This is a genomic window from Paenarthrobacter sp. AR 02, from assembly GCF_021538675.1.
Lineage (GTDB): Bacteria > Actinomycetota > Actinomycetes > Actinomycetales > Micrococcaceae > Arthrobacter.
The window spans coordinates 1-112,320 of sequence record NZ_JAJUKH010000001.1 but is presented as its reverse complement, the minus strand read 5'-3'; the positions used below and the strand labels follow the sequence as shown (position 1 = coordinate 112,320).

Annotated in this window: 112 protein-coding genes, 1 tRNA gene and 1 pseudogene (1 of these 114 only partly in view); 82 read left to right on the top strand and 32 right to left on the bottom strand. The window is 62.3% G+C overall.

What is annotated here, in order from left to right; all coding sequences use genetic code 11:
• The 5 genes in view from alr to tsaD are tightly spaced (at most 14 nt apart) and all read left to right on the top strand, a layout consistent with a single transcriptional unit that may run on beyond the window.
• On the top strand, positions 1–919 hold the 3' portion of the coding sequence (gene alr, locus LRQ04_RS00560; protein ID WP_235517077.1) for an alanine racemase. The gene continues 332 nt to the left of window position 1, outside the view; only the last 919 of its 1,251 coding nucleotides appear in the window; its start codon lies beyond the left edge, outside the window; the stop codon is at positions 917–919.
• Positions 916–1,500, top strand: coding sequence for a tRNA (adenosine(37)-N6)-threonylcarbamoyltransferase complex ATPase subunit type 1 TsaE (gene tsaE, locus LRQ04_RS00555; RefSeq protein WP_235517072.1), 585 nt, complete (start codon positions 916–918; stop codon positions 1,498–1,500). Before alr ends, tsaE begins: the two co-directional genes overlap by 4 nt.
• Positions 1,500–2,171: a tRNA (adenosine(37)-N6)-threonylcarbamoyltransferase complex dimerization subunit type 1 TsaB gene (gene tsaB / locus LRQ04_RS00550; protein ID WP_235517067.1), complete on the top strand. Its 672-nt coding sequence runs from the start codon at positions 1,500–1,502 to the stop codon at positions 2,169–2,171. The genes tsaE and tsaB overlap by 1 nt, the downstream gene beginning before the upstream one ends.
• A gap of 14 nt (positions 2,172–2,185) precedes the next feature.
• Positions 2,186–2,656 carry a ribosomal protein S18-alanine N-acetyltransferase gene (gene rimI, locus LRQ04_RS00545; RefSeq protein WP_235518581.1) on the top strand — a complete coding sequence of 157 codons (471 nt, stop codon included), beginning with the start codon at positions 2,186–2,188 and terminating at the stop codon, positions 2,654–2,656.
• Positions 2,653–3,786, top strand: coding sequence for a tRNA (adenosine(37)-N6)-threonylcarbamoyltransferase complex transferase subunit TsaD (gene tsaD, locus LRQ04_RS00540; RefSeq protein WP_235517065.1), 1,134 nt, complete (start codon positions 2,653–2,655; stop codon positions 3,784–3,786). Before rimI ends, tsaD begins: the two co-directional genes overlap by 4 nt.
• Before the next feature lie 59 nt (positions 3,787–3,845).
• Here the strand turns inward: tsaD and LRQ04_RS00535 are convergent, their stop codons facing one another.
• The gene (locus LRQ04_RS00535) at positions 3,846–4,997 is read right to left on the bottom strand and encodes a glutamate--cysteine ligase (protein WP_235517064.1); all 1,152 of its coding nucleotides are present in this window, start codon (positions 4,995–4,997) and stop codon (positions 3,846–3,848) included.
• A 182-nt stretch (positions 4,998–5,179) separates the two neighbouring features.
• On the opposite strand from LRQ04_RS00535, the gene LRQ04_RS00530 reads away from it, so the two are divergent.
• The 3 genes from LRQ04_RS00530 to LRQ04_RS00520 are packed head-to-tail and all read left to right on the top strand — an operon-like array spanning position 5,180 to position 7,335.
• The gene (locus tag LRQ04_RS00530; protein WP_235517063.1) at positions 5,180–6,331 is read left to right on the top strand and encodes a GTP-binding protein; all 1,152 of its coding nucleotides are present in this window, start codon (positions 5,180–5,182) and stop codon (positions 6,329–6,331) included.
• Between the two features lie 29 nt (positions 6,332–6,360).
• Positions 6,361–6,483: a type B 50S ribosomal protein L36 gene (ykgO, locus tag LRQ04_RS00525; RefSeq protein ID WP_011775528.1), complete on the top strand. Its 123-nt coding sequence runs from the start codon at positions 6,361–6,363 to the stop codon at positions 6,481–6,483.
• A gap of 39 nt (positions 6,484–6,522) precedes the next feature.
• On the top strand, positions 6,523–7,335 hold the full coding sequence (locus LRQ04_RS00520) for a shikimate 5-dehydrogenase (RefSeq protein ID WP_235517059.1): 813 nt from the start codon (positions 6,523–6,525) through the stop codon (positions 7,333–7,335).
• A 3-nt stretch (positions 7,336–7,338) separates the two neighbouring features.
• Here the strand turns inward: LRQ04_RS00520 and LRQ04_RS00515 are convergent, their stop codons facing one another.
• Complete coding sequence (locus LRQ04_RS00515; protein WP_235517058.1) at positions 7,339–8,565, bottom strand: class I SAM-dependent methyltransferase; 1,227 nt, start codon at positions 8,563–8,565, stop codon at positions 7,339–7,341.
• 67 nt (positions 8,566–8,632) lie between these two features.
• On the opposite strand from LRQ04_RS00515, the gene LRQ04_RS00510 reads away from it, so the two are divergent.
• The 3 genes from LRQ04_RS00510 (at position 8,633) to groL (ending at position 11,182) form a co-directional block, all read left to right on the top strand.
• The gene (locus tag LRQ04_RS00510) at positions 8,633–8,995 is read left to right on the top strand and encodes a hypothetical protein (protein WP_235517056.1); all 363 of its coding nucleotides are present in this window, start codon (positions 8,633–8,635) and stop codon (positions 8,993–8,995) included.
• 192 nt (positions 8,996–9,187) lie between these two features.
• Positions 9,188–9,484, top strand: coding sequence for a co-chaperone GroES (gene groES / locus LRQ04_RS00505; protein ID WP_011775524.1), 297 nt, complete (start codon positions 9,188–9,190; stop codon positions 9,482–9,484).
• A gap of 84 nt (positions 9,485–9,568) precedes the next feature.
• Positions 9,569–11,182 carry a chaperonin GroEL gene (gene groL / locus LRQ04_RS00500; protein ID WP_235517053.1) on the top strand — a complete coding sequence of 538 codons (1,614 nt, stop codon included), beginning with the start codon at positions 9,569–9,571 and terminating at the stop codon, positions 11,180–11,182.
• A gap of 363 nt (positions 11,183–11,545) precedes the next feature.
• Here the strand turns inward: groL and LRQ04_RS20680 are convergent.
• Positions 11,546–12,087: pseudogene (locus LRQ04_RS20680) on the bottom strand (DUF389 domain-containing protein).
• A gap of 621 nt (positions 12,088–12,708) precedes the next feature.
• Between LRQ04_RS20680 and LRQ04_RS00490 the strand changes: the two are divergent.
• From LRQ04_RS00490 to LRQ04_RS00440, 11 genes are all read left to right on the top strand, one after another.
• A complete protein-coding gene (locus tag LRQ04_RS00490; RefSeq protein WP_235517051.1) occupies positions 12,709–14,808 on the top strand; it encodes an acyltransferase family protein in 2,100 nt (699 codons plus the stop codon).
• Positions 14,805–16,886: an acyltransferase family protein gene (locus LRQ04_RS00485; protein ID WP_235517042.1), complete on the top strand. Its 2,082-nt coding sequence runs from the start codon at positions 14,805–14,807 to the stop codon at positions 16,884–16,886. The genes LRQ04_RS00490 and LRQ04_RS00485 overlap by 4 nt, the downstream gene beginning before the upstream one ends.
• A gap of 242 nt (positions 16,887–17,128) precedes the next feature.
• Complete coding sequence (gene guaB, locus LRQ04_RS00480; protein WP_235517040.1) at positions 17,129–18,640, top strand: IMP dehydrogenase; 1,512 nt, start codon at positions 17,129–17,131, stop codon at positions 18,638–18,640.
• A 93-nt stretch (positions 18,641–18,733) separates the two neighbouring features.
• Positions 18,734–20,626, top strand: coding sequence for an ABC transporter ATP-binding protein (locus LRQ04_RS00475; protein ID WP_235517038.1), 1,893 nt, complete (start codon positions 18,734–18,736; stop codon positions 20,624–20,626).
• A 71-nt stretch (positions 20,627–20,697) separates the two neighbouring features.
• On the top strand, positions 20,698–21,834 hold the full coding sequence (locus LRQ04_RS00470) for a GuaB3 family IMP dehydrogenase-related protein (protein ID WP_211711214.1): 1,137 nt from the start codon (positions 20,698–20,700) through the stop codon (positions 21,832–21,834).
• 131 nt (positions 21,835–21,965) lie between these two features.
• Complete coding sequence (locus LRQ04_RS00465) at positions 21,966–23,720, top strand: glycerol-3-phosphate dehydrogenase/oxidase (RefSeq protein ID WP_235517036.1); 1,755 nt, start codon at positions 21,966–21,968, stop codon at positions 23,718–23,720.
• A 48-nt stretch (positions 23,721–23,768) separates the two neighbouring features.
• Positions 23,769–24,257, top strand: coding sequence for a PTS sugar transporter subunit IIA (locus LRQ04_RS00460; RefSeq protein WP_211711216.1), 489 nt, complete (start codon positions 23,769–23,771; stop codon positions 24,255–24,257).
• Positions 24,258–24,317: 60 nt separating this feature from the next.
• On the top strand, positions 24,318–25,193 hold the full coding sequence (locus tag LRQ04_RS00455; protein ID WP_235517035.1) for an SURF1 family protein: 876 nt from the start codon (positions 24,318–24,320) through the stop codon (positions 25,191–25,193).
• Complete coding sequence (locus tag LRQ04_RS00450; protein ID WP_235517034.1) at positions 25,190–25,690, top strand: DUF3817 domain-containing protein; 501 nt, start codon at positions 25,190–25,192, stop codon at positions 25,688–25,690. The genes LRQ04_RS00455 and LRQ04_RS00450 overlap by 4 nt, the downstream gene beginning before the upstream one ends.
• Positions 25,691–25,799: 109 nt before the next feature.
• Complete coding sequence (gene guaA / locus LRQ04_RS00445; protein ID WP_235517033.1) at positions 25,800–27,389, top strand: glutamine-hydrolyzing GMP synthase; 1,590 nt, start codon at positions 25,800–25,802, stop codon at positions 27,387–27,389.
• A gap of 161 nt (positions 27,390–27,550) precedes the next feature.
• On the top strand, positions 27,551–31,714 hold the full coding sequence (locus LRQ04_RS00440; protein WP_235517032.1) for a DUF4011 domain-containing protein: 4,164 nt from the start codon (positions 27,551–27,553) through the stop codon (positions 31,712–31,714).
• A gap of 23 nt (positions 31,715–31,737) precedes the next feature.
• Here LRQ04_RS00440 and cpaB read toward each other — a convergent pair whose 3' ends face one another.
• From cpaB to LRQ04_RS00425, 3 genes are all read right to left on the bottom strand, one after another.
• Positions 31,738–32,523, bottom strand: coding sequence for a Flp pilus assembly protein CpaB (gene cpaB / locus LRQ04_RS00435; protein WP_235517031.1), 786 nt, complete (start codon positions 32,521–32,523; stop codon positions 31,738–31,740).
• A 69-nt stretch (positions 32,524–32,592) separates the two neighbouring features.
• Positions 32,593–32,865 (bottom strand): FmdB family zinc ribbon protein, encoded by a 273-nt coding sequence (locus LRQ04_RS00430; protein ID WP_235517030.1) that lies wholly within the window; start codon positions 32,863–32,865, stop codon positions 32,593–32,595.
• Between the two features lie 154 nt (positions 32,866–33,019).
• Complete coding sequence (locus tag LRQ04_RS00425) at positions 33,020–33,622, bottom strand: 5-formyltetrahydrofolate cyclo-ligase (protein ID WP_235517028.1); 603 nt, start codon at positions 33,620–33,622, stop codon at positions 33,020–33,022.
• A 130-nt stretch (positions 33,623–33,752) separates the two neighbouring features.
• On the opposite strand from LRQ04_RS00425, the gene galU reads away from it, so the two are divergent.
• The 12 genes from galU (at position 33,753) to crcB (ending at position 42,604) form a co-directional block, all read left to right on the top strand.
• Positions 33,753–34,658, top strand: a complete 906-nt coding sequence (gene galU / locus LRQ04_RS00420) for a UTP--glucose-1-phosphate uridylyltransferase GalU (RefSeq protein WP_235517027.1) — start codon at positions 33,753–33,755, stop codon at positions 34,656–34,658.
• 6 nt (positions 34,659–34,664) lie between these two features.
• Positions 34,665–35,291, top strand: coding sequence for a GNAT family N-acetyltransferase (locus LRQ04_RS00415; RefSeq protein ID WP_235517025.1), 627 nt, complete (start codon positions 34,665–34,667; stop codon positions 35,289–35,291).
• Positions 35,292–35,442: 151 nt separating this feature from the next.
• Complete coding sequence (locus LRQ04_RS00410; protein ID WP_235518578.1) at positions 35,443–36,303, top strand: hypothetical protein; 861 nt, start codon at positions 35,443–35,445, stop codon at positions 36,301–36,303.
• Positions 36,304–36,312: 9 nt separating this feature from the next.
• Positions 36,313–37,113, top strand: coding sequence for an SDR family oxidoreductase (locus LRQ04_RS00405; protein WP_235517022.1), 801 nt, complete (start codon positions 36,313–36,315; stop codon positions 37,111–37,113).
• Between the two features lie 36 nt (positions 37,114–37,149).
• Positions 37,150–37,222 (top strand) — tRNA-Ala (locus LRQ04_RS00400).
• Between the two features lie 144 nt (positions 37,223–37,366).
• Positions 37,367–38,056, top strand: a complete 690-nt coding sequence (locus LRQ04_RS00395) for a helix-turn-helix domain-containing protein (RefSeq protein ID WP_235517021.1) — start codon at positions 37,367–37,369, stop codon at positions 38,054–38,056.
• Positions 38,049–38,867, top strand: coding sequence for a hypothetical protein (locus LRQ04_RS00390; RefSeq protein ID WP_235517019.1), 819 nt, complete (start codon positions 38,049–38,051; stop codon positions 38,865–38,867). Before LRQ04_RS00395 ends, LRQ04_RS00390 begins: the two co-directional genes overlap by 8 nt.
• A 105-nt stretch (positions 38,868–38,972) precedes the next feature.
• Entirely contained in the window at positions 38,973–39,515 is a 543-nt protein-coding gene (locus LRQ04_RS00385) for a PadR family transcriptional regulator (RefSeq protein ID WP_235517017.1), read from the top strand.
• A gap of 5 nt (positions 39,516–39,520) precedes the next feature.
• Entirely contained in the window at positions 39,521–41,227 is a 1,707-nt protein-coding gene (locus tag LRQ04_RS00380) for an AarF/ABC1/UbiB kinase family protein (protein ID WP_235517015.1), read from the top strand.
• Positions 41,228–41,287: 60 nt separating this feature from the next.
• A complete protein-coding gene (locus LRQ04_RS00375) occupies positions 41,288–41,812 on the top strand; it encodes a universal stress protein (RefSeq protein ID WP_235517013.1) in 525 nt (174 codons plus the stop codon).
• Positions 41,799–42,242, top strand: coding sequence for a CrcB family protein (locus LRQ04_RS00370; protein WP_235517011.1), 444 nt, complete (start codon positions 41,799–41,801; stop codon positions 42,240–42,242). Before LRQ04_RS00375 ends, LRQ04_RS00370 begins: the two co-directional genes overlap by 14 nt.
• Complete coding sequence (crcB, locus tag LRQ04_RS00365) at positions 42,239–42,604, top strand: fluoride efflux transporter CrcB (protein WP_235517009.1); 366 nt, start codon at positions 42,239–42,241, stop codon at positions 42,602–42,604. Before LRQ04_RS00370 ends, crcB begins: the two co-directional genes overlap by 4 nt.
• Before the next feature lie 53 nt (positions 42,605–42,657).
• Here the strand turns inward: crcB and zapE are convergent, their stop codons facing one another.
• The 4 genes from zapE to LRQ04_RS00345 are packed head-to-tail and all read right to left on the bottom strand — an operon-like array spanning position 42,658 to position 45,751.
• Complete coding sequence (gene zapE, locus LRQ04_RS00360) at positions 42,658–43,812, bottom strand: cell division protein ZapE (protein ID WP_235517007.1); 1,155 nt, start codon at positions 43,810–43,812, stop codon at positions 42,658–42,660.
• Entirely contained in the window at positions 43,803–44,798 is a 996-nt protein-coding gene (corA, locus tag LRQ04_RS00355; RefSeq protein ID WP_235517006.1) for a magnesium/cobalt transporter CorA, read from the bottom strand. The genes zapE and corA overlap by 10 nt, the downstream gene beginning before the upstream one ends.
• 10 nt (positions 44,799–44,808) lie before the next feature.
• Complete coding sequence (locus LRQ04_RS00350) at positions 44,809–45,234, bottom strand: DUF1761 domain-containing protein (RefSeq protein ID WP_235517004.1); 426 nt, start codon at positions 45,232–45,234, stop codon at positions 44,809–44,811.
• Positions 45,235–45,244: 10 nt separating this feature from the next.
• Positions 45,245–45,751, bottom strand: a complete 507-nt coding sequence (locus LRQ04_RS00345) for an Lrp/AsnC family transcriptional regulator (RefSeq protein ID WP_374111552.1) — start codon at positions 45,749–45,751, stop codon at positions 45,245–45,247.
• A 190-nt stretch (positions 45,752–45,941) separates the two neighbouring features.
• Between LRQ04_RS00345 and LRQ04_RS00340 the strand changes: the two genes are divergently transcribed.
• Positions 45,942–47,177, top strand: a complete 1,236-nt coding sequence (locus LRQ04_RS00340; RefSeq protein ID WP_235517000.1) for an MFS transporter — start codon at positions 45,942–45,944, stop codon at positions 47,175–47,177.
• Positions 47,178–47,187: 10 nt separating this feature from the next.
• On the opposite strand, the gene LRQ04_RS00335 is transcribed toward LRQ04_RS00340, so the two are convergent.
• Positions 47,188–47,694, bottom strand: coding sequence for an Lrp/AsnC family transcriptional regulator (locus tag LRQ04_RS00335; protein WP_235516998.1), 507 nt, complete (start codon positions 47,692–47,694; stop codon positions 47,188–47,190).
• Positions 47,695–47,751: 57 nt separating this feature from the next.
• The gene (locus tag LRQ04_RS00330) at positions 47,752–48,960 is read right to left on the bottom strand and encodes an MFS transporter (RefSeq protein WP_255773817.1); all 1,209 of its coding nucleotides are present in this window, start codon (positions 48,958–48,960) and stop codon (positions 47,752–47,754) included.
• A 119-nt stretch (positions 48,961–49,079) separates the two neighbouring features.
• Between LRQ04_RS00330 and LRQ04_RS00325 the strand changes: the two genes are divergently transcribed.
• Positions 49,080–50,054, top strand: coding sequence for a LysR family transcriptional regulator (locus LRQ04_RS00325; protein WP_235516994.1), 975 nt, complete (start codon positions 49,080–49,082; stop codon positions 50,052–50,054).
• Here LRQ04_RS00325 and LRQ04_RS00320 read toward each other — a convergent pair.
• A complete protein-coding gene (locus tag LRQ04_RS00320) occupies positions 50,029–51,072 on the bottom strand; it encodes a nitronate monooxygenase (protein ID WP_235516993.1) in 1,044 nt (347 codons plus the stop codon). The two genes, LRQ04_RS00325 and LRQ04_RS00320, sit on opposite strands and share 26 nt — an antisense overlap.
• A gap of 41 nt (positions 51,073–51,113) precedes the next feature.
• On the opposite strand from LRQ04_RS00320, the gene LRQ04_RS00315 reads away from it, so the two are divergent.
• A complete protein-coding gene (locus LRQ04_RS00315) occupies positions 51,114–52,049 on the top strand; it encodes a BadF/BadG/BcrA/BcrD ATPase family protein (protein ID WP_235516991.1) in 936 nt (311 codons plus the stop codon).
• Positions 52,050–52,051: 2 nt separating this feature from the next.
• On the opposite strand, the gene LRQ04_RS00310 is transcribed toward LRQ04_RS00315, so the two are convergent.
• Positions 52,052–53,083 (bottom strand): pirin family protein, encoded by a 1,032-nt coding sequence (locus LRQ04_RS00310; protein WP_235516989.1) that lies wholly within the window; start codon positions 53,081–53,083, stop codon positions 52,052–52,054.
• Positions 53,084–53,133: 50 nt separating this feature from the next.
• Here LRQ04_RS00310 and LRQ04_RS00305 point away from each other — a divergent pair, with 50 nt between their 5' ends.
• The 9 genes from LRQ04_RS00305 (at position 53,134) to LRQ04_RS00265 (ending at position 62,728) form a co-directional block, all read left to right on the top strand.
• Positions 53,134–54,930 (top strand): beta-galactosidase family protein, encoded by a 1,797-nt coding sequence (locus LRQ04_RS00305; RefSeq protein ID WP_235516987.1) that lies wholly within the window; start codon positions 53,134–53,136, stop codon positions 54,928–54,930.
• Positions 54,931–54,965: 35 nt separating this feature from the next.
• Positions 54,966–55,418 (top strand): NUDIX hydrolase, encoded by a 453-nt coding sequence (locus LRQ04_RS00300; protein WP_235516985.1) that lies wholly within the window; start codon positions 54,966–54,968, stop codon positions 55,416–55,418.
• Between the two features lie 217 nt (positions 55,419–55,635).
• The gene (rsgA, locus tag LRQ04_RS00295) at positions 55,636–56,799 is read left to right on the top strand and encodes a ribosome small subunit-dependent GTPase A (RefSeq protein ID WP_235516983.1); all 1,164 of its coding nucleotides are present in this window, start codon (positions 55,636–55,638) and stop codon (positions 56,797–56,799) included.
• Positions 56,800–56,953: 154 nt separating this feature from the next.
• A complete protein-coding gene (locus tag LRQ04_RS00290; protein WP_305082594.1) occupies positions 56,954–58,048 on the top strand; it encodes an ABC transporter ATP-binding protein in 1,095 nt (364 codons plus the stop codon).
• Positions 58,048–58,788, top strand: a complete 741-nt coding sequence (locus tag LRQ04_RS00285; RefSeq protein ID WP_235516979.1) for an ABC transporter permease — start codon at positions 58,048–58,050, stop codon at positions 58,786–58,788. Before LRQ04_RS00290 ends, LRQ04_RS00285 begins: the two co-directional genes overlap by 1 nt.
• Entirely contained in the window at positions 58,785–59,528 is a 744-nt protein-coding gene (locus LRQ04_RS00280; RefSeq protein WP_235516977.1) for an ABC transporter permease, read from the top strand. The genes LRQ04_RS00285 and LRQ04_RS00280 overlap by 4 nt, the downstream gene beginning before the upstream one ends.
• Positions 59,525–60,481: an ABC transporter substrate-binding protein gene (locus LRQ04_RS00275; RefSeq protein ID WP_235516976.1), complete on the top strand. Its 957-nt coding sequence runs from the start codon at positions 59,525–59,527 to the stop codon at positions 60,479–60,481. The genes LRQ04_RS00280 and LRQ04_RS00275 overlap by 4 nt, the downstream gene beginning before the upstream one ends.
• Before the next feature lie 120 nt (positions 60,482–60,601).
• Entirely contained in the window at positions 60,602–61,822 is a 1,221-nt protein-coding gene (locus LRQ04_RS00270) for a pyridoxal phosphate-dependent aminotransferase (RefSeq protein ID WP_235516974.1), read from the top strand.
• Positions 61,823–61,876: 54 nt separating this feature from the next.
• A complete protein-coding gene (locus LRQ04_RS00265) occupies positions 61,877–62,728 on the top strand; it encodes a polyphosphate kinase 2 family protein (protein WP_235516972.1) in 852 nt (283 codons plus the stop codon).
• Positions 62,729–62,742: 14 nt separating this feature from the next.
• Here LRQ04_RS00265 and LRQ04_RS00260 read toward each other — a convergent pair whose 3' ends face one another.
• On the bottom strand, positions 62,743–63,000 hold the full coding sequence (locus tag LRQ04_RS00260) for an exodeoxyribonuclease VII small subunit (protein ID WP_235516969.1): 258 nt from the start codon (positions 62,998–63,000) through the stop codon (positions 62,743–62,745).
• Positions 63,001–63,041: 41 nt separating this feature from the next.
• Positions 63,042–64,319 (bottom strand): exodeoxyribonuclease VII large subunit, encoded by a 1,278-nt coding sequence (gene xseA / locus LRQ04_RS00255; protein ID WP_235516967.1) that lies wholly within the window; start codon positions 64,317–64,319, stop codon positions 63,042–63,044.
• A gap of 248 nt (positions 64,320–64,567) precedes the next feature.
• Between xseA and LRQ04_RS00250 the strand changes: the two genes are divergently transcribed.
• Both LRQ04_RS00250 and LRQ04_RS00245 read left to right on the top strand, forming a co-directional pair.
• A complete protein-coding gene (locus LRQ04_RS00250) occupies positions 64,568–65,431 on the top strand; it encodes a hypothetical protein (RefSeq protein WP_235516966.1) in 864 nt (287 codons plus the stop codon).
• Between the two features lie 24 nt (positions 65,432–65,455).
• Positions 65,456–66,541, top strand: a complete 1,086-nt coding sequence (locus LRQ04_RS00245) for a 4-hydroxy-3-methylbut-2-enyl diphosphate reductase (RefSeq protein ID WP_235516963.1) — start codon at positions 65,456–65,458, stop codon at positions 66,539–66,541.
• Between the two features lie 75 nt (positions 66,542–66,616).
• Here LRQ04_RS00245 and LRQ04_RS00240 read toward each other — a convergent pair whose 3' ends face one another.
• A complete protein-coding gene (locus LRQ04_RS00240; RefSeq protein WP_235516959.1) occupies positions 66,617–67,846 on the bottom strand; it encodes a DNA recombination protein RmuC in 1,230 nt (409 codons plus the stop codon).
• Between the two features lie 115 nt (positions 67,847–67,961).
• Between LRQ04_RS00240 and ychF the strand changes: the two genes are divergently transcribed.
• Positions 67,962–69,047, top strand: a complete 1,086-nt coding sequence (gene ychF / locus LRQ04_RS00235) for a redox-regulated ATPase YchF (RefSeq protein WP_235516958.1) — start codon at positions 67,962–67,964, stop codon at positions 69,045–69,047.
• Positions 69,048–69,078: 31 nt separating this feature from the next.
• Here the strand turns inward: ychF and LRQ04_RS00230 are convergent, their stop codons facing one another.
• On the bottom strand, positions 69,079–70,185 hold the full coding sequence (locus LRQ04_RS00230) for a site-specific integrase (RefSeq protein WP_235516950.1): 1,107 nt from the start codon (positions 70,183–70,185) through the stop codon (positions 69,079–69,081).
• Complete coding sequence (locus LRQ04_RS00225; protein WP_235516949.1) at positions 70,163–70,714, bottom strand: helix-turn-helix transcriptional regulator; 552 nt, start codon at positions 70,712–70,714, stop codon at positions 70,163–70,165. Before LRQ04_RS00225 ends, LRQ04_RS00230 begins: the two co-directional genes overlap by 23 nt.
• Before the next feature lie 104 nt (positions 70,715–70,818).
• On the opposite strand from LRQ04_RS00225, the gene LRQ04_RS20555 reads away from it, so the two are divergent.
• The 9 genes from LRQ04_RS20555 to LRQ04_RS00185 all read left to right on the top strand — a co-directional run bounded on the left by LRQ04_RS20555 (position 70,819) and on the right by LRQ04_RS00185 (position 74,821).
• Positions 70,819–71,013 (top strand): AlpA family transcriptional regulator, encoded by a 195-nt coding sequence (locus tag LRQ04_RS20555; RefSeq protein ID WP_255773616.1) that lies wholly within the window; start codon positions 70,819–70,821, stop codon positions 71,011–71,013.
• A 251-nt stretch (positions 71,014–71,264) separates the two neighbouring features.
• The gene (locus LRQ04_RS00215) at positions 71,265–71,504 is read left to right on the top strand and encodes a hypothetical protein (protein WP_235516948.1); all 240 of its coding nucleotides are present in this window, start codon (positions 71,265–71,267) and stop codon (positions 71,502–71,504) included.
• Between the two features lie 87 nt (positions 71,505–71,591).
• A complete protein-coding gene (locus tag LRQ04_RS00210; RefSeq protein WP_235516946.1) occupies positions 71,592–72,608 on the top strand; it encodes an AAA family ATPase in 1,017 nt (338 codons plus the stop codon).
• 389 nt (positions 72,609–72,997) lie between these two features.
• Positions 72,998–73,204, top strand: a complete 207-nt coding sequence (locus LRQ04_RS00205; RefSeq protein WP_178997038.1) for a hypothetical protein — start codon at positions 72,998–73,000, stop codon at positions 73,202–73,204.
• Positions 73,201–73,377, top strand: a complete 177-nt coding sequence (locus tag LRQ04_RS00200; RefSeq protein WP_235516944.1) for a hypothetical protein — start codon at positions 73,201–73,203, stop codon at positions 73,375–73,377. The genes LRQ04_RS00205 and LRQ04_RS00200 overlap by 4 nt, the downstream gene beginning before the upstream one ends.
• A complete protein-coding gene (locus LRQ04_RS00195; RefSeq protein WP_235516941.1) occupies positions 73,374–73,619 on the top strand; it encodes a hypothetical protein in 246 nt (81 codons plus the stop codon). Before LRQ04_RS00200 ends, LRQ04_RS00195 begins: the two co-directional genes overlap by 4 nt.
• Positions 73,616–73,774: a hypothetical protein gene (locus LRQ04_RS00190; protein WP_235516939.1), complete on the top strand. Its 159-nt coding sequence runs from the start codon at positions 73,616–73,618 to the stop codon at positions 73,772–73,774. The genes LRQ04_RS00195 and LRQ04_RS00190 overlap by 4 nt, the downstream gene beginning before the upstream one ends.
• 185 nt (positions 73,775–73,959) lie before the next feature.
• Entirely contained in the window at positions 73,960–74,187 is a 228-nt protein-coding gene (locus LRQ04_RS20735; RefSeq protein ID WP_374198918.1) for a helix-turn-helix domain-containing protein, read from the top strand.
• Between the two features lie 10 nt (positions 74,188–74,197).
• Positions 74,198–74,821 carry a hypothetical protein gene (locus tag LRQ04_RS00185; RefSeq protein WP_235516937.1) on the top strand — a complete coding sequence of 208 codons (624 nt, stop codon included), beginning with the start codon at positions 74,198–74,200 and terminating at the stop codon, positions 74,819–74,821.
• 354 nt (positions 74,822–75,175) lie between these two features.
• On the opposite strand, the gene LRQ04_RS00180 is transcribed toward LRQ04_RS00185, so the two are convergent.
• Positions 75,176–76,147 carry a hypothetical protein gene (locus LRQ04_RS00180; RefSeq protein ID WP_235516936.1) on the bottom strand — a complete coding sequence of 324 codons (972 nt, stop codon included), beginning with the start codon at positions 76,145–76,147 and terminating at the stop codon, positions 75,176–75,178.
• A gap of 1,029 nt (positions 76,148–77,176) precedes the next feature.
• Here LRQ04_RS00180 and LRQ04_RS00175 point away from each other — a divergent pair.
• Entirely contained in the window at positions 77,177–80,197 is a 3,021-nt protein-coding gene (locus LRQ04_RS00175) for a phage tail tape measure protein (protein ID WP_235516934.1), read from the top strand.
• 110 nt (positions 80,198–80,307) lie between these two features.
• Entirely contained in the window at positions 80,308–81,063 is a 756-nt protein-coding gene (locus LRQ04_RS00170; RefSeq protein ID WP_235516932.1) for a hypothetical protein, read from the top strand.
• Here LRQ04_RS00170 and LRQ04_RS00165 read toward each other — a convergent pair.
• Positions 81,060–81,515, bottom strand: coding sequence for a hypothetical protein (locus LRQ04_RS00165; protein WP_235516931.1), 456 nt, complete (start codon positions 81,513–81,515; stop codon positions 81,060–81,062). The genes LRQ04_RS00170 and LRQ04_RS00165 overlap by 4 nt on opposite strands.
• A gap of 54 nt (positions 81,516–81,569) precedes the next feature.
• Here LRQ04_RS00165 and LRQ04_RS00160 point away from each other — a divergent pair, with 54 nt between their 5' ends.
• The 6 genes from LRQ04_RS00160 (at position 81,570) to LRQ04_RS00140 (ending at position 85,269) form a co-directional block, all read left to right on the top strand.
• The gene (locus tag LRQ04_RS00160) at positions 81,570–81,845 is read left to right on the top strand and encodes a hypothetical protein (protein ID WP_235516930.1); all 276 of its coding nucleotides are present in this window, start codon (positions 81,570–81,572) and stop codon (positions 81,843–81,845) included.
• 25 nt (positions 81,846–81,870) lie between these two features.
• Positions 81,871–82,638 carry a hypothetical protein gene (locus tag LRQ04_RS00155; RefSeq protein ID WP_235516927.1) on the top strand — a complete coding sequence of 256 codons (768 nt, stop codon included), beginning with the start codon at positions 81,871–81,873 and terminating at the stop codon, positions 82,636–82,638.
• On the top strand, positions 82,625–83,128 hold the full coding sequence (locus tag LRQ04_RS00150; RefSeq protein ID WP_235516925.1) for a PIN domain-containing protein: 504 nt from the start codon (positions 82,625–82,627) through the stop codon (positions 83,126–83,128). Before LRQ04_RS00155 ends, LRQ04_RS00150 begins: the two co-directional genes overlap by 14 nt.
• 245 nt (positions 83,129–83,373) lie before the next feature.
• Positions 83,374–84,015, top strand: a complete 642-nt coding sequence (locus tag LRQ04_RS00145; protein WP_235516922.1) for a hypothetical protein — start codon at positions 83,374–83,376, stop codon at positions 84,013–84,015.
• 54 nt (positions 84,016–84,069) lie between these two features.
• Entirely contained in the window at positions 84,070–84,201 is a 132-nt protein-coding gene (locus LRQ04_RS20550; protein WP_255773614.1) for a hypothetical protein, read from the top strand.
• A 528-nt stretch (positions 84,202–84,729) separates the two neighbouring features.
• A complete protein-coding gene (locus LRQ04_RS00140; RefSeq protein ID WP_235516920.1) occupies positions 84,730–85,269 on the top strand; it encodes a hypothetical protein in 540 nt (179 codons plus the stop codon).
• A 132-nt stretch (positions 85,270–85,401) separates the two neighbouring features.
• On the opposite strand, the gene LRQ04_RS00135 is transcribed toward LRQ04_RS00140, so the two are convergent.
• Genes LRQ04_RS00135 through LRQ04_RS00125 form a run of 3 tightly spaced genes read right to left on the bottom strand, consistent with a single transcriptional unit; the run spans position 85,402 to position 87,437 of the window.
• The gene (locus LRQ04_RS00135) at positions 85,402–86,169 is read right to left on the bottom strand and encodes an SCO1664 family protein (RefSeq protein ID WP_235516918.1); all 768 of its coding nucleotides are present in this window, start codon (positions 86,167–86,169) and stop codon (positions 85,402–85,404) included.
• Positions 86,169–86,720, bottom strand: a complete 552-nt coding sequence (locus tag LRQ04_RS00130; RefSeq protein WP_235516916.1) for a DUF3090 domain-containing protein — start codon at positions 86,718–86,720, stop codon at positions 86,169–86,171. The genes LRQ04_RS00135 and LRQ04_RS00130 overlap by 1 nt, the downstream gene beginning before the upstream one ends.
• A 24-nt stretch (positions 86,721–86,744) precedes the next feature.
• On the bottom strand, positions 86,745–87,437 hold the full coding sequence (locus LRQ04_RS00125; RefSeq protein ID WP_235516914.1) for a histidine phosphatase family protein: 693 nt from the start codon (positions 87,435–87,437) through the stop codon (positions 86,745–86,747).
• Between the two features lie 305 nt (positions 87,438–87,742).
• Here LRQ04_RS00125 and LRQ04_RS00120 point away from each other — a divergent pair, with 305 nt between their 5' ends.
• The 4 genes from LRQ04_RS00120 (at position 87,743) to LRQ04_RS00105 (ending at position 93,220) form a co-directional block, all read left to right on the top strand.
• The gene (locus tag LRQ04_RS00120) at positions 87,743–89,380 is read left to right on the top strand and encodes an ABC transporter substrate-binding protein (protein WP_235516913.1); all 1,638 of its coding nucleotides are present in this window, start codon (positions 87,743–87,745) and stop codon (positions 89,378–89,380) included.
• A 210-nt stretch (positions 89,381–89,590) separates the two neighbouring features.
• The gene (locus LRQ04_RS00115; protein ID WP_235516911.1) at positions 89,591–90,520 is read left to right on the top strand and encodes an ABC transporter permease; all 930 of its coding nucleotides are present in this window, start codon (positions 89,591–89,593) and stop codon (positions 90,518–90,520) included.
• Entirely contained in the window at positions 90,510–91,493 is a 984-nt protein-coding gene (locus tag LRQ04_RS00110) for an ABC transporter permease (RefSeq protein WP_235516909.1), read from the top strand. Before LRQ04_RS00115 ends, LRQ04_RS00110 begins: the two co-directional genes overlap by 11 nt.
• 11 nt (positions 91,494–91,504) lie before the next feature.
• Positions 91,505–93,220 (top strand): ABC transporter ATP-binding protein, encoded by a 1,716-nt coding sequence (locus LRQ04_RS00105; RefSeq protein WP_235516907.1) that lies wholly within the window; start codon positions 91,505–91,507, stop codon positions 93,218–93,220.
• Between the two features lie 97 nt (positions 93,221–93,317).
• Here LRQ04_RS00105 and LRQ04_RS00100 read toward each other — a convergent pair whose 3' ends face one another.
• Entirely contained in the window at positions 93,318–94,169 is an 852-nt protein-coding gene (locus tag LRQ04_RS00100) for an SGNH/GDSL hydrolase family protein (RefSeq protein WP_235516905.1), read from the bottom strand.
• A gap of 282 nt (positions 94,170–94,451) precedes the next feature.
• Between LRQ04_RS00100 and typA the strand changes: the two genes are divergently transcribed.
• The 5 genes from typA to LRQ04_RS00075 all read left to right on the top strand — a co-directional run bounded on the left by typA (position 94,452) and on the right by LRQ04_RS00075 (position 100,141).
• Positions 94,452–96,368 carry a translational GTPase TypA gene (gene typA / locus LRQ04_RS00095; protein WP_235516903.1) on the top strand — a complete coding sequence of 639 codons (1,917 nt, stop codon included), beginning with the start codon at positions 94,452–94,454 and terminating at the stop codon, positions 96,366–96,368.
• Between the two features lie 34 nt (positions 96,369–96,402).
• Positions 96,403–96,816 carry a hypothetical protein gene (locus LRQ04_RS00090; protein ID WP_235516901.1) on the top strand — a complete coding sequence of 138 codons (414 nt, stop codon included), beginning with the start codon at positions 96,403–96,405 and terminating at the stop codon, positions 96,814–96,816.
• A gap of 319 nt (positions 96,817–97,135) precedes the next feature.
• Positions 97,136–97,462 (top strand): ferredoxin, encoded by a 327-nt coding sequence (gene fdxA, locus LRQ04_RS00085; protein WP_211711286.1) that lies wholly within the window; start codon positions 97,136–97,138, stop codon positions 97,460–97,462.
• Between the two features lie 14 nt (positions 97,463–97,476).
• A complete protein-coding gene (dapC, locus tag LRQ04_RS00080) occupies positions 97,477–98,625 on the top strand; it encodes a succinyldiaminopimelate transaminase (RefSeq protein WP_255773609.1) in 1,149 nt (382 codons plus the stop codon).
• 232 nt (positions 98,626–98,857) lie between these two features.
• Complete coding sequence (locus LRQ04_RS00075) at positions 98,858–100,141, top strand: citrate synthase (protein WP_235516899.1); 1,284 nt, start codon at positions 98,858–98,860, stop codon at positions 100,139–100,141.
• A gap of 63 nt (positions 100,142–100,204) precedes the next feature.
• On the opposite strand, the gene galE is transcribed toward LRQ04_RS00075, so the two are convergent.
• Entirely contained in the window at positions 100,205–101,221 is a 1,017-nt protein-coding gene (gene galE, locus LRQ04_RS00070; protein WP_235516892.1) for a UDP-glucose 4-epimerase GalE, read from the bottom strand.
• 80 nt (positions 101,222–101,301) lie between these two features.
• Here galE and LRQ04_RS00065 point away from each other — a divergent pair, with 80 nt between their 5' ends.
• Together LRQ04_RS00065 and LRQ04_RS00060 are read left to right on the top strand one after the other, a co-directional pair.
• Positions 101,302–101,925 (top strand): TetR/AcrR family transcriptional regulator, encoded by a 624-nt coding sequence (locus LRQ04_RS00065; protein ID WP_235516890.1) that lies wholly within the window; start codon positions 101,302–101,304, stop codon positions 101,923–101,925.
• Positions 101,926–102,027: 102 nt separating this feature from the next.
• Complete coding sequence (locus LRQ04_RS00060; RefSeq protein WP_235516888.1) at positions 102,028–102,639, top strand: hypothetical protein; 612 nt, start codon at positions 102,028–102,030, stop codon at positions 102,637–102,639.
• A gap of 11 nt (positions 102,640–102,650) precedes the next feature.
• On the opposite strand, the gene LRQ04_RS00055 is transcribed toward LRQ04_RS00060, so the two are convergent.
• Entirely contained in the window at positions 102,651–103,493 is an 843-nt protein-coding gene (locus LRQ04_RS00055) for a hypothetical protein (protein ID WP_235516886.1), read from the bottom strand.
• Positions 103,494–103,506: 13 nt separating this feature from the next.
• On the bottom strand, positions 103,507–104,532 hold the full coding sequence (gene dapD / locus LRQ04_RS00050) for a 2,3,4,5-tetrahydropyridine-2,6-dicarboxylate N-succinyltransferase (protein WP_235516884.1): 1,026 nt from the start codon (positions 104,530–104,532) through the stop codon (positions 103,507–103,509).
• Positions 104,533–104,617: 85 nt separating this feature from the next.
• Between dapD and dapE the strand changes: the two genes are divergently transcribed.
• Positions 104,618–105,733, top strand: coding sequence for a succinyl-diaminopimelate desuccinylase (dapE, locus tag LRQ04_RS00045; RefSeq protein WP_235516882.1), 1,116 nt, complete (start codon positions 104,618–104,620; stop codon positions 105,731–105,733).
• A gap of 64 nt (positions 105,734–105,797) precedes the next feature.
• On the opposite strand, the gene LRQ04_RS00040 is transcribed toward dapE, so the two are convergent.
• The 4 genes from LRQ04_RS00040 to LRQ04_RS00025 all read right to left on the bottom strand — a co-directional run bounded on the left by LRQ04_RS00040 (position 105,798) and on the right by LRQ04_RS00025 (position 109,139).
• A complete protein-coding gene (locus LRQ04_RS00040; RefSeq protein WP_235516875.1) occupies positions 105,798–106,691 on the bottom strand; it encodes an amino acid ABC transporter permease in 894 nt (297 codons plus the stop codon).
• Positions 106,688–107,338, bottom strand: coding sequence for an amino acid ABC transporter permease (locus LRQ04_RS00035; RefSeq protein ID WP_235516873.1), 651 nt, complete (start codon positions 107,336–107,338; stop codon positions 106,688–106,690). The genes LRQ04_RS00040 and LRQ04_RS00035 overlap by 4 nt, the downstream gene beginning before the upstream one ends.
• A gap of 92 nt (positions 107,339–107,430) precedes the next feature.
• A complete protein-coding gene (locus LRQ04_RS00030; RefSeq protein ID WP_235516871.1) occupies positions 107,431–108,309 on the bottom strand; it encodes a glutamate ABC transporter substrate-binding protein in 879 nt (292 codons plus the stop codon).
• Positions 108,310–108,383: 74 nt separating this feature from the next.
• Positions 108,384–109,139 (bottom strand): amino acid ABC transporter ATP-binding protein, encoded by a 756-nt coding sequence (locus LRQ04_RS00025; RefSeq protein ID WP_235516869.1) that lies wholly within the window; start codon positions 109,137–109,139, stop codon positions 108,384–108,386.
• A 163-nt stretch (positions 109,140–109,302) separates the two neighbouring features.
• On the opposite strand from LRQ04_RS00025, the gene LRQ04_RS00020 reads away from it, so the two are divergent.
• The 4 genes from LRQ04_RS00020 (at position 109,303) to LRQ04_RS00005 (ending at position 112,167) form a co-directional block, all read left to right on the top strand.
• The gene (locus LRQ04_RS00020) at positions 109,303–110,139 is read left to right on the top strand and encodes a TIGR00730 family Rossman fold protein (RefSeq protein WP_235516868.1); all 837 of its coding nucleotides are present in this window, start codon (positions 109,303–109,305) and stop codon (positions 110,137–110,139) included.
• 18 nt (positions 110,140–110,157) lie between these two features.
• A complete protein-coding gene (locus LRQ04_RS00015) occupies positions 110,158–110,499 on the top strand; it encodes a DivIVA domain-containing protein (RefSeq protein ID WP_235516866.1) in 342 nt (113 codons plus the stop codon).
• 77 nt (positions 110,500–110,576) lie between these two features.
• Positions 110,577–111,773, top strand: coding sequence for a hypothetical protein (locus LRQ04_RS00010; protein ID WP_235518573.1), 1,197 nt, complete (start codon positions 110,577–110,579; stop codon positions 111,771–111,773).
• A gap of 226 nt (positions 111,774–111,999) precedes the next feature.
• Positions 112,000–112,167 carry a DUF3117 domain-containing protein gene (locus LRQ04_RS00005; protein ID WP_211714277.1) on the top strand — a complete coding sequence of 56 codons (168 nt, stop codon included), beginning with the start codon at positions 112,000–112,002 and terminating at the stop codon, positions 112,165–112,167.
• Positions 112,168–112,320 lie beyond the last annotated feature (153 nt).

The window sequence follows — 112,320 nt, the reverse complement described above, 5'->3', positions numbered from 1 at the left end:
GGCAGTCGCCGCCGGCGTCGACGTCGGAATTTCCGGCTGGGAGCTGGACGCAGTGGTCGCTGCTGCCCGGGAACAGGAACGGCCGGCTCGGGTGCACCTGAAGGTGGACACCGGGCTTGGCCGCAACGGCTGCACCATTGAGGACTGGGACCAGTTGGTGGGTCAGGCAATGGACTACCAGGACCAGGGGCTTCTGCGCGTTGTGGGTATTTTCTCGCACCTTGCCGTGGCCGACGAACCGCACCGTCCTGAAACCGATGAGCAACTCACTGTCTTCCGTGAGGCGATCGCCATGGCCGAGGACGCAGGCGTGGACACCGAGGTCCGCCACATCGCCAACACGCCCGCCACGCTGTCCCGCCCCGACTCGCATTTCGACCTTGTCCGTGTGGGTCTTGGCGTGTACGGGCTCTCGCCGTTCGAGGGCGCCACGTCCGCTGACCTTGGATTGCATCCGGCAATGACGGTCCGCACGCTGCTGTCCAATTGCAAGAAGGTCCCCGAAGGCCAGGGAGTGTCGTACGGGCTGAACTACCGCACCACCGGGGAGAGCACGCTGGGTTTGGTGCCGCTGGGCTACGCAGACGGTGTCCCTCGGATTGCCACTGGCGGCCCTGTGCGCGTCAACGGTACCAACTACCCCGTGGTGGGCAGGATCGCCATGGACCAGATGGTGATCGATCTTGGCCCCATGACAGTCGAGGACGCCAATGCCCTCAAGGGTGCGGAAGCTGTCATGTTCGGTGACGGCGCCGACGGTGGTCCGACGGCGGATGATTGGGCAGCCGCAGCAAGCACCAACAACTACGAGATTGTCACCCGCATCAGTTCCCGGGTTCCGCGCAGCTACGTCAACGAGCTCGCCACCGGTCCAGCGGCACCTGCAGGTGCCGTCGACGCCGAAACGGCGGCGCTGTGAACCAACCCCAGTGGGAACGCACAGTCAAGGTAACGACGGCGGACCAGACCCACGCTCTGGCGGCGGCCCTTGGTGGGGTGCTTGAAGCGGGGGACCTCCTGGTGCTGACCGGTGAACTGGGTGCAGGCAAAACCACGTTTACCCAAGGACTCGGGGAAGGGCTGGGCGTCCGCGCAGGAATCATCTCGCCCACTTTCGTTCTGGTTCGGATCCACCCGAACCTTCCTGATGGTCCCAGGCCCGGTGGTCCGGATCTGGTCCACGTGGATGCGTACAGGCTCGACTCGGCCGCGGAGGTGGACGACATCGATCTCGAGAACACCATGGACTCCGCTGTCACGGTGGTGGAGTGGGGGAGGGACCGGGTGGAGCATCTCTCCGAGAGCCGCCTGGAAGTCGATTTGCACAGGTCCGTGGGCGGCAACAGTGCCGCAGAGACCGGCGGCGTCCTGGATTTTGATACCGAGGACGACGACGAGTCCCGCACCATTGTGTTCCGGGGCTTTGGTCCCCGCTGGACCGTAGCACCTGGCCTGCTGGACGAAGCGGGATCCCACCCTGCCGAAGAAGGAGGCAACTGATGCTGATCCTGGCCATTGACACCTCCGCTGTTGCCAGCGCGGCCCTGATCTCCGATGATGCCATGGAAGGCGTGGTGGATTCCTTCGCCACCGAGGACACCCGCAGCCACGCCGAGGTCCTTGCACCGGGCATTGAGAAGCTCCTGGCTGGGGCAGATGTTACCGGAGCTGACATCGATGCGATCGTCACCGGGGTAGGTCCTGGTCCCTTCACTGGGCTGCGTTCCGGTATTGCCACGGCCCGCACCCTCGCATTCGTGTGGAACAAACCGCTGCACGGACTGATGAGCCTGGACGCGATTGCCCTGGAAGTTGCGGAATCCACGGTGTCGGCTTCCGAGTTCCTGGTGGCTACCGACGCCCGGCGCAAAGAGGTCTACTGGGCCCGGTACACCGTGACCGATGGCCGGCTCCCGGAACTCGTGGACGGGCCGCACGTGGGTTTCGCCTCTGAGCTGCCGGACTTGCCCGTGTTTGGGGCAGGCGCAGGTCTGTACGCGGACGTCCTCAGCGCGGACCCGGACTTCGCCGGAACACAGCCCAACGCCGCATCCCTGGGTCAGTTCGCCTTGGCCCGGCTCGCCGCGGGACAGGCGCTCCTCGACTCAACGCCCCTCTATTTGCGGGAATCGGACGCCCAGGTCCCGGGCCCCCGGAAGCGTGCGCTGTGACCGGGTCCGCTGAGATGTTGCTGCGCGACATGACCGAGGCCGATATTCCCGTGGTCGAGGCGTTGGAGCGTCGGTTGTTCCCCGTGGATGCCTGGCCGCTGCAGATGTTCTTCGACGAATTGGCCCAACCCGAAACCCGCCGCTACGTGGTGGCAGAGGTCGGCGGGGAGATCGTGGCGTATGCAGGTCTGATGTGCATCGAGCCCATCGCGGATGTCCAGACGATCGCCGTCGTGCCTGAATTCGAAGGCCAAGGCATTGGCTCGGCGGTCCTGACCGAACTCATCGAGGAGGCGCGGCGCCGTCGGGCAGCCGACGTACTCCTGGAGGTCCGCGCGGACAACCCGCGCGCCCAGAGGCTGTACGTACGTTTCGGGTTCGAACAGATCCACGTCCGCCCGCGCTATTACCGGGATGGCACCGACGCCCTGATCATGCGCCTCCCGCTGACCGATTCCACTTCTTCTGAAGGAGCTCCGGCATGACCGCGACTTTTCCGCAGGAACTGAAGCAGCCGCTGGTACTCGGCATTGAGTCTTCGTGTGATGAAACCGGTGTCGGGATCGTCCGGGGGACCACGTTGCTGACCAACACGGTGTCTTCATCCATGGACGAGCATATGCGCTTCGGTGGTGTCATACCCGAGATCGCTTCCCGCGCCCACCTGGATGCCTTTGTTCCCACGCTGCAGGAATCATTGCATGAAGCCGGTGTCACGCTGGAGGACATCGACGCCATTGCAGTCACGTCAGGACCTGGCCTTGCCGGCGCCCTGATGGTGGGCGTTTGTGCCGCGAAAGCTCTGGCTCTGGCCACCGGCAAGCCGCTGTACGCGATCAACCACCTGGTGGCCCACGTGGGCGTCGGCCTGCTTGATGGAAAGCCCGACGCCGGTGCTGCCGCTGGCTTGGGCGCCGGTCAGTTGCCGGAGAACCTTGGCGCGCTCCTGGTGTCGGGCGGCCACACGGAGATCCTCAGGATCAGGAGCATCACGGACGACGTTGAGCTGCTGGGCTCAACCATCGATGACGCGGCCGGCGAGGCCTACGACAAAGTGGCCCGCATCCTTGGCCTTGGCTATCCCGGTGGCCCTGCCATCGACAAGCTGGCCCGCCAGGGTAATCCGAAATCCATCCGTTTCCCGCGGGGACTGACGCAGCCCAAGTATATGGGGACCGCCGAGGACAAGGGCCCACACCGCTACGACTGGTCGTTCAGTGGACTGAAGACAGCCGTGGCCCGCTGTGTGGAGCAGTTCGAGGCCCGAGGCGAGGAAGTGCCCGTGGCCGACATTGCGGCGGCCTTCCAGGAAGCCGTGGTGGATGTCATCAGTTCCAAGGCGGTCCTTGCCTGCAAGGAGAACGGCATCACTGATGTCCTTTTGGGCGGCGGCGTCGCGGCGAACTCGCGGCTGCGCGAATTGACCCGGCAGCGCTGTACCTCAGCCGGGATCACCCTCCACGTCCCGCCCTTGGACCTGTGTACTGACAACGGCGCCATGGTGGCGGCGTTGGGTTCGCAGTTGATCATGGCGGGCATCGGGCCGAGCGGTCTTGCCTTCGCGCCGGACTCGTCCATGCCGGTCACTTCGGTGTCCCTGCCTGCCCAGGCGTAATCCAGCCCAAAGGGTATTGACCCCGGGGTGTTAACCCAGGCATGCCACCAAGCCGGAAGCTAGGCGTCGGGGCCCTTGCGCATTTGCTGCACCAGGTCCATCACCACTGCTTTCAAGTCGCCGTCATGCTCGGCTGCGACGCGGCGTTGGCGCTGGTAGCTGGCGCCGCGCTCGATGATCCGGAGGACGTCGGCCAGCTCCTCGGAGCAGCCCAGCTTGGCAGCTACCGGTTCCAGCCGGGCTACTGTTTCCGCGAGGTGCTCGGTGACGAGCTGTTCGTTGCCGTCGGCGTCCAGGATGATGATGGCTTCCATGCCGTAGCGGGCGGCACGCCATTTATTCTCCTGCACATGCCAAGGTGGCATGGTGGGAATGCTGCCGCCGGCGTCCAGGATGGAGGAAAATTCGTCCACCAGGCACTGGGTCAGTGCAGCGATGGCTCCAACTTCTTCGAGGGTGGCAAGGCCATCGCAGATGCGCATTTCGATGGTGCCCAGGTTGGCGACCGGCCGGATATCCCATCGGATTTCCGAGGTGGCGTCGATAACCCCAGTGGTGAACATGTCCTGGACGTAGGACTCGTAGGCCTCCCAGGTTTCGAACTGGAAGGGCAGCCCGGCCGTGGGAAGCTGCTGGAACATCAGGGCCCGCTGGGAGGCGTAACCAGTTTCCTCGCCTGCCCAGTAGGGGCTGGAGGCAGACAATGCCTGGAAATGCGGGAAGTAATTGACCAGGCCATCGAGGATGGGCAGGACTTTGTCCCGGCGATCGATGCCCACGTGGACGTGGACGCCGTAGATGACCATTTGGCGTCCCCACCATTGGGTCCGCTCAATGAGCTTCGCGTAGCGCTCTTTGTCGGTGACAGGCTGGAGCAGGGGAGGGCTGAAGGGGTGGCTGCCTGCGCAGAACACCTCAACGCCCATGGGGTCGGTGACTTCGCGGACAGCTGCAAGGGAGCGGCTGAGGTCCTCTTTGGCGTCCTTGACCGTTTCGCAGATCCCGGTGACAAGCTCGACGGTATTCAGCAGCAGTTCGCGCTTGATATGGGGGTGTTCGTCGTCCTCGTTGAGGTCCGGGTGGTTCGCGGCGACGCCCTTCAGGACATCGTTTGCGACCGATACCAGTTCCCCGGTGCGTGCATTGACGAGCGCCAACTCCCATTCCACACCCAGTGTCGACTGCCTGGATGGCGCAAAATCAATCTGCACGTAGTCCCCTCAATTTGTACTTTCCGGCCTTGTGTTGTGTCAGCCGGACACGATTCCCCGCTGCGGGGCCGCCAGCGGTCGAATCAAGTCTAATGCAGCCGGAACACCCGTGATATCGAGGGGCTCAGGCCCACAATGAGCCGTTATTTGCTAAGTAGAATCATTCTCATTAGTATGAACGCATGCATCTCACAGTCGTCAGTTCCCTCGACAGCCAATGCCGAGAAGCAGCCACGGGGAGGTTGGGTCGAACCCACGCCAACTCGGCAGTGGTTCTCCATGACCTGCTGGATGGTTCGCTGGTCCTGCGCAGGGTTTACCGGGATGGACGCCTGGTTGAACGCGAAACGACAGTCCTGGAGCACGGCTGCCTCAGCTGCACCGTTCGGCTCGATGTCGTACCGACGGCGGAACGCCTCGCCGAATGCGGCTTCGACCATGTTGTGCTTGGCTTGCCGCCGGGCGTCGCCGCCGGGATGGCAGTTGCCGAGCTTCGCCAGGGGCTCAGCCGCCCGGCTGTCATCGACAATGCCGTGTTGGCGTTGGATCCCGCAGACCTCGATGACCACATCTGGGACCGCCACACCTTGTTCGAGTCCGGCTTCACGTCCATGCCGCAGGATGACCGCACCAGCGGCGAGTTCCTTATCGGGGAGTTCGGCAACGTGGACACGGTCATGGTGTATCCGGGCCTGGGCGCAACGTTGACAGGGGCCCACCCTGAAGGATCGGCGTCATGGGCGACCGGCATGGAATTGCTCGTCGAATTGGCACCGCATGCCGCTGCCGTCGGCGCGGCCGACCCCTACCGTCCGGGCTGCTTCGACCAGGCTGAAACCGCGGCACGTAACCGGCCCGGCGTCGTCCGTGTGGCGGCGAGCGAAACACCAGGTTCCTTCCGCACGGTGCTTCACAAAGCGAGCCGCCCACTGCATCCGGGCCGCTTCCGTGATGCACTGCCACGGTTGGCCGCGGGTACGCATTGGATGCGTGGCCGGCTATGGATTGCCTCTGCTCCCGCCACACGGATCGCCGTCCAGGGAATCGGACCGAGGGTTTGGCTCGAAAGCACGGGGAAGTGGCTCGCGGATTCGGCCGATGTGGCGCCCGCTGGCACGTCCGCAGGCAAGCCGGGTCCCGACGTCGACTCCGTCCTTGACTGGCATCCGAGCCACGGCGACCGCGGCACGGTATTGGCGATGACCGGGCGCTCGGAAGATATTGATGCCCGCGTAATCCGCGGGCTCCTGGACGAATGCCAACTGACGGAGGCGGAAATGGAACTGGACTTTGGCGTCTGGGACGATCCCCTGGAACTCAGCGACGCCCTCTAAGCCGCACCACCAACAAAAGGAGAAACACCATGAAGGTCAGGAACTCACTGCGTGCGCTCAAGAAGATCCCCGGAGCGCAGATCGTCCGGAGGCGTGGACGCACGTTCGTCATCAACAAGAACAACCCGCGGATGAAGGCGCGGCAGGGCTGATCCCGGTGCTGGGCCGACAAGCCGTTGTTTAATGGGTGGATGCCCATCCTGAACAAAGACATGTCCCTGTGCATTTCGCTCGCGGCCCGGCCCAGCAACATCGGCACCCGGTTCCACAATTATTTGTACGATCTGCTCGGCTTGAACTTTGTCTATAAGGCGTTCGCGCCAGCTGACATCACCCTCGCGGTGGCGGGCATCCGCGGTCTCCCCATCCGGGGCGCCGCGGTGTCCATGCCCTACAAGGAAGCCGTCATCCCGCTGGTTGACGTGATGGATCCGTCGGCCAAAGCCATTGATTCGGTGAACACCATCGTGAACGACGACGGTGTCCTCACCGCCTACAACACCGACTACATCGCCATAGCGCGGCTCTTGAAGGACCATGAGGTCCCCAGCAGCCACACCGTGCTCCTCCGTGGAGCGGGCGGCATGGCCAAGGCCGTCGCGGCAGCGCTACGCGACGCGGGCTTCACCGCCGTCACCATCGTGGCCCGTAATGAAACCGCCGGCCGCGCCCTCGCCGACCTCTACGGTTTCGGCTGGCAGGACGACGTCAACGGAGCCACCGCGGATCTCATCATCAACGTCACACCCTTGGGGATGGCCGGCGCGGATGAAACCGCCCAGTCCTTTGACGATGCCACCATCGCCGCCGCGCAGGTGGTATTCGACGTCGTTGCGCTGCCTTCCGAGACGCCGCTTATCACCGCTGCGCGTTCAGCCGGCAAACCGGTGATCACGGGCGCCGAAGTCATCGCCATCCAGGCCGAAGAACAATTCGTCCTCTACACAGGGGTGCGTCCGACCCCCGGCCAGGTGCGCGAAGCTTCTGAATTCTCGCGCCGCTGACTGCTATGCAGTGACCGGCTCCACCACGACAGCCACTCGCTCCTCGCCGATCCTGGTGAGGACCAGGGTGGCTGTTTTCGCTTGGCCCTTGCCGGGCTTGGCGGGAAGCAACTGCTTCCGCAGCTCTTCTGGGGTGACTGCCGTACCGCGTTTCTTGATGTCCAGCACAGTGATGCCGTTGGTCTTCACCCAGGCTTTCAGGGCCTTGACGTTGTACGGCATGACTTCAAGCACTTTGTAGGCGCGGGCGAACGGGGTGTCGTGTAACGCCGGGGCGCAGATGTAGGCGATGTGCTCGTCCACCAAGTGACCGCCGAGGCGTTCAGCGACATCGGCCACCAGGCCCGCGCGGATCACCGCCCCATCCGGTTCGTACAGGAATCCTTCCACCGGACCGACGGCGGCTACCGGACCGCCGTCGAAATCCTCGCCGCTGGTGATTTCGGCAGCGCCCTGGCTGCCGAGGACCAGCGCTGCGCGCCGTACCCCGGGGCGCGCCACCGCGTTGAACCACAGCGTGACCTCGGTGACATCGCCGCCGACGGAAACCCACTGAGCTTCGCAACCTGCGGGCACCGAATCGTGCGGGATGCCCGGACCCATCTTGACGCCAACGGCGCGGCCCGTGGCAGCCAGGTTTTCCACGAACGACAAAGGGGGAGAGAAGGCCTCGGGGTCCCAGATCCGCTTTGTTCCGGAGGTGGAGGTGGTGCGTCGGGCGGGATCCAGCCACACTCCATCGATACCGTCCAGCTCAACGGAGGTAGCGTCCGCATGGACCACTGTGGCGTGCGGGAAGGGGATCAGGTTGATCGTGGCGCAGGCAGCAGTCGTCTCGTCCATCTCCACGGCAGTCACGGCGATGTCCATGGACGCCATGGCCATCGAGTCAGCTCCCAGGCCGCAACCGAGGTCCGCGACATGCGAAACGCCGGCTTGTGCAAAGCGCTCGGCGTGCCGGGCGGCGACGTTCAACCGGGTCGCCTGCTCCAACCCGGCCTGGGTGAACAGCATTTGGCGGGCAAATTCGCCGAACTTGGCCTCTGCCCGGGTGCGGAGGCGGGACTGCGTCAGGACGGCAGCGACGAGTTCGGGGGAGTGGCCCGCTTTCCGGAGGTCGGCGTTGACGCTGAAAGCGGCGGCTTCTTTGTAAGGCCCAAGTGAGGCAAGAAGTTCCCATCCTTCGGTGGTCAGCAAGGGCGCGATCTGTTCCTGCGGTGCGTGAGGCATGGGATCAAGCCTAACGTCGCAGGATATGACAGCGTGACTTGGGAATCAGCCAGATAGGGTTGTTTTCATGGAAGACAACGCAGCCGCACAGCCGTCCCGCATCACCAGATATGCCCGTCCCGCACTTATTGCGGGCATCGTGATAGCCGTGGTCTGCATAGCCCTGCTCATCATCATCCTTGCCCTGGACTCCTTCAATGCTGCCGCGTACTCCGTCACCGGCAAGAGTGTCAACGATGCCACTGACGAGGCGCGGGAGATCCGTGACCTCTACAGCGGCGCCTGGATGGGCGGGATCATCGGCTTGGTGATTTCCGGCGTCGTGGCTGTCCTGTCCGCAGTGGTGCTGTACCGGAACCGCGGCAATGCCCCCGTGGATGGGGACGACGACGGCGAGGACTACGGCCTGGACGACCTCACCGGCAGGTGACCGGAGTTCACCCATGACGAAATGCTGGCACTCACCTTGACCGAGTGCTAACGCTTACATAGAGTCTTATTAGCACTCTCCCCCGGAGGGTGCTAACCACGCCAGGCGTTCCTCCGGCACCGCGACGACGGTTGCACGCCCCGGCACCCCAGTTCTTAGTCCATGAATCAGCTCATGAAAAGGAGAGTCCGAGTGTCGGTCTCGATTAAGCCTCTTGAGGATCGTATTGTTGTTCGCCCGCTCGAAGCAGAGCAGACCACGGCTTCCGGCCTGGTTATTCCGGACTCCGCACAGGAGAAGCCGCAGGAAGGCGAAGTTGTTGCAATCGGCCCCGGCCGCTTCGATGACAACGGAAACCGCGTACCGGTTGACGTAGCTGTTGGCGACGTCGTCATCTACTCCAAGTACGGTGGAACCGAAGTCAAGACCGGTGGCAACGAGTACCTCGTTCTGTCCGCCCGCGACGTCCTCGCGATCGTCGTAAAGTAACTTCCCGGAGCCCGCACCGCCGCCGCGTTGGAATCATTCCGACCCGTCAGCGGTGCGGGTTTTCTGTCTTGAAAGGACACAACCATGGCAAAGCAGCTTGCTTTTAACGATGCTGCCCGCCGGTCTCTTGAGGCCGGTATCGACAAGCTCGCCAACACTGTCAAGGTGACGCTTGGTCCGCGCGGCCGCAACGTCGTGCTGGACAAGAAGTGGGGCGCTCCCACGATCACCAACGACGGCGTCACCATCGCCCGCGAAGTCGAGCTTGACGACCCCTACGAGAACCTTGGCGCACAGCTGGCCAAGGAAGTAGCCACCAAGACCAACGACGTCGCAGGCGACGGCACCACCACGGCTACCGTGCTGGCCCAGGCCTTGGTCAAGGAAGGCCTGCGCAACGTTGCAGCCGGCGCCGCTCCCGGCGAGATCAAGCGTGGCATTGAGGTTGCGGTTGAAGCCGTGGCTGCCCGCCTCCTGGAGAACGCCCGCGAAGTCGAAGGCACCCAGGTTGCCAACGTTGCCGCTATCTCTGCCCAGAGCGACGAGGTTGGCGAACTGCTGGCCGAAGCTTTCGGCAAGGTGGGCAAAGACGGTGTCATCACCATTGAAGAGTCCTCCACCACGCAGACCGAGCTGGTCCTCACTGAGGGCATGCAGTTCGACAAGGGCTACCTGTCCCCGTACTTCGTCACCGACGCTGAGCGCCAGGAAGCCGTCCTCGAGGACGCCCTCATCCTGATCAACCAGGGCAAGATCTCCTCGCTGCAGGACTTCCTGCCGCTTCTGGAGAAGGCTCTGCAGGCCAACAAGCCGCTCTTCATCATTGCTGAAGACATCGAAGGCGAAGCCCTTTCCACGCTGATCGTCAACCGCATCCGCGGCACGCTCAACGTTGTGGCCGTCAAGGCCCCGGGCTTCGGCGACCGCCGCAAGGCCATGCTCCAGGACATCGCCACGCTCACCGGCGCGCAGGTTGTTTCCCCGGACCTCGGCCTGACCTTGGACTCCGTTGGCCTCGAGGTACTCGGTACCGCACGCCGCATCACGGTCACCAAGGACAACACCACCATCGTGGACGGCGCTGGCTCCGCCCAGGACGTGGCCGACCGCGTTGCACAGCTGCGTGCCGAACTGACCCGGACGGACTCCGACTGGGACAAGGAAAAGCTGCAGGAACGCCTCGCCAAGCTCGCCGGCGGCATCGGTGTGATCAAGGTAGGCGCAGCCACCGAGGTCGAGCTGAAGGAAAAGAAGCACCGCATCGAGGACGCCGTTTCCTCCACGCGTGCAGCCCTTGAAGAAGGCATCGTTTCCGGTGGCGGTTCCGCACTCATCCACGCTCTCAAGGCACTGGACGAGTCGCCGGCCGTCAAGGCGTTGGAAGGTGACGCGGCAGCAGCTGTTGGCATTGTCCGCCGCGCACTGGTTCAGCCGCTCCGCTGGATCGCACAGAACGCCGGCTTCGACGGCTTCGTAGTGACGGCCAAGGTCTCCGAGCTCGAAGCCAACCACGGCTTCAACGCCAAGTCCGGCGAGTACGAGGACCTGATCGCCGCTGGCGTGATCGACCCCGTCAAGGTCACCCGCTCCGCACTCCGCAACGCCGCTTCCATCGCTGCCCTGGTTCTCACCACCGAGACCCTGGTTGCCGAAAAGCCGGCTGAGGACGAAGACGCACACGCAGGTCACCAGCACTAAGCTGTCTGCGCCAAAAACCCCGGCCACGTTGATTCGTGGCCGGGGTTTTTTGCTGTGCGCGCTCTCTCACGTTCCACCCTTTTGGCGGCGACGCTCTCTCACGTCCCGCCTGTTTGGCAGGGACGCTCTCTCAGGTTCTGCCTGTTTGGCGGCGACGCTCTCTCACGTCCCGCCTGTTTGGCAGGGACGCTCTCTCACGTCCCGCCTGTTTGGCAGGGACGCTCTCTCACGTCCCGCCTGTTTGGCAGGGACGCTCTCTTACGTCCTAGGTGTGGGGCAGCGTCGGGCTGAAGGGGGTGGGTTGTGAGTGAGGGTTGGGTTGATGGGGGTGGGTTGTGAGTGAGGGTTGGGCCACAGCCTCGGCTACCCGGGCCGCCGGATGGCACCGAGCCGTCGCGGGGGAGAAGCCGGTCGGCGGCTTGAGGGTGTGCGTTTGCCTATGAGCCGGTAGAACACCAGCACCGCGGCGGCAGCTGCCACGATGCCCACAAGGTTCACGGCCAGTTGCATCGCCGATCCCGCAGCCTTGCTGTACTCACCCAGGACGAGGGCCACAGCAACATAGCCGGCCGCTGGCACAGTGGTGACGGAGATGAAGACTCCCACCAGGGCGGAAGACCTGTGGCTGATCATGGACAGCATCCCCGCAGCGCCGCGAGTGCGGCCACAATCAGCGAGTACGGCCCAGGGTGGTAGATGAACTCCACCGCGGATCCCTGGTCCAGAGCGTCAGCGGGAAACAAACCCAGCGGTACCGACAACCATGCTGCTGCTGCAGTCACGGCCATCGCCACGGGGAACCCGACTCCAAGAGCCAGACAGGAACTCCGTACCAGGCGCCACTTCCGTTCCACCAATCCCACGGACAACGCAGCGAGCGGGCCGAACTCCGGGCCAACCACCATGGCACTCACTATGGCGATGGTGGAATCGGTCACAATTCCGATCGCTGCCAACTGAGCGGCAATGATGAGGAACGCGAGGAAACTCCACGTCAGTTTCGAGTCCTCCCCGGTTTGCCGGGATACCTCGTCCCAGATGACGGAATCGGCGGATTCCCCTGGGGCGGCCGCCTCGGCCTCATCCGCGCGTGCGGACAGGACCAGATCCGGCGAGGAAACTGAGATGGAGCCGAGTTCCGGAAGCTTCAAAATGTGCAGCCTTTGTATCAGCTCTTCGGCGGATTCGCGTGCGATTTGGACTGTTATGACGTCCCCGGGCGGCTCCACGGAGGCTCCCTTGTGTACCGCCGTTTCGGCCGCTCCGTTCTGCTCAAGGCAGCATTCCAGAACCGACTCAGACAATTCCGCCGGCACGCATAGGCGCAGCTGGACGATCATGGTGCTCCCTCCGTTGCTTCAGGCTTCAGCGTAGTTCCCGGGACGGTCCGGGGGGCGCAACGGGCACAGGCGACGCACAGCCAAGACTGGGATAATCCATAGCTGAACCTGAGCTAATGAGGGCCTTGGAACGCAGCCCGGATGACGGACCCAAGTGGGTTGGCGCGGCCGGACCGCGTATGATGGATGCTTTGTGCCACAGCTTTTGAGGAACTGCCTAACGTGACTACGCCAACGATCCCAGCCCCTGCCCGACCCGGCAGGCGGGCTTCGGGACCCGTTGGAAAGTCGAAGTTCCGCCCTGAAATCCAAGGTCTGAGGTCGCTCGCTGTCTTGATGGTGGTGAGCTATCACGTCTGGATCGGGCGGGTCTCCGGGGGCGTGGATGTCTTCCTCCTCATCTCGGCGTTCCTCATGACCCTGCAGTTCACCGGACGCTATAAACAACGCCGGCCGATGGATCTGCTGCGGCACTGGCTGCACCTGTTCCGCCGACTGCTCCCCGCCGTCGTGGTGGTCCTCCTCGCGACACTCGCGGCCAGCTTTGTCTTCCTGCCGGCCACCCGCTGGGTCGAGGTGGTCAACCAAGGGTGGGCCTCGCTGTTCTACTACGAAAACTGGCTCCTGCAGGGCCTCGCGGTTGACTACTACGCTGCGGACCATAGCCTGGCGAGTCCGCTGCAGCACTTCTGGTCGCTGTCCATCCAGGGCCAGGTCTTCATTTTGTGGCCCGCGATCTTCGCCTCCGTAGCGCTCCTGTGCCGGCGCTTCAGCCTGAAATACCGGGCGACGCTCGCCTATGTCTTTGCGATCATCTTCGTTGTCTCCCTGGCTTACTCGATCATATTCACGGCCAATAACCAGGCTGTGGCGTACTTCGATACTTTTGCCCGACTGTGGGAATTCGCGCTGGGAACATTGCTCGCGCTGGTTTTGCCTGGCCTGAACTTCGCCAAGCCGGTCCGCGTCGTCATGGGCTGGATCGGAGTGGCCGCGATGCTCAGTTGCGGGATCCTGCTGCAGGTCCAGACTGCCTTCCCGGGTTTCGTTGCTTTGTGGCCAACGCTTGCCGCAGTCGCGGTGATCGCCGCTGGCCAGACAGGCAGCCGGCTGGGCGTTGACAGGATCCTGAGCTCACGCTTCCTGGTCCGGCTTGGCGACAACTCCTACGCCCTCTACCTTTGGCACTGGCCCATTTTGGTGATCGCCTTGGCTTGGAGCGGCAAGGACCATGCGGGCTGGCTCTCCGGAACACTGATCATCGCCCTGGCTTTGGTCCTGGCCTTCCTCACCACCAAGTACGTTGAGAAGCCGTTCCGGGAATGGAAGTGGCCGGAGGTGAACCGCCGTCGCTCCGCCATTGCTATCGCTGCCTGCCTGGCCGTGGCGTGCGCGCCCCTCCTAGGATTCCAGTACAAGCAGGACCTGGACTTGAAGGCCGCCCAGGCGCAGGCCGCTTTCGATAACCCCGGAGCCCAGGCTCTCCTTCCCGGATATGTGAACCAGGTGGGCGAAAACGCGATGACGCTGCCCACCGCTGAGCAGCTTCCTTCGGACTGGGCGCACCTGACGGAGTCGTGCTCCGGCGAGACCAAACCGGAATCGTCGCTGCTGCTGGAGAACTGCCAGCAAAACAACGTGGGCGATGACGCGACCAAGACCGTGCTGGTTCTTGGCAATTCGCATTCCCAGCAATGGCTGGAGGCTGTTGGGGTGCTGGCTGAGCAACACCATTGGCGGCTTTACGCCATGCTTTACGGCGCCTGCCCCTTCATGACGGATAATCCGGATGCGGACCCGGTGTGCAATGAGTTCAACCGTGAGGTTCGCAGCCACATTGCGGCCCACCCACCGGACGCCGTTTTCATGGTGGGGACCGCGGCGACTCCCTCAACACCGGATGAGCAGCTCACGCACGGGTTTGAGGAACTCATCCCCGAAGTCAACGCCGTTGGTACCCAGGTGATCGCTATGCGCGACAACCCCCGGTTCACCTATAGCCTGACGGATTGTACGCTTTCCAAGGGACCGGACAGCCCTGACTGCCGACCGTTGGAATCGGATGTGCTCGCGGCACAGAGTCCCTTCGACGCCGTCATGGGCAAGTACCAGGATCTTTTCGTGTTGGACATGACCGACCTCATCTGCGACGGAACCTACTGCCCTCCCATCGTGGGAAACACCTTCGTATACCTGGACGACAACCACATGACCAAAACGTATGTAAAGAGCATGGCTGACATGCTCGACGAGAGGTGGTTTGCCGCGACCGGGTGGCAGGAATGATGGAAACCCAGAGCGCCACGACTGCGTCAGGAACCCCGGAAACCACGACGTCGGAACGCCGCTTCCGCCCGGAAGTCCAGGGCCTGCGTGCCTTGGCTGTGGTCATGGTGGCGGCCTACCATATCTGGCTCGGCAAGGTTTCCGGCGGGGTAGACGTTTTCCTGTTGATCTCGGCGTTCCTGTTGACGTTGTCCTTCACCCGCAAAGTTGAGGCTAACCGGCCCTTGCGCCTTGTGGGGCACTGGCTGCACGTTTTCAAGCGTTTGCTGCCAGCCGTCGTCGTGGTGTTGCTGGCGATCCTCGCCGGGACCTGGGCGCTTATCCCGCAGAGCCGTTGGCCCGATGTCCTCACTGAAGCGTGGGCTTCCCTCCTGTACCGGCAAAACTGGCAGCTTGCTGCTTTCGCTGTGGACTACTACGCCCAGCAGCATGTGGATGCCAGCCCGCTCCAGCACTTTTGGTCGCTGTCAGTGCAGGGTCAGGTGTTCATTCTGTGGCCGCTGATCTTCGCCGGCATTGCACTGTTGCAGCCGCATCTTGCCAAACGGTTTCCGGGGCGGAAGGCCGTAAGCCATCGACAACTCCTTTTCGTGGCGTTCGCTGTGGTGTTCGTAGCGTCACTGCTGTTCTCGATCCAGGAGACCTACAGCAACCAGGCCTACGCCTACTTCGACACCCGCGCCCGGCTGTGGGAGTTCGCCCTGGGTTCCTTGCTTGCGCTGGCCCTGCCATACCTGAAACCGGGGCGGAGACTCCGGGTTTTCCTGGGCTGGGCCGGCATCGCAGCCATGCTCTCCTGTGGGCTGCTGCTCACGGTTGACCGTTCCTTCCCGGGCTTCGTGGCACTGTGGCCCACCCTGGCTGCGGCGGCTGTCATTGTCGCGGGGCAGAGCGGCAGCAGGTGGGGTGTTGACCGGATCCTCAGTTCCCGCCCGTTGGTCGCTGTGGGAGGTATTTCCTACGCCCTGTACCTGTGGCACTGGCCCATCCTGGTGTTCTTCCTGCTCGCTTCCGGGACCACCACGCCGAACATCCTGGAAGGTATGGGCATTATGGCCGCCGCCGCAGTGCTTGCGGTGGCCACTACCAGGTACGTCGAGCAACCGTTGCGGCGCTGGAAGTGGCCGGACGTGCGGTCCTGGCGTGCCGCCGTCGTGATTGTCTCCTGCGGCGCGCTGTTGGCGTTGCCGGTCACTGCCTGGCAGGGCGCCATAACTGCAGAGGCAACGGCAATTGCCTCCCAGCCCCATGAGCTGACCCCGGGCGCGGCCGCGCTGTCCCCGGATTATGCGGGTGAGCCGTCGGCGGAGGCCCTCGTCATCCCTGCTCCTGCGGCCATGAAGGATGAGTGGGCGAACGTTGACGGTGAGTGCACCGGGGACAACGTGCCCAGCGATCCTGTGCTTGAGGGCTGCCTCCAGAACGAGGAGCCCGAGGTGGTCACCAAGAGAATTGTCGTGCTGGGGGACTCGCATTCCCAGCAGTACATGGCTGCCCTGGGCCCCATCGCCAAACAGCATGGCTGGGAAGTGGTGACGCTCCTTAAGGGCGGCTGCCGGTTCGGAGCGCAATCGTCGGAGCGGGCCGATTTTTGCAACGAGTTCAACAGGGCAAGCTCCGCTTACGTCCTGGAGCACAAGCCTGATGCCGTGTTCACGGTGGCGTCGCTGACGCACGTGGACGCGCCGTTCGAAACTGAAGTGCCGGGCTACCTTGAGGGCATCAAACCGTTCACGGACCTTGGCATTGACGTGGTGGGCGTCCGGGATAACCCGCGATTCAGTTTCAACATGCCGGAGTGCGTCCAGAAAAAGGGCAAGGATTCGCCCGACTGCAATGTTCCGCTGGAGGAATCTTTGGCAGCATCTTCGCCGTTGGACGACTACGTTGGCAAAGTCGACCGCTTGTTCCTGATGGACATGAGCGACTTCATTTGTGAGCAGGGAACATGCCCGGCAGTCGTGGGCAATGTGTACGTCTACAAGGATGACAACCACCTCAGCAAGACGTACGTGCAGACCATGATCCCGATGTTCGAGCAACGGTTGCTGGCCGCTACCGGCTGGTCTGACAGCTAGCTTTGGCACCGGCCGGCGGCTTGGACAACGTACGACGGCGGCCTGCCGCCAGTGCTGTTGCTCACAGTCAGGCGTCGCGGAATATGGCGATCGCCGCGGAGGTTCTACTATTTATTCAATACCGGCAGCACCTTCTGCCATGCAGTACCTATGCACAGGCCAGTCCCGTAATGACGGGCTGGTCATCAGTTGCAACCCCTACCAGTTAAGCCCCCAAGAACCCAGGTAAGAGGCGCACACTCATGACCCAGCCCGAACACAATCCGTTTGGCTTCATTGGCCTGACGTACGACGACGTCCTGCTGCTCCCCGGACACACCGATGTTATTCCGTCCGAGGCAGACACCACGTCACGCATATCCAAGCGCATCACCGTGCAGACCCCGCTGCTTTCCGCCGCGATGGACACGGTCACCGAGTCCCGCATGGCGATTGCCATGGCCCGCCAGGGTGGCTTGGGTGTTGTCCACCGCAACCTGTCCATCGATGACCAGGCCGAGCACGTGGACCGCGTCAAGCGCAGCGAATCGGGCATGATCACCAACCCGTTGACCATTGGCCCGTCAGCCACCCTGCAGGAACTGGACGAGCTTTGCTCCCGTTACCGCGTATCCGGCCTGCCCGTTGTTGACACCGATGGCAGGCTCCTGGGTATCGTCACCAACCGCGACACCCGGTTCATTCCGGAGTCCGACTTCCCGCTCCGCAGCGTCGCCGACACCATGACCAAGATGCCGCTGATCACCGGTCACGTGGGCATCAGCCGCGAGGAAGCTTCGCACAAGCTGGCCACCAACAAGATCGAGAAGCTCCCGCTGGTGGACGAGCAGGGCCGCCTCAAGGGCCTTATCACTACCAAGGACTTCACCAAAGCCGAGCAGTACCCGTTGGCTACCAAGGACGATGAGGGCCGGCTCCGCGTTGGCGCAGCCATTGGGTTCTTTGGTGACGGCTGGGAGCGCGCCATGAAGCTCATCGACGCAGGCGTGGACGCATTGTTCGTTGACACGGCCAACGGTCACTCCCAGGGCGTGCTTGACATGATTTCGCGGCTTAAGTCCGATCCGGTTGCTGCGCACGTGGACGTGATCGGCGGTCAGGCGGCAACCCGTGAAGGCGCCCAGGCACTGATCGACGCGGGTGCCGATGGCATCAAGGTCGGCGTTGGCCCGGGTTCCATTTGCACCACCCGCGTGGTGGCAGGTGTCGGCGTTCCGCAGATCACCGCCATCTACGAGTCCGCCAAGGCTGCCATTCCGGCAGGTGTTCCGCTGATCGCCGACGGCGGATTGCAGTACTCCGGTGACATCGGCAAGGCCCTGGTTGCAGGTGCGGACACCGTCATGCTCGGCTCCCTTCTGGCCGGTTGTGAGGAATCCCCGGGTGACCTCATCTTTGTCAACGGGAAGCAGTTCAAGAGCTACCGTGGCATGGGTTCGCTCGGTGCCATGCAGTCCCGCGGCAAGAACACGTCCTACTCGAAGGACCGCTACTTCCAGGCAGACGTCTCCGGTGATGACAAGCTCATCCCTGAGGGCATCGAAGGCCGTGTGGCCTTCCGTGGCCCGCTGGCTTCGGTGGCTTACCAGCTGGTCGGTGGCCTCCGCCAGACCATGTTCTACACGGGCGCTCCCACCATTCCCGAGCTCAAGGCACGTGGAAAGTTTGTCCGGATCACGCCGGCGGGCCTTAAGGAATCACACCCGCACGACATCCAGATGACTGTCGAGGCGCCGAACTACGGCTCCCGCTGATCTCATCTGCTGGTCCCCGTGGAGTAATCCACGGGGACCAGCAGTTTAAGCCGGGGCCGCTGAAATGTCGGTCCGGAAGCATAGGCTGGGCACATGTCTGAAAAGCCCGCGGAACCGCGGCACCCGGAGTCGGTCCGGCTGAACCCGCTTCAACCTGGCAAGGCACCGCCCCGCAAGCTGGCGCTGCGTCCGTACGCACGCGCCGTCGGGCAGGTCCTCAAGGTGAGCTTCAAGGCTTCCCCGGCAGCGGTGGTCATGAAGGTTCTAGGTTCACTGATCTCGGCCACGTTGCCGCTGGTCACCACCTACTTTGCCGCGCTGACCACCACCGCCCTGGCGGCCGGTTACGCGGGGGATCCCGACGCCGGTCCGCGGGCAGTCCTCTACGTCGTCGTCACCGCGGCCTTGGGGTTGTTTTGGGGTGCGTTCAGCAGCGTTGACCGGTACATCCAGCAATTGATGAGCTTCCGGGTTGGCGCGATCGTGGGCGACATGATGTACGAACGCTTCCTGGCCTTGGACTTCTGGCGCTATGACGACAAAGAGACGGTGGACCTCTACGATCGCGCCAAGCGGTTCTCCGATTCGTACGCCCGGGTACTGGACCGTATCGCTGCCATCTTTACGCAGCTGGTGTCCGTGATTCTCGCTATCGGTGCGTTGCTGCTTGTCAGTTGGTGGATCGCAGTGATCGTGCTGGTGGCGATTGTGCCCAGTGTCTATCTGCAGTTCAAGCTCTCCCGTGAGCAGATCGCGCACTGGAACACCCAGGTGGATTCGCGCCGGCAACGGCGGCTGATCGAGCAAAACCTGCTCCGGCCGCAGCACATTGCGGAAATGCGGCTTTATGGAATCGTGGGGTACCTGATGGACCTGCGCTCCCGGTTGCGGGACGCGGACGAGAAAAGACGCCTCGATTTCCAAAAGCGCTATATTCCCAAGCAACTGGCAGCAGACTCCTTGCAGTACGGCGCCGAGGTCGTGTCGCTGATCTGGGTGGTGGGGCAGATCATCGCCAGGGCGCAGCCGGTAGGTCAGTTCCTCTACGTCCAGCAGATCGTCAGCCGTGCCCTGTCCACAGCCAACAACCTCGTGTCCTCGCTGAGTTCCATTGATGAGGACCTGGCCAACCTCAAGGACTATGAGCTCTTTATGGCGCTGCCGGTTCCAAGTGGCAAGGAGAAGCCCCCGGCCGTATCTCCCTCGACAGTGGAACTGAGGGGCATCCGCTTCAGCTACACCGGCAGTGACATCGAAGTCATCAAAGGCATTTCGATGACCATCACAGCGGGCCAGCATATTGCCATTGTCGGTGAAAACGGTGCAGGAAAGTCCACCTTGATCCGCATCCTGGCCGGGCTGTACCGGCCTGATTCGGGCCAGGTCCTGCTCGACGGCGTGGACCTCGCCGGGATTGATGTCACCAGCTGGCACAGGCACCTCGCGGTCCTGAGCCAGGAATTCCTCAAGTACGAGTTCGCCACGGCGGCCGACAACATTTACCTGGGCGATGTCGATGCGCCACGCGATGATGCCCGCGTCCGGCGTGCCGCCTCCGACGCGGAGGCCATGGAGTTCATCAACAAGCTTCCCAACGGCCTGGAGAACCACGTCAGCAACTGGATGGAAGACCCCCGGGGCCGGAAGGGAAGCGGACTATCCGGAGGCCAGTGGCAGCGGCTGGCCATGGCACGCAACTTCTACCGCGACGCCGAGTTCATGGTCATGGACGAGCCCACATCCGCCATTGATGCGCTGGCCGAGCACCGCATCTTCACCCGTCTCTTCGCCGATCGCAGCAGCACCATCATTGCCATCAGCCACCGCTTGGCCACCATCGAAAAGGCGGACATCGTGTACATGCTCGAAGACGGCCGGATCGCCGAGCAGGGGACGCATAAGGAGCTTGTTGCGCTGCGTGGCCGGTATTTCCGGATGTTCGAATCCCAGCTGTCCGTGGACGAAACCAGTCGGAACGTTCCTTAGTCACGGTGTCTCGTGGCGCCGCGTGGCTGGGCCGGGCCGGTGGCGTGGAGTTGGTGGGATAAACTCGAGCAGTGACTTATGAGATTGAGATTGGCCGTGGCAAGCGTGGGCGTCGTGCCTACTCCCTGGATGACATTGCGATCGTTCCGAACCGCCGGACACGTGACCCGAAGGACGTCTCTGTTTCCTGGCAGATCGATGCCTACAAGTTTGAGACTCCGGTCATCGCAGCCCCCATGGACTCTGTGATGTCCCCCGATACCGCCATCGCTTTTGGTCGGCTCGGTGGTCTCGGCGTCCTTGACCTTGAGGGCCTTTGGACGCGCTACGAAGACCCGCAGAAGGTCCTCGACGAGATCGCAGGACTGGCGGACGAGACCAGCAGCCCGGCCGTCACCCGGCGCATGCAGGACCTGTACATGGCACCCATCCAGCCTGAGCTCATCAGCTCCCGCCTCGCAGAGATCCGCGCCGCAGGCGTCACTGTTGCAGGCTCCCTGACACCGCAGCGGACCCAGGAACACTACAAGACCGTGGTGGCGGCCGGCGTCGACATCTTCGTCATCCGCGGCACCACCGTTTCGGCGGAACACGTCTCCAAGAACCACGAGCCGTTGAACCTCAAGCAGTTCATCTACGAGCTCGATGTACCCGTGATCGTGGGCGGAGCCGCCGGCTACACGCCAGCCCTGCACCTCATGCGCACGGGGGCTGCCGGTGTGCTGGTTGGCTTCGGCGGCGGTGCAACAACCACCACCCGCCGCGCCCTGGGGATCCACTCACCCATGGCTTCGGCAATTTCCGACGTCGCGGCCGCCCGCCGTGATTACATGGACGAGTCCGGCGGCCGTTACGTCCACGTCATTGCCGACGGCGGCATGGGCAGCTCGGGCGACATTGTCAAAGCCATCGCCATGGGAGCCGACGCCGTCATGCTCGGCAGCGCTCTGGCCCGCGCCGAGGAAGCACCCGGCCGCGGCTGGCACTGGGGCCCGGAAGCACACCACCTCGAAACACCCCGTGGAGACCGCGTCAACGTCGGTACGGTGGGTCCGTTGGAAGAGGTACTTTTCGGACCGGGCCACCACACGGACGGCACGTCCAACCTGATTGGTGCGCTGAGGCGCTCCATGGCCACCACCGGGTACTCGGACCTCAAGGAGTTCCAGCGCGTTGACGTCGTCGTGTCACCGTACTCGGGCAACTGATTCTGCTTTGAAGCCCCGGCTTCCGGATAACATCCGGAAGCCGGGGTTTTTGCGTTCCGGTGCCCTGCCCAAGGAAGCACCCAGCAAGTAGGGTAGGGAACTACCAGCTGTTGCGTTTGAGGAGGGGTCCGATGAGCAATATCGCAGGCGGTCCGCAGGGGAATTCGCAGGGAGCTTTGAGCCCGGAATCCCGCGCCGCGTCGATCGAAGTCCTGAAAGCCACGGCCGAAGCCGGCAAGGAGCTCGACATCCTGATCGTGGGCGGCGGGGTGGTGGGAGCCGGCGCAGCCTTGGATGCCGTGACCCGCGGCCTGACCGTAGGGATCGTCGAAGCCAGGGACTGGGCCTCAGGAACTTCGTCCCGCTCGTCCAAGCTCATCCACGGTGGACTCCGCTATTTGGAGATGCTCGATTTCGGGCTGGTCCAGGAAGCACTGCAGGAACGCGGGCTGCTGATCCAGCAGATCGCGCCCCACCTGGTCCGCCCCGTTCCTTTCCTGTATCCGCTGACCCGCCGCTTCTGGGAGCGCCCCTACGTGGGCGCCGGCATTATGCTGTATGACACCCTGGGCCTGACATCCGGTCACAGCCGAGGCGTGCCCATGCATAAGCACCTCTTCCGGCGCGGCACCCTGCGCGCTGCTCCGAGTCTCAAGGATGACGCCTTCGTTGGGTCCATCCGCTACTACGACGCCCAGGTCGATGACGCCCGGCTGGTGGTCAACCTGGTCAGGACTGCCGCCCATTACGGTGCGCACGCAGCCAACCGGGTCCGGGTGGTCGACTTCCTCCGGGAAGGCGAACGCGTGGTGGGCGCCAAGGTCGAAAACCAAGAGGACGGCAGTGTCTTTGAGGTCAGGGCCAAGCAGGTAGTCAACGCCACCGGCGTCTGGACGGATGAAACCCAGGCAATGGTCACAGATCGTGGGCAGCTCAAAGTCAGGGCTTCCAAGGGCATACACCTCGTTGTGCCCCGCGACCGTTTCCAGTCCACCGTGGGGTTGATCCTGCGTACGGAAAAGTCAGTGCTGTTCGTCATTCCCTGGGGACGGCACTGGATCATTGGGACCACGGATACCGACTGGAAGCTGGACAAGGCGCACCCGGCGGCTTCCAGCAAGGACATTGACTACGTGCTGGACCACGTCAACAAGGTCCTGAAGCGTCCATTGACACGGGAAGACGTGGAGGGAGTCTACGCAGGGCTCCGTCCGCTCCTGGCCGGCGACAACGATTCCACGGCCAAGTTGTCCCGCGAACACGTTGTGGCGCATCCCGTGCCGGGCTTGGTAGTAGTGGCCGGTGGAAAGTACACCACCTACCGGATCATGGCCAAGGATGCAGTGGACGAGGCCACCAGGGCCATGGACGAGCGTGTTCCCTCCAGCTGCACTGAAACCATTCCGCTGCTCGGCGCCGAAGGATTCAAGGCCGCGTGGAACCGGCGTGGCAGGTCCGCCGAGCAGGCCGGTGTCCACGTTGCCCGCGTCGAGCACCTGCTCAACCGTTTCGGCTCAATGACCCCGGAAGTCCTGGACATCATCTCCAACCGACCGGAACTGGCAGAACCCCTTCCCGGTGCAGACGACTACCTCGCCGCGGAGGTCGTATATGCAACAACCCACGAAGGCGCCCGTCACGTTGATGACGTTTTGACCCGCCGCACCCGTATTTCCATCGAAGCCTGGGACCGGGGTGTGTCTGCCGCGCCCGTAGTAGCTAAGCTGATGGGAGAAATCCTTGGCTGGAGCGAGACCCAGCGCGAAAGCGAGATCAAGCACTACCTGGCGCGGGTGGAAGCTGAACGACTCAGTCAGCAGCAACCCGATGACGAATCAGCCGATGCCGCACGCATGGGGGTGGATGACATCGTTCCCCTTCGCTGACCAGTTCAGGGAAATGCGGTCCCAGGGCCACACTGGAGGGAACACGACTTGGCTGAACCACTTGACCGGTATGACGCGGAACTGACAACCCCGGACACTGTCATCCTCGAACTCGTCGCCCAGGACAAGATCGATGCTGCGGCCCAACTGGCCACGAAGCTCCACGCGGCTGGCCGGATCACCAACCTCGAGGGCTTCCTGGAGCAGGTACATTCACGTGAACACCAGCTGGCGACGGGGCTTCCCGGGGGTATAGGTCTTCCGCACGCCCGCAGCGAGTATGTGGACAGGATCTCCATCGCGGTGGGCGTGACCAAATTCGGCCACGCCCTGGATTTCGGCGCAACCGATGGGCCTGCAACCCTGATCCTCCTCATCGCCACCCCGGCAAGCTCCTTCTCGGACCACCTTGAGGTGCTGGCCACCCTCGCACGGTCCCTGTCGAAGGAATCCTTCCGGGAATCACTCCGCCGGGCGCACGATCCCGAAGTCATCTCAGAGCTCATCAACTCCAGCTTGGTGTTCTTCGACCACTGAAGTCCCGTTCACTGAACACCCGTTTCGTTGTTCTACAGCTGGACGAAGTACGGTTAAGGGGTGTTAAAAACCGCGTTGAAACCCCGCTGGATCGCAGGACTGGTCTTTGCGCTTGTGCTGTCCGGGGTGTTTGTGCTGCTCAGTCAATGGCAGCTCAGCCGGTCCACGCAGCACGAGCCTCCCGCGCCGTCCAGCATCGAAGAAGTAAAACCCCTTGTGGACGTCCTCAAACCGGGCGAGTTCTTCCATGGATCCGTCTCCGACCAGATGGTCAGCGCGACCGGAAGCTATGACCCCGACAAGCAGGTCCTTGTGGAGGGCCGACTGTACAACAACCAAAAGGGTTACTGGATCGTCTCCGCCTTCGCGGTCAATGACGCCCCAAAGCTCAGCGGCGTTGCCGCCTCGCCCCGGACCTGGATTCCGGTAGCCCGCGGCTGGGTCGCCGACGCCTCCCAAGCCGGGCCGCCGCCGTCGGGCACTATCACCTTGACCGGTCGCCTCATCCCGTCTGAAGCCCCCGTACCGAACGTCGACGCCGGTCCAGGACGCGCGTCGGCGGTGTCCACCGCGGAACTCATCAACGACTGGCAAGTCTCCAGCTATCCCGGCTTCGTCGCCGCGACGTCGGAGATGGCCGGTGGGGTAGCGGTGCCGGCCTCCGACACCATGAAGCCCCTCAATATCCCCGCGCAGCCGCCTGCCGAGCAGGTCAACTGGCTGAACCTCTTCTACGCGGTGGAGTGGGTAGTCTTTGCCGGCTTCTCGATCTTCATCTGGTGGCGGTTGGTCAAGGACGACCACCGCCGGGACCTGGAAGAGGATGAGGACGACGAGTTCGACGCCGAAAACGGCACAGTCAGCGAAAACGGCGCTGTAGAGCCCACCAGCACAGATCCGACAAGCCCAGAGCAACAACAAAAGGTGCAGCAATGATTGAGCCCAAACCGGCCATCCAGCCCGAGCAATCCGGAAACAAGCCCAAGAAGCGGCGGTTCGGCGGAACGGAAGCCCAGATCCGTTCTGCGTTGAAGTTCTACAAGGTGATGGCTTACCTCACGGGTGCGATGCTTCTGCTGCTGTGTGCGGAGTTGATTGCCCGCTACGCCTTCGGTGTTTCGCTCTACGCGGGCGGTACCGATGCGGTCACCGGACAGCCGTTCGGTTTCGGTTTCGCCGAGTCCGAGCCGAAGGGAGTCCTTGGCGGCTTCAACATCTCCACGACGGTGCTGATCGTCCATGGCTGGATGTACGTGGTCTATCTGGTCTCGAACTTCCGGCTGTGGTCCCTGATGCGGTGGCCGTTCTCCAAGATGGTCCTGCTGGCACTCGGTGGCGTCATTCCGTTGCTGTCGTTCTTTGTTGAGAAGAAATTCCACGCAGAGGTGGAAGCCGAGTTGGCCGCGAACCCCCAGGCCTCCAAGCGCTACTAGGCACCACGGGGCACTGCGGGTGTGAGATGCCTAACGACCGGGCCGGTTTTGGCCCTTCCGCGCCATCGTCAACGTGCACCGGGGCGGTCCGGCAAAGTAGTCTTGGTGGGTGACTACTCCCACCGCACCCCAGACTTCCCAGAAGCCGGTGCTGGTTGTTGACTACGGTGCCCAGTACGCGCAGCTGATTGCCCGCCGCGTCCGTGAAGCGAATGTGTATTCGGAAATCGTTCCGCACACCTTCACCACCGAGCAGCTTCTGGCCAAGAACCCGGCAGCCATCATTCTTTCCGGCGGACCCTCCAGCGTCTACGCCGAGGGCGCGCCGTTCGTGGGCCCGGACCTCTTCGAGGCCGGCGTTCCAGTTTTCGGCATCTGCTACGGATTCCAGGCCATGGCGAATGCCTTGGGTGGCAAAGTGGCCCAGACGGGGTTGCGGGAATACGGTGCAACCGAAGCGCTCCTCGTGGGTGACGCACGCTCCATCCTTGATGGCGTCCCGGCGACGCAGAACACTTGGATGAGCCACGGCGACTCCGTTCACGAAGCTCCCGAGGGCTTCGAGGTACTGGCTACCACGGCCGGTGCCCCGGTAGCGGCCTTCGCCAATGACGAGAAGCGCCTTTACGGTGTGCAGTGGCACCCCGAAGTGAAGCACTCGGTCCTGGGCCAGCACGTCCTGGAGAACTTCCTCTTCAAGGGCGCGGGCCTTACCCCGAACTGGACAACCGGGAACATCCTCGAAGAGCAAGTGGATCGTATCCGCGAGCAGATCGGCGATTCCAAGGTCATTTGTGGTCTCTCCGGTGGCGTTGACTCCGCAGTTGCAGCTGCATTGGTCCAGCGTGCAGTCGGCGACCAGCTGACCTGTGTCTTCGTGGACCACGGCCTCCTGCGTGAAGGCGAAGCTGAGCAGGTGGAGCGGGACTTCGTTGCCGCTACGGGTGTCAACCTGTACGTTGCCAACGAACAGGAACGCTTCCTCTCGGCTCTTGCCGGCGTGAGCGATCCCGAAACCAAGCGCAAGATCATTGGCCGTGAGTTCATTCGCGCCTTTGAGGAAGCGGAACGGGCCATCATTGCCCAGGCCGCAGCCCACGGTGAGAAGATCAAGTTCCTGGTCCAGGGCACCTTGTACCCCGACGTCGTCGAGTCCGGCGGCGGTGAAGGCGCTGCAAACATCAAGAGCCACCACAACGTGGGTGGGCTTCCCGAGGACCTGCAGTTTGAGCTTGTAGAGCCGCTGCGCGCCCTGTTCAAAGACGAAGTCCGTGCCGTTGGCGCCCAGCTTGGCCTGCCGCAGGAAATCGTTGGCCGCCAGCCGTTCCCCGGCCCCGGCCTGGGTATCCGCATCGTTGGCGAAGTGAACAAAGAGCGCCTGGACCTGCTGCGCAAGGCTGACGCCATTGCCCGTGCGGAGCTGACGGCCGCCGGTTTGGACAACGACGTCTGGCAGATGCCGGTTGTCCTGCTCGCAGACGTCCGAAGCGTTGGCGTACAGGGCGACGGCCGCACCTACGGGCACCCGATCGTGCTCCGTCCGGTGTCCTCCGAGGACGCCATGACGGCTGACTGGTCCAGGTTGCCTTATGACCTCCTGGCCCGCATCTCCAACCGCATCACCAATGAGGTGGATGGCGTGAACCGCGTGGTGCTGGACGTCACCAGCAAGCCACCGGGAACCATCGAGTGGGAATAGCATTCTGAATGGCCGGCCTCCCTTGGGAGGCCGGCCATTGTGCTCCAACCGGGGGCGTCGTGAGCCTCTGAGGGCCAGTTCGTTGCGAACTGGCGGCGAATTTCGCGTCGGAACAGCGTTGCGAAGTGGGCTGGCGGGGTATTCCGGCTACCCTCGAAAGTATGCCGGTATGGTCCAGGGCGTCTAAAGCTAGTACAGAAAAGAAGGCAGAAGTTGTGTCATTAGGTCTAGGCCAGGAAGAGGGCTCCGAGGAGCTCAGGAAATGGCTGTCCGGTCTTAGGCCCGTTACCGGGGCAGATACGATGCTGCGCTTCGTTAAGACCCCGGAAGGCGCCATTGACCTCAGCAATGCACACCCGTCGGGCCTCGCCCAGCTGCTCGCGGGCCGCAGGACGCGTCTGTCCACTCTGATCAGGGACAGGCAACAGTATTTGGTCGCTGCCCGGGCAGCCCGGAATATCCGGTCCAAAATTTTCGAGCTCAGCAACGACCGCGGTATCGAAGCCGGATACTTGTCCGCCGGTACCGTGGTGTGGACATCGGCAGTAGGTGGGAAGCCCCAGCGCGTTTCCGCGCCGGTCATGCTTACGTCCATTGTCCTCACCGTCCGGCCGGGCGAGGACGACTTCGAGCTCCAGCTCACCGAACAAGCCCGTATGAACCCGGCCCTGGTTCGGCACCTGAAAACGGTGCACGGCATCGTCTTTGACGTCAATGCGGTCGCACGCATGGCCTACAACACCGCAAGGCTCGACCCCCAGCCGGTTTTGGACCGCTTGGCTACCCTTGTCCAGCCCATTCACGGCGCGGAGGTGGAGTTCAACCTGCTCGTCACCACCTTGGCTGACCTTTCGGGGAACCTGGATGATCCGTGGATCAACACGAACAACCCAACTGTGGCCGCTTTGGCCAGTGCAGCCAACGGTGGCGACATTGAGCCTGAACCCATCAAAGCGGGCAGGTTCCCCGATCTTGACCAGCGGGATCCAGCCGATGAGCTCCTCCTGCTCGACGCCGACACGGACCAGCAGTACGTGGTGGACGCAGTGCGGGCCGGAGATTCCCTTGTTGTCAGCACTCCGCCGGGAAGCGGGCAAACACAGACCGCTATCAACGTCATCGGTGCCTTGGTCAGCGAAGGCAAGTCCGTGCTGGTGGTGGGGGACAGGCAGTCCAGCCTTGCTGGTTTGTCCGCGCACCTGGAGTCGCTGGGCCTTGATTCGATGTTCTTCCGGCCGGGCAACGGAACAACGCCGCAGCAGCTTAAGGGCCAACTGGTCCGTGCCATCATGCGCAGCGAGAAGGCCCTGGAGCCTCAGCTGGGTAACCTTCACCAGACGTTGATCGAGCACCGGCATGCCCTGATGGACCACGTGGCATCCCTGCACAATGTCCGTGAACGCTGGGGTTGCTCGCCGTACCAGGCTATGCAATCGCTCGCCGAATTGACGTCCATCCACCCCGCGCCATCCACGACGGTGCGGTTGAAGCGCAGCGTCCTGGACAACATCAAGGACCGCGAGGAACTTGCCGGCCGGTTGCGCCGTGCGGCCGAACTGGGCAGCTTTAGCCGAGCCTCGACTTCCAGCCCCTGGTATGGCGCACGCCTGGTGACCCGCAAGGAGACAGAAGAAGCCCAGCAATTGGTTCGTTTGGCTGAGGAGAAACTCCCCATCCTGCGTGACCGCATGAAGCAGGTCTCCGACCACGCCGAAATCAGGTTGGGCGAAACGTTCACCGAATGGGGAGCCCAACTTGAACTGCTGATTGCCGTGCGGGAAAGCCTGGACAAATTCACCCCGGACATCTTTGACCGGCCTGTCCATGACCTCATCTCCGCGACAGCCAGCTCCGCATGGCGACGTGAACGAAACCTGGAAATGCCGTCCATGCAGCGCTCCAGGCTGCGGCGCGTGGCCAAGGAATACGTGCGGCCCGGCGTCCACATCGCGGACCTCCACAGTTCCCTGGTACTCGTCCAGGAACAGCGAGCCCTGTGGGCCGGCTACGCGACGACGCAGCGTCACCCGGCTGTGCCGTCCGGCCTTGCCGACCTCGGTGCTCTTTACCGGGAATTGGACGGCGAACTGCACCGGCTCGGCGAAGCCCTCAAGCACACTGCTGCCGGAGGCTCCCTGCACCAGACGCCGTACCCGGAGCTCATGGAGCGGTTGGAACGCCTTGTAGCGGACACAGCCACCTTGGAGACCCTGCCCGAGCGGACGCTGCTGATTGAGGAAATGCGCGAGCACGGTCTTGGCGAGTTGCTCGCTGACCTCGCAGCGCGCGAAGTCCCGGCACCCTCTGTGGCCGCGGAGCTGGACCTTGCCTGGTGGCAGTCTGCGCTGGAAGCCATGATCAGCGGCGACGACTACCTTGCTATGTCCGATGGTGATTCGCTGCGCCGGCTCGAGGCCGAATACCGTCTTGCGGACCAGGCCCACATCGCCAGTGGTGCTGCCAGGCTTCGTTGGCAGCTGGCCCAGAAATGGCGTCAGGGCATCCTCGAACACCCGCGGCAGGCCGAGTTGCTTCGTGCCCTGTTGAAGGATGGACGCGTGACGCTGCCAGCACTGAGCGCCCAGGCGCCGGACCTTGTTCCGCTGCTGGTGCCGGTCTGGTCGGTCAGCCCTTACCTGCTGACCGGAGTGCTTCCTGCGGAACAAAAGTTTGATGCTGTGGTGATCATCGACGCTGAGTCGACTTCCCTGCAAGCAGTTCTTCCTGCCATTGCCCGGGCACAGCAGGTAGTGGCCTTCGGAGATGCAAAGATCGCCAACGCCCGCACTTTCAGCGTTGCCGTGGAACCTCCCGTTGCCGGTGTCGCCAGCCACGAGGTTGTGGACAGCGCCTTCAAGGCGCTTGCCCGCGTGCTGCCCACATGGCAGTTGAATTGGGTTTACCGTGCCGTGGACGAGGACCTGATCCTCCAACTGAGCAAGAACTACTACGACGGTGGATTGCGGCGCCTGCCCGACGGCAATTCCGTCACCGGCCTGGACCGTTCGATCCTGGTGGAATACATCCCCGATGGCACTGGCCTCCCGGGTGCTGACCACGAAGGCGTTGAGTCCGTCACCGCGGAAGTCAACCGTGTGGTGGACCTGGTGTTCGAACACGCCAGGCTTCGTCCCCGCACATCCTTGGCCGTAGTAACGGCCAGCCTTCGCCACGCGGCCAGGATCGGTGAGGCCATCAGGCTTCAACTGCCAAACCATCCCCTCCTGTCCACGTTCTTCGGAGCCGGTCCAGAGTCCTTCAGGGTAGTGGACCTGGAGCGCGCCCAGGGCTTGGTGCGGGATCACGTCATTTTCTCCCTCGGCTACGGTCGCACACCTCACGGGCGTGCGCTCCACTCCTTCGGGCCTTTGTCCACCGAAGGCGGGCGTAACCGCTTTGCTTTGGCAATGACCCGTGCCCGGCGGTCCATGCACGTGCTGACGTGCTTCCGCCCCGAAGACCTTGACCAGGATCGATTGGCTCACGGTGCCGTGGACTTCTACGAATTGCTGGACCGCGAACTCTCTGGAAACAGCAATCTTGGAACGCCTGCTTCCCGCGCCGTGGCCAGCGAACAAGCGCTGGGTGAAGATCCCTTGGTGGCAGATCTTGGGGAGCGGTTGCGTGCTCGTGGAGCACGTGTGTGGCATCTCTACGATGGCGTGCTGGACATCGCTGCCGCCGCGGATCCGGTGCACACCATTGGCAGGGAAGGCGCTGAGATCCCCACCCCGGTGGCCATCGAATCCGATGGCACCGAACGCTACAGGCGTATGAGCGTGCGCGAGCGAAGCCGTCTGCGGCCACAACTGCTGGAGCGCATGGGGTGGCGGTACATGTCGTTGTGGACGATCGAAGTGTTCACGGACCCGTCGTCCTGCGCCGACCGCATCGGATCCTACCTGGGACTGGAAAACCACATCCCGCAGCTCGCTTCCTCTCCCCAGCATGGCTTCCTGGACGTGGATGTTGAACAATTGAACCTTGACAAAGCACCGCCTTCCTTCGCGCCCAGCGCACGAAGGGCGGCCGGCAGGAGCGAGGTTGGCTCCAAGCCGGCCGATGCTGCAGCCGACAACGGAAAAGAAGCACCAATGACGGAACAAGTAACCGGTGGGGAAGACAACGCTGCTGAGGACTCGGAAAGCACTGGCCAAGTCGGCGCGGAGGGCTCGGAGGAGTCGAAGGCTGTTCCAGCCAAGCCGGCCCCGCAGGGCATTCTTCCAACCAAGGCTGCAGAGGACGACCCCCGCCGTTGGGGAGACGAGTCCGGTTATGACCACGAGGAGTGGCTCAAGGAGCAAAAGCCCCCGCACTGGGGCTGATGCCAGCCTGATGGAACGTCCTTTCACGGGCTGACCAGTACAAAGAAAAGCTTGCCCTGCGTTGATGCGCCGGCAAGCTTTTCTGCTTGCTGGGGGTCGGCAGCCACAACCACCAGGCCGTCGTTGTCACCCGTACCGAGCCACTCCCCGGCCTTCCCGCCTTGGGCAGAGGTCCACAGCACGGCAACAGGACCAGCCAGGACCTGGCTTTCGCGGGACTCATCGTAGGATCCGGCTGCGGTAAGGACCACGGACACCAACTGGCCGGGGGAGAGCAACTGGATGGATGAAGGGTCGGCCATCCGGAGTGGAACCGCTGCCGTGCCCGGCGGTGTTCCGGTGAGCAAGCCAGGACCCAGCAGGCTGGACTCCGTGGGGATCTGGCCCCGGCCAAGGGGTGCAGCGAGCTGACGCCCTGCAAGGGCGCCAGGGTCCTCAAATGCGCTGGGGATTGCCAAACCCTGGGTTACAGGAATGGTCGTGAAGTCGGAGGCGGCCAGGTTGGTTCCGCCGGGGAGGTCCCGGGCAGCCACCAGTACGTTGACGCGTTGCTCAGAAGCGGGCGTGAACTGCTGGACTGCGATACCTGCAGCCAGGCAGAGCAGGAGCGCGACAGTGAGGCGGCGGTTTCGTCCGATCAAGGATCCGAACCTGCGCTTCAGGCCACGAGGGTTGCCCGGACGGTTTTGGCTGAACCTGGAATCAAGGGGGGCGCGCAGCGGCATACGCGATGGGGGAGACCATTTACCAGCGGCTGCCGCTGATCGCTCTGCCCGGGCAAGGAGGGTGCTTCGTGACTGATGTGGCATGCAGCCACGCTAGCGAGCACGGCACCCACGGAAACAGTGCCAGGTTGGGCTATGTGGAAAAGGGAGCTCTTAGCTGGCTGCGGCTGCCGGTGCCGGAGTCGCGGCGGGAGCCGACGACGCAGGCGCGGGCGCTGCGGGAGCGGCCGAAACCGTGCTTCCTTTGGCGTCGCGGGAGTCAGTGCGGTAGAAACCGGAGCCCTTGAAAACAACGCCAACGCTGTTGAACTTCTTCCGAAGCGCTCCCTTGCATTCGGGGCACTCCGTCAAGGAGCTGTCAGAGAAGGACTGGACGATGTCAAAGGCATGGTCACAGTCTTTGCAGGCGTATGCGTAAGTGGGCACTGAATTCCTCCTTCAGGACATGGTTCAGGTCCTGTGCCACGCATCCGGAGCGTCTCCGGGTTAGCAGTCGCAGGGCCTGAGTGCCAATTCTATCATCCGGCGCCATTGCAGCATTCGTGCCGGACTGAAGCTCATAACATCGAAACGGGGCCACCTATTCCGGGCCGTCGAGGCGAACGGTTCCGGAGGGCGTGAGCACTTCCCGCACGGGGCGGTCGAAAGCTTCGGCGGGTATGGAACCGGAAGGCAACAGGTCGTCGTCGTACACCACAGCGATGGTGGGCGGCCGCTGGCCGGATGCGTCGAGTCCCTGGAGGAGCCGGTCATAGTAGCCACCTCCTTGGCCGATCCTGTTTCCGTCCCGGTCAACAGCCGTGGCCGGCATGAAAATCCCTGCGGCGTCGGCCACGACCGAACTTTCCAGCCGTTCGCCCTCGGGTTCGTCGATGGGGGCGTAGGAGGACCGCACGAACACGGTCGACGGCGTCCAATACACCCAACTCAGTTGCCTTTCCGGCTCGCAGACCGGGAGCAGGATACGGTGCCCGGCGTCGTGCAGCGCCTGAATCAGCGGCAGCGTGGGGGGTTCGAAAGCGACTCCAACGTAGACCGCAAAAGTGCCGGTGGCGGGGGCCCTTGTTGCTGCCCATTCCGTGCCGTGCCGGGCTATAGACGCGCCGGCGGCTGCAATCTGCTCCGGCGCCAGGCTTCGCCTGTGAAGCCGGCGGCTGCTCCGGATCTCTTCCTTCGTTGCCATATGTATCCGTTCTTTGGGTCCGTACGTAACACCGGAGGAGCAATAGGGCTGCCCTTCCGTGAAACAAAAAACCCTCTTTCGGTGCGGCGGGGTTTAGCCGTTGATGTCTTCCTTCCGTTAGATTAGTCCGGTGACTCTCGATAACAATGCTGTCCGTAAGGCCGTCATCCCCGCAGCGGGCCTTGGCACCAGGTTCCTGCCTGCAACAAAGGCGATGCCCAAGGAAATGCTGCCCGTGGTTGATAAGCCAGCCATCCAGTACGTCGTCGAAGAAGCCGTTAAGGTGGGCCTGCACGACGTCCTCATGATCACGGGGCGCAGCAAGCGCGCCCTTGAAGATCACTTCGACCGTGTGCCGGCCCTTGAGGCCACGCTTGCCGAAAAGGGTGACACTGCCAAGTTGGAGGCCATTCAGTCGGCCACCAACCTGGGCGACATCCACTACGTCCGCCAGGGCGACGCCAACGGGCTCGGCCATGCAGTCCTTCGTGCAAAGCAGCACGTCGGCCACGAACCGTTCGCAGTGCTCCTTGGTGATGACCTGATCGATCCGAAGGACGACCTGCTCAGCGAGATGATTGCTGTCCAGCAGAAGACCGGCGGATCCGTGGTGGCCCTCATCGAAGTTGAGCCCTCAAAGATCAGCGCTTACGGCTGCGCGGACGTGGAGGACGAAGGTGAGGACGGCTACGTGCGCATCAAGCAGCTCGTGGAGAAGCCCTCACCGGAAGAAGCTCCGTCAAACCTGGCTGTCATTGGCCGCTACGTCCTTCACCCGGCCGTGTTCGAGGTCCTGGAGAAGACCGGACCGGGCCGTGGCGGGGAAATCCAGCTGACGGACGCACTGGAGGTACTGGCTGCGGGCGAGGGCGAAGGCTACGGCGTGTACGGCGTTGTATTCCGCGGCCGCCGCTACGACACAGGCGACAAACTTAGCTACCTCAAGGCTTGCATCGAGCTTGCCTGCGAACGTGAGGACCTCGGTCCCGAATTGCGCGAGTGGCTGCCGAACTTCACTGCAGCGCTTCCCAAGTAACAACGGATGTACGGCTCTGCGATCTGGCCGGTGACGCTGGAAAGCGGAGACCTGTTGCTGCGGCCCATCCGCTACCGCGATAAGCGGGAGTGGACCGAAGTACGTTCACGCAACAGTGAATGGCTGGCGCCATGGGAGGCGTCCAACCCGGCTCCGGGTGGGCGCCTTCCCAGCTACCGCCAGATGGTGGGCTCCCTGAACGACCAGGCCCGTCAGTCCACCGCGCTGCCATTTGTCATTGTCGAGCGGACGCCCGGCTTCCGTGAACCGAAAATCGTAGGCCAGTTGACGGTATCGTCAATTGTCTGGGGTTCGGCCATGATGGCTACCCTGGGCTATTGGGTGGATAGGGACCGCGCCGGGCATGGCATCGCTCCGACGGCCGTTGCGATGGCGACAGACCATTGCTTCCGCGTGTTGGGCCTGCACCGCATGGAAATCAATATCCGCCCGGAAAACGCGCCAAGCCTCAGGGTTGTGGAGAAACTGGGTTTCCGCGATGAGGGCTACAAGGAACGGTACTTGCACATCAATGGCGAGTGGGCCGACCACCGTTCCTTTGCACTTACTTCCGATGAAGTTCCCGAAGGACTCCTGCGCAGGTGGCTCAGCGGACAAACGGGCAGGTCATAGGCCTTTTCGGCCCTAACTCCAGTCATTTGCGGACTCGCCCACGACACACCGGCCTCAATGCCGCCGCCCCCGGTCATTTGCTTCTACGGTTTTGAATGTGGACTTCCCTCTCAGCAGCTCAGTGATACTCGTGGTCGCTGTCGCGCTGTGGATGGTCTGGGTGGCGCCTTATGTTTTACGGAACAGGCGTTCGCAAGTCCAAACAGTGGCTGTTCCAGCAGACGCAATCGACGACGAACCAGACGAACCGCAGGCAGGGGTGGTACTGACTTTGGCACCTCAGCAGGAGAAACCGATGGAGACCATGCACAGGACAGCACCGGCGTCGCCCCAGGGATCCTCAGCGGCCGAAACTGATGCCCGGAACTCGTCCTCCACACCCTTCACAATTCGGTACGCCCGCTTTACGTTGGCGTTGTCGGGCCTTGCCCTGCTCTTGACGGCGATCGTTTCAGGCATCCTTAGCCTCTTCGGTAAGGGATCGCTGTGGTTGCCGCTCGTCTCGCTGGTCGGTGCGGTAGTCGCCGTCGTCGTGTTGCGCAGGCTTGCCCTTCGGGACCTGCGCGAACGACGCGCGCGGCGTGCAGCGCAGGCAGCGCCGATCCCGACTCCCGCCCGTTACCTGCCAAAGGAAGAGCCGGCCGAGCCCAAGGCGACCACCGTCTTCGATGCCGAGGCCGCCAGCCGCGAAGCCAACCGGCCTACAGCTGATGAACTGCGTCAAGCCGCGCTGGCAGTTGCCGTTGCCGCCGGGGATCACTCGGCCAAGTCTGCCCAGGAATCCAAGGGCGCAAGCTGGAAGCCTGTCGAGGTCCCGAAGCCCACATATGTCGATGCCGCGAAAGCAGCCCGCCCGGCCCCTGAGCCGCTGGATCTCCCGGAAGCACCCAAGCCCGTGGGCAAGCCCATCCTGAAGCAGAACGCCGAGCAGGCCGAGGCCGCTGCGGTTTCCGTCAAGAGCCAGAGCGCGCTCAGCAACCTGGATGACGTCCTTCAGCGCCGTCGCGCCTAACAGCCCTCCATGACCAGCATCTGCGTTGCAGGGGGCACCGGCCAGGTTGGCCGGGAAGTTGTCCGCCTCGCCGTGGCTGCCGGGCACACGGTCTCCGTTCTCAGCCGCCACGTGCCAGCCATGGCCTCGGCGGATCGTCTCGACGGCGTAACCTACTTCGCTGCCGACGTCACCACGGGCGACGGGCTGGCCGCCGCCCTGACGGGTACCGACGTCGTTATTGATTGCCTTGAGGGACAGTTCGGCAAAGCCAAAAAGCAATTCGCCGACGGCGGCGCGCGCCTCGCCGCGGCTGCCCACCTGGCCGGGGTGGCCAGGATTGTGGCGCTGTCGATCATCAACTGCGATCTGAGCACCTATTCGTATTACGTTTCCAAGGCCGAAAAGGAGCGCGCGTACGCCGAGTCGCCGCTGCAAACCGTGGTCGTCCGGGCCACACAGTTCCACAGCCTCATCGCGATGGTCTTCGCCGCAGGCGCGCGACTAGGGCTCGTCCCCACTTTCAACGGCGCCAGGTTCCAGACCATCTCGCCGGCGGATGCCGCGGCCTCCCTGCTCGAAGCAGCCACGTCTGAGTCGGGGGCTCCACCGCACAGTGTCCGCACTGTAGGTGGCCCGGAGGAGCTCACCATGCGGCAGATGGCGGAGGATTGGAAACGCGTCACGGGCGCCCGCGGAAAGATCATCGGGCTGCCGCTGCCGGGCCCGATGGGCGCTTACCTGCGTGCAGGCCATAACCTGGTCCCCGAACAAAGGGTTGGTTCCGAGACGTTCGTGTCGTGGTTGGAAAAGCGCCGCGAAACTTTATAGCCTAGGGACACTGGTCCGGCATCAAGCCGGACCCAGGGGGCTATAGCTCAGTTGGTAGAGCGCTTCGTTCGCATCGAAGAGGTCAGGAGTTCGAATCTCCTTAGCTCCACACTTTGCGGTCTGATTTCCTGAGTGCGAACCGCAACACTTGATCTGCCTGAGAGCTGCGGTAGGCCGGACTGTTGTCGCTTCTCCTAACGCCAAAATCTGCCCAGCTATTGACACTAAGCCCTACGCCCGTAGGGTTTAGTGTATGCAGAAGGTGGACGGAATAACCGTTGCGGAGGTTGGGGACAGGCTGGGCATCACCCGCGCTTCAGTTCATGACCTGATCGACTCTGGCCGGCTGACGGCCAGTGGTCGTGCTGGCCGCGTGCTACTCATCGATCGATCGTCGGTAGAGCGTCTGACCCATGCCGGCACCCGGCGCGGCCGCGCCTGGGCGGCCAAGACTGCATGGGCTGCACTGGCGATGCTCTCTGGTCAGAACCCCACGTGGATCAGCGCTTCGGAGAAATCCCGGTTGAAGAGCCGACTACGAGAGCTGGACGCAGACGCCGTTCGTGTTCTTGCCCGAAAAAAGGACAAGACCCACCGCTACAGGGCTACACCCGACGGGCTGGCCGCACTTAACGACTATCTGATCCCGAGTGGTGCCTCGGCCACGCGCGAAGAATCCATTGCAGAGACTTTCGGGATGGCTGGCGGGAGCGGGACTGCCGAAGGCTATGTCATGATCGGCGACGTAGCCGCCCTCGCGGATGCATTCGGCTTGGTTGAAGATCCTGACGGCAACGCCATCATTCGTGAAGTCGAGTTGCATGAACCCTTCGCCGATGGCCGGGCACCCATGGCAGCCATTGCAGTAGACCTCATGGATTCACTGGCAACCCGCGAACGCAGTGCCGGACAGCGAGTCATCAACGAACTGCTCCATGTCTGAAGCTGAACCGGACGCCGTCGCCGAAGCAACCCATGACCGCGAGACCTGGGACGTGCCCCTACCCCAGGGAGGCTGGCTATCGCCATGGCCACAATGCGTGGAACTGGCCCGAGCCCTGCCGTCCACCCAATGGACGTTGGTCGGTGGGCTCATGGTGCAGCTGCACGCTGCGGCTGCTGGTCTTGCCGTCTTCCGACCAACAGCGGATGTCGACATCGTGCTGCACATCGAGACAGGTGCGGCGACCACGGCGAGAGTTAGTGCTGTCCTGAACGGACTTGGGTACACCTTGGAGGAATCCATCTCCCATGACGCACCAGCCCACCGTTTCGTCCGCGGCAAGCAGCAGATCGACGTGATGGTGGCCGACCATCTGGCCCCGGTAAAGATTCCGGCCCTCGGCGGACGCAAACCGTTCCAGGTATCCGGAGGCACGCAGGCGCTGCAGCGGACCGTGAACTGCCGCTTGGCCGTCGACGACGACCCACCTGTCCTCATCAGCATCCCGAATGCCCTCGGGGCGTTGGTCTTGAAAGGCGCGGCCTACCGCGAAGACTCCCGCGACAGGGACCGGCACCTCGACGATGCAGTCGTCATCTGCGCGACCCTCAGAACGCCGCTGGTCACTGCGGCCCAAATGAAGGGTAGCGATAGGTCACGGGTTCTTTCCCTGCACAAAGAACTGGCCGACCCGGGGCACCGATCGTGGCAGCTGCTGGACCCAGCCGACCGAACACAGGCCATGGACGCACTCCACATACTTGCCGTCAATCACAGTCTGCCACCGGCTAACCGCCTCAAATCGTTTTGACCGACCCGGCCGCATTCGACCAGAAAACCCCATTGTCTGCGCCCGGCCTGCGGCATATCGTTAACTATCGTTCAGTATCGTTCGCAACGTATTGAGGTGGGCAAGATGCAGGATTCATTCCCCGCAGGCGGATTCATGGGCAACAGTTTTGATGGGATGTGGCAGGCCGTTGACGAGTTTCGTTCCCGGTTTGAGAAACGGTCCGGCACCAGGGCAGGGCGGGGCGAACTCCGCACGGCTGTCCTGGCGCTGCTGGCAGAGCGTCCCATGCACGGCTACCAGATCATTCGTGAAATCGATGAGCGCAGCAAGGGGAGCTGGAAGCCAAGCGCGGGGTCGGTCTATCCCACCCTGCAACTGCTGGCCGACGAAGGATTCATTAGCTCGGAGGAGTCCAACGGCCGCAAGATCCATTCTTTGACGGAGGCCGGACGGGAGTATCTGGCTGAGTCTGAAACGTCTGCGCCGTGGGAGTCGTCGGGTACTGGGGCTGGCCCAGGGTTCGGTGCTCTTCCCAAAGCCGGGATGGCACTTGCGCAGGCGGCGGCTCAGGTGGGCCGCACCGGGACGCCCAAGCAGGTGCAGGAAGCTGTTACCGTGCTCGAAGAGGCACGGCGACGGCTCTACTCCATCCTCGCCCAGGATTGACAGGGGTGACGTCGGTTCGGCGCGATCGGGCAGATCCAGTACCGGGCGCGGGTAATACCCGTGCCCGCTATCGCCGAATCCTGCGTTTCGCCGCTTGGCACCTTTCCGTCACGTGGTGGTTTGAGCTCTTGCTGCCGCGGGTGGGGCTGCGTTGGGTGGGGGACCGGAACCGGGCCCGCAGGATGCGCTCCTTCGCCCGACGGTTCCATGACCTGGCGGTTGAGCTTGGGGGCCTGATGATCAAGGTGGGACAGTTCATGTCTTCGCGCCTTGATGTCCTTCCGCCGGAGATCACTGCCGAGTTGGAAGGGCTGCAGGATGAGGTGCCTGCGGTGCCTTTCCCCGCGATCCGTTCCCTTGCTGAGGCCGAATTGGGCGCGCCCTTGGGGGCAGTTTTTGCTTCGATCGAGGAAGTGCCCATCGCCGCAGCCTCCCTCGGCCAGGCGCACCGGGCACAACTCCTGCCCGCTAATGCCGCTGACACCGGGCTTAGCAGCGTGGTGTTCAAGGTTCAGCGCCCGGGCATCCAGGCAATTGTCGACGTCGACCTGGCCGCCTTGCGCAGGGTCGGAGGCTGGCTGAGCCGCATCCGCCTCGTGTCTGACCGGGCCGATGTGGCGGCCCTGATCAAAGAGTTCGAGAAGACCAGCCTCGAGGAAATCGACTATTTGAACGAGGCGGCGAACTCAGAACGATTCGCTGCTGATTTCGCCGACGATGCGCGGGTGACGGTGCCCGCCGTCGTCTGGGAGCGGACAACCAGGCGCGTACTCACCCTTGAAGACGTCACGGCCATCAAAATCACCGACGCCGAGGCGTTGCGGGAAGCCGGCATTGACCCTGCCGAGGTCGCGCCGGTTTTCGCCTCCGTCATGTTTGACCAGCTTTTCACCAACGGTTTCTTCCACGCAGATCCTCATCCGGGCAATATTTTCGTCACTCCAACGAAAGGCCAGGCTGAACATCCATGGCGGCTGACGTTCATCGATTTCGGCATGATGGGCGAGGTGGCCCCGGGGACTCGAAGTGGCCTGCGCAAGCTGCTGATTGCGGCCGCATCCCGTGATGGCAAGGGGCTGGTGAACGCTATCGGCGACGTCGGAGTGCTGATGCCTTCGGCTGACAAACCTGAGCTTGAACGGGCCATGTCGCAGCTCTTCGACAGGTTCGGCGGGATGGGCTTTGCAGAATTGCGGGACGTGGATCCGCGTGAGTTCCGTGACTTTGGTGCCGAGTTCGGCACGGTGGTCCGGTCGTTGCCCTTTCAGTTGCCGGAGAACTTCCTGCTCATCATCCGGGCCATGTCCCTCACCTCGGGGGTTTGCAGCTCGCTGGACAGCCGGTTCAATCTTTGGGATTCCGTGGAGCCTTACGCGGCACAGTTGATCCGCGATGAGCGCGGCGGGCTCGCCAAGGATGTGGCGGCCCAGGCAATGGACGCCGCGGTGGTGGCCCTGCGCCTGCCCAAACGCCTGGACGCCGTAGTCACGCAGCTTGAGGACGGCACGCTGCAGATTTCCAGCCGACGGCTGGAACGGCAAGTGGCACGCCTCATACGTCTGGCACACAGGGCCGTGGGCGCGGTGGTCTTTGGTGCCGTCCTGATCGCGGGAGCCGTCCTTCGGCCAACCGACCCTGCCCTGGGTACCGTACTGATGATCGGCTCGCTGCTGCCGCTGCTTGCCGGCTGGTGGGCTGGTCGCCGTCGATGATGAGTGCGGCACGGGCAAGGCGTTGCAGGTGCGCCCGGAAGCGCGTCTTAGACTTGCCGTGTGACTGACATCCCCGAACGCCTCCCGCCGCAGCCCGGCAGCCTGGCCGGCCCAATCCTGGTGGGCGTCATGCCCGGTCAGAACCCCGTCGTGGTTGAACACGCTGCCCGCATGGCGGCCCTCCTGAGACGGCCTCTGGTGTGCGCTTACGCTGACGCTACGGTCTATCCGGTTGATGGCACCGACGGGGGTCCCTGGGCGCCGATAGATCCTGACGGTGTTGATGAGGATTCAGAGCCTATTCCGCGCTTGCTGAAGGCATCGTTGACCGCCCAACTCGCTGGGGCGGGCGTCGAATGGTCTCTGGTGCCACTGGCTGGGGAGCCCGGACACGCGCTGGCTCGCGAAGCCCATGCACTGGACGCGTCCATGATCGTGGTGGGCACCCGGGACCATACGCTGGCGGCCGCACTTAAGGAAATGACCTCCGGATCCGTGGCCCGCCATCTCAGCCACCGTCAGGACCGTCCCGTGCTGGTTGTCCCCGTAAATCCCAGGGTCCCGGCCGACGATGACGACAACTGAGGCCAAGCGACCGGTCCACCTTCATTGGCCATTCATTGGAACGGTGGCTGGAGGTGGGGTCCTGGGAGCGCTCGCGCGCTACGGCCTTGGTTTGATCATTCCGGCGCCAGGGGGGTGGCCTCTTGCCACCCTGGTGATCAACCTGACCGGCGCTTTGGCGCTCGGTGCACTGCTCGAAGGATTGTCACGCAGGGGGCCCGACGCCGGAAGCCGCAGGGTCCTCAGGCTCGCCTTGGGAACGGGGTTCTTGGGCGCCTACACCACGTACAGCACCTTGGCAGTGGACGCTGTGCACTTGTTTGCAGCAGGAACGGCGCCCGCAGCTATGGGTTATCTTGCCGCCAGCCTCGTGGGCGGTGCTGCCGCTACCACGGCAGGTATCTGGTTGGGTTCGTGGCAGCACAGGCTCGTCAAAGGCCGGACGTCATGACAGTTGTCCTTCTGGCACTCGCAGGCGGACTGGGCGCGGCGGCCCGATTCGTCGTGGATGGACTCGTCCGTGCACGCTTCCGGACCGCGTTGCCGTGGGGCACCATTGTGATCAACGTTTCCGGTTCGTTGTTGCTGGGCTTCCTCGCCGGACTTGTCATGCGTGGGCAGGCACCCGAGTCGCTGCTGCTGATCGCCGGCACAGGCTTCCTGGGTGGTTACACCACATTCAGTACGGCCAGCCTGGAGACCATTCGCCTGGTCCAAAGCGGTCGAACGGGTTTGGCGCTGGTCAACGGGCTGGGAACACTGGCCGCCAGCGTTCTGGCCGCTGCAACCGGCGTGTGGATCGCTGTTCTTTAACCCCGCTGGCGGCGCCCTCCAGGCATCCGGACACCAGGACGGCCGCCGGAAGTTCAGCTTCCGGCGGACTCCTCGCGTTCGAGTGGTCTGCCTGATTCGCACCGGGCCAGCAGGGACAGGCGGCTCGCGATACGTGCCAGATCCACCGGCATAACGCTTCCGGAACCGGCGCCGTCCCAGTCCAGGGGACCCTTGCCTACCAGGAACAGTGTGATGTCCTGATCGTGGAGCACGTCCACCACGTTGCTGAACCGCTGCCAGGCGGGCGCCAGCGAAGGGTGGTTTCCTGCTGGTGAGGGAACATCGTCGATCACCCACGTGGCGTAGCTGTCAGCCAGGGCAAGGTAGTCCGCGGGCGACGTCAGCCCTCCGCACAGCTCGTCAAAGCCCACCCAGAGCAGATCCGGATCGGAATTCCTGACGACGATCGGATGCGTGGTGGGGGTCAAAACGCGGCTCTGGATCAGGGCAGGTGTGAAGAGGCCAAGGCGACCCAGTTGCGCGGGCGTCCCGGGCGTAATGATGCGGCCGGACCGGAACCCTTCCGAGGGGTTCGCGGGGGAGTCGGCGCCTGCAGGTATGCGCCGGAAATCCAAAGCGCCGGAGATCTCAACGACGTCCATCATGTCTTTGATGGCCTCGATGGTGGGCACGAAATGCTCGTGCCATAAGGGGTTGGGCAGGAGCTCGTCCGGAGCGTAGTTCGAGGTCACCACCAAGGGAATGCGTCGTTTGGCCGCATCCCGGAGCAGGCGGGCGATGAACATTCCGTCTCCGACGTCATGGACATGGAACTCGTCAAAAAAGAGCACATCGATGTCGGCCAGGAGCGCATCAACGGACTGCTGGATCATGGTTCCGTTACCCGCAGCAGGCCCATGCGTGCCTGCATGGAGCGAGCGGAAGAAATCGTGGAAATGCACTCGCCGCTTCCGAACGGGCAACCTGGCGTAGAAGCTGTCCATCAGCCAGGTCTTGCCGCGGCCCACAGGGCCGTGAAGGTAGAGGCTCCGTGGCACCTTTCGGGACAGCGCACGACGGCGGCCGGTCAGTTGGGCGCCAAAAGCCGCCAACCGCTCGGCTGCTTGGCGCTGGCTGTACTCGAGCTCGAAACCGGAGCGGCCGGCGTCGTCCGCTATGTCGTCAACCATGGCGAGGCGGGCGGAACGTACCGCCGGACCGATCCCCAGGGTTGGTGTCACAGCCATCCTTTGCGCTTGAAGATGAGGTACATAAGCAGGGCGGCGCCGAACATCAGGCCAATTGCCAGGGGATACCCGTACTCCCAGTGCAACTCAGGCATATTGTCGAAGTTCATTCCGTAGACGCCTGCCACGAAGGACGGGGCGAAGAGGATGGCCGCCCAGGAGGAGATCTTCTTGACCTGCTCGTTTTGTGCGGCACTGGCCTCGTTCTGGCGGTTCGCCGTGAGCGTTCCGTCCAGGGTGAGCGCGTTCTGGAGGATGTCCCGGAACGAATTCGCACGGGAAATGACCCGTTGTGCATGGTCCTCGACATCCCGCAGGGAACGCTGCAACTCGATGTCCACACCGTATTTTTCGAAGCCCCTTTTCAGGAGGTCCATCATTTCCGGGAGGGGATGGATGGCCCGCTGGAACTGGATAACTTCCCGCGAGAGTTCGTAGATCCGGCGCGATACCGAACTGTCGCCGCTGAAAAGTTGGTCTTCGATCTCGTCGATGTCGTTTTCCAGCCCGGCGATCACGGGCGCATAATCGTCCACCACCTGGTCCACGAGCGCATACAGCACGGCTTCCGGACCGTGCCGCAGCAGATCGGGGCGTTCTTCCAAACGCTTGCGGACGCGGGCCACTCCTCCCGTTTCAGCATGCCGGATGGTGACCACGAAGTTCGGGCCGGTGAAGACATGGAGTTCGCCGAATTCCACGGTCTCGGTCTCGTCCAGGTAGCGGGCGGGGCGCAGCACCGTGAACAGGCTGTGGTCGTAGCGCTCCAGCTTGGGCCTCTGATGCGCCGAGACAGCGTCTTCCACTGCCAGTTCGTGGAGGCCGAACTCAGCGGCAACCGCCGCCATTTCCTCCTGTGTTGGCCGGTACAAGCCGATCCAGGCCATGCCCCCGTGGACCGAAAGGGTTTCGAAAGTCTGCTCAAGGCTGCTGGGGGTGGCAGTGCGTACGCCGTCTACGTATACGGCATTGTCGATGATGGTCACTGGTTGAACGCTACTGCATGGCCCCGATGATGGCCCCGGCGACAGTCATGGCCACCAGGTCGTGGCCCGAATCGATCAACGTCACTGCCGTGGGGCGTCCTGCGAATCCGTTATGGATAACGTGCCCGCCGGAGCGGAAAACCAAGGCAATGACCAGGGCGAAGAAGCCACCTGCAAGGAATGTGTTCAGTCCCAGCGCGCTGATGAGGATGGCCAGCAGGATGCTGGTGACGGCTGCTGCAACCATCATGGGGACCCAGATGCCGGCGCCGCCCTCAATGTTCTTGAGATCGTCTTCGGTCTTGCCAATTGCCTGCATCCACCGTCCTCCAAGAACGGCTGGCATGTACCAGACAAAGCCGATCACCATGCTTGAAACGAATGCCAAAAGCACGGCGAGCCAATTGATCTGGGAGATGTGTGAGAGCCAATCCATGCAAGAAATCCTAGTCGGCCCGGGCCGCCGCTCCGGGGCTCTGCCCTTCGGACTTGCCGCGTGTTGGAGCTGCAGCCATCCTTCCGATCAGTGGCTCGGTCCGGTAGGGAATATGCGTGTGCAGCGCCAGAACCGTTTCGGTCCTGATCACTCCCTTGGTGCGAAGGACGGCGCGCAGGGCGGATTGGAGGTTGTGGGTGTCCGTCGCAACCACCCTGCACCAGAGATCACCGCGGCCGGAGATTTCGTGGACTTCGAGCACCTGCGGTATCAGGCGCAACGCCCCGATGACGCCGTCCAGTTCACGGTGGGTGACTTCGATCGTGACGAAAGCGACGACGTCGTACCCCACCTTTTCGAGGTCCACTTCTCGGCCTGCTGCCTGCAGGACTCCGGAGCGTAGAAGCCGCTTGATTCGGCTCTGCGCAGTATTGCGGGCTATGCCCAGCGCTTCGCTCAGTTCGGCGACCTGGATGCGGGGGTCCCGGATGAGTTCCAGCAGGATTTTCAGGTCCATGGGGTCAAGACTGTTCAAATGGTCACTCCAGCTCACTCTGACGGCTACACTTTGAGCCTTTTGATCAATTCTTGTACTTGTTCGCTTCTTTGAGCGCAGCTCTATTGCATTCTATTGCCATCACTGTTCAGTCGTGCTGGTTCTCCCACAAGGACGCCCCGGCCCGGCCACCGAGCCCGAAGGCATGGAAATGACTGTCTTGAGCGAACTCCGCATGCGTCCGGCCACCGCCGCACGCTGGGGATGGGATGCCTCCACCACCGCCCGGCTGGTCCTTGCCGGGGTTGTGATCTTCACACTGCTGGTTGGCGCCAACCTCGCCACGCCCTTGTACCCGTTGCTTCAGGCCAGGATCGGGCTGTCCTCCCTTGACGTGACCATCGCCTTCTCAAGCTACGTCCTGGCGTTGGTTGCGGTGCTTATGGTGGCCGGTCATTGGTCCGACCACATCGGGCGGCGTGCTGCGCTGGTCCTGGCTGTGTTGGTGGGTTTGGTGGGCGGCATGATCTTCGCCAACGCAGACAGCCTGGTGACGTTGTCCATGGGCCGGGCACTCCAGGGCGTGGCCGTGGGTCTGGCCACCGGTGCGAGCTCCGCTGCACTCCGGGAATTGCTGCCCCAAAGGCCGGACTGGGCTTCACGTTTCACTCTGCTCTCCTCGGCCGGCGGCGTAGCGGCAGGCCCGGCAATCGGCGGCCTGTTGTCGCTCCTGCCGGACCCCACACGTACGCCCTACTACGTTCACTCCGCAGTGCTGCTGGCCGCCCTCATACCGCTGTGGTTACTCAAAGCCCGGCCGGCCATTGCGCCTGCGGAAGGCCCCAGGCCATTGAAGGTCCTGGCCCCCAGGAAGCCGTCCATTTCCAAGGACGCGCGCGGTGCCTTCTGGATGGCAGCGGCCACCGGATTCCTGAGCTTTGCGGTGTTCGGCTTTTGCTTGTCCCTGGCGCCGGGATATTTCGCCACGGTGGTGCACGCCGATTCGCGGCCGTTGATAGGAGCCCTGGCCGGTGTCACCCTGGGAGCTTCGGCCCTGAGCCAACTCCTGGGGACCCGTGGACGATTCGTGGTCCCCGTTGCGTTGGCCATCCTGGGTGTCTCCGTGGTCCTGGTGGGAGCAGCGGCTGCGTGGTCGAGTCCATGGCTTCTTGTGGCCGCAAGCGTTACGGCCGGAGCGGGCCAAGGCATTGCTTTCCGCCAGGTCTTCAACGAGGTGGCCGGAAAAGTCGAAGCGGCACGTCATGCACAGGTCATCAGCACGGTCTACGTGATCACGTACTTGGGCAGCGCCGTTCCGGTGATTGGGCTGGGACTGGCCGTCTCCCCACTCGGGCTGCAGGCCGCCGTCGTGGGTTTCACGGTCCTCTGCGGAGTGGCGGCATTGGCCTTGGCGGCGGTGTCTCTCCGGAGCGCCCTGCGGGCCTGACAGTTCGCAGCTATTCCGGGAGCGGTCCGCGGTTTCCCGGAATGTGCTGGAACACCATGGTGGTTTCGGTGTGTCCCACCACGGGGTCGGTGGCGAGATTATCCAGGAGCCAATTGCGGAGATCATCGGTGTTGGCCACTGCGATATGCAGGAGGTAGTCCACCGATCCAGTGGTGTGGAACGTGGAGATGACCGCGGGAAGCTTGGGAACGCGTGCCGTGAAACGGTCGATTTGGTCGCGGTCGTGGGCGCGGAGCCGGACAGCAATCAGCGCCTGGACGGAGCGGCCGATGGCCGGCAAGCTCAGGACCGCCTCGAAGCCTTCGATGATGCCCCGCTCCGACAGTGCCCGCGTCCGCATCAAAGCCGTGGACGGGGCGATTCCGACGAGCTCGGCCAATTGCTTGTTGGAGATCCGCGCATCATCCACCAACGCCGCCAGGATACGTTCGTCGATCGAGTCCAAGGGCTCAGTGCTGGCCGTGGTTGACCGAACATTCTTCGTGGGGTTGCTCACGGATCCTCCTGAAATTGCCTGTCATCCATCCTAGACCGTGAAATCTTCAGCTGACTATCAGGCGGCGGACCTCCGGCGGTGTACCGCCAAGGTGACAACCGCCGTCGTGCATGAAAGTGCCATGACGCTCCACGCCAAAGCGGGCCACCCGTAGGCCTGAAAGGCCAGGCCGCCCGCCCAGCCGATGATGCTCGAGCCCAGGTAGTAGGAGAGGTTGTACAGGGATGCGGCCTGGGCGCGGCCCGTGGTGGCGATGGCGCCGGTCCATCCGGAGCCGACGCTGTGCGCCGCGAAGAAGCCTCCCGTGAAGACAACCAGGCCGGCCAGCGTGGCTGCGACATTCTCTGCCAGGGTCAGGGCCAGGCCTGCGGACATCACGGCGATCCCGGCCAGAAGGACGTTGCGCCTGCCGAACCTGGTGGTCAGGCCCGCGGCCCATCGTGAACTGACGGTGCCTGCGAGGTAAGCCAGGAAGATGAGGCTCACCACGGTGGTCGGGAGGCCAAATGGTTCAGCGTGGAGGCGGAATCCCAGGTAGTTGTAGACGGCCACGAATCCGCCCATCAGCAAGAAGGCCTGCAAATACAGCGCCAGGAGTTTGGGATTGCGGGAATGTCCGCCCAAGGTCCTGACCGCTCCCCGGAATCCCATGGCTGGAGAGGGGCTGAACCGGCGTTGCCTGGGGACGAGTACCAGGAAAAGCACGGCTGAGACGGTGGCGAGCAGGGAGACGGCCAAGGCCGCGGCGCGCCAGCCCCACAATTCGCCGACAGGACCAGCAACCAGCCGGCCGGCGAGCCCACCCAGGGTGGTTCCCGCGACGTAGCTGCCCGCTGCGAGGGCGGTATGGATCTTGGTGACTTCCTCGTTGAGGTAGGCGATGGCGATGGCCGGAATGCCGCCCAAGGCCATGCCCTCCAGCGTCCGGAGACCCAACAGCAGGGGGAGGGTCGGTGCAAGCGGAACCATCAACCCGAGCAGGGTGGCTGCGGCGATGCCGATGGCCATGGCCCGTACCCGGCCGATCCGGTCTGCCACAAACGACCACGGCAAAACCGTGGCGGCCAGTCCTACGGTTGCCAGGGAGATGCTTAGCGCCGCCTCAGCCGCTGTGATGTGGAGGTCGCTTGCCATGAGCGGCAGGACGGCCTGCGTGGAGTAGAGCTGGGCGAAGGTGGCCACCCCGGCAAGGGCCAACGCGGCCAAAACGCGACGGTATCCGGAGGACCCTTTGGCATGCCCCTCCCACGATTGCGTGTTTTCCATGGCCGTCGTTTTACTCACCGGGCAACAGTAGGCTTCAGGCATCTTCATGATCCAATGCATAGGTTAGCTATGATTCATGCAACACAGCATGAGTGCTTTTGCCCAGCTCAAGGACCGTCATGGAACCCGATCACCATCAGCTCATCCAGCTTCTCCCGCTCCTGCCTGTCCTCGCGCAGCTGGGCCGCACCGAGCACATGACCGAGACAGCCGAGTTGCTTGGGGTGCCGCAGTCCACGGTTAGCCGGGCCGTGTCAAGGGCCAGCGCGATTGTCGGCATGGATTTGCTGATCCGGGACGGCAGGGGCATCCGCCTCACTCCCGCAGCCAGGACCTTATTGCCCTACATCGAAGATGCCCTGGAGGACTTCCAAGCCGGACTGGACCGGGTGAGGCACGAGTCCGACGTCGTGCGGGGACGCATTGGCGTCTCCTTCCAACACACGTTCGGGGAAGCTACCCTGCCACTGCTCATCAGCGCCTTCCGCGGGCGCCATCCCCAGGCCGTCTTCGAACTCAGGCAGGGTCCACGGGACGACTGCCTGCAGGAACTCGCAGCGGGGGAAACCGACTTCGCGTTGATCGCCCCTATTGCGCCCGATGGCAAGGGCATCCGGTCCCTCCCGCTCTACCGTGAACCGCTGCGGGCTGTCCTGCACTACCGCCACCCGCTGGCAGGGCGGCCCAGCGTGCGCCTTTCCGAACTCCGGCACGAGCCCTACGTCACCCTGCCCACCGGTGTTGGGCTCAGGGCGCTGGGCGAGGAACTGTTCCGGGAGGCTGGCTTCCGCCCCCGGACCGCCTTCGAAGTCCAGGAATCCACTACCGCACGCGGACTGATTTCCGCAGGCCTGGGCTTCGGCATCCTCCCGCCTGCAGGGCCCGGCTCAGGAACCGGACAGTTCCTTCCGGAAGCTGAACTTGGACTCGTTGAAGTAGCCATCGAGTCCGGACTCGCTTTCAGGCAAATCGGCCTGGCATGGCGGGAACGGAGCTTTGAACCCGACGCCGTCCGGCTGTTCCGCGAAATGGTGGTTACCGAGGGCGGCGGCCTGCTGGCCGAACTTGTCAGAGCCCGTTCAGGAACTCCCTGACCACGTCCGTTGCCGAACCTGTGCGCGACTGCCGCCACCCGGTACCCGCCCACAGGTTCAGGCGGTGCGGATCCCCGACGGCCGACGAAGCCGCCCGAACGGGTGAGGTGAGGTGGTGAATGGCAGGGTAGCCCTCCGGCGCGTCAGCGTGATCGCGAACGAACTCATTGACCAGCGAACGCGCCGTGCGTCCCGTGAATGCCCGGGTCAAAGCCGTGGCCGTGAACGCCGGATCGCCCAAGGCATCTTTATGCACCTGCCTGGCGCCACTTTCGTCTGTCCGGACCAGGGCCGTGCCGATCTGCGCGGCTTCCGCCCCGGCCGCCAACACCTCGCGAAGCGTCGCGGCGTCCATGACCGCACCTGCCGCTATCAGCGGAAGTCCGACGGCGGCGCGTACCCGGGCGACCAGCTCCGCCGTCGTCCGGGCTTCCGGTGCATCGGCTGGTTCGTTGGCGTGCGGGAGGAACGCTGCGCTGTGGGCGCCAGCGGACCCGTGCTGCACCACGATGGCATCCGGGCCTTCTTCCGCGGCGGCGAGGGCCTCCCGGACGTTGGTCACGCTGGAGATGACCGTGGTGCCGGCCTTTTGCAGCGCACGAACAACCGCTTTTCCGGGCAGGCCAAAAGCAAAGCTCACCAGTTCCACCGGATCGGCAAGCAGGGCGTCGATCTTGTCCTGCCACGCGTCGTCGTCATCGAGGCGCAGCTCCGGCAGGGCCACACCATAGCGGGCGGCTTCGGGCTCCAGTTCGCGCCGGTATTCCTCGAGGCGTGCCACTGCTTCGGCATTGGGTGGGAGCTGGTCCGGGTTGGGTACAAAAACGTTCATGCCGAACCGGACGTTGAGATTCCGTGCCGCCGCGATCTCCCCGACCATGGACTCCGGGCTCTTGTAGCCGGCGGCAAGGAAACCGATGCCCCCGCCGTCGTGGACAGCCCGCAGCAGGGCCGGGGTTGATGTTCCGCCAGCCATGGGGGCTGCGATGAACGGGGTGCCGAACATTGATCCAGGCATGTGCGGTTCCTCCTCAGGACGCTCCAAGCTAGTCTTTCACGGTGAACAATCTTGACTCTTCCCAACATTCCCCTGCCCATGAGGACGTCCTGAGCGGCACCGTCATCGGGCTCGATATCGGTGGGACGAAAACCCGCGGCGTGCGGTTCGAGAACGGCATGCCTGTACGGGATGCGACTGCGGGCAGCTCGAATGTCCAGAACGTCACCCGCGAGCAGGCGGCAGCCAACCTCGCCGAACTCTTTGGCAGCATCGGCGGAGGGGTTGTCGAGGAGGTCTACGCAGGAGCGGGTGGCATAGACACGGACGAGGACGCCCAGGCGCTCGCAGACCTGATTGCTCCGCACGCACCCGGGGCCCGGATCACGGTGGTCCACGATTCGCGGCTGCTGTTGGCAGCCGGTGGTGCGAGCACTGGCGTGGCCGTCATCGCCGGCACCGGCTCTGCGGCATGGGGGAGGAACGACGCCGGCGAAGAGGCCCGGGCGGGTGGCTGGGGCTACCTCCTGGGCGACGAAGGCAGCGGGTACTGGCTGGGCCGCGAAGCCGTCCGCCACAGCCTCCGCCGGATGAACCAGGGCCTGGAGCCGGATAGGCTCAGCCGTGCCCTGTTGGAGTCCTGCGGAGTGGAGGAAACCGGTAAGTTGATCGCCCTCTTCCATTCGCCGGACACGGGACGCCGTTTTTGGGCGCAGCAGGCCCGCTTGGTGGTGGAAGCAGCCGACGCCGGTGACGGCGTCAGCCTGGCACTGGTGCAGCAGGCAGGTGCCGACCTCGCCGACCTCGCCGAACAAGCCATTCGCCAACTCGGCCTGGACGGGCCTGTGATCCTGGGCAGCGGACTGGGCATGAACGTTCCTAAGCTCCAGGATGCCTTCAAAGCCAGGTTGGCCGAAGCGGGAATTGTGGACGTCCGGATCCTGCAGCAGGATCCGGTGTTTGGGGTTCCCCGGCTTGTAGCCGAGCAGCGCGGCTAAACTCAGCCGCGGGTGCGTGGCCGGAGTTTGACTCCGGGAAGCGGGGGAGCCGGGATCCGTCCGGCTTCCGGGCCGGCGTCGGGCCCGTGGCCGTGGACGAAGCCAAAGCGCGAGGTGGCGGCAGCGTCGTCGTCGAGCAGCCCTTCGGCTTCCCATTCCTCGCGGGCCTTTTCCACTTCCTCATGTGTCCGCCCCACGAAGTTCCACCACATCAGCAGGTCTTCGCCGAACGGTTCGCCGCCAAGGAGCATGAAGCGGGTGTCGGGCTGGGCATCCACGGACAGGGTGGTCCGGCCGGCACCGAGGTAGGCCAGGGGGCCTGCTCCGATGTCTTGTCCGTCGATCACCACGCCGCCATCCAACACGAGCACTGCGTGTTCAAAGTCGGGGCGGAGTGGCAGCTCAAGACGTCCTGTGCCAACGATGTCGGCACCGACGATATGGCTGAACATGGTAGCGGGGGAACGCTGTCCGGCGAACTCTCCCACCATGACGGTCGCGGTGTAGCCAGGTCCGGAAGCTACCGGAAGATCACGGACCTGCTCGAAGGATGGTGCCCGGTGGCGGTGCTCGTCAGGAAGGGCAACCCAGAGTTGCAGCCCCCGGGACATGGGGATCTCGGCCACCAGGGAGCTTGGACCTGAATCCGTGTTTGCGGGGAGGACGGAGAATTCCGAGTGCGAAATACCGTGGCCCGCTGTCATGATGTTCAGCTCGCCCGGACGCACCACCACGTCGCTGCCGACACTGTCGCGGTGCCGGACGGCACCTTCCAGTGGCCAGGTGACGGTTTGGAGTCCGCAGTGCGGGTGGGGAAGCACGCTCATGGCCACCCGGTCGGGCCCGAAGCTGTCCAGGAAGCACCAGGCTCCGACAGTTGGCAGCCCGCGCTGGGGCAGGGTGCGCATGACATTCATGGCGCGGACGCCACCCAGGGGAACTTCCCGCTCGGGCCACAGCTGAACGCATGGACCTTGCCCCTCTGGTGCAGCGGGGCAAACTTCCTGTGCCGGGGAAGTATCAAGATTGGTCATGTGTTCATCACCTGTGCATAAATGTTGGAAATTGAGCTAATCTGTTCCACGTGAACAACGCCCTCTTGAGCTACCACGACGCTGTCCTTTACCGTTCGGGTGAACCGTACCGCATCCTCGCCGGAGCCATCCACTACTTCCGGGTCCACCCTGAGCTGTGGCAGGACCGGCTGCGTCGGCTCAAGGCCATGGGCGCCAACACGGTGGACACCTATGTCGCGTGGAACTTCCACCAGCCCCGGCAGGATCAGGCCCCGGACTTCACCGGCTGGCGTGACCTGGGGCGGTTCATCGACCTCGCTGCCGAGGAGGGCCTGGACGTGATTGTCCGCCCGGGCCCCTATATTTGCGCGGAATGGGACAACGGCGGCTTTCCTGCCTGGTTGACCGGCACGCCCGGCATCGGCCTCCGGTGCATGGATCCGGTCTTCACCGCAGCAATCGGGGAATGGTTCGACCACCTCCTCCCCATCATCACTCCGCGCCAGGCATCCGCGGGAGGTCCGGTGGTGGCCGTGCAGATCGAGAACGAGTACGGCAGCTACGGCGACGACCACGAGTACATCCGCTGGAACCGGCGCGTCCTCGAGGAGCGCGGAATCACGGAGCTGCTTTTCACCGCCGACGGCGGCACTGACTACTTCCTCGACGGCGGCTCAGTGGAGGGAACCTGGGCGACGGCGACGCTGGGGAGCCGGGGTGACGAAGCGGTGGCAACCTGGCAGCGCCGCAGGCCCGATGAGCCGTTCTTCAACGTCGAATTCTGGGGCGGCTGGTTCGATCACTGGGGTGAACACCACCACCGCAGGGATGCCCGGGATTCAGCGTTGGAAGCCCGGAAGATGCTCGACCTTGGCGGCTCGCTCTGCGTCTACATGGCCCATGGTGGGACCAACTTCGGCCTATGGTCCGGCAGCAACCACGACGGCACCATGCTGCAGCCGACAGTCACCAGCTACGACTCAGATGCACCCATCGCCGAAAACGGTGTCTTGACCGCCAAGTTCCACGCTTTCCGCACTGAGTTTCACCGCGCCCAAGGCATTGAGGACCCGCCGGAGATCCCCGAAGAACTGCTCGCCGAAGCTCCGGTGATCCCCGCACGCTCGTTGGCCTTATCGGACGCGCCGGACCTGTTGGAGTTGCTCCGGACGGCCGGTAAGCGCACCAGCAGCGTCAAGCCCCTCAGCTTCGAGCAATTGGGGCTCGACGCCGGAATGGTCCTCTACGCTTCCGAAGCTATCCTTCCCGGACGTGCAGATGCCCCCGCAGAGAGCCGCCTGAAGATTTCGGGCCTGAACGATCGCGCGTATGTGTGGGTCGACGGCGACTTCGCCGGGACCCTCGATGATGTCACTGGTGCTGAAGGGTTGGTTGTCACCGGGCGCGGTGTCCCAGCCAAGCTCGAGATCCTCGTGGAGAACCTTGGCCGCATCAACTATGGCCCCCTGACCGGACACGGGAAAGGCATCCTGGGTGGCGTGCTGATCAACCAGCGCTACACCTTCCACTGGACGCAGACGCCCATTGCGCTGGCGGAGTGGAAGGAAGAAGACCTGGAGGGCCTGGCCGGGGCCGACTTCGACGTAGCGGAGCCCGCCGATACCTATATTGCGCTGCCCGATTCCGGCAAAGGCTTCGTCTGGCTCAATGGCTTCCTGCTCGGACGGTATTGGGAGAAAGGCCCTCAACGAACCCTTTACGCCCCGGCCCCTTTGATCAAAGCCGGCCGCAACACGATCAAGGTCCTTGAACTGGGCACGGCGGGGACCGTCGTCGAACTTCGCGAAAAGCCTGACCTCGGGCCTGAAGAAGCCGGGCCTATTTCCGCTGCGGAGCTTTCCTAGCAGGAAGACTCCGGAGCGGCACATATGCTGGCACCATGAGCCTGCAGTTCGATACCCGTCCAGCCGCCTACGCCGTGATCGTCAGGGATGGACGAATCCTGCTTGCCTACTGGAAACAGGACGACAAGGAAGGCTGGACACTTCCCGGCGGGGGACTGGACTTTGCGGAACATCCGGTGGATGGATGCCGGCGGGAAGTCTTCGAAGAAACCGGCTACGAGGCGAAGATCGAACGGATGCTGGGCGTGGACGTGGGCCACTGGCAGGATGACGTCCGGCCCGATGGGACCGTGACGGACTTCGAGGCACTCCGCCTGGTCTATGAAGCCACCGTTGTGGGCGGCGAGCTCACCCACGAGGTGGACGGAAGCACCACACATGCGGCCTGGATCCCCTTGGAAGACGTCGGGAAGCTGAACAGGGTCTCGCTGGTGGACACAGCCCTGCGCCTGCACCGTGAGCGACCCGAGAACGGGAAGCTCAGCTAGCAAGCAGGCCTAGCCAAAAGCGGAGGCTGTTGGCTACGCTGAACATCGTTGCCGGTTTTCAGTAGCCGGTCCCAGATGCCGAGGAGGTGGATTTTGATGATTGCCATAATCTTGCGCGCCCCGCACACAGTTGCGGCGCACCGTCATCACCCCACCATTCCTGTCCCGGCATCAGCCTGCCAAAACTAGGGCAGCCGGGCCTCAGCAGAGGTTTCCATTGAACACTTTCGCTTCTTCAAGCAACCCTTCAAACAGTTCTGCCCAGCAACTCCGCGGGCCGATCGACTATGGCTATACCACCAGGACTGCGGAACTCTTCCGCGCAAACACGGCTCCTGATGCGCGGGCCACGCCCGGCCGCGTAGTTCGTCTCGACCGGAACCGCGTCCTCGTGGCATCACATGACGGTCTCCTCCACCTGCCCTACCCGGCGCACGGCGTGGTTCCAGCCACGGGGGACTGGGTGTGGCTTGGCCACAACAACGCAGGCGAGCCAGCCGTCGTCGAGGTCCTGCCCCGGCAATCGGCACTGAGCCGCAAGCGCGCCTTCGAGGCCTCCTCCGAGGAGCAGATCCTGGGGTCCAACATCGACATCGTGGCAGTGGTGGTTCCCGTGGACCGTCCGCTTACTCACAACCGCCTGGAACGGACCCTTGTTGCCGCCTGGGACTCCGGCGCCACGCCGCTGGTGGTCATCACCAAAGCGGACCTTGCCTACCTGGCAGATGACGTAGTGGGGGAGGTGATCCTCCAGGCCGCCGGTGTGGAGGTGGTCACCACCTCCGCCGAACAGGGCGACGGTCTGGACGAACTGATGCGGCACATCCCGGGGGGCGCAACGCTGGTCCTGCTCGGCCCCTCCGGCGCCGGTAAATCCACCCTCATCAATGCACTCGCCGGACGGGAGGTCCAGCAGACCGGAGCCGTCCGGGCAGGAGACGGCAAAGGAAAACACACCACAACGTCCCGGGAGTTGGTGCCATTGGCCGGTGGCGCCGTGCTGATGGACACCCCGGGCGTGCGCGGTTTCGGGCTGTTCGACGCTGATGACGGCATGGACGAGATGTTCGGGGACCTTGACGAGCTCTTCGCTCAGTGCCGTTTCGCCGACTGCGCCCACCAGGCAGAGCCCGGGTGCGCCGTCCAGGAGGCGCTCGCAGACGAGTCCCTCGACCCCAGGCGTTGGGCCAGCTACCTGAAACTTCAGCGCGAACTGGCCGCCCTCACCAGGAAACACGACGCAGCAGCACGCCGTGCCTACCAGCGGGAATGGCATCAAAAGGTCATGACTGCGGAAAGGGGTCAGCGTGCCGCTGAGCGCCACAGGCACGACCAAGCTGAAGAACGCGCAGCGAAGGGAGGCAAACGGCGCAAACGGTGAACATTGCCGATTCATTACGGAATCCGTGGCGGCGCTGACATCGTCCGTGCCGCTGGCTACGCTGGGTGAAGATTGCTTTGCAGCCGAGTAATAAGCCTGCATATGATCGTTTGGCTCTACCGATAATGTCCGCCAAAGATAGGTAAGCCCGGGTATGGCTGAAGCCATGATTGAGTTTAAGAGCGTCACCAAGCAATACCAAGGCGGGCAGCCTGCGGTGGACGCTCTGAGTATGTCGATCGACGAAGGTTCGATTACCGTCTTCGTCGGGCCTTCGGGCTGCGGTAAAACCACCTCGCTGCGCATGATCAACCGGATGGTGGAACCCACCAGCGGCACCATCACGGTGGGCGGCGACGACGTCTCCCGGGTTCCCGCAGCACAGCTCCGCCGCTCCATGGGGTACGTCATGCAGTCCTCCGGATTGCTGCCGCACCGCTCAGTACTGGATAACATCGCCACCGTTCCGCGGCTCAACGGAGTTCCCAAGGCGGCGGCGCGGAAACGCGCAGCGGAACTGCTCGACGTCGTCGGGCTGGCTTCGGTGCTTGGCAAGCGGTATCCGTCCCAGCTCTCAGGGGGTCAGCAGCAGCGCGTCGGGGTGGCCCGGGCGCTCGCTGCCGACCCGCCCGTCCTGTTGATGGACGAACCCTTCAGTGCGGTAGATCCCGTGGTCCGCGACGAACTGCAGCAGGAATTGCTGCGGCTCCAGCGGGAACTGGCCAAAACCATCGTCTTCGTTACCCACGACATCGATGAAGCCACCGTGCTCGGCGATAAGGTCGCTGTGTTCGCTGTCGGCGGCAAGCTCGCCCAGTACGCAGCTCCAGAGGAAATCCTCCGGGCGCCGGCCAACGACTTCGTTGCCTCCTTCGTTGGCCGTGACCGCGGTTTCCGCCACCTTGCCTTCAACGCCGCCGATGCCGTGACGTTGCACCCCGTAACCATGGTCAGTCCCTCCGATGGCCCCGATGCGGGCCGGCAATCCGGGGAATGGGCTTTGGTGGTGGACGCAGAATCGCGGCCGCTTGGCTGGTCCTCTCCGCGCGACGGGGCAGGCCTGATTCCGGGCGGTTCGCTGTTCCGCAAGGGCGACACCCTGCGCCGCGCGCTCGATGCTGCGTTGTCGTCGCCGTCGGGCCTGGGCGTCGCGGTGGACGACGACGGCCGGGTGGCCGGAGTCCTGAAGGGGCCGGAAGTCCTTGCCCTGATCGAGGAAGTCCGGCATCACAGGGAGGACGCCACCTGATGGAGTGGTTCCTCGCCAACAGCGGCATGGTCCTGGGACTGGCCGGGCAGCATCTGGTGCTCGCCATTGTTCCGATGATCCTTGGCCTGCTGATTTCGATTCCCTTGGCCCAGCTGGCCCGGCGCAATTCTGCACTACGGTCGGTGGTAGCCACGGCGACGTCGCTGCTCTACACGATTCCGTCCCTGGCCCTCTTCATCATTCTTCCCACCGTCCTTGGCACACGGATCCTGGACCCCATCAACGTGGTGGTTGCGCTGACCATCTATGCAGTTGCCCTTCTGGTGCGAGCCGCCATGGATGCCTTCGACTCCGTTGACGATGACCTCCGCAATGCAGCCGTGGCCATGGGCTTCAAACCGCTGCCCAGGTTCTTCCAGGTGGACCTTCCGCTGTCCCTGCCCGTGATGTTCGCGGGCCTTCGCGTGGTTTCGGTCAGCAATATTTCGTTGGTCAGCGTCGCAGCGCTCCTCGGTGTGGGGAATCTTGGAGTCCTGTTCACAGACGGCCTCCAGCGCACCTTCGTCACCGAAGTGGTGGTGGGTATTATCGCCATCCTGGTGCTTGCGCTGATCATGGACGCCATCCTGGTTATCCTCGAGCGGATGCTGACCCCGTGGACCCGGGCAGTTGGCGGGAAGTCCCAACGCCAGGACGCCAACGCGCTGCTGACTGAGCCAAAGTCCGGACCCGCCGTTCCGCACACGGGCATGCGCGCGGACCCGGAGGTGTCGTCGTGAACATCTTCGCGGAGACCATCGCGTGGTTGATCGATCCCATCCACTGGAGGGGAAGCGGCGGGATCCCAACCCGAACCTTCGAACACCTCCAATACAGTGCTTTGGTGCTCCTCATTGCTGCGGTCATTGCCGTGCCCATCGGGCTGTACATCGGCCATACTGGCCGTGGGCGGGTAGTTGCCGTAGCGGTGGCCGGTGCGCTGCGTGCCCTGCCAACGCTCGGTTTGCTGGTCCTGTTCGCCCTGCTCGCCGGAAGTGGTTTGATGCCACCGGTCTGGGCCCTGGTGATCCTGACGGTCCCCCCGCTTCTCGCAGGGACCTATGCCGGGATCTCCAGTGTCGACGCCGTGGTGGTGGACGCCGCCCGGGCCATGGGAATGACGGAACTCCAGATCCTCTTCCGGGTGGAACTTCCCAACGGCTTGCAAGTCATGTTCGGTGGCATCCGTACCGCGGTCCTGCAGGTCATAGCCACAGTCTCGGTGGTGGCCTACCTGCCCTTGGGCGGACTGGGACGCTACCTGTTCGACGGGCTCGTCCTCCAGGATTTCCCGCGCATGCTTGGCGGTTCCCTGCTCATCGCCGGGCTCGCCATCGCCGTGGATTTGATTCTTGCTGGCGTACAGAGGCTTGTCCTGTCGCCCGGCCTGACCCTCGATTCAAGCGGCCGCCAGAAGGCGACCGACGATCTCACAGCCACAGCTCCCGCCGAGGCTGCCGTTCAAGGAGGTACACCATGAAAAACCCCGTCCCCATGACCCTTACGCGCCGTGGTCTCGGCGGCCTCGCAGCCGGCCTGGGTGTAGCCCTCGCGTTGAGCGCCTGTGGCGGCAGTCCGCTGGCCTCTCCATCCACCTCGGCCCCCAGTGGCTCGGCCGCCGGCGGCTCGCTGGTGGTCGGCTCCGCCGACTTCCCGGAAAGCCAGGTCATCGCCGAGATCTATGTGGGTGCCCTGAATGCCGCCGGCCTGACGGCAACGTCCAAGCCGAACATTGGATCGCGCGAGATCTACTTCAAGGCCGTCCAGGATGGCTCCGTAGACCTGGTCCCGGACTACTCGGGCAACCTGCTGTCCTACGTTGATACCGAGGCCTCCGAAGTCTCAGCTGAGGACGTCTACAAGGCACTTTCGGGCAAGCTCCCTGACGGCCTGGCCGTCGCGGAAGCCTCCAAGGCCGAGGACAAGGACGCCATGGTGGTTACAAAAGCCACGGCTGAGAAGTACAAGTTGAAGTCCATCGAGGACCTGGCGAAGGTCTGCAAGGACTTCACCATGGCTGCTCCGGCCACGTTCGAGACCCGTTCCTACGGCTTCCCGGGGCTGAAGAAGAACTACAACTGCGAGCTCAAGGGGCTGCAGCCGTTCAACGACGGGGGTGGCAACCTGACGCTGCAGGCATTGTTGGAGGACAAGGTCCAGGTGGCTGACATCTACACCACCACCCCGTCCATCGTCGACAACGACCTCGTGGTCCTTGAGGATCCCAAGAACAACTTCAAGGCCCAGCAGGTCCTGCCGCTGTACAACAAGGCGAAGATGACGGACAAGGCCAAGGAAGCGCTCAACAACGTTTCCAAGACCCTGACCACGGACGACCTGATCAACCTCAACCGTGCAGTCAGTGGCGACCAGAAGCAGAGCCCCAAGGACGCCGCAGCCGCTTGGCTGAAGGACAAGGGCATCGTCAAGTAACACCTGACGGAAACCGCCTACGACGGCGGTGACGGACCCGCGCGGGCCCGTCACCGCCGTCGTCGTTTGTGTTAGTCAAGTCTCAGCGGAAGTCCATCACCCGTGTGGCATATTTGAGGAATGGCGAATTTCAAGCAGTCCACCAAGCTTCATAATGTCCTCTACGACATCCGTGGACCGATTCTTCAGGCCGCCCAGCAGATGGAGGCGGAGGGTCACCGGATCCTCAAACTGAACATCGGAAACCCGGCTCCTTTCGGCTTTGAAGCGCCTGACGCCATTTTGGTGGACATGATCCGCCACTTGCCAAACGCCCAGGGCTACAGCGATTCTCGGGGCATTTTCTCGGCCCGGACCGCAGTCTCGCAGTACTACCAGACCCGCGGAATCCAGAACATCCACGTCGACGATATCTACCTGGGCAACGGGGTCAGCGAACTGATCACCATGTCCCTCATGGCCCTCCTCGAAGACGGCGACGAGGTCCTGATTCCCACCCCGGACTACCCGCTGTGGACGGCATCGGTTGCTTTGGCCGGCGGCCGCCCCGTTCACTACCTCTGCGACGAAGACTCCGGTTGGCAGCCCGACCTCGAGGACCTCGAAGCCAAGATCACGCCCCGGACCAAGGGCATCGTGGTCATCAACCCCAACAACCCCACCGGCGCCGTCTACCCCGAGGAAACCCTCAAAAAAATTGTTGCCTTGGCCGAGAAGCACGGGCTGGTTCTTTTCTCGGATGAGATCTACGAAAAGATCCTTTACGAGGACGCAGTCCACGTCAATCTCGCCGGACTAACCGGAGACGACGTCCTCTGCCTGACGTTCAGCGGGCTGTCCAAGGCTTACCGGGTCTGTGGGTACCGTGCAGGCTGGATGGCTATTTCGGGGCCCAAGAAGGACGCCGCCGACTACCTTGAAGGCATCAACCTGTTGGCCAACATGCGCCTGTGTGCCAACGTTCCTGCGCAGCACGCCATCCAAACGGCTCTTGGCGGCTACCAGAGCATCAACGACCTCATCCTGCCCGGAGGCCGCCTGCTGGAACAACGCAACAAGGCCTACGATCTCCTAAACGCGATTCCCGGGGTCAGCACGCAGCAGGCCAGGGGAGCGCTCTACCTCTTCCCCAAGCTGGACCCGGAGGTCTACTACATCAGGGACGACGAGAAATTTGTCCTGGACCTCCTGAAGGAACAGAAAATCCTGGTCTCCCACGGGCGAGCCTTCAACTGGGTACGCCCGGACCACTTCCGGATGGTCACGCTGCCCAACGTCAAAGACATCGAAGAAGCGATTGGCCGCATGGCGGACTTCCTGTCGAGGTACCCGGGCAACTAGCCTGAGGTCCATGGCCGCGCCACGGGGGCGCGGCCCGGCAGAAAGGCACGCCTGATGGCTGAAGTTGAGTTCGCCAAGAGTCCGGCCAGCGTATTAAAGGTCGGGTCAGGGTTTTCGCTGGCGGAGGTGGATCCGGAATCCACCCCGGGCTACGACGGTGCGAAGTCCGACGGAAAGTCGCTGCTCTCTGCCCAGGATTCACGGTTGGCGGACTTACAGGAAAGGCTGTTCGCCGAGGGCAAGTTCGGCAGTAACAAGCGGCTTCTGCTGATTCTGCAGGCCATGGACACTGCAGGCAAAGGCGGCATTGTCAGCCACGTCGTGGGCTCCATGGATCCGCAGGGTGTGCAACTGGCAGCTTTCAAGGCACCCACGGACGAAGAGAAGGCCCACGATTTCCTCTGGCGGATCGAGAAGCGGGTGCCCGATGCCGGCATGGTGGGAGTTTTTGACCGTTCACACTACGAGGACGTCCTGATCCACCGCGTCCACGCGTGGGCGGACCCTGCTGAGCTGGAACGCCGGTACGCTGCCATCAACGCCTTCGAGGCAGGCCTGGCGGAGCAGGGCACCACGATCGTCAAGGTCATGCTCAACATCAGCAAGCAGGAACAGAAGAAGCGTCTCATTGCCCGGCTGGACGATCCCAGCAAGCACTGGAAATACAGCCACGGCGACCTGACGGAGCGCGCCTACTGGGACGACTATATGGACGCGTACAGCGTGGCGTTCCAGAAGACGTCGACGGACATTGCCCCGTGGCACGTCGTACCAGCCAACAAGAAGTGGTATGCCCGTATCGCGGTTCAGCAGTTGTTGTTGGATGCGCTCGAAGGGATGCAGCTGGACTGGCCAAAAGCCGACTTCGACGTCGCGGCTGAACGGAAGCTCGTCGAGGCATCCTGAGCCCTGCCGGACCGTTAGCCGGTAGTGGTGGAAGCCCCGGCGTCGTTGCTTGCATCGCGTGCCGAGGCCAAGCGCTTGCGGGCGCCCTCAAGCCAATCCTCGCAGCGCTTGGCCAACGCCTCGCCACGCTCCCAGAGCGCCAGTGATTCCTCGAGGCTGGCCCCGCCGGCTTCGAGGCGGCCAACAACGGCCACGAGCTGTTCCCGGGCTTCCTCGTAGCTCAAGGCGTCCAGGGAATCAGGTGCCGAAGCCGCTGAGTTGTTCTCGGTCATGATGTCCTTTGATTGTGATGCTGACAATGTTGGCTGTGGAATCAATGTTCCAGGATCTGTCCTTGGCCCTCGGAGACAGCCCGGAACCGACCCTCCGCTACACGTATCGCCAATTCCGCGCCTTTGGGAGCCTCCTCGGGGCTACTGACCACCTGATGCCCGGCTTGGTCGTCGCCGACGAGTTGGACAACCGCATAGCCGCGGTCCAGGGTCTTCTGCGGCGACAGGGCCCTGACCTGTGCCCGCAGGTGGTGCACCTGGTCCAAGGCGCGTACAACGGCTGTGTTGACCGCCGCATGTGAGCGCCGTTGCAGGCGGTGGATATCCTCGGCCCGGGCATCGACCATGGACGCGGGGGAGGCGAGGACCGGACGGGACCTCAAGGAGTGGAGCCGATCAGTTTCCCGATCCACCATCCGGCCAATGCTGCGGCGGAGGTGGTCCCGGGCCTGACGCACCATGGCCAGTTCCTCGGTGACATCCGGGACGATCCGCTTTGCAGCATCGGTGGGGGTGGAAGCGCGGAGGTCGGCGACGTCGTCCAGGATGGGGCGGTCTGCCTCGTGGCCAATGGCACTGACAACAGGGGTGGTAGCCGCGGACACGGCCCGAATCAGGTCCTCGTTGCTGAAAGGAAGCAGGTCCTCCAGCGCGCCGCCGCCTCGGGCCAGGACAATGACGTCCACGTGCGGGTCGGCGTCCAGCTTCTTCAGTGCAGCGATGATCTGTGACACCGCCGTGTTGCCTTGCACGGCTACCTCGCGAACATCGAATTCCACAGCTGGCCAGCGCAGGGCGGCGTTACGCAGTACGTCCTTCTTGGCGTCCGAGTCGCGGCCCGTGATGAGGCCGATGCGGTGGGGGAGCAAGGGCAGTTTCCGTTTGCGCGAATCAGCAAACAATCCTTCCGCGGCCAAAGCCTGGCGGAGGCGCTCAATCCGAGCCAGCAGGTCGCCGAGGCCAACGGGTCGGATGTCCTTGACCGACATGTTCAGGCGTCCGGTCTTGACCCAGAAATCCGCCTTGACTAAGGCAACTACCCGCGACCCGCGCTCCAGCGGTACTTTCTGCCGGTCCAGGACCGTGGACCACACCGAAGCCGGCAGCGAAATCTCGGCGTCGACATCACGCAGTGTCAGGAAGGCATTGCCACCCCGGCGGTTCAGCTCGATGACCTGGCCCTCGATCCAGGCTGCGGGAGCCCTCTCGATGTGGGCTTTGAGCTTGCGGGAAAGAAGCTGCAAGGGCCAGGGATTATCCGGACTGGTCTCGGCAGCAGTCCCGGGGAGGGTGGACTCCGGAGTCGCTTCAGCGGACATGGCAGGTCCGTGATTGGCCCGGAAGCCGTGGGTGTACCAGCATGATCACTATCCTCGCTCGGGGTGCGGCAACTTGCTCGGGTGCGGCAACTTGCTCGGGTGCGGCAACTCGCTCAGGTGCGGCAACCTGCTCGGGTGTGGCGCAGCGCCGCGTTCCAACTCTATCCATAGCTTTACCTGGTGGCTCCGACATTTTTCGGATCATGTGGACAGACCTAGGATGGTGGCACTGGACCCCGACCCCGAGGATGACTTTGCGTACCTTCGTTTCAGCATTGGGAGTGATCCTCGCACTGGTGCTCACTGCCGTCGCCGTTCCAGCCGCGTGGGTGGACCAAAACATTGTTCAGGAAGATGGCTTTACCCGCATCGCCGGTGGATTGGGCAGTGATCCCGATTTCCAGGCGCGTCTGGCGGACGCCGCCGTCGGCTCTTTCGAATCCTCAGTCAACCTCCCAGGGCCCATCAAATCCCTGGCCGCCGGGGTTCTTGAACAGGCGGCGTCCGGGATGCAGTCCTGGAGCGACTATCCGCAGGCTTGGGAAGAGACAGTGAGGAACAGCCACAAGCTGAACTTCGGTGCGGCTGGGCAGCCGGAAGAATCAGGTGCTTCCACGGCCCTGGTCTTGGACATTGGGCCCCTGGTCAGGCTGATCCGCGACCATTTCGCCGACGCTACGCGCGTCCGGCTCGACGTCCCCTCTGAACGGCTTATTTCGCTGGGCGAACCGTCCCACCGCCAACTGGTGGAAAGGGTGGCAGCCTTTGCTCCGTTATGGTGGGTTGCCGCCCTGGGAGCTCTCGTTTCGGCGTTGCTGGCTTTGCTTGTGGCACGCAGGAGGCCTGCGGTCCTGGCATTCCTGGGGCTGGGCGGCCTGGCCGTGGCGGGGCTCTGGTCGGTTGGATTGAATGTGTCTGAAGGAGTTGTTGGCAACCTCTCCAACGGCAACGAACTGGCAGGGCTGTTCATGGGGAAGTTCTTCACCGCCGTCCAGTCCGGTTTTGGTCCCTGGACAACGGTGGCTGCCCTGATCTCGGCCGCCTTGTTGGTCATCGGCTTGGTCGCCTGGATTATTTCCGCGAGACGACCATCACCTTATGCCCGGGGATAATGACCTGACCGGTAACATTGTGGGATGACCTCCACAGCAATTTCCATCCCGATGCCCAGCGTGCCCCGGAGACGGCGATCGCCGGAAGAGGTACTGGCAGCGGCACCCGTCACGGGTCCCAAGAAGGTGCTGTTGGCGGCACCCCGCGGTTATTGCGCCGGCGTGGACCGGGCTGTCATTGCGGTCGAAAAGGCCTTGGAGCACTACGGCCCGCCCGTCTACGTCCGCAAGCAGATCGTCCACAACGTACACGTGGTCAGCTCCTTGGAAGAACAAGGGGCCATCTTCGTCGAGGAAACGGACGAGGTTCCCGAAGGCGCCCTGGTGATCTTCTCCGCGCACGGAGTTTCACCGGCAGTGGTGCAGTCGGCAGAGGACCGCGGCTTGCGCACCATCGACGCGACGTGCCCGCTGGTCACCAAAGTCCACCGCGAAGCCGTGCGCTTTGCCAAGGACGACTACGACATCCTTCTCATTGGCCACGAAGGCCACGAGGAAGTCGAGGGCACAGCCGGCGAGGCCCCCGAGCACATCCAGATCATCAACGGTCCGCACGAGGTGGACAAGGTCACAGTGCGCGATCCCGAGAAGACCATCTGGCTTTCGCAGACCACGCTGAGCGTGGACGAAACCATGGAGACCGTGCGCCTCCTGAAGGACCGCTTCCCGACTCTGCAGGATCCTCCCAGCGACGACATCTGCTACGCCACCACCAACCGCCAGGTGGCCATCAAGAAGATCGCACCGCAGGCTGACCTGGTCATTGTGGTCGGCTCGGCCAACTCGTCGAACTCGGTGCGCCTGGTTGAGGTTGCCCTCGAGTACGGGGCCAAGAGCTCCTACCGCGTGGACTTCGCCAACGAGGTGGATGAAGCCTGGTTCGAAGGCGTCGCTACCGTTGGCGTCACCTCCGGTGCGTCCGTTCCTGAAGTCCTCGTCCAGGATGTCCTGCGCCTGCTGGCCGACTACGGCTATGGCGAGGTCCAGGAAGTCGTAACAGCGGAGGAAGATCTCCTCTTCTCGCTCCCCAAGGAGCTGCGGGCTACTTTGAAAAAGGCCGGGGATGTCTCCCGGGCCCTCGGTGGCCGCGGGAACCGGGCTACGTCCTAGCAATAAGCTCTTACTGAACTGGCCCGCAGTGGGCGCCCTTCCTGGTGGAAGTGGTCACCGCTGCGGGCCAATTCGTTAAGCCGCAGACTCCTGGGGCTCTTCGCTAAGAAGTTCCGGAGCGGCCAAAGCCCGCGGGACAGCTTCCACGGACATGGGGGCCGTGAGGCCAGCATCGTCCATGGTGTTCAGCTTCCGGGCGGTCGGGAGCACACGGGCTTCGAGGGTGCCCACCATGGCGTTGTACCGGTCCACTGAGGTCTTGAGGGAGCTTCCGAGCTTGCTGACGTTCTCACCCAGTGTGCCCATGCGCTCGTAGAGCTGCTTGGCGAGCTCGAACAGTTCGTGCGCGCTGTCCGTGAGGACGTCCTGCCGCCAGGTGAAAGCCACTGACTTCAGGACTGCCAACAACGTCCCCGGTGATGCCAGGACGACGTTCCGGGACAGGGCGTGTTCAAGCAGGCCGGGGTCGGCCTCAAGGGCAGAGGCAAGGATTGACTCAGCCGGGAGGAAGCAGATCACCAGTTCCGGCGAGTTCCCCGGGATGTCCCAGTACTTCTTTCCGGCCAAGGCGTCGATGTGGGCCTTCAGGGCCTTGGCGTGCTGGGCCAAAAGAGTCTTGGAGTCATGGACGGAAGCCTGCGTTACCGATTCACCGAATGCACCATCCCCGTGGAGCTGTTCCTGTGCCGCGAGGTAGGAGGCCAGCGGGACTTTGGCGTCAACCACCAATTGCTTATCTCCGGGCAACTGGACCACAAGGTCGGGTCGCAGGGTGTTCTCGGTGCGGCCAGAGTGGACCTGCTCATGGAAGTCCACGTGCCTGAGCATTCCGGATGCCTCAACCACACGGCGAAGCTGGACTTCGCCCCACTGGCCACGTGCGCTGTTGGAACGAAGGGCGGAGGCCAGGGCGTGGGTTGACCGGAGCAGTTGTTCGTCGGATAAACGGGCGTCCTGCAGTTGCTGGGCGAGCTGTCCGTACTGCTCAACCCGGTCACGTTCGAGCAGCGAAACCTGCTGCTGCACCGCCGTCAACTTTTCCGCGACGGGCGCCAAGGCGCGCAGGACACTTCCATCCGAGTTCCTTGCTGCGCTGAGTTCCCGGTTCTGTGTAAACAAAAGCCGCCGCTCGGCGTCGGCCGCTGCGAGCTGAGCCGTCACCTCCGAAAGGCGCGTCGATACGGCCTCGAAGTCCTCCTCCAGGCCGGCGCCCCGGCGTCGGAAGACGACGTAGCCGGCCGCCAGACCCACGGCCGCGCCGATCAGCAGCATGAGCAGTGCTAAAACGAATCCAAATCCATCCATGTGGCAACCCTGACACAGGGGTACGACAGTTTTAGTGAGGTTGCGGCCGTGGGGGTCGCCACAGCGTCGGGCCGAACAAGCATGGACAAGGTATCAACGGGTAGAATCAATGCTCGTGGCTCTTACTATTGGCATCGTCGGACTGCCCAACGTCGGCAAATCAACCCTTTTCAACGCACTGACCCGTAACCAGGTGCTCGCCGCGAACTATCCGTTCGCGACGATCGAGCCGAACGTGGGTGTAGTCAACCTGCCGGATCCGCGCCTCGCGAAGCTGGCCGAGATCTTCGGCTCCCAGAAGCTGCTGCCTGCGCCGGTATCCTTCGTGGACATCGCGGGCATTGTGAAGGGCGCCTCCGAAGGCGAAGGCCTGGGCAACAAGTTCCTTGCCAACATCCGCGAGGCCGAAGCCATTGCGCAGGTAGTCCGCGTGTTTGATGACCCGGATGTCATCCACGTCGACGGCAAGGTTGATCCCCGCTCCGATATGGAGACCATCAACACCGAACTGATCCTGGCCGACCTCCAGACCATTGACAACGCGATCCCGCGCATCGAAAAAGAAGTCAAGATCAAGAAGCGCGAAGCTGCCGAACTGGCCGCCATCAAGGCTGCCCAGGCTGTGCTGGAGCGCGGCGACACGATTTTCTCCTCCATCAAGAGCGACAAGCTCGAAATGGGGCACCTCAAGGAACTCGGCCTCCTCACGGCCAAGCCTTTCATCTACGTCTTCAACGCTGACGAAGGCATCCTCGGCGACCCGGCCAAGCAGGAAGAACTTCGGGCCTTGGTGGCTCCGGCCGACGCGGTCTTCCTCGACGCCAAGCTGGAATCCGACCTCGTGGAACTGGACGAGGAAGAAGCCCGCGAAATGCTGGAAATGAATGGCCAAAGCGAGTCCGGCCTGGACCAGTTGGCCCGTGTTGGTTTCCACACGCTCGGCCTGCAGACCTACCTCACGGCTGGTCCGAAGGAAACCCGTGCGTGGACCATCCGTCAGGGTGACACCGCACCCCAGGCAGCCGGCGTCATCCACTCCGACTTCCAGCGCGGCTTCATCAAGGCCGAAGTTGTCTCCTTTGACGACCTCGTCGACGCCGGCTCCATGGCTGAGGCAAAGTCCCGCGGCAAGGTCCGCATCGAAGGCAAAGAATACGTGATGGCCGACGGCGACGTGGTGGAGTTCCGCTTCAACGTGTGATTTAGCCCGTTTTCCCGCTTGTTTGCTGGGGTCAGGCTCGTTGAGTCCGCAGGGAGTCCGCAGAAATGCCGAGAGCTTCATCCATCATGGCGCCGGCAGCGGATCTGGTGCGGTCCTCGGCGGTCGGCCAAAGGTGTGCATAGGTGTTCAGCGTGGTGGTTGCCTTGGAATGGCCCAACGCCCGCTGCACTGTTACGACATCGCAGCCGGCAGCAATCAATCCTGACGCATAGAAGTGCCGCAGGTCATGGAGTCTCACAGCTTCAAGGCCTGCGGCCATTACTGTTTTACGCCACCAATAGCCGGAAGTGTTCTGGTGTGGCGGCAATCCCTGATCCCCGATGAACAACCATTGCTGCTCCCCGTGGACGCCAACGTGCTGCACATGGGCGGCGAGGATCTGAACGAGCCCGTCAGGGATGTGCACCAAACGCTCGGAACCGTATTTCGGCAACGTGATGCTCACCTCGCCCTTGCCTGCCCTCTGGACTTGCCTCTGAACAGCCAGAGTACGCCGCAGGAAATCAATATCTCCGAGTTGTATTGCCGCCGCCTCACCCAACCGCAGGCCAGCGAAAGCACACATTGCAACGAACGGCTTAAACCACGGCTCAGCAGCCCCTAGGAGGGCGCCAACATCCGCGGGGGAGGGGATGCTCATGGCGTGCTCTGCCTTGCGCGCACGGGGCAGGGAAACGCCGTCAGCAGGGTCCGTGGCAAGCATCCGGTCATTACGTGCACCACGCAGAACAGAGCGGACATTGTTAAAACGTGTCTTGACCGTTCCAGGCGCCAAGCCGTCCTGACTCATCTTCTTCACCCACGCCTCAACGTGCGAGCGTTTCAGGTTCCGAAACTCGACATCAGCGAACGTGCACGAGCGAACAGCTAGGCTCATGGCCTTCGACGTCCCAGCCGCCCAGAGCTGCCTAGTGGACCAATCTTCAAAGAACGATGCCAGGGTGACGCGGCCTGACTTCGGATCCACGTAGCTACCAGTGACAACAGATGCGGTTACCTCATCCAGCCAGCGCTGAGCGTCGATCTTTCGCGGGAAGTGCCGCGCATGTTCCTTGCCGGTCTCATCTCTGTATCGGGCTCGCCATGATCCATTCTCACGCTTCTGGATGCTCGCCATCGATGCTCCCGCCCCGTTCGCCGCGCTCGGTTTCTTCTTCAGTCAGGACGTATTCAGTGACTCTGCGGAGGGACCATGATGCAATCTCCCGCGCGTTCTCAAGAAGCGTCTCGGCTTTGATTTTTGAGGCTTCATCTGTCCAGGAATCGCTTGCAAGCGATTCCTCGGCAAAAGCGATCGCGCCAATCAACTCATCGCGATGCTTAGCCAGTTCCTGAATGTTGGCGCGCAGGCTTTCCCGAGACTCGCGGATGGCTGTCATTCGGGCTATTAACCCAACGATGACCATGCCGTCTAACTCCTGCATGATCAGGTCATCCAGTCTTACGAAAAGCAGCTTCGCAAGCGATAGCGCTTCCGCCAACCGCAGGGGCCTCTCGCCCTTTTCTACGCTCCACACGGTCGCCTGCGACCACTTCCACCCGACATGTCGCATGCCATCAGCTATTTCCTGCTGCGACCGGTCGCCGCGCAACCGCACTAGGTTCTTGCCGATAATCGCGTCTACATCGGTGCTTGAATCTGCCATAGACAACACCCTACTAGAAAAGCCTATTGACGCCTACTAGATTTCTGTATTAGCATTTCTAGTAGGAGGCAACAACGTCTCCTAGTTATGGATGGAGAAGTCGGATGGCTAACCAAACCCTGACCCTTCTGACCCTGGACGAAACCGCGGCCCGACTACGCAAGTCGCCAGCTCAGCTTCGATGGATGCTCCATCAAGGAACTGCGCCCCGGTCCGCCAAAATTGCTGGCCGCCGGCTGTTTCGCGAGTCAGATGTCAATGAGTACATCAACCAAGCATTCGAGCAAAGCGCCGCGTGATGCTCGATGGCTACCACGGTCAGGAGCACAACGGGCACCGCGCCCATAGTTTTTGACCTCGTTGGCCCGAACCTGGTGCTGATCGTGTTGGAAGACCAATCCACCCAGATCTATCGGACCAGCGAAATACTCGCGGCAATCAGCCCACCAAGCTGACGCGAAACCCCTGAACTGCCCTCTGAGGGGGGAGCGGAACAGGACGCACTACAAATCCACCACCACCGTTTGACTACAAAAAGGTTTCAGATCACATGAAAAGCACCGTAGACACCCATGTCCGCATGACGATGGAGCAGGCTATCAAGCTTGCCGCGTTCGTTGTTGAAATCCGGCCGGAGTGGAAGGCAGGTCCCATCAGGAGCCTTCTTCAAAACCACACCTACGGCTACGAACAAGCGCCAGTCATGGCTGTTGAGGAGCTAACGCGCCGCACCGTCGCAGCAGCGTTCACCTCCACGCAGGAACAACTAACGGAGCTACCCACGCAATAGCAGGACAACCGTTCGGCCCCTGAGAGCAGCAGGGGCCGAACACCACTACAAACTCATAAGCCAGTCACAAGACGACTAGGACAGCTAATGCCGAATGACCCACTGCTCCCCGAAAGGCCTTCTCACCATGCGTTCACGCTCGGTGGCGACTTCATGTTCAACATGTCCGAAGGCACCCCAGCATGGTGGGGTGAAGGCCAAGATATTCTCGCCGCTAGAGGTGAGTCAACGATCATCTGTGGCCCCCCAGGTGTTGGGAAGACCACGCTGACAGGCCAACTGGTTGCGGGAAGCCTGTTCGGCGGCAGAGTGCTGGACATGCCGGTAGCCCAGTGCGAAAGGCTCCTGTACATAGCCAGTGACAGGCCGCAACAGATAGCGCGTTCCTTGCGACGAAACTTCACCAGGGACCAGCACGAAGTAGTAAACGAGCGGCTCGTTATCTGGAAAGGTCCGCCGCCCGCGGACATGGCAAAGAACCCGGACCTACTGCGGGATATGTGTCTCGAAGCAGGCGCCGACAGAGTCGTGGTAGACAGCCTCAAGGACGTTGCTATAGGGCTCTCGGAGGACGCCGTGGGTGCTGGCTACAACAACGCCCGCCAGAAGGCACTAGCAGCCGGTGTTGACGTTCTAGAGCTGCACCATCAGGTCAAGCGTGGAGCGGATGGTGGAGCTCCCAACACACTCTCTGACGTGTACGGCTCAACCTGGCTGACTGGCGGCGCCGGCTCAGTAATCCTGTTGTCGGGCAAACCGGGAGACACCATCGTTGACTTCCGTCACCTCAAGCAGCCATCAGCAACGGTTGGACCGTTCAAGGTCATGCACGACCATGCATCAGGTACTTCTAGCGTTTGGAACGCGGCAGACCCATTGGCCATGATCCAAGCATCGCGGGGCCAGGGGATTACAGCCCGTGAATATGCCGCAGCGCTGTTTGAGAAAGACAAGCCAACCCCTAACGAGATTGAAAAGGCACGTCGGAAGCTAACCGCGATGAACAACGCCGGATCGATAGCAGTTGTGGAACTTCCAGCGATCAACGGCGGAAATCCATCGAAGGTCTACCGCATGCCCACGGTGCTAGCTACAGCAGCTTGAACCGCCCACGCAGCATCCACGCAAACAAAAAGCGTGGACCCTCCACGACTCCCTCGACACCCCCACGCGACACCCCGAGAACGCTGTAATCATGCCCCACGGCATCGCCCACGGCGCCCACGCGCACACCGCCCACGAACCACCCCCCTCCTGTAGGGAGGGGTGGTGGTCGGGCTACCCAAAGGATTCAAGAAATGAGATTGGTTTTTCCGCCGCCGCCGTTCGCTAGCCCAGCCACCCACCTACTCAACGATTCAGCTCGTGACTGAGGAACAGATGCTTAGACACCTATCCGACCTCCACACCGAGCTTGTGCAGCTCTTAGAGGCCATCGACACCAACCAGACCAGGAACCGAAGGGACGCGGCGGCGGAATGAATCAACAAAAAATGACCGACGCGGAACTAGCCGAGTACTGGAAGCGGCAAACGATCCACTACCGCAACCTGTCCAACACCTACTTGCAGCAGCTCCTAGCAACGAAGACCACACCGGAACGTCACTACGGGAAAACCACACTCCACAAGGATCCTGTGGGCAACCAAGCAGCAACCAACGTAGACCGCGAACGCAAACACCTGAAAGGCCGCCCATGAGCTACGACTACGAGCCCAAAGTTCTACAGCAATGGGACTGGCCTGCCCAGGCCGAAACCTACCGCCTCAAGTTCGAGCACGCCCAACAGGAAGCGACCCACTGGATGCGACGTGCCAAGGCCGCTGAGGCCCAGCTATCCATGTACCAAGCGCGTGAGAAGACCTCCGCATGATGAACGCCAAAGGAGTGGAAACCCGAGTACCCACAGAGACCGTTATCGAGACCATTCGGAGGGCGCGGATAACGCATGTGGAGGGCATTCGTGATCCGAAGACAGGCGAGGCCGGCGTAGCCCTGTTCCGTGGCACGAAGCTTCGAATGGTTATCAGGCACAGAGAGATGCAAGCCGTAATGGACTTCCTCACCGTCAGCGAGATGGAAGCGCTATTCAACTACCAGGAGGGCGAGTCATGAGCCGCCACCCACACGGATCCTTGGAGTACTGGAAGAAAATGGCTGAGACCCGGCAGACGATCATCCTACGAGCCCATAAGAAGCTCAACCTTCTGCAACAGGAATACGACCAAGTAGAAGCGGAACTACGCGCTTACGTTGAGGGGCGCCGTTGAACAGGCCACAGCAGCCAGCCCGCCCACCATCCGCGTACATCCATGGTGTTGGCTCACCCTCCGTGGTCGTCCCTGGCAGGGTCGCGGCATGGCTTGAAAGTCACGGCCTCAACGAGTTACGGATCGGCGCTCGCGGGGCTGACGCTGAGGTGGATAACGTGCTTGTTGCTATCCGGACCGCGGCGATGGCTTGGAGGGCTGCCGCTACCGGAAGTAAGCAAGCGCCCGAACCGGAAGTCACGCGAGAATCAAAGTGGTACAGCACCACAGACGCAGCCGAACGTCTAGGCATCACCGACAGGGCTGTGCGCCTAGCCATCCAAGAAAGACGCCTAAACGCCATCAACCTTCACGGACGCTGGCGCATCACCACCGAAGACATCGAACATTTCAAAGCCGCCAGAGCGGCATAGGAGAACCACAATGGCGAAGTACGACATCACCAAAACCACCGAAGCCCTCGCAGCCGAAAAACTCCGCAGCGACCACCGCCAACAGATCGAAAACATCAGGCAGAACCGCAACCTCAGCGCAGACGGCAAACGAGCACAAATCGCAGCACTCTACCTCCGCAACAAGAAGGAAGTAAGCAAGCTCGAGAAGCAAGAAGCCACAACCCGTACGAACCGAATCAATCACATCCGCAAAACCGTGTTCGGCCTCTCCGGCAATCCTGGCCCGCAGGATGTCATCTCCTACCGTGACGCACAGGATAGGGTGGCGAACCTCGGAGCGGACGACGAAGCCAAAGCCGCGCAATTGTTCGACAGGGCTCAGCTCTCTGGTGACAACACCCTTGCCGCCGCCGTAGTCAACCGGGCACTCGATGCCGGCTGGGTCAACGTCGCCAACTCCTACATCGAAGCCCACCCCTACTACGGCTCAATGGTCGAAGAACTCTGGTACCTCAACCAGGACAGCCCCGAAAACGAAACCAATCTCGGCAAGGCCTTCGAAAACTCCCTAGCCTTCCACCTCGAAAAGCCCCACGAAATCGGGAACGTGCACCTCGAGTCCCAGATCGAAGCCATCGCAGCTGAGGCCTAAGCCCTGGTTAGTGGAGATCCGTGGGTGGCTTACTTCCACACCTGAACGACGGTACCTTCGTGACCTACCGCGACATGCTGACCCGCGTGCCCAGCATCAAGTACACAGAACGCGCGGAAGACCTGGCGTGAGTCCACTGCTGGGCAGTCTGCCTCATTGAGCAGGTCTACCGGGAAAAAGTCCCCAATGTGAAAGTCTCCGGGGGCTCTGTCGTTCATTGCTATCTCCCATGGTGGCTATCTGACTGGTCTTGCCCAAGTATACGGGGCAACACAAGACCGGCATTTCCTCTAGCGCCGTCGTGCCCGTAGCTGGGTTAAGGCAGCTACGGACACAGCGCTGAGTCTACTAACCCTACTTTCCCAACGTCGTCTGTCCATTAACGATGTCTTTGATCCGCGCCTGCCAGTCCCTTGTGTGGATAACTCGAATGAACCGCGCATTTGGGTCAGCTAAGAGATCAATGCGAGTTCTCTTTGAAAGGTCTTGCCAATTTTCGAACATAGCGTACGCCGCGTTGCCGTAGTAGTAGTTTTCGAGGATCACCACTCGCTTGAACTCGAAGGCGATGTAACGGGAAAAACCCGAAGACCCGTAGTGGATCTTTTCCGGATCTAAATCCCTCATGAATTCATACCGAAGTTTGAAGGTGTCACGCTGTTGATTCTTCCCGCTGGGTATCCCCAGCCTATCGGCAGCATCGTCACCTGTTGGCCATTGAGCACCGTGCGCCACCGGCAGGAAGTCCCAGTCATAGACCTGAGTTTGCGCCCAAGTGCCAGCGGCCACACCGGTCGCGAAAGCGTGGGGCCTGACCCTTAGTACTTCTCGGACAAGGGATACAGCAAGGAGCAGATCCGGGGAGTCCAGCGGGGTCGAACTGTCGAAAACTGCTTCCAAAATGATCTCGACTGCGACGCGCCCATCATCGAGCAGCGAAGCAGACGCCTCAAAAGCAAAGGATTTCCCATGAAGCGTTTCATAAGCCATAGCTTCCCGTGAATGAGAGTGGCTGGAGTAGCCACGCGCAGGATCTCCAAAGTTAGGGCTTGTAGTGGTCCACCCAATGTGACGCTTCGGCCAGTCAGGGCGCTTGACCTGGCGACCATTCACGTTCCACTTCGACCACCTGCCCTCTGGCGTCGGTAGGTAAGAGGTAGTTGCTTCGTACTGACCGTCCACCAATTGAAAGGCGAAGTTGCCATATAAACCGGTAGAAAGTTCAGAAGCTTCGACTTTCCGTCTAACGCCGATGCGGAAGCTCCTTCCTTGCAACAGTGCAATCTCTTCAACTACGTGTTCTGGAACCGATTTGTAACCCGGCAAAGTTTCTCCCCAAAAAGTCAGGCCAATTGAAAGACAATCATGGCATTAACACAAGCAAGGATGCGTAGATGAACCGCATGACTGACGGCCCCCACCCGGGGGGAGCGGCCATGCACCCCTCCTAGACCGCCGGGGAGGGCTTTAAGGTGCGCGGCAAGCAGTTAGACCCAACTGAAAGGAGGCCAGAGTGCCTGGCCCGAAAGCTAACCCCACTAAGCCGAACTCCCGGCATCGCAGTCCTGGAGCGCGTTCTGGGCTCATCGAACTTCCGGCTGAGGGCTGTAATTTGTCCGTTCCACCGCTGCCTAAGTCCGGGGTTTGGTCCTCAGAAGATAAGAAATTGTGGCGAAATCTCTGGAAATCACCCCAGGCGAATGAGTGGGATGACAGTTTTATCCCTGCTGTTGCTGCTTATGTGTGCCATGCGCGGGCTGTCTATGAGGGTTCGGCTAGTGCTTGGCAGGCGCAGGAGATGCGTCATCTTGGCGGGCAGCTTGGTCTTACTCCTGCCGGCATGTTGGCTTTGGGTTGGGTGATTCGTCATGAGTCGTAGGCGGCTTGAAAGGAGCGGATCGAGGGCTCCGGGCGGCAAGGTCCCGAAAGTGTTCTTGGAGTACGCGGAAACGGGCGGTTTTTGGGACACGAGGGCGGACGTGGAGAGGTGGTGCGAAAAGGAAAGGCTGGGCTGCCCGCCGGATTCCTATTTTCGGTATCCTCCGGGACTGCGGCAGTGGTGCATCGACACCTGGGCGCGCCGGGAGGGTTTCGTGAACCAGTGGGGGAACGTGAACCACCAGAAACTCAAGGACCTTGGGATATGGCGCGGCTACGGATGCGGCAACATATTAGCCCGCCACTCGCAATTCTTCTCCTACGAGAAGCTGAACGATTGGCGCCCAATCAGCGCCCCCTGATTGGTTCCTAGAAGCAGTACCGATTGACTAACGCCGGCTGATTTCGGCACCTATGACTAGCCCGCTATGGCGGGTTTTTTCATGCCCGAAATGAGGGCAGGTAGGAGGCGGAACTATGGCTGAACGTCGAGTTTCGGTCCGGTTCACGGCTGAGATCCAAGGCTTTAAGAAGGCGATGGACGAGGCCGCGCAGGCTACGCAGAAGACCAAGAAGGCCTCGGAGGACGCCGGTAAAGCGGCAGATACCCATCTTGGGCGGATGGTTCAGTCTGCTACGAAGAATAGTGAGGCGTGGGAGCGTTCGGGGCTGGCTGTTGCTGGTGCTGGTGCTTTCATGTCGGCTGGTGTTGGGCTCGCGGTAAAGTCTTTCGCTGATTTTGATAAGCAGATGTCTTCCGTGGACGCGGCAACTCATGAGTCGGCTGCGAACATGACGTTGCTGCGTGAGGCGGCGGTGAAGGCTGGCGCTGATACTGCGTTCTCGGCGGTTGAGGCAGCGCAGGGCATTGAGGAACTGGCTAAGGCTGGTGTTTCGACTAAGGACATTCTGGCTGGCGGGCTGGATGGTTCGTTGTCGTTGGCTGCGGCTGGTTCGTTGGGTGTTGGTGAGGCTGCGGAGATAGCTGCGTCAGCCCTGACCCAGTTCAAATTGTCGGGTGACAAGGTGCCGCACGTCGCGGACTTGTTGGCTGCTGGTGCTGGTAAGGCTCAGGGTTCTGTTCAGGACCTTGGTGCGGCGTTGAATCAGTCAGGGCTTGTGGCTGCTTCCACTGGGTTGACGATTGAGGAAACCACTGGCGCGCTGGCTGCGTTCGCTTCTGCGGGTTTGACTGGTTCGGATGCTGGTACGTCGTTCAAGACGATGCTGATGTCTTTGAATCCGAACTCTGAGGCTGCGGCTTCTTTGATGAACGAGTTGGGCATCTCTGCTTATGATGCGCAGGGCAAGTTCGTTGGCATGTCTGAGTATGCGGGGATTTTGCAGAACGCGCTCAAGGGCATGTCTGATGAGCAGCGTAACGCGACTCTTAAGACGTTGTTTGGTACGGACGCTGTTCGTGCCGCGAATGTCATGTATGAGCAGGGCGCGGACGGTATCAATAAGTGGGAAGCCGCGGTTAATGATGCTGGTTACGCTGCTGACACTGCTGGTCGTATGCAGAACAACCTTGCTGGGGATATTGAGAAGCTTGGCGGGTCGATTGACTCGGTGTTTCTTAAGTCTGGGTCTGGGGCTAATGATTTCTTGCGAGGTCTTGCTCAGGGCGCCGAGGATGTTGTTGATTGGGTTGGGCAGATTCCTGGGCCGGTTCTTGGTGCCGCCGCTGGTATTACTGGTCTTGTTGGTGTTGCGGCTCTTGGTGCCGGTGCTTTTCTTACACTGACGCCACGGATCCTTGAGACTAAGTTGGCGTTGGACGCTTTGGCTCCTGCTGGGTCGCGGGCTCATGCGGCTATGTCGAGGTTGGGGCGTGTCGCGGCGGGCGCTGCGACTGGTATCGCCGCGGTTGGTGCGGCGTCGATAGCTGCTCAGCCTGCTCTGAATGACTTGTATAAGCCGACTGGTGATACCGCTGATGCGCTCAACCGTTTCTCAGGAGAAGCAGCCCGCGGAGCAATCGGCGCCGACACCCTAGGCAAGTCATTCGACGACTTGATCCTTAAAGAGGATGGCGTGAAGTCGTTCCAAACGGCTGTAGATAAGATCGCTGATCCCGGGTTGTGGGGCAACATCGATAACATCGCTGTCCAGGGTATTGGGATCCTGTCGTTGGGGATGATCAAGGCTGAGTCTACGTCTGAGCGGGCGCGTGACAGGTTCAAGCAGATGGGTGAGGCTCTCGCTGGGTTGGACGCTGAGAAGGCGGCTAAGTCCTTCCAGTCGATGGCTAAGCAGACCGACGGGTCAGAGACTTCGCTTAAGCGCCTGTTGGAGTACATGCCTGCTTACCGTAAGAGCCTTGAGGAACAGGCTAAGGCTGCGGGTAAGTCCACGGACGATAACACTTTGTTGGGTATCGCGATGGGCACCATTGAGGCTAAGGCCATGGGTGCTTCTACTGGGATGGATGCAGTGAAGCAGGCCGCCCAGGGGGCTAAGCCTTCTGCGGAGGATTTGGCTAAGGCTCTTGAGGACATTGGCCTTGCCGCCGATGGTTCAGTGGTCGATATAGGGAAATTCGCGCAAGCCTTGTTTGACGCCGGACTGCGGCATTTGTCAGCGTCGGATTCGGTGATTGCGTATGAGTCTGCGATTGACGCGGTTACTGAGTCGATTAAGACGAATGGCAGCACTCTTGATCTGAACACTGAAAAGGGGCGCGCTAACCAGACCGCGTTCAACGGGCTCGCGAAGGCGGCTATGGCTACGGCTGAGGCGCAGGCTGCTGAGACTCTGGCTAGTCAAGGTTCGGCAGCTGCTCAGGGTGTTTTGCAGTCTTCTTTGCAGGCTAGTTATGACGATCTGATCGCGGCGGCTGGTCAGTTCGGTATCACTGGTGACGCTGCGGATGATATGGCGCGTAAGGCTTTGGGTATCCCGAAGGAAGTCCCGATTTCGACGTGGGTGATTGATAACGCCACGGCGAAGTTGGACGGCATCAAGGCTAAGGCTGATGCGTTGGACGGGAAGAACTCGACTGTCACGATCACGACGGTTGAGCGGATCCAGCGTAACTACGAATCACTTATCAATCCTGGCGCTGTTCCGAATGGTGGCCCGCAGCAGGTCCTTGGGCAGGCTACGGGCGGTCGCATTAGTGATCTTCCGGGGTACTGGTTCGGGGGCAGGATCCCTTACCCTCGCCCGTCTGACATGACGAAGGACAACGTTCTTGGTCTTGTTGGCGGCGGTAAGCCGATCATGTTGCAGGGTCAGGAATGGGTTATCAACGGGCGCTCGTCTGACAAGTACAACAGTGAGCTGGCTGCTATCAACGCTGGCACGTTCCCGAAACTCAAGGAGTACTCTGCGGCTCAGGCTGGTTACGCGCCTGCTGCTCCTGTTTCGGCTGGGGCCACGGTGTCGTTGGAGCTGAATGTTCATGGCACGACGGCGCCGCGGGAGGTCGCGGATGAGGCCATGGGGATGATCCGGTTCGAGTTGCAGAAACAAGGCGTTCATCTTGGTGGCTGAGCTAAGACCCTATATCCCGAGTTGCTTGATTGATTTTGGCCGACCGACTACGGCTACATTGCGTGACCTCGGCACTGCCGGGTGTTTCGACTAGTTAGGAGTTCATTCCTATGGCACAGGTCAACAACCTTTCTCAGGGCAACCTGAGCGATATCTTCCGGCGCCTGCGGGCGTTGGAGTTTTCCACGAACCAGAACCATATGTCGATCAGCCGGGGGAACCTGACTGTTATGGATGGTGGTTCTATCAACATCGAGAACGGCGGTTTGAACGTCACAGGATCCGCGACCATCTCAGGCACGCTCGTTGCCTCGGGGGACATCGACATGGCGGGATCCTTCACCGCTACCGGCGACGTGAATTTGAACGGTCCCACGGCAATTGCCGGCGTCACAACGGTCACTGGTCAGTTCACAGTTACCGGCCCTACAGCCTTGAACGGCACAACCACTGTGGCAGGTGACACCACGGTGACAGGAGTCCTCGCAGTTAACGGGGCGATGAAGACCACCAGCACACTCTCAGTTGAGGGCGTGACGACTCTCAAGAATGACCTGAACGTGACAACGGGCAAGGTCAAGGCTGGGGGTATGACCATCGACCCCGGGTTGTTCGGCGGAAGTGTGCAGTTCAGCGCTGGTGGGTACTTGTCCGGTACGGCGTCAGGGCCTCAGATAACTGGACCAGCCGGTAACTCGTTTGTCTTCACTCGGAGCGGCAAGGCAGGTTTGCAGGCCGCAGCTATCGACCTTATAGGCGCCGTAGAGGTTCAAGGCGCATTGAAGGTCACGAGCCCTGGCACGGTCACAGGGGTCACCCCGAACGTCTACATGGACAGCGCTGGCAACCTGCGCAAGATCAACTAAAGGTTGTCGGTGTTGTATTCGGTGCAGAAGTTCCGGCTGGCATAGACGGCTACAGCGACGCCATTAGTTCGCTGAATGTCGTTCTCACCAGCCAGGGCACCTATCTCGGTATAGGTCATTCCCTGCGCGAATAGGCTGCACGCTTGGGCCGCACCTACAAGGAGCGTTTCATCTGAGGGGCGTACACCGTCGCGCCAAGCATTGAGTGAGCTTTTCACGCCGTTCAGGTATTTGGCTTTGGTGCTCTCGTCCGCAAAGGCGGGCGGGAGCGCCGTAGTCGGTACCGGCGCAGCCAGGAAGGGCGCCGCGGAGGCAGGCGGCGTTGGACTAACTGTAATCGCAGGTTCGGATGGTGCCGGGGTGGACCCAGCCGGCACGGCTTCGGCACCACCAGATGAACAGCCTGTCAGGCCGACAGACACCAGCAGGATGAGCCCCCAAGTTTTCCTCATGTTCCGAATATTAACCGGAACAGCCACCAATTAAAACTAAAAGGATCAAAAGACATGGCGTACATCATTTACCAGGGACAGAACATCGCGATCCCAGACAACGTGAAGATAGACGAGCTGGCTGACGGCCTTAAGGCGATGCAGAACAACGTCGCATGCTCCTGGCTGACTCTGAACCTGGCTGGTGCCGAGCCCAAGAGGATCCGTCTCATCGTTGGCCCCGGCATCCCGATTGGCATCGTCAGCGACCCGATGGACGGGCACGCCGTGGACCTCTCGGACGATAGGCTGAACGACTTCCTGCACAGTCCGGCTGGAGACGATGTGTAGCATGTGGGTAATAGGAGGGGGCGACATGGAGCGCGATGAGGTGAGGCTCAAGATTCTTGGTGCGCCCAATTCCATCGATGTCAGAGCGCTTCACCGCTCCCTAGGTGGGCTCATTGATTTGCTGCACGGCTCCACAGAGTCGCACTGGCTCATCTCTGACTTGAAGGTGTCTAGCGCTCTCGTAAAGCTGCGCCCCGCGATGCCTTCGGACGTGGACTGGGAAGGCGCGTTTCAGGAAATCCTTGCGGGACTCCACCACCTTGAGTCGGAGTCTTCAACCCCCTCATCTTGGGGCAACACCATGGTGGAGGCCCTCCTTCAAGCTGGTGGCTTGGGCAAATTCGCAGGCGTGGAGGGCGTAGAACTGACCCTCGGTACGGATGCGCCCATACGCATAGACGGGGAAATAGTTGCTAACGCGTCCCGGGCGCTAAAACCACCCAACACATCTCTAGGGTCCGTGGCTGGCAAGATCGACCGCTACATCAGCCGCAGCGGTAAGAAGAACTTCGGACTCGTAGATGAAGCCACCGGAAAATCCGTCAGTGTGACATTCTCAGCGTCGATGGAACCGCGGGTGGTGGAAGCTATCAATAAGCAGATACTGGCTTGGGGTCTCCTGCGCCGGGATCACACAGGCCGGAAAGTCTCATTGTCCTTGGAGGATTTTGAACTTGTTGAGTCCGCTCGCGGACCAGTTTCACTTGATGACATTGTTGGAGTGCTGGGGCAGGATTGGACCGATGGGCGCAGCTCAGTGGACTGGGTAAGGGAGCAGCGTGACCAAGACTGAACCGCGGCGGGCCATAGATACGTGCGTGCTGCTGAACGTCATGACGAACGGGGGGAAGGATGATCCACTCTGGCTTCCCCGTAGTAGGCGAGTACTTGAGGCGGCAGTTGCGGGCAAATACAAATTAGCACTGTCGGCCTATGTGATCCCGGAGCTGGCTGGCAATGGAGAAATCCGCGGGACGCAACTGGAAAAGCGTGAGCGTCACCGTCGTATAACTCGCACGCGTGAATGGATGTCGGAGGCCGGTTTCCTGATAGTCGAAATTGACGGGACGATTGCCAACCATGCGGCGGACCTGGCTATTACCAAGCAGCTTCGCGGTGGGGATGCGGTGATACTGGCGAGTGCCATCAGAGCCAAGGTTGAAGTTCTTTATACATGGGACACCGATCTGCTCAAACTCAATGGCACTTACGAGTTTGAGATAGCTGAACCGCCGACCCCTGGGGATGAGGGGCAGCTCGACATATTCAGCGCCGCGTCCTAAGAATTGGAAGCTGACCGGGGGCAGTTACTTTCACGGCTCATAGCGAACTCCTTGATCATGTCGACGTCTGGTTCGTTGTTTACTATGCCGCGGAACTTGCAGATCAAGGTGTAGCGCTTGCCAACACGTTCAATTGAAGTCTTCACACAGGCATTCTCGCCTAGCCGGTCACTCTCGAACGCGCCCATGCAGCGTCGATTTCATGGCGGTGATACGAGCAAGTAAGAGGCTTATATGATCCATTGGTGGACGTAATAACTTGTGGCGAAGCGCTGTGGATCTCATGTGGAAGCTGGCTCGGATTTTGGAATGGATCGATTGGTGCGCTGACTAGTGCCCTGCTTGCCGCGGGGGTGGCAACTGGAGTTGTTTTGGCGACAAATCGGAAACAGAGCCAGCTCGCGAGAATTGCTCTGGATGCGCAGTCTGAGAGCCTCCAAGAACAGCTTAATGAGCAGCGGCGCGAAGGATCACGCCATCGGGAACTGGCAGCAATCGCGGAACTAGTTGCTGAGACGCATGCGCTTTGGTGGCGCCCGGAGCTGATTTGGGTGGACAGTGGCAACCCTTTCCCAAGAGCACTAGCAGCAGCGATACGTTGGAGACTTGAGGGCACGCTTGGCGAAACTGGGAAGGTTGAGCAGCGAGTCTTGACGATTGGGCAAGCCGCCGCTCACACCGCGGTGGCGGAGGACAAGAAGCACGCAGCAAAGGAAGGGCTTAAAGGGATTCTGACAGAGCTAGTCAAGGACCTAGCTAGCTTTGCCGCCGCCTGGCCTCATCTCTGTGCCAATGATCAGGAGACTGAGCTCAATAAGCTTGCTGCGCGAGATGCGGAGTTGATGGCGAAGATAACTGAGTTGTCCGCAGAATTTGTGAGCGCGTAACGGGTGCCGCCCTCGTTTCCGGCGAGGGTCGTGTCGCACCCTGAGAGTGGCTTCATGATCATGGCGAAGTTTGATCGTGATGGTTTCCAGAAGATGATGGCTGAACCCAAAGCGGAGGACCGTACCGGAGTGGTTGCGCGTTCCCCGTATGAGGACCTGGAACCGGATCCGGAGTACCTGCCGTAGCCCATGCCATGCACATTTTTGCAGATCGACTTGCGCGAGTGTGCGGATGTGTTAATGTTATTGCAGATCAGACGTGGTGGTTTGATGAAAACGCTTTGAAGGGTCCGTTGCCGTGGTAGGCGCGGACCCTTCGGCGTATCCGGTGCAGTTTCGGGCAGAATAGGCCGCATGGAACCTGGAGAGTTGTGGGCCTACCGTAAACGCGCTGTCGATCCCTTGGAACCCGTGACGTATCTGCGACACAGACGCGGCGATCAGCCCAAACATAAATACTCGCTGGTTCGATTCGAAGCAGAAGACGCTGACGGGCGCGAAGAATGGGTGCCAGACGGGCGACTCAAGTGCCCGTGGGATGAAGCGGACGCGTACGTTCTAGAGGAGCGGCGCTGGGGAGCAGTCTCCGCTGCTTCTAGTATCAGCGTTGACATGGAAGCGGCGATCGCGGAGGTCTTAGACCTGGTCTTACCGGATCGGTGTTGGGGGCGCCTAAAAGCTCCTACGCATATTCGGGATACGTCAGGTGTTTTCATGTTCCGCGATATCACAACCCTCTCCACGCTGACGGGGCTCAGCGCCGACGAGCTTTGCGGGGAGCCAACAGCTTTCAAGGAAGGCGACACTTGGGTTGTACCAGCGCGCACCGCGTGGGCTATTGCTGAGAAGGTCGCGGAAAGAGTTGCCGGCCCCATCATTGAGGGCGTCGAACGGGATGAGCGGGAACTGTCATCCGAGCAGCGCCATTGGAAGCTGCTCACTCCCAATCGTGAACCTGACAAGCAGACAGAGGAATCGTGGGAGCGGAGGCGGGAATCAATCCGATACCGCCGTGAATGGATAGGCGCGGAAAACAATAGTCTCCGCCAGCAGGCACTAAACGCAGAGAGCGAAGCGGAGAGGCTGCGTGGCTTGGTCGAGTGGGGTATAAGCAAACTCGCCGGCTATGGGCACAAGTCGTCAGCCGAGACCTTGCGGCGGAACTTGGGTGCAGAGTCACGAGTCCAGTCCGCAGAAAGTCCGCAAGAGGTCCGCAAAGGGACTACTCGCCGCAGCTTTACCCAACATCGCTGAGCCCTAGAATCCGCGGTTCCCAACGTCCCTCAACTGCCAGCGAGTATATAAGGTACGTTCCGCTTCAACGTCTAGAGTGCCAAGTCCACACAAATGGCCGCCTGGAACAGCAGTTCTTGGCGGCCATGTGCTTTAAAACAACGGCCAGGGCACCGCGGGCGCTTGTCCGCTGGGCGCTGGGAACTGCCCAACAGAGTGCAAGCGGTCGGAGCGCATCGCCAATGCTTCGACTTCCTCGGCGCTGAGCAGCCCCGCGAGTTGTTGACCCAGCTCGCCGTGGAGCCCGTCGCGGACACGATCCAGTCTGGCGAGTTCATCTGCGTTCAGCGCGTCCCCAATCCACCCCCACAGCACGGTGCGCAGCTTGTGGTCCTGGTGAAAGGTCAGTCCATGGTCAACGCCGTGCCGGTGTCCGTTAGCCATGGCAAGAATGTGGTCACCTTTGCGGTCGGCGTTGTTCACCACGACGTCGAACACCGCTGTGCGCCTGAGTGCCGGCGTATCTTCGTGGACCAGCGCAACGGTCCGCCCGTTCTCGTCCTGGCCTTCGAGAACACGTTTCCAGCCCGTCTCCGGCACTGAATCCGCAGCCACCAGATCCACGGCGTTTTGGGCCGGGTCCTGGTCCTGCCACAGCTGCACCATTCCTTCGCCTAGTGGGCCATCGCGCAGCCACGTCCGGGGAACGACGCCCCACCCAAAGGACTCGGAGACCAGATAGGCGGCCACCTCACGATGCGCCAAAGTCCCGCTGGGAAAATCCCAGAGCGGACTTTCGCCTGCTATCGGCTTGTAGACGACCGCAACCTCGCCGATGCTGCCAAGGAATGTGGCGTTGGATGCCGTCGTGATGCGTCCGGTGAGGGTGAGCTCCGCGGTCAGCAGGTCCGGCGTCGGCATCAGAGCCCGGGGGAGGGGCAGACGTGACCTTCGGCATCCATCGGGTTGCCACACAGCGGGCACAGAGGACGGCCGGCGTCCACGATCTCCCGGGTGCGCTTGGCGAACGCACGGGCTGTTCCTACCGGCATCCGTACCAGCAGCATTTCGCGGTCGATAGCATCATCCAGGTCCAGCGCATCATCGTCTTCGTCATCGAGCTCGGAGATGGGGTAGGCCTCGATCACCACCTGGGCTGTGGTGGGGTCCCAGCCCAGGCTGATGGCTCCGGTACGGAACTGCTCCTGGACGGGTTCCAACGGATCATTGTCCACCAGCTCTATGGGAGTGCCCGTGGGAACACTGAAGGGATTGCCTCCCACCGTGATGAGCTGGTCGAGAATCTCGTCGATTTTCTCGGCCAGGAGAGCCGACTGCTGCTTCTCCATGGCGATACTTACGATCTGTTTCCCTGCGCGCACCTGCAGGTAGAACGTGCGCGCGCCCGGAAGGCCGATCGTACCGATCACTACCCGATCGGGCCAAGCAAACTCGTGAACACGTGTAGGCATGTCAATATTCTAGGCAGAGGACGCTCAGGGCGCCGTATGCCCGGCGCCGCCGCCCACGGGGGCATCCCCCGAGGGCGCGCTCCGGGACAGCCAGGAAAGATCGCCGGCCACCGTGTTGGTCGCAACGACGGCAGGCCGAGGGGAGCCGTAGCGGACGATCGATACCGAGGCGGGGTCAACGCTGAGGCGCTGGAAGAGGTCAAGGTGCATTCCCAGCGCATCGGCGAGTATGGACTTGATGACGTCGCCATGGCTGACCGCTACCCATACGGACTCCGGGCCGTGTTCGGCTTCGAAGGCTGCATCGTGGCGCCTGATGGCTGCTACTGAGCGGGCCTGCATGGCGGCCATCGACTCGCCGCCGGGAAAGACGGCTGCGGATGGTTGGGATTGTACGACCTGCCACAGGTCCTCGGTTGCGAGTTCACTGAGCCTGCGTCCCTGCCACTGGCCGTAATCACACTCGGTGAGCGCAGGTTCGATCGGGGAGTACGGCTTGATGGCCTGGCGGTCAATGATGAGTTCGGCAGTCTGCCGGCAACGTTCAAGGGGGCTCGACACCACCCCGACCAATGGCACCGACGCAAGCCGGTCTCCGGTGACGGCTGCCTGGTCGCGCCCGATCGCGTCGAGGCTGACTCCGGGAGCCCGCCCGGCCAGGAGTCCGGAGGCATTGGCTGTGGTGCGTCCGTGCCGCACGAGGATAACTGTCGCCATTCCCTTAGCCTAACTACACGCCCGACGGCGGTCGGTCGCCAGCCCGGCACCGGCGAAGATCATTCCTGTCCTGCTGTCAGACAGCGAATGCTACCACCGAGTAGCGTTTGACTTGAAATTCCCGGCAGTTTAGGCATGTAGAGGTTGCGGAACGGTTACAGTTTGGCCATCAAGTCCCAACATCCGGACGCAATGTGGGTAGGCTTACACTCACATGTAGGCAACGTCACAGTAGGAAACTGTGCCTGTGCCTGGGGGGAATCACGAATTTCCCCTCCTCAACTCCACGACTCATAGGAGGCGGAATGCGTTTCTCGCGCACTTCCAAAGCTCTAGGCGTAGCGGCGATCATCGCCCTCGCAGCCACCGGTTGCGGTGGCGGCGGTAGCAACAACTCCGGTTCATCCGCAGGCGACCCCAACAAGGTCATCATTGCTGACGGCTCTGAGCCGCAGCGCCCGCTCATGCCGGCAGACATCAACGAGGTCGGCGGTGGAAAGATTGCCACGCTGATCTTCTCGGGCCTTGTCAGCTACGACCCGTCCGGTAAGCCCGTCAACGAGCTGGCGGAGTCCATCGAGGCGCCTGACGCCAAGAACTTCACCATCAAGCTGAAGAAGGACCAGAAGTTCACCAACGGCGAAGCCATCACGGCCAAGACGTTCGTTGACTCGTGGAACTTCGGTGCAGCAGCAAAGAACGCGCAGCTCAGCGCCACGTTCTTTGAAAGCATCAAGGGCTACGACGAGACCAGCGCCGAAGGTTCCACAGTGGAGACCATGTCCGGCCTCAAGGTCGTGGACGACACCACCTTCACCGTTGAGCTCAAGCAGCCCGAGTCCGACTGGCCGCTGCGCCTCGGCTACACGGCCTTCATGCCCCTTCCGGCAGCAGCTCTTGCTGATCCCAAGACCTACGGCGAAAAGCCTGTAGGGAACGGCCCGTACAAGATGGCAGAGAACGGCTGGCAGCACAACGTGCAGATCCAGCTGGTCCCGAACGCCGACTACAACGGTCCGCGCAAGGCCAAGAACGGCGGCGTGACGTTCAAGATCTTCCAGAACGACGACGCTGCATACCAGGACCTGCTGTCCAACAACCTGGACATCCTGCAGACCATCCCCACCAGCGCACTGAAGAACTTCAAGACCGACCTTGGCGATCGCTTCATCGAGAAGCCGTACGCGGGTAACCAGACCATTGCCATCCCGGAATACCTTCCGGAGTGGAGTGGCGAAGCCGGCAAGCTGCGCCGCCAGGCCATCTCCATGGCCATCAACCGCGAAGAGATCACCAAGGTCATCTTCAGCGGCGGTCGCCAGCCGGCCAAGGACTTCACCGCTCCCGTTCTGGACGGCTACAGCGACAGCATCCCCGGTTCTGACAACCTGAAGTTCGACGCCGCCAAGGCCAAGGACCTCTGGGCCAAGGCCGATGCCATCCAGAAGTGGGATCCGAACACCGTCTTCACCGTTGCCTACAACGCTGACAAGGGTGGCCACAAGGCTTGGGTTGAGGCTATGACCAACCAGCTCAAGAACAACCTCGGCATCAAGGCCGAAGGCCTTCCGTTCGCCACCTTCAAGGAAGCCCGCGATCTCGCGACCTCGGCGAAGCTGACCGGTTCGATCCGTGCCGGCTGGCAGGCAGACTACCCGTCGCTGTACAACTTCCTCGGACCGATCTACAAGACCGGTGCAGGCTCCAACGATGCCCGCTACGCGAACCCCGAGTTCGACAAGGCTATCTCCGATGGCCTGTCCGCCCCGAGCGTTTCCGACGGCAACAAGGCAATGAACAAGGCGCAGGAAATCCTTCTCAAGGACCTGCCTGCCATCCCGCTGTGGTACCAAGTAGCACAGGGTGGCTGGAGCACCGGCGTCTCGAATGTTGACTACGGCTGGGACGGCGTCCCGCTCTACTACAACATCACCGGCAAGTAAGCGCGATTCGGCGGCGGAAGTGCTCAGTTGAGCACCTCCGCCGCCTTATCTCGTTGCAAATCAATGACGCCCAACTCTGGTTGGGCGTCCTTGTGCAGGCCTACACTGCCTTGGCATGGAACGTTTGCACATCAGACGAAAAGGTTCTTTGATGAACAACTCCGCTGCACCCCAGCCCCGGGTGCCTGCTGATCGGGGTGTGGTGAGCTGATGGCCACCTATATCCTTAAACGATTCCTCCAGCTGATTCCCGTATTCCTGGGAGCGACACTGCTGGTTTATTTCCTGGTCTTCAGCCTGCCTGGCGACCCCATTGCTGCTCTCTTCGGTGACAAACCCGTCAACGAAGCGGTCGCGGCCAAGCTGCGTGCCCAGTACAACCTGGACCAGCCCTTCATTGTTCAATACCTGCTCTACCTCAAGAGCATCTTCACGTTCGACCTCGGCCAGGACTTCTCCGGCCGGCCGATCGCAGCCGTACTTGGCGAGGTCTTCCCCGTGACAGCACGCCTCGCCGTCATGGCCCTGATTTTTGAAGCCGTCTTCGGCATCGCCTTCGGCTTGGTCGCAGGTCTTCGCAAGGGCAAGCTTTTCGACGGCACCGTGTTGATCGCATCCCTGATCGTCATTGGTATCCCGATCTTCGTGCTCGGCTTCATCCTGCAGTTCTTCATTGGCGTGCAACTGGGGTGGGCCAAACCCACGGTCAGTGCGGCGGCTACGGTTCAAGACCTGATCCTGCCGGCCATCGTTCTTGGCCTGGCGTCATTCGCTTACGTTCTGCGGCTTACCCGCACCAGCGTCATCGAGAACATGAATGCCGACTACGTCCGGACCGCGACGGCCAAGGGCCTGTCCCGCTTCCGGGTCATCAATGTGCATATTCTCCGCAACTCGCTCATCCCGGTGGTGACCTTCCTGGGAGCCGACCTCGGCACACTGATGGGTGGAGCAATCGTCACGGAAGGCATCTTCAACGTCCCCGGTGTGGGTAACCGTTTGTATCGTGCCGTCCTGTCCGGTGAAGGCCCAACCGTGGTCAGCATCGTCACAGTGCTGGTGTTGATCTACTGTCTCTCCAACCTGCTCGTTGACCTTCTGTATGCCTGGCTTGATCCGAGGATCCGTTATGACTCCTGAAAATAACCTCACTGGGCAGGACACCGCCCCGCGCCACATCGAGCACTTCGTTGCCGATCTTGAAGAAACGCCCCTCCAGGCGACCGACAAGGTCAAGGAAGACTCCGCGCCTTCGAGCCTCTGGGGCGAAGCGTGGAAGAACCTGCGCAAGCAGCCGCTGTTCATCATCTCGGCGATCATGATCCTGGCTGTCGTGGTTGTATCGCTCTTCCCGGGCCTGTTCTCGCAGATCGATCCCACGTCCGAGGCCTGCCAGCTGTCCAACTCCGATGGCGGGCCCGCTTCCGGGCACCCGCTCGGGTTTACCCAGCAGGGCTGTGACGTTTATGCCCGCGTCATCTTCGGCACCCGTTCCTCGGTGACTGTTGGCCTGTTCACCACCATCGGCGTCGTTCTTTTTGGCGGCATCATTGGTGCGCTGGCCGGTTATTACGGTGGCTGGGCTGACGCCGTGCTGGCGCGCCTGACGGACATCTTCTTTGCCTTGCCGCTTATCCTCGGCGCCATTGTCATGATGCAGCTGCCCGTTTTCCGTGCGAACCGCACGGTGTGGACGTTGGTATTGATTTTGATCGTCTTCGGCTGGCCGCAGATTGCCCGCATCACCCGTGGCGCAGTGATTGAAGTCAGGAATGCCGACTTTGTGGTCGCTGCCCGCTCGCTGGGTGTTTCCAAGTTCCGTTCGTTGTTGCGCCACGTGCTCCCCAACTCCTTGGCTCCCATCATCGTGGTGGCAACCATCTCGCTGGGCACGTTCATCGTGGCCGAATCCACGTTGTCCTTCCTTGGTATCGGGCTCCCACCGAGCGTCATGTCGTGGGGTAACGACATCCAGGCAGCGCAGGCTTCGTTGCGATCAAACCCGATGCCTTTGCTCTACCCGGCTATTGCCCTGTCGATTACAGTCTTGAGCTTCATCATGCTCGGCGATGCCCTGCGTGATGCCCTCGACCCCAAAGCGCGTAAGCGATGAAAGGCGAAGCCATGAACTCTTCAGTTCACATCAAGGAAGAAGTCGCCGGCTCCGAGCGTCCCCTGCTGGAGATCAAAAACCTCGCGATCAACTTCGCCACCAGCAATGGTGAGGTCAACGCCGTCAGGAATGCCCACCTCACGGTGATGCCCGGTGAAACTGTGGCCATCGTGGGCGAATCAGGTTCGGGGAAGTCGACGTCGGCCCTCGCCGCCATCGGCTTGCTGCCGGGGAACGGCCGGGTAGCTGCCGGCGAGATTCTCTTCGACGGGGAAGACATTGCCCACGCGAGCGAGAAGCGGATGATCGAACTCCGCGGCAATTCCATTGGGATGGTGCCGCAGGACCCGATGTCCAACCTCAACCCGGTGTGGAAGATCGGTTTCCAGGTCAAGGAGACCCTGAAAGCCAACGGTCTTCCTTCCGGCCCCGAGGACGTTGCCAAGGTATTGTCCGAGGCCGGCCTGCCTGACGCAGCCCGCCGCGCCAAGCAGTACCCGCACGAGTTCTCGGGCGGCATGCGCCAGCGCGCGCTGATCGCCATCGGCCTTTCCTGCCAGCCGCGCCTGCTGATCGCGGATGAGCCGACGTCGGCCCTTGACGTGACGGTCCAGCGCCAGATCCTGGACCACTTGGACAAGATGACGTCCGAGCTGGGTACGGCCGTTCTGCTCATCACCCACGACCTCGGCCTGGCGGCCGAGCGGGCGGACAAAGTAGTGGTCATGTACAAGGGCCAGGTTGTGGAATCCGGTCCGTCCCTCGAGCTGCTCCGCAACCCGCGGCACCCTTACACCAAGCGACTGGTATCCTCAGCGCCCTCCCTGGCGTCCCGCCGTATCCAGGTCGCCAAGGAACAGGGTGTCGAGTCCGACGAGCTGCTGGCTCCCACGGAACCCGTGGTGGTCGAGTCGGCACTTCCCGAGGAGGTGCTGAAGGTTGAGGACCTGACCAAGGTCTTCAAGCTCCGTGGAGGTATTGGCAAGACCACTGACTTCACGGCTGTTGACTCAGTCTCGTTCTCCGTTCGCCGCGGTACCACCACGGCGATTGTGGGGGAGTCCGGCTCGGGCAAGTCCACTGTTGCCCAGATGGTGCTGAACCTGCTGGAACCGACGTCCGGAAAGATCATTTTCGACGGCGTCGACACCTCCACGCTGAACAGCCGGGACTTGTTCAAGTTCCGCCGCCGGGTGCAGCCCATCTTCCAGGACCCGTACGGCTCACTCGATCCGATGTACAACATCTTCCGGACCATCGAAGAGCCGTTGCGCACTCACAAGATCGGCACCAAGGCCAGCCGGGAGAAGAAGGTCCGTGAGCTTCTGGACCAGGTGGCCTTGCCGCAGTCGACCATGCGTCGCTACCCGAATGAGCTCTCCGGCGGTCAGCGCCAGCGCATTGCGATTGCGCGAGCACTGGCCTTGGACCCCGAAGTGATCATCTGCGATGAGGCCGTCTCCGCTTTGGACGTGCTGGTGCAGGCCCAGGTCCTGAACCTGTTGGCAGAGCTCCAGGACAACCTGGGCCTGACCTACCTGTTCATCACCCACGACCTCGCCGTTGTGCGGCAGATCGCGGACCACGTCTGCGTGATGCAGAAGGGCAAGCTGGTGGAAACGGGCAGCACGGACGACGTCTTCGACAACCCCCGTGAGGCGTACACCCAGGCCCTGCTGGATGCCATCCCCGGTGGTTCGCTGCTTCTGCCGCCCGAGGTGGCCTGACCCGGCGTCGAACTCCAACAAAGCCGCAAATAGCAGGAGCCGGTGGTTTCCCCAAAGGAAACCACCGGCTCTTGCCGTTTAAGCTGCCGGCAGGCCGCTACTGTGCTGGCGTCGCGGTTTCACTGTCAGGACGCGCGGTCAGGCCCAACGCGGCGAGTTCGCGGGCCAGGACTGCCCCCAGCTTGGCGTGTCCTGCGGGTTTCAGATGGACGCCGTCCTGGAGATCTCCCACCGCGTTGTACCGGGTGAGCCAGTCGCCGGCGCTGACGAACGGTATGCCGTGTTTTGCCGCGATCCTGCCTACGAGCGCGTCCACTTCGGTGCGTCGGGCGCCGCCGTTACTGGCGCCGCGGGCGAGGGTACCGATCATGGCGAGCTTGGAGCCTGGGTAGCGCTTGGTCAACGCCGCCAGCAGCCGTTCGGCATTGCCGGTGATCTGGGCGTCCGTTGCCCGCTGGGTGGCGTCGTTGCCGCCGCCCTCGATGACGATCAAGGGAGGCTCGCCATAGGGGAGTACCCAGTCGCCACGCTGGAGTGCGTCAATGTAGTTCCCCGTCTTGCCGTTCGAAGCAACATAGCCCGTCCCGCCCATGCCCACGACATGCAGCTTGTATCCCAGGGCAGCAATGCCCTGCTGCGGCCAGGAGTCCTTGGGCATGGCCTGCGAGTCTCCGATCAGTACCGCCGTGTGGCGTACGTCGGCCAGCACCAGTTCATTGCGGTTGTTCGTGGGGTTCTTGTACAGGGAACCGACAGGCAGGTTCAGTGCGGTGGGGGAGGGCGCGGACCGCAGGGGTTTTTCCGCGGCGGACGTTTGTGCCGGCCCGGGCGCGGCTGATCGCGTTGAGACGGGTTCGGGTGGTGTTTGGTTTTGTCCGCAGCCCACCAAAAGAACGCCGACGGCGATCAGTGGTGCGAGCATGCGGAACGTTGCCGGGGCTTTGCGCATCGTAGGTCTCCGTGTGGCACTGGTTCTGCTGCAATCATGGGGCACGAACGCCGGAAAATCCAGCAAGTGGACGTGTGGTTACTGAACGGTGATGTGCTGTGAGCGAGGCCACATCCCGGCAGTCGATGGCTTGCTTTTTAGGCGCATAAATGCTTCTGCGTTTAGACTTGCTTTAGGTGCCCTGTGTCCCGGGGTCTTTTCGCTGTGTGTTCCGATCAAGTCGATCAGGTATGCGCGCGGATACAAACAGCTGACTTCACCACTGAATCGAGTCATTAACGCATGTCTGAAACCATCACCAACACTGCGTCGCGGAGCGATCTGCGCAACGTCGCGATCGTCGCACACGTTGACCACGGTAAGACCACCCTGGTCGACGCCATGCTCAAGCAGACCAACTCCTTCGCTTCCCATGGTGAGGTTGAGGACCGTGTCATGGACTCCGGTGACCTGGAGCGCGAAAAGGGCATCACCATCCCCGCGAAGAACACCACGGTTGCCTACAACGGCCCGTCGTCCAATGGCGAGACCATCACCATCAACGTCATTGACACCCCCGGCCACGCCGACTTCGGTGGCGAGGTTGAGCGCGGTCTGTCCATGGTTGACGGCGTCGTCCTGCTGGTCGACTCCTCCGAGGGCCCGCTGCCCCAGACCCGCTTCGTGCTCCGCAAGGCCCTTGCAGCGCACCTGCCCGTCATCCTGCTGGTCAACAAGACCGACCGCCCCGACGCCCGCATCGACGAGGTTGTCCACGAGTCGATGGACCTCCTCCTGGGCCTGGCTTCGGACCTCGCGGACGAAGTTCCGGACCTGGACCTGGACAAGGTCCTCGAAGTTCCCGTCGTTTACGCTGCCGCCAAGGTTGGCCGCGCATCCCTGGACCAGCCCGCCAACGGCTCGGCACCGGAGAACGAGGACCTCGAGCCCCTCTTCAAGACCATCATTGAGCACATCCCGGCTCCGACGTACAACCCGGACGGCGTGCTCCAGGCCCACGTGACCAACCTGGACGCCTCGCCGTTCCTTGGCCGCCTCGCCCTGCTCCGCATCTACAACGGCACGCTCCGCAAGGGCCAGACCGTTGCTTGGGCACGTGCCAACGGCGAGCTCAAGAACGTGAAGATCACCGAGCTCCTGGCAACCCAGGCGCTCACCCGCGTTCCCGCCGAGTCGGCTGGTCCGGGCGAGATCGTCGCTGTGGCCGGTATCGAGGAGATCACCATCGGTGAAACCCTCACGGATGCCGAGAACCCGCAGCCGCTGCCGCTGATCACCGTGGACGATCCCGCGATCTCCATGACCATCGGTATCAACACCTCGCCGCTGGCCGGCAAGGTCAAGGGCGCCAAGGTCACGGCCCGCCAGGTGAAGGATCGCCTGGACAAGGAACTGATCGGTAACGTCTCCATCAAGGTCCTCCCCACCGAGCGTCCCGACGCCTGGGAAGTTCAGGGCCGTGGCGAGCTGGCACTGGCCATCCTCGTCGAGCAGATGCGTCGTGAAGGCTTCGAGCTCACCGTTGGCAAGCCGCAGGTAGTCACCAAGACCATCGACGGCAAGGTCCACGAGCCGATGGAACACATGACCATCGACGTGCCCGAAGAGTACCTTGGCGCTGTTACGCAGCTCATGGCAGCCCGTAAGGGCCGCATGACCAACATGGCCAACCACGGTACGGGCTGGTGCCGTATGGAATTCATCGTGCCTGCCCGTGGCCTCATCGGTTTCCGCACCAAGTTCCTCACGGACACCCGTGGCGCCGGTATCGCTGCTTCCATCTCCGAGGGCTACGAGCCGTGGGCCGGCCCGATCGAGTACCGCACCAACGGTTCCATGATCGCCGACCGCGCCGGTGTTGTTACCCCGTTCGCCATGATCAACCTGCAGGAGCGCGGTTCCTTCTTCGTGAAGCCCACCTCCGAGGTTTACGAAGGCATGATCGTCGGCGAGAACTCCCGCGCAGATGACATGGACGTCAACATCACCAAGGAAAAGAAGCTCACCAACATGCGTGCCGCTTCCTCCGACACCTTCGAGAACCTGACGCCGCCGCGCGACCTCACCCTCGAAGAGTCCCTCGAATTCGCCCGTGAAGACGAGTGCGTCGAGGTCACCCCGGATGCCATCCGTATCCGTAAGGTCATCCTGGACTCCAACGAGCGCGCGAAGGCCAACCGCGCCCGCGCCAAGTCCTAGCCTGTACTGGCCTGAACCAGCCAGGAACAGCTGAATGAAGAGAGGAGTCGCCGGTGCGGCCCGTGGCATTGCCACGGCCGTACCGGCGGCTCTTTTCGTTGCCGCGGCAGGAACCGCCCTGCACCGTCAAAGCGCGCTCTGGTCCGGCGTCGAGGTCCCGTGGGGAGTCGCCGCGGCCTTGGTGCTTCTGGCGTCCGTTCAGTTGTGGCTGGCCGCCTGGACGCGCTCGATAGCCCCAACGGCGGTAGCCGGCGTGGTGAGCTATGCCGCCGTCGGCGTCCTGTCGTCTGCGGGCGCGGCCAAGCAATTGGTGCTGGGCGACGCCGTCGGAAATGTGTGGGTCTTCGGCATCGGCGCAGTGACAATGATCATGCTGGTGGTTGTCAGTCGCCTGCGATTCGGGAAGCCCGCCGCGGCGGTGGCGGCGGAACCTCTTTCGCGGCGATGACCATCGCCAGTGGAATGTCGACGTCAGACGTCCGGGTACGCACGGTGCAGCTGCTGTCGCTGCTTCTCAATAGGTAGCCCAGCGCGTCCGTTAAGCCGTCTTCGATCCTGTAGCGCACCACGACCCGGATTCCCGGCTCTGCACTGCGAAGGAACTGTCCGGGTGGCAAATGCGGCGAAGTCACGGATTCATACTAAGACGCGGGCTAGGTTGGCGTCGGCGCACTGTTGGATAATAGGCTCGGAAGTTGAGTGCCCGGCATGATGCCGGCCGTATTACCCCGGTCATCACCGGGACAAACTGTGGAGAGGTCTGGGACGTGACGTACGTAATCGCGCAGCCGTGTGTGGATGTCAAGGACAAGGCATGTATTGAAGAATGCCCTGTCGACTGCATTTACGAAGGTGAGCGTTCCCTCTATATCCACCCCGATGAATGCGTCGACTGTGGTGCCTGTGAACCTGTATGCCCTGTTGAGGCCATCTACTACGAGGATGACACCCCCGAAGAGTGGGCCGACTACTACAAGGCAAACGTTGAGTTCTTCGACGACCTCGGTTCGCCGGGTGGCGCCGCCAAGGTGGGCAACACGGGCAAGGACCACCCCTTCATTGCCGCACTGCCCCCGCAGAACCAAGACCACTAAGGGCGGTAGTTTCTTTGATTTCCGCGGCGCCGGCTTTCGGCCTGAACCTGCCTGACTACCCGTGGGAGGCCATGGCGCCCTACGTTGCCACCGCCTCCAAGCACCCTGGTGGCGTGGTGAATCTCTCCATCGGCACGCCGGTGGATCCCACTCCTGGCTTGATTCGTGAGGCCCTTGCCAACGCATCGGACGCGCATGGCTATCCGACAGTCCACGGCACTGAGGCACTTCGCCAAGCTGTAGTGGACTGGTTCGCGGCCAGGCGCGGCGTACCGGGGCTGGATCCGAAGGATGTCATGCCGACGGTGGGCTCGAAGGAGTTGGTGGCCTGGCTGCCGTTCCTCCTCGGTTTGGGCACCGGGGATGTCGTTATGCGCCCTACGGTTGCATACCCGACCTATGACATTGGAGCCTCGCTGGCCGGCGCCACGTCGGTTGCCGCGGATGACCTCGATGCACTGGACCCCGCCACCCGTGCGAAGGTACGGCTGATCTGGATCAATTCGCCGGGTAACCCCACTGGAAGCGTCCGCGACGTTGAGTCGTTGCGCCGGATCGTGGCACAAGCCCGCGAGATTGGCGCCGTGGTGGCTTCCGATGAATGCTATGCCGAACTCGGCTGGGGCGAATGGGACGCCCAGCGCGGGGGAGAGGCTGTACCGAGCATCCTGGATCCCCGTGTTACCGGCGGTTCCACGGACGGTTTGCTGTGTGTCTACTCCTTGAGCAAGCAGTCGAACCTTGCCGGGTACCGTGCCGCCTTTGTCGCCGGCGACTCCGCCATCATGGCCAATCTGGTGAACAGCCGGAAGCATGCCGGCATGATCGTTCCCTATCCTGTCCAGGAAGCCATGCGGGTGGCACTGGGGGATGCCGGCCATGTCCTGGCCCAAAAAGATCTGTACCGTGGCCGCCGCGAAAGGCTGGTCCCGGCGCTGGAGAAGTTCGGTTTGCAGATCCAGGAATCCAAGGCCGGACTGTACCTGTGGTCCACTGCTGGAGAACCAACGTGGGACACCGTGGCGCGGTTCGCGGAGCTGGGCATCGTGGTGGGGCCGGGTGTTTTCTACGGAGACGCTGGAAACGGCTTTATCCGTGTAGCGCTCACGGGCAGCGACGAACGTATTGATGCCGCCGTCGAGCGCTTGGGTACAGGCTCATAACAAAGCTGTGACTTGCGCCACTTATGGCGCCATTCCGCCAGTAACCGGAAGGCACGGATTAGTTCCGTGGGGTTACTGGCGGTAGCTTTTTAACTGACTATCAATGGTGGCCTTCACTAAGAAAGCACTTCGGCCGTTGGAGCCCTGCAACAGTAGGGCCGAAGGCGGCGGCACCAGAAGTTGGTTGGACAAGCGTTCGATAGAGGCCCAAAGGCCTCATGAAGGGGACTCCATGACTGAGACCACCAGCGCGACACTGCGCCATGCCGGCGGCGAACTCGAACTGCCGCGTATCAAGGTTGTAGAAGGAAACGAAGGCTACGACGTTTCCAAGCTGCTGAAGCAGACGGGCGCCGTTGCCTATGACCCCGGCTTCATGAACACAGCGGCCACCACCTCGGCCATCACGTACATCGACGGCGACGCAGGCATCCTGCGCTACCGCGGTTACCCCATCGAGCAGCTCGCGCAGCACTCGAGCTTCCTCGAAGTTTCCTACCTGCTGATCTACGGCAACCTTCCCACCCCCACGGAGCTGGAAGAGTTCGACCAGAAGATCCGCCGCCACACGCTCCTGCACGAAGAACTCAAGGGTTTCTTCGGCGGGTTCCCGCGCGACGCCCACCCCATGCCGGTGCTTTCCTCGGCCGTTTCCGCGCTGTCCACGTTCTACCAGGACTCGCTGGATCCCTTCAATGCGGAGCACGTGGAAGTTTCCACCATCCGGCTCATGGCCAAGCTCCCGGTCATCGCTGCCTACGCGCACAAGAAGTCCATCGGCCAGCCGATGCTGTACCCGGACAACTCCATGAACCTGGTGGAGAACTTCCTGCGCCTGAGCTTCGGCCTTCCGGCCGAGCAGTATGATATGGACCCGGTGGTCGTCAAGGCCCTGGACCTCCTGCTCATCCTGCACGCCGACCACGAGCAGAACTGTTCCACGTCCACCGTGCGCCTGGTGGGTTCGTCCAACGCGAACCTCTTCGCCTCGGTGTCCGCCGGCATCAACGCCCTCTTCGGTCCCGCCCACGGTGGTGCCAACGAGGCCGTGCTGAAGATGCTCCGCCAGATCCAGGCCGACGGCATCAAGCCCGAGGATTACATGGAAAAGGTCAAGAACAAGGAAGACGGCGTCCGCCTCATGGGCTTCGGACACCGTGTCTACAAGAACTACGACCCCCGCGCCAAGATCATCAAGGCAACGGCACACGAAGTCCTTGGCAAGCTCGGCGGCAACGACGAACTTCTGGACATCGCCATGCGCCTTGAAGAGAAGGCCCTTGCGGATGACTACTTCATCCAGCGCAAGCTGTACCCGAACGTCGACTTCTACACCGGCCTGATCTACAAGGCCATGGGTTTCCCGGAGAAGATGTTCACTGTTCTGTTCGCCATCGGCCGCCTCCCGGGCTGGATTGCCCAGTGGCGGGAAATGATCAACGATCCCCAGACCAAGATCGGCCGTCCGCGGCAGCTCTACACAGGGGAGCCGGAGCGCAACTACCCGGCTAACTAGTACCAAGCCAGTAACGACGGCGGCCGCCCACCTCGCGCGAGGTGGGCGGCCGCCGTCGTTGTTTCAGGAAGCGTTGTACCCGTAGGGGTTGTTCTTCTGCCAGCGCCAGTGGTCCTCGCACATCTGGTCCACCGTCTTGGTGGTGGACCAGCCGAGGTCGGCCAGGGCGGACGAAGCATCGGCCCAGAAGGCAGGGAGGTCGCCTGCGCGGCGGCCCGTGATTTCGTAGGGGATCGGCTGGCCAACGGCCTTCTCGAAGGACCGAAGCACCTCAAGGACGGAAGAACCCCGCCCGGAGCCGAGGTTCCAGCGACGAACGCCTGCGCGTTCGGCAATGTAGTTCAGTGCTGCCACATGGCCGTCCGCGAGGTCCACCACGTGGATGTAATCGCGCTGTGCCGTGCCATCAGGGGTGTCGTAGTCCCCACCGAACACCATGAGCTTCTCGCGGCGTCCCACGGCTACCTGGGCAATGAATGGCACGAGGTTGTTGGGAATGCCCTGGGGGTCCTCGCCGATCCGGCCCGACGGGTGGGCGCCCACGGGGTTGAAGTAGCGCAGCAGTGCGATATGCCAGCGGTCGTCCGCGTTGCCCAGGTCCGAGAGGATGTCCTCGATCTGTTCCTTGGTGCGGCCGTAAGGGTTGTTCGCGCCGATTTCCATCTTCTCGATGTAGGGGATTGGGTTGTGCTCGCCGTAAACGGTGGCAGAGGAGCTGAACACAATGGAGCGGACGTCGTGCTTGTCCATGGCCCGGAGCAGGTTCAGGGTGCCCACAATGTTGTTGTAGTAGTAGGCGAGTGGTTCCTGGACCGATTCGCCCACGGCCTTCAGCCCGGCGAAGTGGATCACGGCGTCGATCTGGTGCTGGTCGAAAACGGCCTCCACGGCCGGCTCGTCCACCAGGTCAACCTTGTGGAAGGCGGCACTCTTGCCGGTCAGCTCCGAGACCCGGCGGAGGGATTCCTCGCTGGAATTCACCAGGTTATCCAGCACGACGACGTCGTGCCCGGCTTCCTGAAGGGACAAAACGGTGTGCGAACCGATGTAGCCGGTGCCACCCGTGACAAGAATTTTCATGGTCCCTACGCTATCGGAAATCCAAGCCACGCCGCTCAGTGTTGAGGGCTGTGGAAGCACGTTCGTGCTAAAAACAATTAGTGCCCAAAATTGTTGATGCCGAAGCCCGGCGCCAGGAAGTCGTCCACGCTGTTTTTCGGATCATTGCCAGTGATGGCCTGGAACGGGCGTCCCTGCGGGAAGTAGCCGATGAGGCGGGGCTGGCAGTGGGCTCGGTACGCCACTACTTCGCCAGCAGCGACGAGCTGTTGGCCTTCTCTTTCGGCGCAGTGATCGACCGTATAGCCGGCAGGCTCGAGGCCGCACTCGGTGCAGTCGAAGCCGAGCCACCCGGAAGCCAGGAACAGCACGTAGCCGTCCTGAACCTGCTCGGCCAATTCCTTCCCCTGGACGAAGAACTGGCTGTGGATGCCTGCGTCTGGATGGCCTTCCGCCACGCTGCACGCATCAAACCGGTGCTGGCCGCAGAAGCCGAGCGCAGCCACCGTACCGTAGCCGCCGTCGTCGGGCGTTTGATCATGGCGCTGAATCCCGGAGAAAGCGCCCAAGAAGGCCTCGTCACCGAGGCTGAGAGGCTCCTGGCCACCCTCGACGGTCTGTGCATGCACTCATTGCTCCAGCCCGAGTGGATGACCGCTGAAATGTGCAGCGACGTCCTCGCCGCCCACCTGCGTTCCTTGGAAGCGTCACCGGTATCCCGGTAGCCGGTTCCGCTCCCGCGAAGCAGTGGGTCCGGACCTCTACCGCCGGGGGTTAACGGGAATAGACTGGGACTTGTCGGGGACCTGCCAAAGGGAGGAATTCGGATGCATGAGTCAGGCGGCCCGGGATGGCGCATCACCATGGATACTTCGGGGCCGATGCTCATTGCCTTGTACTTGCGTGACATTGCCGGTCTTGACGGTGCCGGCACGCCGCTGCTGTCCCATGCAGCGCCCAAGGTCCGGCACGCCGACCACAGCCACCTGACCTCGGATGTTGGGGGCATCCAGGCCCTCAAGACCGAGTGGGAGGCCTGGTGGGAAAGCCTGGTGAAGGCCTATCCCAAACCCGCATCTGAGCTGGCACCGCCAAGCTTCAAGGCGTTCGGTAATTCGCCTGCCCTCCAGCGTGTCCTCCAGGCCCATTTCGGCTCGGCCCTTGGTTGGGCAACGGACAGGATCGACGAGTACGCAGACCTGGAAGCAGCGCGCGAGGCAAATGGCGTCACCCACGTGCTGAACGAGATGGTGGAGGACCGGCTCCTGGAGGTCGGCAGGAGCTCCCGGGACTTCGAGCTCACCATCATCGAACTGCCACTCAGCGAACCCCGGGCCTGGTATCTGGAGCCCAACACCATGATCATGAGCCACCGGCTTTTGTCGGAGCCGGACGTGTTCCGCAGTTACGTCCAGCCGGTGGTGGAGCTCCTGGTCTGACCTACAGAAACTCAGGTGGTGGGGGCAGACACCGTGATGGTGACCGGTCCGGCTGGAGCCGCCGACGCTTGCCAGCCGTTGCGTTTCTCCCGGTTCCAGGTCTGGCCAGCAACATCGACTTGCGTGATGGACAGCGTCTTGGCATTCGCTACAGCCCAATGAGCCACGGCCCAGGCCTGGGTTCCGCTGATATTCAGCTGCACCGTCCGGCCCTGAACGGTGGCCGGCTGGGTGCCGAACGCCGTCGAAAGTTCATCGACGACGGCGGCGGGGTCGCCTGCCGCTTCGGGCATGCGCAATTCGCAGTTCAATGCTGACTCCGAGTGCCCGGTCAGCGCCGAAGCGAAGGCGCGGCCCATGGGTTCGTGCTGTGCGTAGGCGCGTGGGAACGCCGAGCGCTGGACCGCTTGCGCGGCTTGGGTGATCTCCATGGTTTCGAACCCTGGCACCTTGACCAGCCCGTCGTAGAACGCGTTGGTCGCATACACGGGGTCCATCACTTGGGCTTCCGTGCCCCAACCCTGCGAAGGCCGCTGCTGGAACAGGCCACGGGAGTCGGGGCCGGCGTCGTCACCGTAGTTGATGTTGCGAAGCCTGGATTCCTGCATCGCCGTGGCGAGGGCGATGCTCGCGGCACGTGGGGGAAGTCCGCGCCTGACGGAGATCGCGGAAATAAGCGAAGCGTTGGCTGCCTGGTCCGTGGCGAGCTCGTGGCTGTCAGAACCTACGACGGCGACGCAGCGCTCCGTGACCAGGGTCTCGGAGCGCTGCAGTACAGCCACGATCGCGTAGATTGCCCCTGCTATGAGGGCCAAGGCCAGCACCGCAACGATGGCGCGGCGGAACCGGCGCACGGATTTCCTCCTGCTAGTTGGCGTGAAGTGCCTCGTTCAGCTCCACCGTCTGGCCCTTGCGGGGAAGGACTTCCACGCCGCCGGTGGTGGAGTTGCGACGGAACAGCAGGTTGGGAACGCCGGAGAGTTCCACGGCCTTGATGATGGTGCTGGTGTCCTCGCCGTTCTCGTCCTTGGGCCCCGGCACGCGAACCCGGGTGCCGGCGGTGACGTACAGGCCGGCTTCAACCACGGAGTCATCGCCGATGCTGATGCCTACGCCGGAGTTGGCGCCCAGCAGGACGCGCTCACCCAGTGCGATCTTTTCCTTGCCGCCACCGGAGAGGGTGCCCATGATGGAGGCTCCGCCGCCAACGTCGGTGCCGTCGCCGGCGACGACGCCCGCGGAGATGCGGCCCTCGACCATGGAGGTGCCCAGGGTGCCGGCGTTGAAGTTCACGAAGCCCTCGTGCATCACGGTGGTGCCTTCGGCCAGGTGGGCGCCGAGGCGGACACGGTCGGCGTCGGCGATGCGCACGCCGGAGGGAACGACATAGTCAACCATGCGCGGGAACTTGTCCACGCCGTAAACCACAACGTTGCCGCGCTTGCGCAGCCGCGCCCGGGTCAGCTCGAAGCCATCAACCGCGGCCGGGCCGAAGTTGGTCCACACCACGTTGGGGAGCTTGCCGAAGACGCCGTCCAGGTTGATGCTGTTCGGCTTCACCAGACGGTGGGACAGAAGGTGCAGGCGCAGGTAGGCGTCGGCAGTGTCTGCCGGGGCGGCGTCGAGGTCGATCTGGGCGAAGACGACCTTCTGCTCGGTGCCGCGGTCTGCGTCCTTGCTCTGGTCGGCGAGTGCCGTCAGGGCAGGATCGGCGTTCTCCACGTCCCGGAGAGAGTCAGCGGCGACACCCAAGGAGGGTGCCGGGTACCAGACGTCCAGCACGGTTGCTTCCCCGGATGCCGAGGTGGCAATGGTGGCGAGGCCGAATCCGTAGGCTGAGCGGGTGTCGGTGGCTGTGCTTGCGGGCACGGTGGAAGAAGCAGTTTCAGTCATGCGCCAAGTGTATCCAGCAGGCAGAGGTCGGTTAAAACCCGTCTCACGGACAGCAGGTCGCAATGGGGGTTGTTAAGCTGGAGCAGTGACCCAGAACCCCGCCCTCCTTGACCTGCGCCAGGACGTCGCTTTGCTGACCGCGGCGATCATCGACTACAACAGCGTGTCCGGAAACGAGACTGAGCTCGCGGACGCCGTGGAGGCAGCCCTCCGCGCCATCCCCGCCTACACGGTTATCAGGGACGGCGATGCGATTATCGCGCGCACCGAACTTGGCCTGGCTGAGCGCGTCATCCTGGCCGGACACCTGGACACAGTGCCGCTGCCCACCGTTGAAGGCTCCTTGGGTACCGTTCCGGCCACCTGGGAGTCCGGCACTCCGGGGGAGGGTGTGCTGTATGGCCGCGGCACCACCGACATGAAGGGCGGCGTGGCGGTGCAACTCGCCTTGGCCGCCACACTGTTCGACGACGGCAGGCAGCCGGACAAGGACGTCACTTTCGTCTTCTACGACCATGAGGAAGTGGAAGCGGTCAAGAGCGGGCTGGGCCGTCTGGTCAGGAACCACGGTGAGCAGCTCCACGGCGATTTCGCGATCCTGCTGGAACCAACCCACGGCACGGTGGAGGGTGGTTGCAACGGAACCAGCCGCTTCGAAGCCACGACCCTGGGTGAAACCGCGCACTCCGCCCGCGCGTGGATGGGAGTGAACGCCATTCATGCTGCCGCTCCAATCCTGGAACGGCTGGCCGCCTACCAACCCCGCACCATCAACGTGGACGGCCTGGACTACCGTGAAAGCCTCAACGCCGTGAAGATCAAGGGTGGCACGGCAGGCAACGTCATCCCGGACCGGTGCGTGGTGGAGATCAACTACCGCTTTGCCCCGGACAAGACCCCGGACCAGGCCGAAGCCCACGTCCGCGAACTGCTGGAAGGGTTCGACGTCGTCCGGACCGACGCCGCTGCGGGCGCGCGGCCGGGACTCAACCACCCCGCCGCCGCGTCCTTCGTTGCCGCAGTGGGCGCCGAGCCGAAGCCCAAATACGGATGGACCGACGTCGCGCGTTTCAGTGAGCTGGGAATCCCGGCGGTGAACTTCGGCCCCGGCGACCCCCTGCTGGCGCACAAAGACAACGAACACGTCGACGCCGATGCGATCCGTGAGTGCCTGCGGGCACTGCGTACGTGGCTGGCTTAAGCCGACGAATCAAAAGAAGGTCCGCAGCCTGATGGCTGCGGACCTTCTTTGCGTGATGCGGAGCTTACTTCTTTTCGGGACCTTCGACGGAATCCTTGGCGATCGGATCGTTGCCACCCACCATGAGCCCTGTCCGAAGGCTTGGTGCTGCCACCCCGCCGGCGGTTTTCTTGGACCCCCGGCGTTCAATCCAGATGGCGATCCGTGACACCGACAGGTTGATCAGGATGTAAATCGCTGCGCCCACAAAGAACGCAGGGAACAGGAAGTTCGGCCCGAGGAAGTCTGCCATGATCTGGATCTTCCGCAGCAATTCCTCGTACCCGACGATGTAGCCCAGCGAGGTGTCCTTCAACAGGACCACCAGCTGTGCCACCAATGACGGAAGCATGCGGCGCACGGCCTGCGGGAACTCGATGGACATCCGGGACTGGAAGCTGCGCAGCCCGATGGCCAATCCTGCTTCGCGTTGGCCCTTCGGCAGGGATTGGATACCGGCGCGGAGGATCTCGGCGAAGATGGCCGCGTTGTAAAGAACCAGGCCAACCACGACGGCCTGGAACTGGCCCGTGGCGAAAACCAGCAGGACGAACAACATCATGAGGACCACGGGCATGCCGCGCAGGAATTCAAGCACTACCTGGGTGGGGATCCGGATCCAGGGAATCAGCGAAATCCGCAACAGGCACAGTGCGATGCCGAGCGGGAACGCGATGATCGCCGCAACGGCCGCAGCAGCCAGCGTGGACAGAATGCCCTGCCCAATCAGGCTCCAGACATCCGGCGCCATGGGACCGTAGAAGATCTCCCAGCGTTCGGCGTCGAAGATGCCCTGTTGGGCCAGGGTGGCCACCGCGATGGCGAGTATGCCAACGATGAGCAGGATGCCGACGGCGGACCCAATGAGCGAGTAGAGGCGGGCCTTGGGCCCGGGGACGTCGTACAGGACCGAGGTCATCGGGCAATCGCCACCTTACGTTCAACAAAGTGAGCCAGGAGGCCCAGCGGCACTGTGATCAGGAGGTAGAAGAACGCCACCCCGAGCAGGATCCAGAGAACCTGGTCGCCGTAGTCGTTGGAGAGCTGGCGGCCGTAGCCGAAAAGCTCGAGGACGAAGAAGGCGCCGGCCACCGATGAGTTCTTCACCAGGGCGATCAGGATATTGATCAAGGGCGGGATCACAGTGCGGACAGCCTGTGGGAGGACGATGAAGCCCAGCACCTGGATGAAGGTCATCCCGATGCTTCGGGCGGCTTCGGCCTGTCCTACGGGCACGCTGTTGACGCCGGAACGGACGGCTTCGGCGATGAAGGCGGCCGTGTAGCTGCTCAGGGCGATGATGGCGGCGACTTCGAATTGTTCGAACTTGACGCCCAGCCGCGGCAGAACGATCGCGGCGAAGAAGAAGATGATGGTGAGCGGTGTGTTTCGGGCGACTTCAACGTAGAACGTGCTGAATCCGCGGAGGGCAGCCACGGGGGAGACCCTCATGGCTGCCAGGATTGTCCCGACGATGAGGGCGATGATTCCTGAAATGACGGAAAGATACAGGGTGCGGAGAAATCCGTCCCAGTATTGGGGGAGGCTTGCTATGACGGCGTCCATGGGTTCCTTTGGCTGCAGCTAATCAGGGAACAGGGTCCTGGATTCGTCAGCTGCCGCCGTCCAAAGGGGCGGCGGCAGCTGACTGGTCCCGACTAGTAGCGGTTGATCGCAGGAAGTTCAGGGGTGGTCTTGATGACCTTGCCTGCTGTGGCTTCCCAGGCTTTCTTGTAGGTGCCGTCCTTGGCGAATCCCTCAAGCTGGTCGTTGATCCAGCCGCGGAAAACGGTGTCGTCCTTCTTCAGGCCGATGCCATAGGGCTCCTTGGTGAAGGTCTGGTCCGAAGCGAGCTTGAAGGCGTCCGGCTCCTTGTCGACGTAGCCGGCGAGGATGACGTTGTCGGTAGTCACGGCGACAACCTGCTTGTTGCGCAGCGGCTCCAGGCAGGCGGTGTACGTGGCGGCAGGAACGACCTCGGCACCGTACTTCTCGGCGATGGTCTTGGCCGGTGTGGAACCGGTAACGGAGCAGACCTTCTTGCCCTTGACATCTTCAGGCTTGGTGATGGAGTTGTCGTCCTTGTTCACCAGCAAAGCCTGGCCAGCTTCGTAGTACGGTCCGGCGAAAGCGACCTTTTCCTTACGGGCATCGTTGATGGTGTAGGTGGCGATGACGAGGTCTACGCGGCCCTGTTCGATGAACGATTCGCGGTTCTGGGAGACGGTCTCTACCCATTCGATCTTGTCGGCGGGGATGCCCAGCTTGGCGGCGATTGCTTTGCCCATTTCAACGTCGAAACCGACAGGCTTGCCATCAAGGCCCTTCTGGCCGAAGAGCGGCTGGTCGAACTTGGTGCCGATGGTGATCTTCTGCGCCTTGTTCAGCTTTTCCATCGTCGTGCCGGCGTCGAAGCTGGCCGAGGCAACGGGGGGAGTGGTGGAGCTTCCGCCACCTCCACAGGCGCTCAGGGAGAGGGCGAGCACGGCCGAAGCGGCCACCAGGAGCGACTTCCTCCGGGTAATAAAAGCCTTCATGACATTCCTTTCATTGGTTGGCCGTCGTACGGCCAGGGTGCGTTCTCTACTGCCGGGATGCGGGCGGTGGGGAGCTAGTGGGTCAAAAGCTTGGACAGGAAGTCCTTGGCGCGGTCGCTCTTCGGGTTGGTGAAGAACTCCTCCGGAGTTGCGTCTTCCACGATCTGGCCGTCCGCCATGAACACCACACGGTCAGCGGCCTTGCGCGCAAAGCCCATCTCATGGGTGACCACGATCATGGTCATGCCTTCTTTGGCCAGCTGGATCATGACGTCCAGGACTTCATTGATCATTTCGGGGTCAAGTGCGGAGGTGGGCTCATCAAAGAGCATGACCTTCGGCTTCATGGCCAGTGCACGGGCGATGGCTACGCGCTGCTGCTGACCGCCGGACAGCTGGGCGGGCAGCTTCGGAGCCTGGTGACCCACACCGACACGCTCGAGCAGTGCCATGGCTTCCTTGTCAGCTGTCCCCTTGGCCACCTTCTTGACCTTGATCGGCCCCAGCGTGACGTTCTCAAGAATCGTCTTGTGGGCGAACAGGTTGAAGGACTGGAAGACCATTCCGACGTCGGCCCGCAGGTGGGCGAGGTCCTTGCCTTCTTCCGGGAGCTTCTTCCCGTCGATGGCAATCGCACCGTCGTCGATCGTTTCCAAGCGGTTGATCGCGCGGCACAAGGTGGACTTGCCGGAGCCGGACGGTCCGATGACCACCACGACTTCGCCCTTCCGAACCTGCAGGTTGATGTCTTTCAGGACGTGCAGTTGACCGTAATGCTTATTGACGCCGTTCAGTGAGACGAGGGCATCGCCGGACGCTTGAGTAGTCATACGAAGAATCTAGCGAACAAAGACCCAAATATGACCACGGTCACGGCAAGTTCGCCAAGATCGTGATTGAACAGAAACCTGTCCTTCAGCGATACACCAGACTGCAATGCAACGGGCGGGTCGCATGGACGAAGCAGGGGTCCATAGGGACTAGCCTTGGGCAATGAGCATCAGCCAGCACCCAGTTCCCCATCCGGATGCCAACGGACGCGCCAAGTCCAGCCATGTGCCCTTGCCGTCCGAGATAGCACCTGCCAAGCACAAGGGCTCCTTGGAGCTCCGGCGGAAACAAGCCGATACGGGGATGTCCGACCAGCACTTGCTGGACACGAGTGGTGCCGGCCAGTTCATTCATACGGATCCTTGGCGGGTCCTGCGGATCCAGAGCGAATTCGTGGAGGGCTTCGGTGCACTGGCGGACCTGGGGCCGGCTGTCAGTGTCTTCGGTTCGGCACGGACCAAACCGGGCACCGAGTACTACGAGATGGCTGTCGATGTTGGCCGGAAGCTTGCCGAAGCCGGAGTCGCGGTCATCACAGGCGGCGGCCCGGGTTCCATGGAGGCAGCCAACAAAGGTGCTGTGGAGGGCAACGGGGTCTCCGTCGGCCTGGGCATCGAGCTTCCCTTCGAACAGGGGCTTAACCAGTGGGTGGACCTGGGCATCAACTTCAGGTACTTCTTTGCCCGCAAAACCATGTTCGTCAAGTACGCGCAGGGCTTCGTGGTCCTGCCGGGCGGACTGGGCACCCTGGATGAACTCTTCGAGGCCATGGTCCTCGTCCAGACACGCAAGGTGACCTCATTCCCGATTGTGCTGCTGGGCGTGCGCTTCTGGGGACCCATGATCGAATGGATCAGGGAAACTCTGGTGGCAGAGGGCATGGTTTCCGAAAAGGACCTCGACCTGATCCAGTTGGTCGATGACCCGGCAGACGCCGTCCATCGCGTGCTCCATGGTGCCCCGCTGCCCAGCCCCACCGGAGAGCAGCGCCCGGAGTAGCAACAGGTTTCTGGCACCATGGACACTGTGAGCTTTTTTCTGGTGTTCGTCGCGATTGTCCTGGTTGGCACTGCGCTCTTTGTGGGCGCCGGAATCGTCCGCGGCCGCTCCATGGGGGCCGGCCTGGATGACCCGACGCCAAACCTGCCTCCGGTGTTACTGCCGGCGGAGGCCAAGCCGTCCGACATCGATACAGTCCGCTTCGCCCTGGGCCTGCGGGGCTACCGCATGGACCAGGTGGACCAGGTACTCGATGAACTCCGGGACCAGTTGAAAGCCAAGGACCGCGAGATCGAGAGGCTCAGTGCCCTCACGCCGCAGCGGCCCGGCGTCGATGATGATACCCGGACCACACAGTGAGTTCCGGGGCTCAGATGCCCGGGGGAGTGGGACCGACGGCACTCCTTCCGCGTGCCGTGGCGAATGCCGGCGCGCGGATGGCACGGTGGCCGTGGTGGCTCCAGGTTGCTGTGGTCTTCATCGTCGCGCGGCTGGTCAGTGCCTGCATCTTCATGGCCGCCGCAGTGCACCAAGGGACCAACCCTTGGTTTGCGCCGGCACCGGACTACTGGAACTTCATCACCATCTGGGATGCACGCTGGTACCAGCAGGCCGTTGACGACGGCTATCCGGCTGTCCTGCCGGTCGACCAGAACGGGGTGGTGACGGAAAATGCGTGGGCCTTCTACCCGTTGTTTCCCTTGCTCGCCCGTGGACTTTCGGCCATCACAGGGCTGGGCACGCTTCCAGCGCTCACTGCCATCGCGATGGTGGCAGGTCTTGCAGCCGTCTTGGTCATTCATCAGCTCTTCAGGCAGTTCGCGGGCAGGCGCACAGCCATGTGGGGCGTCATTTTCGTCTCGACCTTTCCCATCGCGCCGATTCTCCAGGTCCCCTACGCGGAGTCCTTGAACCTCCTGCTTCTCGCAGCGTCCCTGCTTTTGGTTGTACGGCGGCACTATCTGGCGGCCATACCGGTGGTCCTTCTGATGTCGCTGTCCCGGCCCTCGGGCGTCCCGTTCGCGGCCGTGGTGGGCCTCCTTTTCCTCTGGCATCTATGGCAGCGTTTCGGGGCGGCCAGGAACAGGCAAGGGTTCGTTTCCGATACCCGGCCCTTGTCTACGCGGAACCTGATGTCGCTGGGTGCCTTGGTGGTAGCCGCCTGTGTCGCAGCCCTTGCATGGCCGGCAATTGCCTGGGCGGCCACCGGCGACCCTGCAGCCTATACCCGCACGGAAACTGCCTGGCGCGGGGATGACCTGGTGCCCTTCAAGCCCTGGTTCGACACCGGCCGGATGCTTTTTGGTCCTGTCCTTGGCGTGCTCGCCCCCTTTGTCTTCACGGCGTTGTTTGTGCTGGTCATGATCTCCCGGCCAGTCCGGGCGCTGGGGACGGAGCTCCGGCTATGGTGTGCCTGCTACATGGGTTACCTGCTGGTGTTCCTGCACCCGCAAACCAGCACGTTCCGAATGCTCCTTCCACTGTTTCCCCTTGCCCTGGCAACAGCGATGTTGTCGAAGTCCAAGGCGTACCGGGGAACCGTCGTCGTCATGTTCATCCTCCTCCAGATGGTGTGGGTCGTTTGGCTCTGGGCGTGGGCCCCTTTGCCCGGAGGCGGCGATTATCCGCCCTGACGTGGAGCTTTGTTCGGGAACGGCAATATGTACAAAGCCCTGACTAACAGGCTGTTGATTTCGTTACGGGCGGGTAAGTACGGGATAATGGACTATTAGCAAGGACAAAGCACCTAAAGTGCCTGGCCAAGGCGGCCTCCCAAGCGGTGCCGCCGGCTGCGATTGCTTGGCGGATCCAGCCCGGCCGGGTTGGGCGGACTTGGGACAAATGGAGGGGATTTTCCTAATGGCGGCTATGAAACCACGTACTGGCGACGGCCCTATGGAAGTTACCAAGGAGGGGCGCAGCCTGATCATGCGTGTGCCGCTCGAAGGTGGGGGACGGCTTGTGGTCGAGCTCAACGCCTCCGAAGCGGAGAACCTCAAGGAATGCCTCGTAGGTGTGACCGAATAGATTTACCAAGCAGGGCCCGGCGGAAGTGAACTGCTCCCCGAAAGTTGGACTGAAAATTCAGTTCTGACTTACGGGGAGCAGTTTGATGTTTAAGAGCAGTTCATTGTCCGAGGAACAGCGTGCGGCCGCGGTGGTGTTGTTCGGACGCGGTTG

Bases quoted from the DNA above. Each gene is read 5' to 3' on its own strand.
- tsaB (WP_235517067.1), top strand. From the start codon at position 1,500: ATGCTGATCCTGGCCATTGACACCTCCGCTGTTGCCAGCGCGGCCCTG.
- rimI (WP_235518581.1), top strand. From the start codon at position 2,186: ATGTTGCTGCGCGACATGACCGAGGCCGATATTCCCGTGGTCGAGGCG.
- tsaD (WP_235517065.1), top strand. From the start codon at position 2,653: ATGACCGCGACTTTTCCGCAGGAACTGAAGCAGCCGCTGGTACTCGGC.
- LRQ04_RS00530 (WP_235517063.1), top strand. From the start codon at position 5,180: ATGCATCTCACAGTCGTCAGTTCCCTCGACAGCCAATGCCGAGAAGCA.
- ykgO (WP_011775528.1), top strand. From the start codon at position 6,361: ATGAAGGTCAGGAACTCACTGCGTGCGCTCAAGAAGATCCCCGGAGCG.
- LRQ04_RS00520 (WP_235517059.1), top strand. From the start codon at position 6,523: ATGCCCATCCTGAACAAAGACATGTCCCTGTGCATTTCGCTCGCGGCC.
- LRQ04_RS00515 (WP_235517058.1), bottom strand. From the start codon at position 8,565: ATGCCTCACGCACCGCAGGAACAGATCGCGCCCTTGCTGACCACCGAA.
- LRQ04_RS00510 (WP_235517056.1), top strand. From the start codon at position 8,633: ATGGAAGACAACGCAGCCGCACAGCCGTCCCGCATCACCAGATATGCC.
- groL (WP_235517053.1), top strand. From the start codon at position 9,569: ATGGCAAAGCAGCTTGCTTTTAACGATGCTGCCCGCCGGTCTCTTGAG.
- LRQ04_RS00490 (WP_235517051.1), top strand. From the start codon at position 12,709: ATGCTTTGTGCCACAGCTTTTGAGGAACTGCCTAACGTGACTACGCCA.
- LRQ04_RS00485 (WP_235517042.1), top strand. From the start codon at position 14,805: ATGATGGAAACCCAGAGCGCCACGACTGCGTCAGGAACCCCGGAAACC.
- guaB (WP_235517040.1), top strand. From the start codon at position 17,129: ATGACCCAGCCCGAACACAATCCGTTTGGCTTCATTGGCCTGACGTAC.
- LRQ04_RS00475 (WP_235517038.1), top strand. From the start codon at position 18,734: ATGTCTGAAAAGCCCGCGGAACCGCGGCACCCGGAGTCGGTCCGGCTG.
- LRQ04_RS00465 (WP_235517036.1), top strand. From the start codon at position 21,966: ATGAGCAATATCGCAGGCGGTCCGCAGGGGAATTCGCAGGGAGCTTTG.
- LRQ04_RS00450 (WP_235517034.1), top strand. From the start codon at position 25,190: ATGATTGAGCCCAAACCGGCCATCCAGCCCGAGCAATCCGGAAACAAG.
- LRQ04_RS00440 (WP_235517032.1), top strand. From the start codon at position 27,551: ATGCCGGTATGGTCCAGGGCGTCTAAAGCTAGTACAGAAAAGAAGGCA.
- cpaB (WP_235517031.1), bottom strand. From the start codon at position 32,523: ATGCCACATCAGTCACGAAGCACCCTCCTTGCCCGGGCAGAGCGATCA.
- LRQ04_RS00425 (WP_235517028.1), bottom strand. From the start codon at position 33,622: ATGGCAACGAAGGAAGAGATCCGGAGCAGCCGCCGGCTTCACAGGCGA.
- LRQ04_RS00415 (WP_235517025.1), top strand. From the start codon at position 34,665: ATGTACGGCTCTGCGATCTGGCCGGTGACGCTGGAAAGCGGAGACCTG.
- LRQ04_RS00410 (WP_235518578.1), top strand. From the start codon at position 35,443: ATGGTCTGGGTGGCGCCTTATGTTTTACGGAACAGGCGTTCGCAAGTC.
- LRQ04_RS00405 (WP_235517022.1), top strand. From the start codon at position 36,313: ATGACCAGCATCTGCGTTGCAGGGGGCACCGGCCAGGTTGGCCGGGAA.
- LRQ04_RS00395 (WP_235517021.1), top strand. From the start codon at position 37,367: ATGCAGAAGGTGGACGGAATAACCGTTGCGGAGGTTGGGGACAGGCTG.
- LRQ04_RS00390 (WP_235517019.1), top strand. From the start codon at position 38,049: ATGTCTGAAGCTGAACCGGACGCCGTCGCCGAAGCAACCCATGACCGC.
- LRQ04_RS00385 (WP_235517017.1), top strand. From the start codon at position 38,973: ATGCAGGATTCATTCCCCGCAGGCGGATTCATGGGCAACAGTTTTGAT.
- LRQ04_RS00370 (WP_235517011.1), top strand. From the start codon at position 41,799: ATGACGACAACTGAGGCCAAGCGACCGGTCCACCTTCATTGGCCATTC.
- crcB (WP_235517009.1), top strand. From the start codon at position 42,239: ATGACAGTTGTCCTTCTGGCACTCGCAGGCGGACTGGGCGCGGCGGCC.
- zapE (WP_235517007.1), bottom strand. From the start codon at position 43,812: ATGGCTGTGACACCAACCCTGGGGATCGGTCCGGCGGTACGTTCCGCC.
- LRQ04_RS00350 (WP_235517004.1), bottom strand. From the start codon at position 45,234: ATGGATTGGCTCTCACACATCTCCCAGATCAATTGGCTCGCCGTGCTT.
- LRQ04_RS00345 (WP_374111552.1), bottom strand. From the start codon at position 45,751: ATGGACCTGAAAATCCTGCTGGAACTCATCCGGGACCCCCGCATCCAG.
- LRQ04_RS00340 (WP_235517000.1), top strand. From the start codon at position 45,942: ATGACTGTCTTGAGCGAACTCCGCATGCGTCCGGCCACCGCCGCACGC.
- LRQ04_RS00330 (WP_255773817.1), bottom strand. From the start codon at position 48,960: ATGGAAAACACGCAATCGTGGGAGGGGCATGCCAAAGGGTCCTCCGGA.
- LRQ04_RS00325 (WP_235516994.1), top strand. From the start codon at position 49,080: ATGGAACCCGATCACCATCAGCTCATCCAGCTTCTCCCGCTCCTGCCT.
- LRQ04_RS00320 (WP_235516993.1), bottom strand. From the start codon at position 51,072: ATGCCTGGATCAATGTTCGGCACCCCGTTCATCGCAGCCCCCATGGCT.
- LRQ04_RS00310 (WP_235516989.1), bottom strand. From the start codon at position 53,083: ATGACCAATCTTGATACTTCCCCGGCACAGGAAGTTTGCCCCGCTGCA.
- LRQ04_RS00300 (WP_235516985.1), top strand. From the start codon at position 54,966: ATGAGCCTGCAGTTCGATACCCGTCCAGCCGCCTACGCCGTGATCGTC.
- LRQ04_RS00290 (WP_305082594.1), top strand. From the start codon at position 56,954: ATGGCTGAAGCCATGATTGAGTTTAAGAGCGTCACCAAGCAATACCAA.
- LRQ04_RS00285 (WP_235516979.1), top strand. From the start codon at position 58,048: ATGGAGTGGTTCCTCGCCAACAGCGGCATGGTCCTGGGACTGGCCGGG.
- LRQ04_RS00275 (WP_235516976.1), top strand. From the start codon at position 59,525: ATGAAAAACCCCGTCCCCATGACCCTTACGCGCCGTGGTCTCGGCGGC.
- LRQ04_RS00270 (WP_235516974.1), top strand. From the start codon at position 60,602: ATGGCGAATTTCAAGCAGTCCACCAAGCTTCATAATGTCCTCTACGAC.
- LRQ04_RS00265 (WP_235516972.1), top strand. From the start codon at position 61,877: ATGGCTGAAGTTGAGTTCGCCAAGAGTCCGGCCAGCGTATTAAAGGTC.
- LRQ04_RS00260 (WP_235516969.1), bottom strand. From the start codon at position 63,000: ATGACCGAGAACAACTCAGCGGCTTCGGCACCTGATTCCCTGGACGCC.
- xseA (WP_235516967.1), bottom strand. From the start codon at position 64,319: ATGTCCGCTGAAGCGACTCCGGAGTCCACCCTCCCCGGGACTGCTGCC.
- LRQ04_RS00250 (WP_235516966.1), top strand. From the start codon at position 64,568: ATGACTTTGCGTACCTTCGTTTCAGCATTGGGAGTGATCCTCGCACTG.
- LRQ04_RS00245 (WP_235516963.1), top strand. From the start codon at position 65,456: ATGACCTCCACAGCAATTTCCATCCCGATGCCCAGCGTGCCCCGGAGA.
- LRQ04_RS00240 (WP_235516959.1), bottom strand. From the start codon at position 67,846: ATGGATGGATTTGGATTCGTTTTAGCACTGCTCATGCTGCTGATCGGC.
- LRQ04_RS00230 (WP_235516950.1), bottom strand. From the start codon at position 70,185: ATGGCGAGCATCCAGAAGCGTGAGAATGGATCATGGCGAGCCCGATAC.
- LRQ04_RS00225 (WP_235516949.1), bottom strand. From the start codon at position 70,714: ATGGCAGATTCAAGCACCGATGTAGACGCGATTATCGGCAAGAACCTA.
- LRQ04_RS20555 (WP_255773616.1), top strand. From the start codon at position 70,819: ATGGCTAACCAAACCCTGACCCTTCTGACCCTGGACGAAACCGCGGCC.
- LRQ04_RS00215 (WP_235516948.1), top strand. From the start codon at position 71,265: ATGAAAAGCACCGTAGACACCCATGTCCGCATGACGATGGAGCAGGCT.
- LRQ04_RS00210 (WP_235516946.1), top strand. From the start codon at position 71,592: ATGCCGAATGACCCACTGCTCCCCGAAAGGCCTTCTCACCATGCGTTC.
- LRQ04_RS00205 (WP_178997038.1), top strand. From the start codon at position 72,998: ATGACCGACGCGGAACTAGCCGAGTACTGGAAGCGGCAAACGATCCAC.
- LRQ04_RS00200 (WP_235516944.1), top strand. From the start codon at position 73,201: ATGAGCTACGACTACGAGCCCAAAGTTCTACAGCAATGGGACTGGCCT.
- LRQ04_RS00195 (WP_235516941.1), top strand. From the start codon at position 73,374: ATGATGAACGCCAAAGGAGTGGAAACCCGAGTACCCACAGAGACCGTT.
- LRQ04_RS00190 (WP_235516939.1), top strand. From the start codon at position 73,616: ATGAGCCGCCACCCACACGGATCCTTGGAGTACTGGAAGAAAATGGCT.
- LRQ04_RS20735 (WP_374198918.1), top strand. From the start codon at position 73,960: ATGGCTTGGAGGGCTGCCGCTACCGGAAGTAAGCAAGCGCCCGAACCG.
- LRQ04_RS00185 (WP_235516937.1), top strand. From the start codon at position 74,198: ATGGCGAAGTACGACATCACCAAAACCACCGAAGCCCTCGCAGCCGAA.
- LRQ04_RS00175 (WP_235516934.1), top strand. From the start codon at position 77,177: ATGGCTGAACGTCGAGTTTCGGTCCGGTTCACGGCTGAGATCCAAGGC.
- LRQ04_RS00170 (WP_235516932.1), top strand. From the start codon at position 80,308: ATGGCACAGGTCAACAACCTTTCTCAGGGCAACCTGAGCGATATCTTC.
- LRQ04_RS00165 (WP_235516931.1), bottom strand. From the start codon at position 81,515: ATGAGGAAAACTTGGGGGCTCATCCTGCTGGTGTCTGTCGGCCTGACA.
- LRQ04_RS00160 (WP_235516930.1), top strand. From the start codon at position 81,570: ATGGCGTACATCATTTACCAGGGACAGAACATCGCGATCCCAGACAAC.
- LRQ04_RS00155 (WP_235516927.1), top strand. From the start codon at position 81,871: ATGGAGCGCGATGAGGTGAGGCTCAAGATTCTTGGTGCGCCCAATTCC.
- LRQ04_RS20550 (WP_255773614.1), top strand. From the start codon at position 84,070: ATGATCATGGCGAAGTTTGATCGTGATGGTTTCCAGAAGATGATGGCT.
- LRQ04_RS00140 (WP_235516920.1), top strand. From the start codon at position 84,730: ATGTTCCGCGATATCACAACCCTCTCCACGCTGACGGGGCTCAGCGCC.
- LRQ04_RS00135 (WP_235516918.1), bottom strand. From the start codon at position 86,169: ATGCCGACGCCGGACCTGCTGACCGCGGAGCTCACCCTCACCGGACGC.
- LRQ04_RS00130 (WP_235516916.1), bottom strand. From the start codon at position 86,720: ATGCCTACACGTGTTCACGAGTTTGCTTGGCCCGATCGGGTAGTGATC.
- LRQ04_RS00125 (WP_235516914.1), bottom strand. From the start codon at position 87,437: ATGGCGACAGTTATCCTCGTGCGGCACGGACGCACCACAGCCAATGCC.
- LRQ04_RS00120 (WP_235516913.1), top strand. From the start codon at position 87,743: ATGCGTTTCTCGCGCACTTCCAAAGCTCTAGGCGTAGCGGCGATCATC.
- LRQ04_RS00115 (WP_235516911.1), top strand. From the start codon at position 89,591: ATGGCCACCTATATCCTTAAACGATTCCTCCAGCTGATTCCCGTATTC.
- LRQ04_RS00110 (WP_235516909.1), top strand. From the start codon at position 90,510: ATGACTCCTGAAAATAACCTCACTGGGCAGGACACCGCCCCGCGCCAC.
- LRQ04_RS00105 (WP_235516907.1), top strand. From the start codon at position 91,505: ATGAACTCTTCAGTTCACATCAAGGAAGAAGTCGCCGGCTCCGAGCGT.
- LRQ04_RS00100 (WP_235516905.1), bottom strand. From the start codon at position 94,169: ATGCGCAAAGCCCCGGCAACGTTCCGCATGCTCGCACCACTGATCGCC.
- typA (WP_235516903.1), top strand. From the start codon at position 94,452: ATGTCTGAAACCATCACCAACACTGCGTCGCGGAGCGATCTGCGCAAC.
- LRQ04_RS00090 (WP_235516901.1), top strand. From the start codon at position 96,403: ATGAAGAGAGGAGTCGCCGGTGCGGCCCGTGGCATTGCCACGGCCGTA.
- LRQ04_RS00075 (WP_235516899.1), top strand. From the start codon at position 98,858: ATGACTGAGACCACCAGCGCGACACTGCGCCATGCCGGCGGCGAACTC.
- galE (WP_235516892.1), bottom strand. From the start codon at position 101,221: ATGAAAATTCTTGTCACGGGTGGCACCGGCTACATCGGTTCGCACACC.
- LRQ04_RS00060 (WP_235516888.1), top strand. From the start codon at position 102,028: ATGCATGAGTCAGGCGGCCCGGGATGGCGCATCACCATGGATACTTCG.
- dapD (WP_235516884.1), bottom strand. From the start codon at position 104,532: ATGACTGAAACTGCTTCTTCCACCGTGCCCGCAAGCACAGCCACCGAC.
- LRQ04_RS00040 (WP_235516875.1), bottom strand. From the start codon at position 106,691: ATGACCTCGGTCCTGTACGACGTCCCCGGGCCCAAGGCCCGCCTCTAC.
- LRQ04_RS00035 (WP_235516873.1), bottom strand. From the start codon at position 107,338: ATGGACGCCGTCATAGCAAGCCTCCCCCAATACTGGGACGGATTTCTC.
- LRQ04_RS00030 (WP_235516871.1), bottom strand. From the start codon at position 108,309: ATGAAGGCTTTTATTACCCGGAGGAAGTCGCTCCTGGTGGCCGCTTCG.
- LRQ04_RS00025 (WP_235516869.1), bottom strand. From the start codon at position 109,139: ATGACTACTCAAGCGTCCGGCGATGCCCTCGTCTCACTGAACGGCGTC.
- LRQ04_RS00020 (WP_235516868.1), top strand. From the start codon at position 109,303: ATGAGCATCAGCCAGCACCCAGTTCCCCATCCGGATGCCAACGGACGC.
- LRQ04_RS00015 (WP_235516866.1), top strand. From the start codon at position 110,158: ATGGACACTGTGAGCTTTTTTCTGGTGTTCGTCGCGATTGTCCTGGTT.
- LRQ04_RS00010 (WP_235518573.1), top strand. From the start codon at position 110,577: ATGGCACGGTGGCCGTGGTGGCTCCAGGTTGCTGTGGTCTTCATCGTC.
- LRQ04_RS00005 (WP_211714277.1), top strand. From the start codon at position 112,000: ATGGCGGCTATGAAACCACGTACTGGCGACGGCCCTATGGAAGTTACC.